Origin of the sequence: Stenotrophomonas maltophilia group sp. RNC7, from assembly GCF_030910085.1 — a bacterium.
Classification (GTDB): domain Bacteria; phylum Pseudomonadota; class Gammaproteobacteria; order Xanthomonadales; family Xanthomonadaceae; genus Stenotrophomonas; species Stenotrophomonas sepilia.
The window spans coordinates 1-112816 of sequence record NZ_JAVFVN010000947.1; the positions used below are offsets into that span (position 1 = coordinate 1).

106 protein-coding genes and 3 tRNA genes (1 of these 109 cut by a window edge) are annotated in these 112816 nt (G+C 67.1%); 61 read left to right on the forward strand and 48 right to left on the reverse strand.

The features are described from left to right. The first annotated feature begins 131 nt into the window (after nt 1–131). On the forward strand, nt 132–614 hold the full coding sequence (locus RCF13_RS23835; protein WP_061480658.1) for a GFA family protein: 483 nt from the start codon (nt 132–134) through the stop codon (nt 612–614). A 94-nt stretch (nt 615–708) separates the two neighbouring features. After that, entirely contained in the window at nt 709–1452 is a 744-nt protein-coding gene (gene rlmB, locus RCF13_RS23840; RefSeq protein ID WP_005408775.1) for a 23S rRNA (guanosine(2251)-2'-O)-methyltransferase RlmB, read from the forward strand. A gap of 82 nt (nt 1453–1534) precedes the next feature. On the opposite strand, the gene RCF13_RS23845 is transcribed toward rlmB, so the two are convergent. Genes RCF13_RS23845 through RCF13_RS23855 form a run of 3 tightly spaced genes read right to left on the reverse strand, consistent with a single transcriptional unit; the run spans nt 1535 to nt 6167 of the window. Further along, nucleotides 1535–2974 (reverse strand): TolC family protein, encoded by a 1440-nt coding sequence (locus RCF13_RS23845; RefSeq protein WP_231352635.1) that lies wholly within the window; start codon nt 2972–2974, stop codon nt 1535–1537. Continuing rightward, nucleotides 2971–4929, reverse strand: a complete 1959-nt coding sequence (locus tag RCF13_RS23850; protein WP_154350475.1) for a MacB family efflux pump subunit — start codon at nt 4927–4929, stop codon at nt 2971–2973. Before RCF13_RS23850 ends, RCF13_RS23845 begins: the two co-directional genes overlap by 4 nt. After that, a complete protein-coding gene (locus tag RCF13_RS23855) occupies nt 4926–6167 on the reverse strand; it encodes an efflux RND transporter periplasmic adaptor subunit (protein ID WP_134969396.1) in 1242 nt (413 codons plus the stop codon). The genes RCF13_RS23850 and RCF13_RS23855 overlap by 4 nt, the downstream gene beginning before the upstream one ends. A 204-nt stretch (nt 6168–6371) precedes the next feature. On the opposite strand from RCF13_RS23855, the gene RCF13_RS23860 reads away from it, so the two are divergent. The 4 genes from RCF13_RS23860 to RCF13_RS23875 all read left to right on the forward strand — a co-directional run bounded on the left by RCF13_RS23860 (nt 6372) and on the right by RCF13_RS23875 (nt 11869). After that, nucleotides 6372–7100, forward strand: coding sequence for a response regulator (locus tag RCF13_RS23860; RefSeq protein ID WP_308141616.1), 729 nt, complete (start codon nt 6372–6374; stop codon nt 7098–7100). A 6-nt stretch (nt 7101–7106) separates the two neighbouring features. Then, nucleotides 7107–8516: an ATP-binding protein gene (locus RCF13_RS23865; protein ID WP_308141617.1), complete on the forward strand. Its 1410-nt coding sequence runs from the start codon at nt 7107–7109 to the stop codon at nt 8514–8516. 176 nt (nt 8517–8692) lie between these two features. Then, complete coding sequence (locus tag RCF13_RS23870; protein WP_134969212.1) at nt 8693–11719, forward strand: ligand-binding sensor domain-containing diguanylate cyclase; 3027 nt, start codon at nt 8693–8695, stop codon at nt 11717–11719. Between the two features lie 12 nt (nt 11720–11731). Next, nucleotides 11732–11869 (forward strand): hypothetical protein, encoded by a 138-nt coding sequence (locus RCF13_RS23875; protein ID WP_181357917.1) that lies wholly within the window; start codon nt 11732–11734, stop codon nt 11867–11869. A gap of 80 nt (nt 11870–11949) precedes the next feature. On the opposite strand, the gene rnt is transcribed toward RCF13_RS23875, so the two are convergent. The 15 genes from rnt to RCF13_RS23950 form a co-directional block, all read right to left on the reverse strand. Continuing rightward, entirely contained in the window at nt 11950–12534 is a 585-nt protein-coding gene (gene rnt / locus RCF13_RS23880) for a ribonuclease T (RefSeq protein ID WP_005408782.1), read from the reverse strand. A 230-nt stretch (nt 12535–12764) separates the two neighbouring features. Further along, entirely contained in the window at nt 12765–13286 is a 522-nt protein-coding gene (locus tag RCF13_RS23885) for a DoxX family protein (RefSeq protein WP_134969211.1), read from the reverse strand. Between the two features lie 25 nt (nt 13287–13311). Further along, complete coding sequence (locus RCF13_RS23890) at nt 13312–14067, reverse strand: putative DNA-binding domain-containing protein (protein ID WP_061478540.1); 756 nt, start codon at nt 14065–14067, stop codon at nt 13312–13314. Then, a complete protein-coding gene (locus RCF13_RS23895) occupies nt 14060–14935 on the reverse strand; it encodes a DUF692 domain-containing protein (protein ID WP_061478539.1) in 876 nt (291 codons plus the stop codon). The genes RCF13_RS23890 and RCF13_RS23895 overlap by 8 nt, the downstream gene beginning before the upstream one ends. Then, nucleotides 14922–15281, reverse strand: a complete 360-nt coding sequence (locus RCF13_RS23900; protein WP_057498351.1) for a hypothetical protein — start codon at nt 15279–15281, stop codon at nt 14922–14924. The genes RCF13_RS23895 and RCF13_RS23900 overlap by 14 nt, the downstream gene beginning before the upstream one ends. Nucleotides 15282–15518: 237 nt before the next feature. Then, on the reverse strand, nt 15519–16232 hold the full coding sequence (gene phoU / locus RCF13_RS23905; RefSeq protein ID WP_231352637.1) for a phosphate signaling complex protein PhoU: 714 nt from the start codon (nt 16230–16232) through the stop codon (nt 15519–15521). A 58-nt stretch (nt 16233–16290) separates the two neighbouring features. Beyond that, nucleotides 16291–17121, reverse strand: coding sequence for a phosphate ABC transporter ATP-binding protein PstB (pstB, locus tag RCF13_RS23910; protein ID WP_049411272.1), 831 nt, complete (start codon nt 17119–17121; stop codon nt 16291–16293). A gap of 19 nt (nt 17122–17140) precedes the next feature. Then, entirely contained in the window at nt 17141–18004 is an 864-nt protein-coding gene (gene pstA / locus RCF13_RS23915; protein ID WP_005415894.1) for a phosphate ABC transporter permease PstA, read from the reverse strand. After that, nucleotides 18004–18972: a phosphate ABC transporter permease subunit PstC gene (gene pstC, locus RCF13_RS23920; RefSeq protein WP_134969225.1), complete on the reverse strand. Its 969-nt coding sequence runs from the start codon at nt 18970–18972 to the stop codon at nt 18004–18006. Before pstC ends, pstA begins: the two co-directional genes overlap by 1 nt. Nucleotides 18973–19054: 82 nt before the next feature. After that, nucleotides 19055–20143, reverse strand: coding sequence for a phosphate ABC transporter substrate-binding protein PstS (gene pstS / locus RCF13_RS23925; RefSeq protein WP_061478537.1), 1089 nt, complete (start codon nt 20141–20143; stop codon nt 19055–19057). A gap of 408 nt (nt 20144–20551) precedes the next feature. After that, complete coding sequence (gene pstS, locus RCF13_RS23930; RefSeq protein WP_005415897.1) at nt 20552–21568, reverse strand: phosphate ABC transporter substrate-binding protein PstS; 1017 nt, start codon at nt 21566–21568, stop codon at nt 20552–20554. A 222-nt stretch (nt 21569–21790) separates the two neighbouring features. After that, on the reverse strand, nt 21791–23002 hold the full coding sequence (locus tag RCF13_RS23935; protein WP_049411264.1) for an OprO/OprP family phosphate-selective porin: 1212 nt from the start codon (nt 23000–23002) through the stop codon (nt 21791–21793). A 196-nt stretch (nt 23003–23198) separates the two neighbouring features. After that, nucleotides 23199–23888, reverse strand: coding sequence for an endonuclease III (gene nth / locus RCF13_RS23940; RefSeq protein WP_134969226.1), 690 nt, complete (start codon nt 23886–23888; stop codon nt 23199–23201). Continuing rightward, complete coding sequence (locus RCF13_RS23945) at nt 23888–24247, reverse strand: hypothetical protein (protein WP_231352638.1); 360 nt, start codon at nt 24245–24247, stop codon at nt 23888–23890. Before RCF13_RS23945 ends, nth begins: the two co-directional genes overlap by 1 nt. A gap of 4 nt (nt 24248–24251) precedes the next feature. Next, nucleotides 24252–25034 (reverse strand): enoyl-CoA hydratase-related protein, encoded by a 783-nt coding sequence (locus RCF13_RS23950; RefSeq protein ID WP_231352639.1) that lies wholly within the window; start codon nt 25032–25034, stop codon nt 24252–24254. Between the two features lie 167 nt (nt 25035–25201). Between RCF13_RS23950 and RCF13_RS23955 the strand changes: the two genes are divergently transcribed. The 3 genes from RCF13_RS23955 to RCF13_RS23965 all read left to right on the forward strand — a co-directional run bounded on the left by RCF13_RS23955 (nt 25202) and on the right by RCF13_RS23965 (nt 27750). After that, nucleotides 25202–25903 (forward strand): FKBP-type peptidyl-prolyl cis-trans isomerase N-terminal domain-containing protein, encoded by a 702-nt coding sequence (locus RCF13_RS23955; RefSeq protein WP_005408797.1) that lies wholly within the window; start codon nt 25202–25204, stop codon nt 25901–25903. Between the two features lie 144 nt (nt 25904–26047). After that, a complete protein-coding gene (locus tag RCF13_RS23960) occupies nt 26048–26851 on the forward strand; it encodes a CoA pyrophosphatase (protein ID WP_134969349.1) in 804 nt (267 codons plus the stop codon). Continuing rightward, the gene (locus RCF13_RS23965; protein ID WP_134969350.1) at nt 26848–27750 is read left to right on the forward strand and encodes a sulfurtransferase; all 903 of its coding nucleotides are present in this window, start codon (nt 26848–26850) and stop codon (nt 27748–27750) included. The genes RCF13_RS23960 and RCF13_RS23965 overlap by 4 nt, the downstream gene beginning before the upstream one ends. Nucleotides 27751–28053: 303 nt before the next feature. Here the strand turns inward: RCF13_RS23965 and RCF13_RS23970 are convergent, their stop codons facing one another. After that, entirely contained in the window at nt 28054–28620 is a 567-nt protein-coding gene (locus RCF13_RS23970; protein WP_061478531.1) for an N-acetylmuramoyl-L-alanine amidase, read from the reverse strand. A gap of 72 nt (nt 28621–28692) precedes the next feature. On the opposite strand from RCF13_RS23970, the gene RCF13_RS23975 reads away from it, so the two are divergent. Both RCF13_RS23975 and rlmKL read left to right on the forward strand, forming a co-directional pair. Then, nucleotides 28693–29220 (forward strand): alpha/beta hydrolase, encoded by a 528-nt coding sequence (locus tag RCF13_RS23975; RefSeq protein ID WP_024958728.1) that lies wholly within the window; start codon nt 28693–28695, stop codon nt 29218–29220. Between the two features lie 145 nt (nt 29221–29365). Beyond that, nucleotides 29366–31504, forward strand: a complete 2139-nt coding sequence (gene rlmKL / locus RCF13_RS23980) for a bifunctional 23S rRNA (guanine(2069)-N(7))-methyltransferase RlmK/23S rRNA (guanine(2445)-N(2))-methyltransferase RlmL (protein WP_061478530.1) — start codon at nt 29366–29368, stop codon at nt 31502–31504. A 121-nt stretch (nt 31505–31625) separates the two neighbouring features. Here the strand turns inward: rlmKL and RCF13_RS23985 are convergent, their stop codons facing one another. From RCF13_RS23985 to RCF13_RS24015, 7 genes are all read right to left on the reverse strand, one after another. Beyond that, entirely contained in the window at nt 31626–32099 is a 474-nt protein-coding gene (locus tag RCF13_RS23985) for a hypothetical protein (RefSeq protein ID WP_231352640.1), read from the reverse strand. Nucleotides 32100–32128: 29 nt separating this feature from the next. Then, nucleotides 32129–32458, reverse strand: coding sequence for a DUF3325 domain-containing protein (locus RCF13_RS23990; protein WP_134969126.1), 330 nt, complete (start codon nt 32456–32458; stop codon nt 32129–32131). Continuing rightward, nucleotides 32455–34092: a PepSY-associated TM helix domain-containing protein gene (locus RCF13_RS23995; protein WP_231352641.1), complete on the reverse strand. Its 1638-nt coding sequence runs from the start codon at nt 34090–34092 to the stop codon at nt 32455–32457. The genes RCF13_RS23990 and RCF13_RS23995 overlap by 4 nt, the downstream gene beginning before the upstream one ends. Beyond that, nucleotides 34089–34403 carry a DUF3649 domain-containing protein gene (locus tag RCF13_RS24000; RefSeq protein ID WP_053498676.1) on the reverse strand — a complete coding sequence of 105 codons (315 nt, stop codon included), beginning with the start codon at nt 34401–34403 and terminating at the stop codon, nt 34089–34091. Before RCF13_RS24000 ends, RCF13_RS23995 begins: the two co-directional genes overlap by 4 nt. Before the next feature lie 243 nt (nt 34404–34646). Next, nucleotides 34647–35933: a DUF445 family protein gene (locus RCF13_RS24005; RefSeq protein ID WP_134969127.1), complete on the reverse strand. Its 1287-nt coding sequence runs from the start codon at nt 35931–35933 to the stop codon at nt 34647–34649. A gap of 124 nt (nt 35934–36057) precedes the next feature. Further along, a complete protein-coding gene (locus RCF13_RS24010) occupies nt 36058–36936 on the reverse strand; it encodes a hypothetical protein (RefSeq protein WP_061478525.1) in 879 nt (292 codons plus the stop codon). 63 nt (nt 36937–36999) lie between these two features. Then, the gene (locus tag RCF13_RS24015) at nt 37000–38352 is read right to left on the reverse strand and encodes an aspartate aminotransferase family protein (protein WP_134969128.1); all 1353 of its coding nucleotides are present in this window, start codon (nt 38350–38352) and stop codon (nt 37000–37002) included. Nucleotides 38353–38456: 104 nt separating this feature from the next. Between RCF13_RS24015 and RCF13_RS24020 the strand changes: the two genes are divergently transcribed. Both RCF13_RS24020 and RCF13_RS24025 read left to right on the forward strand, forming a co-directional pair. Further along, on the forward strand, nt 38457–39953 hold the full coding sequence (locus RCF13_RS24020; protein WP_231352642.1) for an aldehyde dehydrogenase: 1497 nt from the start codon (nt 38457–38459) through the stop codon (nt 39951–39953). A 236-nt stretch (nt 39954–40189) separates the two neighbouring features. Beyond that, nucleotides 40190–41491, forward strand: coding sequence for an MFS transporter (locus RCF13_RS24025; RefSeq protein ID WP_134968430.1), 1302 nt, complete (start codon nt 40190–40192; stop codon nt 41489–41491). On the opposite strand, the gene RCF13_RS24030 is transcribed toward RCF13_RS24025, so the two are convergent. From RCF13_RS24030 to RCF13_RS24040, 3 genes are all read right to left on the reverse strand, one after another. Then, nucleotides 41472–41933 (reverse strand): bacteriohemerythrin, encoded by a 462-nt coding sequence (locus tag RCF13_RS24030; protein WP_049416324.1) that lies wholly within the window; start codon nt 41931–41933, stop codon nt 41472–41474. The two genes, RCF13_RS24025 and RCF13_RS24030, sit on opposite strands and share 20 nt — an antisense overlap. A gap of 85 nt (nt 41934–42018) precedes the next feature. Beyond that, nucleotides 42019–43362 (reverse strand): diguanylate cyclase, encoded by a 1344-nt coding sequence (locus RCF13_RS24035; protein WP_049416322.1) that lies wholly within the window; start codon nt 43360–43362, stop codon nt 42019–42021. A gap of 95 nt (nt 43363–43457) precedes the next feature. Continuing rightward, nucleotides 43458–45020 carry an MASE1 domain-containing protein gene (locus RCF13_RS24040; RefSeq protein WP_134968423.1) on the reverse strand — a complete coding sequence of 521 codons (1563 nt, stop codon included), beginning with the start codon at nt 45018–45020 and terminating at the stop codon, nt 43458–43460. 562 nt (nt 45021–45582) lie between these two features. On the opposite strand from RCF13_RS24040, the gene RCF13_RS24045 reads away from it, so the two are divergent. Then, nucleotides 45583–45969 (forward strand): hypothetical protein, encoded by a 387-nt coding sequence (locus RCF13_RS24045; protein WP_229298531.1) that lies wholly within the window; start codon nt 45583–45585, stop codon nt 45967–45969. A gap of 158 nt (nt 45970–46127) precedes the next feature. Here the strand turns inward: RCF13_RS24045 and RCF13_RS24050 are convergent, their stop codons facing one another. Both RCF13_RS24050 and RCF13_RS24055 read right to left on the reverse strand, forming a co-directional pair. Further along, nucleotides 46128–47720, reverse strand: a complete 1593-nt coding sequence (locus tag RCF13_RS24050) for an MASE1 domain-containing protein (RefSeq protein ID WP_134968424.1) — start codon at nt 47718–47720, stop codon at nt 46128–46130. A 225-nt stretch (nt 47721–47945) separates the two neighbouring features. Continuing rightward, nucleotides 47946–49184 (reverse strand): FAD-binding oxidoreductase, encoded by a 1239-nt coding sequence (locus RCF13_RS24055; RefSeq protein WP_231352747.1) that lies wholly within the window; start codon nt 49182–49184, stop codon nt 47946–47948. Nucleotides 49185–49384: 200 nt separating this feature from the next. On the opposite strand from RCF13_RS24055, the gene RCF13_RS24060 reads away from it, so the two are divergent. The 3 genes from RCF13_RS24060 (at nt 49385) to RCF13_RS24070 (ending at nt 52741) form a co-directional block, all read left to right on the forward strand. Next, a complete protein-coding gene (locus RCF13_RS24060) occupies nt 49385–50146 on the forward strand; it encodes a gamma-glutamyl-gamma-aminobutyrate hydrolase family protein (RefSeq protein WP_061478518.1) in 762 nt (253 codons plus the stop codon). Beyond that, the gene (locus RCF13_RS24065; protein WP_049416306.1) at nt 50143–51540 is read left to right on the forward strand and encodes a glutamine synthetase family protein; all 1398 of its coding nucleotides are present in this window, start codon (nt 50143–50145) and stop codon (nt 51538–51540) included. The genes RCF13_RS24060 and RCF13_RS24065 overlap by 4 nt, the downstream gene beginning before the upstream one ends. A gap of 91 nt (nt 51541–51631) precedes the next feature. After that, nucleotides 51632–52741, forward strand: a complete 1110-nt coding sequence (locus RCF13_RS24070; RefSeq protein ID WP_134968425.1) for a polyamine ABC transporter substrate-binding protein — start codon at nt 51632–51634, stop codon at nt 52739–52741. A 43-nt stretch (nt 52742–52784) separates the two neighbouring features. Here the strand turns inward: RCF13_RS24070 and RCF13_RS24075 are convergent, their stop codons facing one another. Beyond that, on the reverse strand, nt 52785–54173 hold the full coding sequence (locus RCF13_RS24075) for an NAD(P)-binding domain-containing protein (protein WP_231352643.1): 1389 nt from the start codon (nt 54171–54173) through the stop codon (nt 52785–52787). Between the two features lie 291 nt (nt 54174–54464). On the opposite strand from RCF13_RS24075, the gene potA reads away from it, so the two are divergent. The 4 genes from potA (at nt 54465) to RCF13_RS24095 (ending at nt 58817) form a co-directional block, all read left to right on the forward strand. Further along, complete coding sequence (potA, locus tag RCF13_RS24080) at nt 54465–55601, forward strand: polyamine ABC transporter ATP-binding protein (protein WP_005415926.1); 1137 nt, start codon at nt 54465–54467, stop codon at nt 55599–55601. Next, nucleotides 55598–56530 (forward strand): ABC transporter permease subunit, encoded by a 933-nt coding sequence (locus tag RCF13_RS24085; protein ID WP_061478516.1) that lies wholly within the window; start codon nt 55598–55600, stop codon nt 56528–56530. Before potA ends, RCF13_RS24085 begins: the two co-directional genes overlap by 4 nt. Next, on the forward strand, nt 56527–57369 hold the full coding sequence (locus RCF13_RS24090; protein WP_021203562.1) for an ABC transporter permease subunit: 843 nt from the start codon (nt 56527–56529) through the stop codon (nt 57367–57369). The genes RCF13_RS24085 and RCF13_RS24090 overlap by 4 nt, the downstream gene beginning before the upstream one ends. 83 nt (nt 57370–57452) lie before the next feature. Beyond that, nucleotides 57453–58817 carry an NAD-dependent succinate-semialdehyde dehydrogenase gene (locus RCF13_RS24095; RefSeq protein ID WP_134968426.1) on the forward strand — a complete coding sequence of 455 codons (1365 nt, stop codon included), beginning with the start codon at nt 57453–57455 and terminating at the stop codon, nt 58815–58817. 173 nt (nt 58818–58990) lie between these two features. On the opposite strand, the gene RCF13_RS24100 is transcribed toward RCF13_RS24095, so the two are convergent. From RCF13_RS24100 to RCF13_RS24125, 6 genes are all read right to left on the reverse strand, one after another. Beyond that, on the reverse strand, nt 58991–60013 hold the full coding sequence (locus RCF13_RS24100) for a magnesium and cobalt transport protein CorA (RefSeq protein WP_061478513.1): 1023 nt from the start codon (nt 60011–60013) through the stop codon (nt 58991–58993). 6 nt (nt 60014–60019) lie between these two features. Continuing rightward, on the reverse strand, nt 60020–61276 hold the full coding sequence (locus RCF13_RS24105) for a DUF4105 domain-containing protein (protein ID WP_231352644.1): 1257 nt from the start codon (nt 61274–61276) through the stop codon (nt 60020–60022). Then, nucleotides 61273–62154 (reverse strand): transporter associated domain-containing protein, encoded by an 882-nt coding sequence (locus tag RCF13_RS24110; RefSeq protein ID WP_005408827.1) that lies wholly within the window; start codon nt 62152–62154, stop codon nt 61273–61275. Before RCF13_RS24110 ends, RCF13_RS24105 begins: the two co-directional genes overlap by 4 nt. 64 nt (nt 62155–62218) lie before the next feature. Next, nucleotides 62219–62788: a hypothetical protein gene (locus RCF13_RS24115; protein ID WP_134968428.1), complete on the reverse strand. Its 570-nt coding sequence runs from the start codon at nt 62786–62788 to the stop codon at nt 62219–62221. A 104-nt stretch (nt 62789–62892) separates the two neighbouring features. Then, nucleotides 62893–63378, reverse strand: a complete 486-nt coding sequence (ybeY, locus tag RCF13_RS24120; RefSeq protein ID WP_049412052.1) for an rRNA maturation RNase YbeY — start codon at nt 63376–63378, stop codon at nt 62893–62895. Then, on the reverse strand, nt 63375–64361 hold the full coding sequence (locus RCF13_RS24125) for a PhoH family protein (protein ID WP_005415936.1): 987 nt from the start codon (nt 64359–64361) through the stop codon (nt 63375–63377). The genes ybeY and RCF13_RS24125 overlap by 4 nt, the downstream gene beginning before the upstream one ends. A gap of 441 nt (nt 64362–64802) precedes the next feature. Here RCF13_RS24125 and RCF13_RS24130 point away from each other — a divergent pair, with 441 nt between their 5' ends. From RCF13_RS24130 to RCF13_RS24140, 3 genes are read left to right on the forward strand one after another with little or no spacing between them, the layout of a single operon-like run. Then, the gene (locus RCF13_RS24130) at nt 64803–65759 is read left to right on the forward strand and encodes an HlyD family efflux transporter periplasmic adaptor subunit (RefSeq protein WP_231352645.1); all 957 of its coding nucleotides are present in this window, start codon (nt 64803–64805) and stop codon (nt 65757–65759) included. Between the two features lie 20 nt (nt 65760–65779). Continuing rightward, on the forward strand, nt 65780–66703 hold the full coding sequence (locus tag RCF13_RS24135) for an ABC transporter ATP-binding protein (RefSeq protein WP_134969312.1): 924 nt from the start codon (nt 65780–65782) through the stop codon (nt 66701–66703). Further along, entirely contained in the window at nt 66700–67812 is a 1113-nt protein-coding gene (locus RCF13_RS24140; RefSeq protein WP_134969311.1) for an ABC transporter permease, read from the forward strand. The genes RCF13_RS24135 and RCF13_RS24140 overlap by 4 nt, the downstream gene beginning before the upstream one ends. A gap of 73 nt (nt 67813–67885) precedes the next feature. On the opposite strand, the gene miaB is transcribed toward RCF13_RS24140, so the two are convergent. Continuing rightward, nucleotides 67886–69304, reverse strand: coding sequence for a tRNA (N6-isopentenyl adenosine(37)-C2)-methylthiotransferase MiaB (gene miaB / locus RCF13_RS24145; protein ID WP_138952814.1), 1419 nt, complete (start codon nt 69302–69304; stop codon nt 67886–67888). Between the two features lie 206 nt (nt 69305–69510). Beyond that, a complete protein-coding gene (locus RCF13_RS24150) occupies nt 69511–70131 on the reverse strand; it encodes a glutathione S-transferase (RefSeq protein WP_134969310.1) in 621 nt (206 codons plus the stop codon). Nucleotides 70132–70211: 80 nt separating this feature from the next. Here RCF13_RS24150 and RCF13_RS24155 point away from each other — a divergent pair, with 80 nt between their 5' ends. The 7 genes from RCF13_RS24155 (at nt 70212) to RCF13_RS24185 (ending at nt 76259) form a co-directional block, all read left to right on the forward strand. Continuing rightward, the gene (locus RCF13_RS24155) at nt 70212–71180 is read left to right on the forward strand and encodes a WYL domain-containing protein (RefSeq protein WP_231352646.1); all 969 of its coding nucleotides are present in this window, start codon (nt 70212–70214) and stop codon (nt 71178–71180) included. Nucleotides 71181–71225: 45 nt separating this feature from the next. Next, nucleotides 71226–72146: a lytic transglycosylase domain-containing protein gene (locus RCF13_RS24160; RefSeq protein WP_231352647.1), complete on the forward strand. Its 921-nt coding sequence runs from the start codon at nt 71226–71228 to the stop codon at nt 72144–72146. A gap of 184 nt (nt 72147–72330) precedes the next feature. Continuing rightward, nucleotides 72331–72951: a ubiquinol-cytochrome c reductase iron-sulfur subunit gene (gene petA / locus RCF13_RS24165; protein ID WP_004151998.1), complete on the forward strand. Its 621-nt coding sequence runs from the start codon at nt 72331–72333 to the stop codon at nt 72949–72951. Further along, nucleotides 72951–74210, forward strand: coding sequence for a cytochrome bc complex cytochrome b subunit (locus RCF13_RS24170; RefSeq protein WP_005408840.1), 1260 nt, complete (start codon nt 72951–72953; stop codon nt 74208–74210). The genes petA and RCF13_RS24170 overlap by 1 nt, the downstream gene beginning before the upstream one ends. Continuing rightward, complete coding sequence (locus RCF13_RS24175; RefSeq protein ID WP_134969053.1) at nt 74203–74952, forward strand: cytochrome c1; 750 nt, start codon at nt 74203–74205, stop codon at nt 74950–74952. The genes RCF13_RS24170 and RCF13_RS24175 overlap by 8 nt, the downstream gene beginning before the upstream one ends. 134 nt (nt 74953–75086) lie before the next feature. Further along, nucleotides 75087–75722 (forward strand): glutathione S-transferase N-terminal domain-containing protein, encoded by a 636-nt coding sequence (locus RCF13_RS24180; RefSeq protein WP_005415948.1) that lies wholly within the window; start codon nt 75087–75089, stop codon nt 75720–75722. A gap of 84 nt (nt 75723–75806) precedes the next feature. Then, the gene (locus tag RCF13_RS24185) at nt 75807–76259 is read left to right on the forward strand and encodes a ClpXP protease specificity-enhancing factor (RefSeq protein ID WP_019659028.1); all 453 of its coding nucleotides are present in this window, start codon (nt 75807–75809) and stop codon (nt 76257–76259) included. 86 nt (nt 76260–76345) lie between these two features. On the opposite strand, the gene RCF13_RS24190 is transcribed toward RCF13_RS24185, so the two are convergent. From RCF13_RS24190 to RCF13_RS24205, 4 genes are all read right to left on the reverse strand, one after another. Next, a complete protein-coding gene (locus RCF13_RS24190) occupies nt 76346–76705 on the reverse strand; it encodes a DUF3301 domain-containing protein (RefSeq protein ID WP_134969052.1) in 360 nt (119 codons plus the stop codon). 67 nt (nt 76706–76772) lie between these two features. Beyond that, the gene (locus RCF13_RS24195; protein ID WP_134969051.1) at nt 76773–77774 is read right to left on the reverse strand and encodes a DUF2272 domain-containing protein; all 1002 of its coding nucleotides are present in this window, start codon (nt 77772–77774) and stop codon (nt 76773–76775) included. 182 nt (nt 77775–77956) lie between these two features. Continuing rightward, a complete protein-coding gene (gene nadC, locus RCF13_RS24200; protein WP_134969050.1) occupies nt 77957–78808 on the reverse strand; it encodes a carboxylating nicotinate-nucleotide diphosphorylase in 852 nt (283 codons plus the stop codon). After that, complete coding sequence (locus RCF13_RS24205) at nt 78805–79074, reverse strand: Trm112 family protein (RefSeq protein WP_061478499.1); 270 nt, start codon at nt 79072–79074, stop codon at nt 78805–78807. The genes nadC and RCF13_RS24205 overlap by 4 nt, the downstream gene beginning before the upstream one ends. A gap of 58 nt (nt 79075–79132) precedes the next feature. Between RCF13_RS24205 and purE the strand changes: the two genes are divergently transcribed. The 3 genes from purE (at nt 79133) to RCF13_RS24220 (ending at nt 81248) form a co-directional block, all read left to right on the forward strand. Beyond that, a complete protein-coding gene (purE, locus tag RCF13_RS24210; RefSeq protein ID WP_005412808.1) occupies nt 79133–79636 on the forward strand; it encodes a 5-(carboxyamino)imidazole ribonucleotide mutase in 504 nt (167 codons plus the stop codon). Continuing rightward, complete coding sequence (locus RCF13_RS24215; protein ID WP_154350504.1) at nt 79633–80781, forward strand: 5-(carboxyamino)imidazole ribonucleotide synthase; 1149 nt, start codon at nt 79633–79635, stop codon at nt 80779–80781. Before purE ends, RCF13_RS24215 begins: the two co-directional genes overlap by 4 nt. Before the next feature lie 125 nt (nt 80782–80906). After that, a complete protein-coding gene (locus RCF13_RS24220; protein WP_019659022.1) occupies nt 80907–81248 on the forward strand; it encodes a carboxymuconolactone decarboxylase family protein in 342 nt (113 codons plus the stop codon). Between the two features lie 75 nt (nt 81249–81323). Here the strand turns inward: RCF13_RS24220 and RCF13_RS24225 are convergent, their stop codons facing one another. After that, entirely contained in the window at nt 81324–81902 is a 579-nt protein-coding gene (locus RCF13_RS24225) for a superoxide dismutase (RefSeq protein ID WP_032954072.1), read from the reverse strand. Nucleotides 81903–82023: 121 nt separating this feature from the next. On the opposite strand from RCF13_RS24225, the gene grxD reads away from it, so the two are divergent. From grxD to RCF13_RS24280, 11 genes are all read left to right on the forward strand, one after another. Continuing rightward, nucleotides 82024–82344 (forward strand): Grx4 family monothiol glutaredoxin, encoded by a 321-nt coding sequence (gene grxD, locus RCF13_RS24230; RefSeq protein ID WP_005415957.1) that lies wholly within the window; start codon nt 82024–82026, stop codon nt 82342–82344. Next, nucleotides 82341–83117, forward strand: coding sequence for an SDR family NAD(P)-dependent oxidoreductase (locus tag RCF13_RS24235; RefSeq protein WP_231352648.1), 777 nt, complete (start codon nt 82341–82343; stop codon nt 83115–83117). Before grxD ends, RCF13_RS24235 begins: the two co-directional genes overlap by 4 nt. A 232-nt stretch (nt 83118–83349) precedes the next feature. Then, nucleotides 83350–86571, forward strand: a complete 3222-nt coding sequence (locus RCF13_RS24240) for a carboxypeptidase regulatory-like domain-containing protein (RefSeq protein ID WP_082783292.1) — start codon at nt 83350–83352, stop codon at nt 86569–86571. Nucleotides 86572–86823: 252 nt separating this feature from the next. Next, the gene (gene ppnN / locus RCF13_RS24245) at nt 86824–88212 is read left to right on the forward strand and encodes a nucleotide 5'-monophosphate nucleosidase PpnN (RefSeq protein WP_019659018.1); all 1389 of its coding nucleotides are present in this window, start codon (nt 86824–86826) and stop codon (nt 88210–88212) included. 161 nt (nt 88213–88373) lie between these two features. Beyond that, nucleotides 88374–88889 carry a Tfp pilus assembly protein FimT/FimU gene (locus RCF13_RS24250; protein ID WP_005415961.1) on the forward strand — a complete coding sequence of 172 codons (516 nt, stop codon included), beginning with the start codon at nt 88374–88376 and terminating at the stop codon, nt 88887–88889. Then, a complete protein-coding gene (gene pilV / locus RCF13_RS24255; RefSeq protein WP_005415962.1) occupies nt 88886–89383 on the forward strand; it encodes a type IV pilus modification protein PilV in 498 nt (165 codons plus the stop codon). Before RCF13_RS24250 ends, pilV begins: the two co-directional genes overlap by 4 nt. A gap of 8 nt (nt 89384–89391) precedes the next feature. Then, nucleotides 89392–90549, forward strand: a complete 1158-nt coding sequence (locus RCF13_RS24260; RefSeq protein WP_005415963.1) for a PilW family protein — start codon at nt 89392–89394, stop codon at nt 90547–90549. Nucleotides 90550–90554: 5 nt separating this feature from the next. Beyond that, nucleotides 90555–91076, forward strand: coding sequence for a PilX N-terminal domain-containing pilus assembly protein (locus tag RCF13_RS24265; protein ID WP_134968947.1), 522 nt, complete (start codon nt 90555–90557; stop codon nt 91074–91076). Nucleotides 91077–91089: 13 nt separating this feature from the next. Further along, nucleotides 91090–94857 carry a PilC/PilY family type IV pilus protein gene (locus tag RCF13_RS24270; protein ID WP_231352649.1) on the forward strand — a complete coding sequence of 1256 codons (3768 nt, stop codon included), beginning with the start codon at nt 91090–91092 and terminating at the stop codon, nt 94855–94857. A gap of 23 nt (nt 94858–94880) precedes the next feature. Then, a complete protein-coding gene (locus RCF13_RS24275) occupies nt 94881–95288 on the forward strand; it encodes a type IV pilin protein (RefSeq protein WP_005415966.1) in 408 nt (135 codons plus the stop codon). A 47-nt stretch (nt 95289–95335) separates the two neighbouring features. Beyond that, nucleotides 95336–95412, forward strand: a tRNA-Asn gene (locus RCF13_RS24280). Between the two features lie 52 nt (nt 95413–95464). Here the strand turns inward: RCF13_RS24280 and RCF13_RS24285 are convergent. Further along, on the reverse strand, nt 95465–96010 hold the full coding sequence (locus RCF13_RS24285; protein WP_134968948.1) for a GspH/FimT family pseudopilin: 546 nt from the start codon (nt 96008–96010) through the stop codon (nt 95465–95467). A 128-nt stretch (nt 96011–96138) separates the two neighbouring features. On the opposite strand from RCF13_RS24285, the gene uvrB reads away from it, so the two are divergent. The 3 genes from uvrB (at nt 96139) to RCF13_RS24300 (ending at nt 98517) form a co-directional block, all read left to right on the forward strand. Beyond that, nucleotides 96139–98163: an excinuclease ABC subunit UvrB gene (gene uvrB, locus RCF13_RS24290; RefSeq protein WP_061478487.1), complete on the forward strand. Its 2025-nt coding sequence runs from the start codon at nt 96139–96141 to the stop codon at nt 98161–98163. Nucleotides 98164–98269: 106 nt separating this feature from the next. Then, nucleotides 98270–98344: transfer RNA gene (locus tag RCF13_RS24295), tRNA-Val, on the forward strand. A 98-nt stretch (nt 98345–98442) separates the two neighbouring features. Further along, nucleotides 98443–98517 (forward strand) — tRNA-Val (locus RCF13_RS24300). Nucleotides 98518–98643: 126 nt separating this feature from the next. Here the strand turns inward: RCF13_RS24300 and RCF13_RS24305 are convergent. Further along, entirely contained in the window at nt 98644–98946 is a 303-nt protein-coding gene (locus RCF13_RS24305) for a hypothetical protein (RefSeq protein WP_134968949.1), read from the reverse strand. Nucleotides 98947–99128: 182 nt separating this feature from the next. Between RCF13_RS24305 and RCF13_RS24310 the strand changes: the two genes are divergently transcribed. Further along, nucleotides 99129–99269 (forward strand): hypothetical protein, encoded by a 141-nt coding sequence (locus RCF13_RS24310; RefSeq protein ID WP_005415970.1) that lies wholly within the window; start codon nt 99129–99131, stop codon nt 99267–99269. A 96-nt stretch (nt 99270–99365) separates the two neighbouring features. On the opposite strand, the gene RCF13_RS24315 is transcribed toward RCF13_RS24310, so the two are convergent. Further along, nucleotides 99366–99650, reverse strand: a complete 285-nt coding sequence (locus RCF13_RS24315; protein ID WP_061478485.1) for a hypothetical protein — start codon at nt 99648–99650, stop codon at nt 99366–99368. Between the two features lie 176 nt (nt 99651–99826). On the opposite strand from RCF13_RS24315, the gene RCF13_RS24320 reads away from it, so the two are divergent. The 12 genes from RCF13_RS24320 to pgsA form a co-directional block, all read left to right on the forward strand. Further along, the gene (locus RCF13_RS24320) at nt 99827–100498 is read left to right on the forward strand and encodes a response regulator transcription factor (RefSeq protein WP_049415866.1); all 672 of its coding nucleotides are present in this window, start codon (nt 99827–99829) and stop codon (nt 100496–100498) included. Between the two features lies 1 nt (nt 100499). After that, the gene (locus tag RCF13_RS24325) at nt 100500–101843 is read left to right on the forward strand and encodes a HAMP domain-containing sensor histidine kinase (protein WP_061478484.1); all 1344 of its coding nucleotides are present in this window, start codon (nt 100500–100502) and stop codon (nt 101841–101843) included. A gap of 59 nt (nt 101844–101902) precedes the next feature. After that, complete coding sequence (locus tag RCF13_RS24330) at nt 101903–104302, forward strand: DNA internalization-related competence protein ComEC/Rec2 (RefSeq protein WP_231352650.1); 2400 nt, start codon at nt 101903–101905, stop codon at nt 104300–104302. Between the two features lie 3 nt (nt 104303–104305). After that, nucleotides 104306–104968 carry a MotA/TolQ/ExbB proton channel family protein gene (locus RCF13_RS24335; protein WP_061478482.1) on the forward strand — a complete coding sequence of 221 codons (663 nt, stop codon included), beginning with the start codon at nt 104306–104308 and terminating at the stop codon, nt 104966–104968. Nucleotides 104969–104971: 3 nt separating this feature from the next. Then, nucleotides 104972–105394: a biopolymer transporter ExbD gene (locus RCF13_RS24340; protein ID WP_005415977.1), complete on the forward strand. Its 423-nt coding sequence runs from the start codon at nt 104972–104974 to the stop codon at nt 105392–105394. Then, a complete protein-coding gene (gene msbA / locus RCF13_RS24345; RefSeq protein WP_061478481.1) occupies nt 105391–107139 on the forward strand; it encodes a lipid A export permease/ATP-binding protein MsbA in 1749 nt (582 codons plus the stop codon). The genes RCF13_RS24340 and msbA overlap by 4 nt, the downstream gene beginning before the upstream one ends. Further along, nucleotides 107139–108158 carry a tetraacyldisaccharide 4'-kinase gene (gene lpxK, locus RCF13_RS24350; protein ID WP_134969417.1) on the forward strand — a complete coding sequence of 340 codons (1020 nt, stop codon included), beginning with the start codon at nt 107139–107141 and terminating at the stop codon, nt 108156–108158. The genes msbA and lpxK overlap by 1 nt, the downstream gene beginning before the upstream one ends. A 75-nt stretch (nt 108159–108233) precedes the next feature. Next, on the forward strand, nt 108234–109007 hold the full coding sequence (kdsB, locus tag RCF13_RS24355) for a 3-deoxy-manno-octulosonate cytidylyltransferase (RefSeq protein ID WP_231352651.1): 774 nt from the start codon (nt 108234–108236) through the stop codon (nt 109005–109007). Continuing rightward, nucleotides 109004–109492 carry a low molecular weight protein-tyrosine-phosphatase gene (locus RCF13_RS24360; RefSeq protein WP_231352652.1) on the forward strand — a complete coding sequence of 163 codons (489 nt, stop codon included), beginning with the start codon at nt 109004–109006 and terminating at the stop codon, nt 109490–109492. Before kdsB ends, RCF13_RS24360 begins: the two co-directional genes overlap by 4 nt. Beyond that, complete coding sequence (locus RCF13_RS24365) at nt 109489–110901, forward strand: hypothetical protein (protein WP_134969437.1); 1413 nt, start codon at nt 109489–109491, stop codon at nt 110899–110901. The genes RCF13_RS24360 and RCF13_RS24365 overlap by 4 nt, the downstream gene beginning before the upstream one ends. Further along, nucleotides 110898–112742 (forward strand): excinuclease ABC subunit UvrC, encoded by a 1845-nt coding sequence (gene uvrC, locus RCF13_RS24370; protein WP_088497723.1) that lies wholly within the window; start codon nt 110898–110900, stop codon nt 112740–112742. The genes RCF13_RS24365 and uvrC overlap by 4 nt, the downstream gene beginning before the upstream one ends. An 18-nt stretch (nt 112743–112760) precedes the next feature. Continuing rightward, nucleotides 112761–112816, forward strand: the 5' end (the start) of a protein-coding gene (gene pgsA / locus RCF13_RS24375; protein ID WP_012510614.1) for a CDP-diacylglycerol--glycerol-3-phosphate 3-phosphatidyltransferase. The gene runs 571 nt beyond the window's last position; 56 of the gene's 627 nt are visible here — the first part of the coding sequence; the start codon lies at nt 112761–112763; its stop codon lies off the right edge, out of view.

Consider the following 112816-nt stretch of genomic DNA (forward strand, 5'->3'; position numbering starts at 1 on the left):
GGGCACGCGGGCCATGCGTAATAAAGATAAATTTTGTTGACGGTGGTTGTGCGGGCCGCTGGCCGGCATCCATGGCACCCTCGGCACCGACGGGTTGCCGGCCAGCGGCCGGCACCACCAGGAGACATCGCATGCAAGGCCAACCCGAATACAGCGGCGGCTGCCAGTGCGGCGCGATCCGCTTCCACGTGCGTGGCGCGCTGACCGACAGCTCGATCTGCCACTGCCGCATGTGCCAGAAGGCCTTCGGCGCCTACTACGCGCCGCTGGTGTCGGTACGCGGTGTGCAGTTCAGCTGGACCCGCGGCCAGCCGCGCTATTTCCAGTCGTCCAACGTGGTGCGGCGTGGCTTCTGCGCCGACTGCGGCACGCCATTGACCTACGAAGCGCCCGATGGCGTGGCGGTGGCTGCCGGCGCGTTCGACGAACCCGAACGCCTGCCACCGACGATCCAGTACGGGGTCGAACGCAAGCTGCCCTTCGTCGACAGCCTGGCCAGACTGCCGGTACGGCGTACCGAGCAGGACATCGCGGCCCTGGACTTCCTGGCCACGATCGTGTCCCACCAGCACCCCGACCACGACACGCCGCACTGGCCACCGCGCAGCCGGTGAGGTTTGTGTAGAGCCGAGCCCATGCTCGGCTGCCTTGAAGCGCGGCCGCCGCCGATGCTCTACCATAGCCACCCCCTTTCCGGTCCCCGCCCGCATGAGCAAGAACAGCCAGTGGATCGTCGGCGTCAACGCCGTCGCCTCCTCCATCGAGAACGACGCCGAGAACGTCCGCGAAGTGCTGGTCGAGGCCGGAGCGAAGAACCCGCGCCTGACCGAGATCGAGGAAAACGCCCGCCGCAAGGGCATCGACGTGCGCAAGGTGAACAGCCAGGCGCTGGACGGTGTGGGCGGCTCGGTGCGCCACCAGGGCGTGGCCGCGCGCTATGCCGCCGCCCGCACCTACAGCGAGAACGAGCTGGAAGGCCTGGTCACTGCGGCCGAGGGCAAGGCGCTGCTGCTGGTGCTGGACGAGGTGCAGGACCCGCACAACCTGGGCGCCTGCCTGCGCTCGGCCGCTGCGGCCGGTGCGACTGCAGTGATCATCCCCAAGGACAAGTCGGCCACGGTCAACGCCACCGTGCGCAAGACCTCGGCCGGCGCCGCCGACCTCATCCCGGTGGTGGCGGTAACCAACCTGTCGCGCTGCCTGAAGGACCTGCAGAAGCAGGGCGTGTGGATTTATGGCTTGGCCGGCGAAGCCACCGCGTCGCTGTACCAGCTGGACCTGAAGGGCAACATCGCGCTGGTGCTGGGCGGCGAAGCCGACGGCCTGCGCCGCCTGACCCGCGAGAACTGCGATGGCCTGGTCAAGATCCCGATGCCGGGCGAGATCGAGAGCCTGAATGTCTCCGTCGCCGCCGGCGTCAGCCTGTTCGAGGCCGTGCGCCAGCGCGGTTGATCTGTAGAGCCGAGCCCACGCTCGGCTATCGCATACCCGATCAGGAAAGCAGCCGAGCATGGGCTCGGCTCTACAGAAGCCGCTACCCCGCGCTGCCACCCAGTGCCTTGAACAGGGTCACGTCGTTGTTCAGCTGGCCCTGGCGCACGCGCGCCAGCGACAGCTCGGCATCGCGCCGGGTCTGCTGCGCTTCCAGCCAGGTGCGCAGATCGGTAGCACCCACGCGATAACGCACTTCCTGCGCGCGCTCCACTTCCACCGCTTCCTCGTACGAAGCCTGCGAGGCAGCGACCTGGCGCGCCAGCTGCTCGCGCGCGGACAGGGCGTTGTCCACTTCCGAGAGCGCGGTGTACAGCGTCTTGCGGAAATTGGTCGCGGCGATCTGATAGCTGGTGCCGGCGATATCGGTATCCAGCTGCGCGCGCTGCAGGTTGAGGAATGGCAGCGAAAGGCCGGCACCCAGCGTGGCCACCGGATTGCGCAGTACATCGCCCAGCGAGGCCGAACTGGAACCGAGGCTGCCGGTCAGGCTCAGCGCCGGGTAGTACTGGGTGGCGGTGACCCTGATGGTCTTCAGGCTGTTGCGCAGGCGGAGTTCTGCCGCACGCAGGTCGGGGCGGCGGCCGAGCAGATCGGCCGGCAGCCCCTCGACAATGCGCGGGCTGCGTGCGCCCAGCAGGTCCTGCGGTTCGTCCTGTTGTGGCCAGGGCGTGCCGTCCAGCAGCACGGCCAGTGCGTTGCGCACCTCCACCCGCTGCTGTTCCAGCGCGCTCTGCGAGGCGCGCTGCGATTGCAGGTTCTGCAGCGCCTGGCGCACTTCCAGACGCGATACCGCACCGGCGTCGAAGCGGGCCTGCACCAGTTCGCGGGTGCGCTCCAGCCGCTCCAGGTTGGCCTGGCCGGTGGCGATCGACTGGTTCAGGTAGGCCAGGTTCCAGTACTGGGTGATGGTGTCGCTGATCACCAGCAGGGCGGTATTCTGCCGGTCTTCCTCGCTGGCTTCGGCTTCCCAGCGGGCGATGTCGCGCTGGGTGCGCAGGCGTCCCCACAGATCCACCTCCCAGCCCAGCGATACGCCGGTGGAGTAGCTGCGGCGCCATTCGTCGGCCTGGCCGGTGGCGCGGCTGGCATTGCCGCTGACGCCCGATGACGAAGGCTGCGGCCACAGCGCGTTGCTGGCCAGGCCGGCCTGCAGGCGCGAACGCTGCACGGCCAGGCCGGCGGCGGCCAGGTCGCTGTTGGCGGCCAGCGCCTGCGCCACCAGGCGGTCCAGGCGCTCGTCTCCGAAGCCGGTCCACCAGGTGTCCTGGCGGATGTCGTGGCCCGGTGTGTCCAGGCTGCTGCGCGGGTCGCCGGCCGGTGCGTTGAGGGTGGCATCGCCACGCCCATACTGGGCCGCCACGTCGGGATCGGCCACCGGATAGCGGCCGACAGAGGCGCAGCCAGACAGGGCGAGCAGAACGGCACCCGCCAGCAGCCGGCGCGAGGGGGCAGGGAAGGGCAGTCGGGTCATCATCTTCATTCGCGTGCCAGGGCCTCTACCGGGTCAAGCTGCGCGGCATTGCGCGCGGGCAGGAAGCCGAACGCCACGCCGATCAGGGTCGAGCAGGCGAAGGCGGCAACAATCGAGGCGGTGGAGAACAGCACCTGGAAGTCGCTGGCGAAGCGGCCGATCATCGAGCCCAGCAGCAGGGCCAGGCCGATGCCGAGCACGCCACCGAGCAGGCACACCAGCACCGCTTCGATCAGGAACTGCTGGCGGATATCACTTTGTCGTGCACCGACGGCCATGCGCACCCCGATCTCTCGGGTGCGCTCGGTCACCGACACCAGCATGATGTTCATCACGCCGATGCCGCCGACCAGCAGCGCGATGGCGGCGATGGCGCCGATCAGCAGGGTCATCGTGCGCGTGGTCTGCTCGATGGTGTCGCGGATCTCGGCGCTGTTGCTGAGGAAGAAATCCTCGGTGCCGTGGCGCATCGTCAGCAGGCGGGTGATCGCTTCCTGAGCGGCATCCATCGGTGTGTTGTCGTCCACGCGCACGGTGATGCTGGAGACATGGCTCTGGCCGAGCATGCGCGACATCACCGTGGTGTAGGGCACCCACACGCTGAGGCTGGTGCTGCCACCGAAGCCGAAACTCTGGCGCTTGGCCACGCCGACCACGCGTGCCGGCACGTTGCCGAGCAGGATCACCTGGCCGACCGGGTCGACATCGGGGAAGAACTGGGTCTGGGTGTTTTCGTCGATCACCGCCACCTGGCCCAGGCCCTTGACCGCATCGGCATCGAAGAAGCTGCCACCGAGCAGAGTCACGCCCTTGACCCGGAAGAACTGCTCGCCGACGCCGCTGACCTGCGCAGTGGAAGACTGGTTGCGGTAGCGCGCGGTGACCGAGGTCGACACGCTGGGGGTGGCGCTGTCCACGTAACTCTGCTTCGCCAGTGCGTCGGCATCGCTGGCCTTGAGCGTCTGCACCCGCGCCGAGCGCATGTCGCCGAAACCGCGGCCGGGGTAGACGTCGATGGTATTGGTGCCGAGCGCGCTGATGTTCTGCAGGATCTGCTGCTGCGAGCCGTTGCCCAGGGCCACCACCGAGACCACCGAGGCGATGCCGATGATGATGCCGAGCATGGTCAGGAAGGTGCGCAGGCGGTGGGCGTTCATCGCCAGCAGCGCCATGCGGAACGCTTCGGTAAAGCGGTCGCGGGCCGCCCGCCAGCTGTTGCCGTGGGCGACGCCGGTACTGGCTTCGCGCTGGGCGCGGTAACTCGGCGCATCCGGATTGGCGCGGTCGGCAATGACCTCGCCATCGCGGATCTCGATGATGCGCTGTGCGTGCTGGGCCACGCTCATGTCGTGGGTGACGATGATGATGGTGTGGCCTTCGGCATGCAGTTCGCCGAGGATCGCCATCACTTCCTCACCGGATTTCGTATCCAGCGCGCCTGTCGGTTCGTCGGCCAGGATCACCTCGCCGCCGTTCATCAGGGCGCGTGCGATCGACACGCGCTGCTGCTGGCCACCGGAGAGCTGGCCTGGCTTGTGATGCATGCGGTCGCCCAGCCCCAACCGCTGCAGCAGTTGCTCGGCACGCGCGTTGCGCACCGGGCCGGGACTGCCGGCGTAAACGGCCGGCACTTCCACATTGCCGCGCGCGTCGAGGTCGCCGAGCAGGTGGTAGCGCTGGAAGATGAAACCAAAATGCTCGCGGCGCAGTTCGGCCAGTTCGTCCGGCTCCATCTTTCCGGTTTCGCGGCCGGCCACCTGGTAGCTGCCGCGAGTGGGACGGTCAAGGCAGCCGAGGATGTTCATCAGCGTCGACTTGCCCGAGCCGGACTGGCCGACGATGGCGACCATCTCGCCGGCGTGGATGTCGAGGTTCACGTCGCGCAGTACGGCGATCACATCGTCGCCGGCCGGGAATTCACGTCGCAGGTCGCGCAGGCGCAGCAGCGGCGCCGTCGTGCTCATCGGCGCCCCATGCCCGGGCCGCCGACCCGCATCTGCATGCCGCCGCGGTTGCCGCCGCCGGCGCTGGCACCGGCCGCAGCGGCTTCGCCGACCACCACGCGCTCGCCTTCCTTCAAGCCGGACAGGATCTCGGCCGAGGCGCCGTTGTTGATGCCCACGGTGACCTTGCGCGGCTGCGGCTGGCCCTTGTCGTCCAGCACCCGCACCATCCGCTCATCGCCACGGCGCTTCGGTCCCAGTGCCACCGCCGGCACCATCAGCACGCCCTTGGCCTGCTTGAGCAGCACCGAGACCTGCGCGGTCATGTCGATGCGCAGCGTGCCGTCCGGGTTTTCCACATCAAACAGCGCGTTGTAGTAGACCGCACTGCTGGAACTGGAACTGGACGAACTGCTGGAGCTGGAGGAGCTTTCGTTGGCGATCGAGGCCGGCGCCGGATTGATCTGGCGCAGCGTGGCGTGATACTTGCGGTCCGGGTCGCCCAGGGTGGTGAAGTACACCGGCATGCCGGGCTTGATCTTGACCACGTCGGCCTCGGAGATCTCGGCATTGACGGTGACCACGTCCAGCCGCGCCAGCATGACGATGGTCGGTGCGGTCTGGTTGGCGTTCACGGTACGGCCTTCCTCGGCCACCACCGCGACCACGGTGCCGTCCATCGGCGCGGTGATGCGGGTGTAGGCCAGGTTGGCGCGGGCGGTGCCCAGCTCGGTTTCGCGGCCCTTGATCTGCGCCTCGTAGGACTGCAGCTGGGCGCGGGCAGTTTTCAGCTGTGCTTCGGCGGCATCGTATTCCTGGCGCGAGGTGGCCTCGGCGGCCAGCATCTGCTGCTGGCGCGCGAACTCCAGTTCGGCCTGGCGCAGGGTGGCTTGCTGCACTGCGCGCTGGGCGGTGACCTGGTCCAGCGAGGCCTGCGCGTTGAGCACCTGGTTCTGCTGGGTGGTGGCATCGATCTCGGCGATCAGGTCGCCTTCCTTCACGGTGTCGCCCAGCTGTACCTTCAGCGATTTGATCTGGCCCGAGGCCTGCGCGCCGACGCTGACCAGCTTGTAGGCGTCGATCACGCCAGTGGCATCCACCGTTTGTTCGATGTCACCGCGGCTGACCGGCGAGGTTGCCACCGCCGGGGCGGCGGGCTTGCGCAGCAGCCACCAGGCGGTCGCGGCGACGATCAGGGCGAGCAGGGCGATCAGCATCAGGCGACTCCGGCGGGTCGCTGGCAGCAGGCGGAACGTCACGTCGTGGCTTCACTCTCGAGGCCGCGAAGGCGGCGTTGGTGGGCATTGTGAAGACCGGGCGATGGACGGCTCAATCCTCAGGGTATGTCTGTATGTAACACTGTCGGTGAACAGGCGTAACCACAGGTATCCCGCCCGCGGGTGGATACACTGGTACGCATTGCCCCGGATGCGGTTCAGCTGCCGACACGGGATGATCGCGACATGGAGACTGAAAACCCGATGCATCGACTGCTGATCGTCGACGACGACAACGACATCCGCACGCTGCTGGCCGAGCAGCTCGGCCGCGCCGGCTACCAGGTGAGTACTGCGGCCGATGGCACCGCCATGCGCCAACTGCTGGACCGCGAGCACGTGGACCTGATCGTGCTGGACCTCAACCTGCCGCGCGAGGATGGTCTGACCCTGTGCCGTGACCTGCGTGCGCGTTCCAACACGCCGGTGATCATGCTGACCGCGCGCGCCGAGCCGATCGACCGCGTGCTGGGCCTGGAAATGGGCGCCGACGACTACCTGGCCAAGCCGTTCGAGCCGCGCGAACTGCTGGCGCGCATCCGCAACGTGCTGCGCCGGACCGAGGCGCTGCCGGCCAACCTGGAACCGCTGGCGGTACGCCGCGCGCGTTTCTCGCGCTGGGTATTCGACCTGGAGCATCGCCACCTGGTCGATCCGGATGGCCGCGTGGTGGTGCTGTCCGGCGCCGAGTTCCGCCTGCTGCGGGTGTTCATCGCCCACGCCAACAAGGTGCTGTCGCGCGAGCAGCTGGTCGCGCTCAGCAGTGGCCGCAACTACAAAGCTCAGGACCGCGCGATCGACCTGCAGGTCAGCCGCCTGCGCAACAAGCTGGGCGACGATGGTGGCCCGGATGGACTGATCAAGACCGTGCGCAACGAAGGCTACGTGCTGGCCTCGTCGGTCAACCTGGAATAAACCGCGATGAAGCGCCTGCGCCATTTCCTGTCCTCGATGGTCGGGCGGTTGTTCGTGATCCTGCTGCTGGGCATGGCGGTGGCTGCGATCGGCGCGACCATGCTGGCCACCTCCAAGCGCCAGCAGGAGTTCGAGCGGCAGAACCTGAACCGCATCGCCGACCGCCTGCAGGGCTACGTCAACCTGCTGGACGGCAATCCGGAGCTGCGCGAGCGCCTGCTGGCGATCGGCGGGCCGAGCGTGCGCGCGTTGCAGCCGGGCGCACGCCTGGGGCGTGCCGACACGGCGCTGATGGAAGTGCTGGAAGACCGCCCCGGGCCGGTGTCGCGCGCGCACGTGCACTTCGCTTCGTTCCGCTCCTGCATTCCCAAACTGCAGGAGCTGCTGCCGCCGCCGCCGCCGGGCCACCGGCGGCCGCCGCGCGAGCGCGACCCCGCGTTCATCCCGCCGAAATGCCGTGCAGTGGACGTGACCCTCAACGACGGCACGCTGCTGAAGCTGGCGCTGGACTCGCCGGCGGTGGCGCACAACGGCATCCTCGCCGTGGACCCATGGTTCCTGACCCCGCTGGTGCTGGCGATTGCCGTGCTGGCCTATATCGTCGCGCGCATGGCCAGCGCGCCGCTGCAGGAACTGGCCGCAGCCGCAGAAGACCTTGGCGATGACCTGCAGCGCGACCCGTTGCCACTGCGCGGGCCGCGCGAAGTGCAGCGTGCCGCCGAAGCCTTCAACGCCATGCAGCACCGCCTGCAGCGGCACCTGGCCGAACGCACGCAGATGCTGGCGGCGATCACCCACGACCTGCAGACGCCGCTGACGCGGCTGCGCCTGCGCCTGGAGAATGTCAGCGACGAGGCCCTGCGTGAGCGCCTGATCGGCGACCTGGCGGCGATGCAGGCGCTGGTGCGCGAGGGCCTGGAACTGGCGCGCAGCGCCGAGAGTGCCGAGCAGCGCGCCGCACTTGACCTGGATTCGCTGCTGGAGAGCATTGTCGAGGACGCCGCCGAAGGCGGCGGTGATGTGGTCTTCGAAGGGGGCAGTGGTTCGGTGCTGATGTTGCGTCCGTTGGCCATGCACCGGCTGTTCTCCAACCTGGTGGACAACGCGGTGATGTACGCGCAGCGGGCACGGGTGCGGGTTGAACGCAGCGGCGGTGCAATTACCGTGGTGGTGGCCGATGACGGCCCGGGCTTGGCCGAAGAGCAGCTGGAGGCGGTGTTCGATCCGTTCGTGCGGGTGGAGACCTCGCGTTCGCGCGAAACCGGCGGGGCCGGCCTGGGCCTGACCATCGCGCGCGCCCTGGCCGAGAAGGACGGCGCCCGGTTGTGGCTGCGCAACCGGGCCGAAGGTGGCCTGGAGGCGGTGGTGCAGTGGCCTGCCAGTGCCCAGGTGGTGGCACCCGGCCGCGCCGGCTGAGTCGGCGCGCTGCGAACGGTGACGCCGGGGCCGGGGTTTGGCCTATCATCTGCGCATCTCCCCAGTCTCCCCCCGATGAGCCAGCCCGTTCCTGCCGGCATGCCATTGCACGCTGCCCGGCTGTTCCCGCACGCTGCCGCGTCCTGCAGCCGCACCTGGCCGCCGCCGCTGCGGTGATGGGCGGGCAGGGGGACAAGAGGCGCTGGGTGGAGCGCCGCGCATCAGGATTCAGGCGGGCACTGCGGCAGGGCCTGTTGTGGCTGCTGCTGGCCCTTGCGCTGCCGTTGGCTGCGCAGGAAGACGCGCCCCCGCTGCGCGACTACGCCATCGATGTATGGACCTCGCGCAACGGCCTGCCGCACAACTCGCTGCGCGACATCGCGCAGACGCCGGAAGGCCATCTCTGGTTCGCCACCTGGGAAGGGCTGGTGCGCTACAACGGCCTGGATTTCACCGTGTTCGACCGCAGCACGCGCCCGGGCCTGCGCGACAACGGCATCGGCGCCCTGTTCGTCGACCGCCAGGGCGGACTGTGGATCAGTGATTCGCGCGGCAACGTCAGCCACCGTGGCAGTGATGGCCAATGGCGGGTATGGGAGCACCAGGCCGATACGCCGCAGGTGCTGATCCAGTCCATGCAGATGGACAGCCAGGGCCGGCTGTGGCTGCTGTACGAAGGCAAGGGAATCGGCTACCTGACGCCGGACAGCGGCATTGTCTACCAGGCGCCGGCGGCGGACCTGCCGATGGCGATGAGCTTCACCAGGCTGGTGGTCGATGCGCAGGACCGGGTCTGGGTCGGTACGCTGGACGGGCTGGTGCTGCGCGACAACGATGGCGTGCTCAAGCGCGCCCCCGCCGCATGGGGGCTGGGTGCCGGCAGTGGCCTGTCGTGGCCCTACCGTGCGCCGGATGGCGCGTTGTGGATTGTCGCCGGTGAGCGCCTGTACCGGGTGGAGGATGACCAGCTCGTGCTGGTGCACCGCCTGCCGGGCCAGCTGCACATGACCTCGATGCTGCAGGACCGGCACGGTGACCTGTGGCTGGGCACCGAGAACCAGGGCCTGCTGCGCATCTCCGCACATGGCCTGGAGCGACTGCCGGCCGGCCTGAACCTGCCGGGCGGACGCGTGGTCAGCCTGCGCGAGGATGCCGAAGGCAGCATCTGGGTGGGCGCCAACGGCGGGCTCTATCGCCTGCGCGAAACACTGTTCAGCAGCTACACCGAGCGCGATGGGCTCAGTGGCGACTACGTGCGCACGGTATTCGAGGATCGAGATCGCCAGCTGTGGGTCGGCAGCGCCAGTGGCTTGGACCTGCAGACGCCGGATGGCCGGTTCCGTGCCGTGCCGCTGCACAACCGCGGTGGCAAGGCACCGTCCGTCCTGAGCCTGGCGCAGGGGCCGGACGGTGACCTGTGGGCGGGCACCTTCGGCGACGGGGTCTACCGGCTCGGCCGCGACGGCCACCTGCGCCACAACTACGCGGCAGCCGACGGCATGCCGGGTGGCAACATCCGTGCGATCAGCGTTGATTCGCAGGGCGTGGTCTGGGCCGGCACGCAGAAGGGCGTGGTGCGCATCGACGGCGACCAAGTGCAGGTCTCGAACGTGCCGGGCATGCCCGGCGGCCTGATCACCGCGCTTGAGCATGACCATCAGGGCAACCTGTGGATCGGCACCATCGAAGGCATCCGCGTGCTGCGCGGCGACCACGTGCAGTCGATCGACCTGGCGCCGCTGGGCGGTGGCCGCAGCGTGTTCGGCTTCCACCAGCTGGGCGACGCGATGTGGATCAGCAGTGATCGCGGGCTGTATCGCTGGCGCAACGGCAGGCTGGCGCGGGTGGGGCTCGAGCAGGGCATGCCGGTGGATGCGGTGTTCCAGCTGGTGCCGGATCGCCTTGGCAATGTGTGGATCAGCAGCAATCGCGGCGTGCTGCGCACCGATATGGCCACCCTCAACGCCGTGGCCGATGGCCGCACGCCGCGGGTGGGGGTGGAGCGTTACAACGAGATCGACGGCATGGCCAATGCACAGGCCAACGGCAGCTCCAGCCCATCGGCGATCCTGCGCCAGGACGGCACGTTCTGGGTGGTCACCGCAGGCGGCCTGAGCACGGTCGACCCGCAGCGCCTGCAGCGTTTCCGCGAGCGGCCATCGCCGCCGGCCGCGATCGAGAGCGTGCAGGTGGATGGCGCGCCGGTGCATTGGGAAGGGCCGGATCGCAACCATATTCCAGGGGGGCGCCGGTTGGCGGTGAGTTATGTCGGCCTGAGCTACCTGATGTCCGACCGGATCCGCTACCGCACGCGGCTGGACGGGCTGGATGCCGGCTGGGTCGAGCGCGGCCCGCAGCGCAGCGTTGAGTTCGTCGGCCTGCCGCCGGGCGACTACACCCTGCATGTGGCGGCCGCCCATCCCGGCGGCAGCTGGGGCCAGCAGGAGGCGGTGTGGAGCTTCACCGTGGAGCCGTTCTGGTGGCAGCGCCGCAGCGTGCAGGTGCTGGCGGGGATGCTGCTGCTGGCTGGACTGGTGGCGCTGTACCGGCTGCTGCTGCAGCAGCTGAAGGCCAGCAACCTGCGCCTGGCACGGCGGGTGGACGAAGCGACCTTCGATCTGCAGGCCAAGACGGTGCACCTGCAGGCGCTGAACCAGGAAAAGACCGAACTGGCCGAGCGCCTGGCGCGCCAGGCCGAAGCCTTCGAGCGGCAGGCCCGCGAGGATGCACTGACCGGCCTGGCCAATCGCCGCGCCTTCGACGAAACGCTGGCGCGTGACTTCGCCCGGTCACAGCGCAGTGGTCATCCGCTGTGCCTGGTGGTGCTCGACATCGATCACTTCAAGGAGGTCAACGACCGCCACAGCCACAGCATCGGCGATGCCGTGCTGGTGCAGGTGGCGTCATTGATCGCAGCGGCCTGCCGCGACTCCGACCTGCCGGCGCGCACCGGCGGCGAAGAGTTCGCGCTGCTGCTCAACGACACCCGCCTGGAGGAAGCCGCACAGCTGTGCGCGCGCCTGCGCGGCCTGTTCCATGATCATCCCGATTGGGGCGGCGTGGCGGGCCTGCGTGTCACCTTCAGCGCGGGCCTGGTAGAGCTGGATGCCGACGACCGCACCCCGGCGCTGCTGTACCAGCGCGCCGACCGCGCGCTGTACCGCGCCAAGAGCGACGGCCGCGATCGCACGAGCATCGGTTGATCGCATCCACGCATGACGTGGATCTACTGGAGTGCCGCACCAACCGGCGGTGCCGACCAATGGTCGGCACCCACCAAAGGAGTACCCACCACAGAGGTCGTCGGCAGCCCCGACGAGCGCAGCGATCCGCTGTTGCTCCTGCTTTTCTGATCTTTCCGGGGCACCCAGCAACGTGTCCGGCCCAACTGATGATTCGCTTCACGCCACGAGGGGCTCCGCCGTTGGCCGCTTCAGCGCGGCCAGGCGTTGGCGATGGTGCAGAACAGCCGCGCGGTCTGCTCGGTGTCATACACCGCGCTGTGTGCCTCGTTGGCATCCCAACCCAGCCCGGCGGCGGTGGCCGCACGCGCCAGCACGGTCTGGCCGTAGGCGATACCGGCCAGGGTGACCGTGTCGAACACGCTGAACGGATGGAACGGGTTGCGCTTGTGGCCGGTGCGGGCCACGGCCGCGTTGACGAAGCCGAGGTCGAAATGCGCGTTGTGGCCCACCAGGATCGCGCGCTGGCAGCCGTACTTCTTCATCGCCGCACGCACCGGAGTGAAGATGTGGTCCAACGCCGCTTTTTCTTCCTTGGCCAGCCGGAACGGGTGGTCGAGGATGATGCCGGTCACTTCCAGCGACTTCGGATCGATTTCCAGGCCCTCGGCTGGGACCACGTGGGCACTGGCGGTCTGGCCGGGGTAGAGCAGGCCGTTCTCGTCCATCTCGATCGGCACCGCGGCGATCTCCAGCAGCGCATTGCGCTGGCTGTCGAAGCCACCGGTTTCCACATCCACCACCACCGGCAGGAAGCCGCGGAAGCGTTGTGACATCGCGCGCTGCGCCTGGGGTACTGCGGAATCGGGAGCGGCGGCAGGTGCGGAGGGGGAGTCAGTCATGCGTGAATTCTAGCAGAGCGACCCTGAGCGCCCGGCCAGCCTTCTGCGCATGGGTTCCCTGCGTGGGCGTGTGTCGACCAAGGTCGACACCAACCGGGCACCCCACGCTCAGGATTCCGGTGCCCACCTTGGTTGGCACACGGCGCACCGACCATGGCCGGCATCTAGCGCACCGCAGGCCGTGCCGTCGTGACCGATGGCTGCCACCGGGCCAACCAGGCGTCCACGCTCAGCTTGCCGGCGCCAGTGAAGATCAGCGGCAGCAGCATGGCCATGAACAGCACCGGCAGCTTGAAGTTGCCGTAGCCCTGGTCGCTGATGGCATACCCCATCGCGAGGTCACCCAGCGAATTCCATTGCATCGGCCAATGCACCGCATAGGTCGCCACCACGGTCAGCACCAGCAGGCTGGCGGCGGCGAAGCGGGTACCGAAACCAAACAGCAGGCAGGCCGCGCCAACCAGTTCGAACCAGGTGGCCAGCTGCCAGTTCAGGGCAGCTGGCAGTTGGTTGAACGGGAACGGGAAGGCGTCCTGCAGGTCGGCGAACCAGTTCTGGCCGTGCAGCTTCTCACGGCCGGATTCGAAGTATTCCCAGGCGAGCAGCAGGCGCAGGCCCAGCGGCGCCAACCAGGGGGCGAGACGGTCCAGCCGGCCGCGCGCGGCGGCCAGGAGCGGCAGGTTCATCGTTGGATCTCCAGTGGAAGAGGCGTCAGGGCGGGGGTGCGAGCGGGCCGATCACGCCGGCCTGCAGGAACTGCAGCAGCAGTGCAGCACCGGGCTCGGCCAGTGCGTCTTCGGCCAGGCCGTGCGAGGTGGCCAGCTGCTGCAGGTACGTCTGTCCTTCCAGGCCGGGCCGTTCGCCGATGCTGGCCAGCAGGTGTACCGCCAGCGGGCTGAGCGCGGCGAATCGCACTTCACCGTCGGCTTCGCGGCGGACCAGCAGGCCGGTGGGTTCTGGAAGGGGCTGGGTCGGCGCATCCTCTGCACCGAGACGGTGCACCGGCCATTGGTACAGCAGCGGCCACGCCAGCGGCGAACGCCGCAGCGGCACCCGAAGTGGATCAGTATCGCCAGGCGCAGGAAGCGGTTCGGCCTGCAGCTGGTACAGCGCGGTTTCCACCCACTCGTAGTGCGCCAGTTCGGCCAATGCCGGGTGGGGCAGCTGTGGCTGCGCCTGCAGCCACTGCACAAATTCAGCGGCCAATTCGGTGAACAGCGGTGTCTGGCAGCGATGCGTGGCGAAGTAGTGGTGCACCAGGGCGCTCCAGGCCGGTTCGCCAAGCAGGCGCACGCAGACCGGGAAACCGTTGCTCAACAGGCCGAGCAGGTTGTTGAACAGCAGGTGCCGGTATACCGCGACCCGGCGTGGATCCAGGCCGGCCGGCGCAGGTACCGCCTGCGGGTCGCGCAGGTGTGCGGTGAACGCGTGCTGCTGCGCGCGCAGGGTGTTGGCGGAATCAATCATGTGCCATCCCGGCGTGCGTGGCCTGCAGGCGGCGGATGGTCTGCAGTTCGCCCTGCAGTTCCGCATACGGCGGGAAATTGAAATCGCGTTCGAGCAGGGTGGGGCGCGGGCCGATCCGTGCATAGGTACGCGCCAGCAGCGCCCAGACCGGATCGATCACCGCGCTGCCGTGGGTATCGATTTTCAGGTCCGGGGCTTCATCCAGATGACCGGCCACATGCAGGCAGACGATGCGCCGTGCAGGCAGGCCGGCGATGAAGGCATCGGCATCGTAGCCGTGGTTGCAGGCGTTGACGTAGACGTTGTTGACGTCCAGCAGCAGGTCGCAGTCGGCTTCGGCAAGCACCGCATTGGTGAACGCCAGCTCGTCCATCGCCGGTTCCGGTGCCAGGTAGTAGGACACGTTCTCCACCGCGATACGGCGGCCCAGCAGGTCCTGCACGCGGCTGATGCGCTGCGCGGTATGGCGCACGGCTTCGTCGGTGAAGGGAATCGGCAGCAGGTCGTACAGGTGGCCGTCGTCGCTGCAGTAGCTCAGGTGCTCGCTGTACAGCGGCACGCGGTGCTTCTCCAGGAACCGGCCGACCTGTTCCAGCAGCTGGGTATCCAGCGGTGCACTGCCGCCCAGCGACAGCGACAGGCCGTGGCAGCTCAGCGGATGGCGCTGCGCCAGTTCGGCCAGGGCATCACCGGCCGGGCCGCCGACATGGATCCAGTTCTCCGGTGCGCATTCGAGGAAGTCGAAGTCGCCTTCCGGGGCGTCACGCAGGTCCTGCAGCAGCGCCCGGCGCAGGCCCAACCCGGCGGCCGCCGCACGAAGCGGCGACCGCGGGTGGACGAGGCTGGCGCGGGCGTCAGTGCTTGCCACCGCACTTGCCTTCGCCGCACTTGCCTTCAGCCGACTTCTTGTCGCCGGTCTTGGCAGCCGCTGCACCAGCGGCCTTGCCCTTGTCGGCGCCACACTTGCCTTCGCCGCACTTGCCTTCGGCAGCCTTGCCCTTGTCACCGCCGCACTTGCCTTCAGCGGTCTTGCCGTCGGCGCCGCACTTGCCTTCGGCGTGCTTGGCATCGGCAGCCTTTGCCGCCTGGCCCGCCACCAGGTAACCCTGGGCGAGGTCGCTCATGCTCAGGGCCGAGGCGCTGGCGGTCATGCCCAGGCCGGCGGCCAGGGCGGTAGCGGTCAGCAGGGACAGGGTCTTGTTGGAACTGCTCATCGGTCTTACTCCTGGGTGGTGGGCAGGTGCCCGGGGTGAAACGATGGTGCAGCGATCCTACTCAACGAATCCTCGCCAAGAACTCAAATTTTCGTGAGATTTGTTACAGAGGCATCCGGAAGGTCTGCGCCGGGCAAGCACGGCGCCCACAACGCGGGCGGAACACCGCAAAAAAGGAAGGCCGCTGTCACAGGACAGCGGCCACCTTGGAGTCGACTCCGGTGTTGCAGTGCAGCGTCAGGGCTGGCCGGTGCTGGAGGTCTCGTCACGCTTCTCACGCGGTGGCAGCGGCTGCTCGCCGTGCACCAGGAACCACACGTTCTCGGCGATGTTGGTGGCGTGGTCGCCCACGCGCTCCAGGTTCTTGGCCATGAACAGCAGGTGGGTGCACGGGGTGATGTTGCGCGGGTCTTCCATCATGTAGGTGAGCAGCTCGCGGAACAGCGCCGTGTACTGGGCGTCCAGGCGGGCGTCGTCCTCGCGCAATGCCAGTGCGGCCTCGGCATCGTTGTCGCGGTAGGCGGCGATGGCACGGCGCACCTGCTGCGCGGCCAGGCGGCCCAGCGCGCGCAGGCCCTGGATCTGCGGCAGCGGCGGCACCTTGCCCAGCGCGATCGAGCGCTTGGCCACGTTCGCTGCATAGTCGCCGATGCGCTCGATGTCGGCCGGGATGCGCAGGCCTGCGAGGATCTCGCGCAGGTCGCGCGCCATCGGCCCACGCAGCGCCAGGCGCATCACGTCGTGGCTGATCTGCTGCTCCAGCGCATCGATCGCTTCGTCGTTGGCGATGATGCGATGGGCGGCGTTCTCGTCGCGCTTCTCGATCACGTCCATCGCCGCTTCGAGCTGGGCGACGGCCATCTCGCCCATGCGCACGATTTCGGCCACCAGGCGCTGCTGCTCTTCGTCGTAGCTCTTGACGATGTGGTCGTTGGGAAGATTCATGTTCATTCCACTCTGTAGAGTCGAGCCATGCTCGACTGACGTTAGATGTAACTCGACTGAGGTTTCAGCCGAAGCGACCGGTGATGTAGTCCTCGGTCTGCCGCTGCGACGGCTGCGAGAAGATCACTTCGGTGCGGTCGTGCTCGATCAGGTCGCCCAGGTACATGAAGGCGGTGTAGTCGGACACGCGCGCAGCCTGCTGCATGTTGTGGGTGACGATCACGATCGTGTACTCGTGCTTGAGTTCTTCCACCAGCTGCTCGATGCGGCTGGTCGAGATCGGGTCCAGCGCCGAGGTCGGCTCGTCCAGCAGCAGCACCGACGGGCGCAGGGCCACGGCACGGGCGATGCACAGGCGCTGCTGCTGGCCACCGGACAGGCCCAGTGCGCTCTGCCCCAGCTTGTCCTTCACTTCGTCCCACAGCGCGCCCTGGCGCAGCGCCTGCTCGACGCGGTCGGCCATGTCGGCCTTGCTCAGCTTCTCGTGGTGGCGGATGCCGTAGGCCACGTTCTCGAAGATGGTCATCGGGAACGGCACCGGCTTCTGGAACACCATGCCGACCTTGCTGCGCAGGCGGTTCATCGGGTACTTCGGCGACAGGATGTTCTCGCCGTCCAGCAGCACCTCACCGCGCGCTTCCAGCTTCGGGTACAGCGCGTAGATGCGGTTGAAGATGCGCAGCAGGGTCGATTTGCCGCAACCGGAAGGACCGATCAGCGCGGTCACGCGCTTCTCCGGGATTTCCAGGTTGATGCCCTTCAGGGCGTGGAACTTGTCGTAGTAGAAGTCCAGTCCGCGCGCGGCAAGCTTGACCGGAGCCGGGGTGTGCAGGCTCTCGTGCGAGGACGGCACGGCGATGCGCTGCATCGGCACGGCGTTGGAAAGGTCGTTCATGGCGTTATCCACGGAAAGGTCAGTCATGGGAGATACGGTTGCGCAGCAGGATGCCGCGGGCGGCGAGGCTGACCAGCAGCACGAAGACAGTCAGCACCAGGGCACCGGCCCAGGCCAGTACCTGCCAGGATTCATACGGGCTGCCGGCGAACTGGTTCATCACCACCGGCACCGAAGCCATCGGCTGGAAAATGTTGTTGTTCCAGTACTGGTTGCCGAAGGCGGTGAACAGCAGCGGAGCGGTCTCGCCGGAGATGCGGGCCAGCGCCAGCAGGATGCCGGTGATGATGCCGGCCGAGGCACTGCGGTACAGCACCTGCACGATCACCTTCCACTGCGGGATGCCCAGCGACAGGGCCGCTTCGCGCATCTGCGAGGGCACCAGGCGCAGCATCTCGTCGGTGGTGCGTACCACCACCGGCAGCACGATGAAGGCCAGCGACAGGGCGCCGGCGAATGCCGAGAAGTTGCCCCCGGTCTGCATCACGTACAGCGTGTAGACGAACAGGCCCAGCACGATGGACGGGGCCGACAGCAGGATGTCGTTGACGAAGCGGACCACGGTGCCGGCCTTGCGGGCGTTGCCATACTCGGCCAGCCAGGTACCGGCCAGCACGCCCAGCGGGGTGCCGATGCCGATGGCCAGTGCACACATCACGGCACTGCCGAAGAAGGCGTTGGCGAGGCCGCCGTCCTGCATCGGCGGCGGGGTCATCTTGGTGAACAGATCCCAGTTGATGCCGGCCAGGCCCTTGGCCGCCAGGGTGAACAGGATCCAGCCCAGGAAGAACAGGCCGAACAGGGCGGTGGCGCAGGACGCAGTGATCGCAACGACGTTGCCGATGCGGCGGCGCAGGTACAGCGAATCAGCGGTGGTGGACATCAGTTGCCCTCCTTGCGGGACAGGCGCATCAGCATCAGGCGGGCGATGGCCAGCACCACGAAGGTGACGATGAAGAGGACGAAGCCGAGCAGCAGCAGGGCCGAACGGTAGGTTTCAGTGGCTTCGCCGAAATCATTGGCGATCAGCGCGGCGATGGTGGTGCCCGGTTCCAGCAGCGACGGCGACAGGCGCACGCTGTTGCCGATCACGAAGGCCACCGCCATCGTTTCGCCCAGCGCGCGGCCCAGGCCGAGGAAGATGCCGCCGATGACCGCCGAGCGGGTGTAGGGCAGGACGATGTCCCAGCTCACTTCCCACTTGGTGGAGCCCAACGCATAGGCCGATTCCTTCAGGCGGGTGGGCACGGTCAGGAACACCTCGCGCATCACCGAGGAAATGAACGGAATGACCATGATGGCCAGCACGAAACCGGCGGTGAGCATGCCGATGCCCAGCGGCGGGCCCTGGAACATCGGGCCGATGACCGGCCATTCGCCCAGGGTCTCGTTGAGGAACGGGGTGACGTACTCGGTCATCACCGGCACCAGCACGAACAGGCCCCACATGCCGTAGATGATCGAGGGGATGCCGGCCAGCAGTTCGATGGCGGTACCGACCGGGCCACGCAGCCAGCGCGGCGCGACTTCGGTGAGGAAGAAGGCGATGCCGAAGCTGACCGGCACGGCGATGACCATCGCGATGACGGCGGTGACCAGGGTGCCGTAGATCGGGGCGAGGGCGCCGAACTTGTTTTCGACCGGATTCCAGTCGGCGGAGAAGAAGAAGCTCAGCCCCTGCATCTGCAGGGCATGGCGACCGCCCCACAGCATCGACAGCGCGGCGCAGGCCAGGGCGATCAGTACGAAGATGACGGTGCCGACCAGCACCCATCGGAACAGTGTGTCGTTGCGGGCATCACGCGTATCACGCGTGGACGGGGCGGCTACAGGCTGGGCGATGGCATTCATGGGGACGGCTGGGCCAGGAAGGGGCGGGGCGGCACGGCGTGGAACAAGCGGTGCCCGCGCGGGGCGGGCACCGTCGAGTCCATCACTTCAGGTCGGTCGCCCAGTAGGCCTCGATCTGCTTGACCAGTTCGGCCGGCAGCGGCACGTAGTGAAGCTCGTTGGCCTGGGCCTGGCCGTTCTCGAAGGCCCACTTGAAGAAGGCCAGGGTGTCCTGGTTGCGCTTGGCGTCCTTCGGCTGCTTCTGCATCAGCATGAAGTTGGTGGCGGTGATCGGCCACGCCTGCTCGCCCGGGGCGTTGGTGATGACCAGGTTGAAGTCCTTGGCGCTGGCCCAGTCGGCGCTGGCGGCCGCAGCGGCGAAGGTTTCCGCGCTCGGCTCGACCCAGTTGCCGGCGGCGTTCTGCATGGCGGTGTACGGCATGCCGTTCTGCAGGGCATAGGCCAGTTCGACGTAGCCGATCGAGCCCTTGATCTGCTTCACGTAGGAGGCAACGCCTTCATTGCCCTTGCCACCGACGCCGTCCGGCCACTGCACCGAGGTGCCTTCGCCGACCTTGCTCTTCCACTCCGGGCTGACCTTGGACAGGTAGTTGGAGAAGTTGAAGGTGGTGCCCGAACCGTCCGAACGGTGGACCAGGGTGATCTTGCCGTCCGGCAGCTTCACGCCCGGGTTGGCGGCGACGATCGCCGGGTCGTTCCAGGTCTTGACCTTGCCCAGGAAGATGTCGGCCAGCAGGGCGCCGCTCAGGCGCAGCTTGCCGGCTTCCAGGCCTTCGATGTTGACCACCGGCACCACGCCGCCGATGGCCGACGGGAACTGCGCCAGGCCGGCCTGGGCCAGCTCTTCGCTGCTCAGCGGCTTGTCGGACGAACCGAAGTCGACGGTCCCGGCCTTGATCTGGGCGATGCCGCCGCCGGAGCCGATCGACTGGTAGTTGATCTTGGCGCCGGTGCTGGCGTTGTAGTCAGCCGACCACTTGGAGACCAGCGGGAAGATGAAGGACGCGCCCGCGCCGGACACTTCGGCGGTCACCTTGGCACCGGCGGCGGCCGGAGCGGCGGTACCGTCGGTAGCCGGCTGCTGCGCGGCCTGCTTGTCGCCACCGCAGGCCGACAGGCCCAGGGCGATGGCCAGGGAAAGGGCGGCAAGGCCGGCCGAGTGCAGTTTCATGGTCACTCCATAGCGGGGAAGAGCCGACGCGGTCGGCGGATGCGGCTATGAAATGATGTTTTTGTTACAGCCGTATTACGACCATGACAGAGGTGTACTGGATCACGTTCTGACAAGGGTTTCACAGGGCTGGCGCCGATCCGGCCGGGGCCCGGAAACCCCGGATCTGCGCACCGATATGACGGCGGGTTGGTCCTTGCAGTGTCAATGCGCGACAGCTCCCTGCCCACGGTAGGTGCGGACCGTTGGTCCGCACGCTCCAGAGCGCAGCCGAGCGTCGGCTCGGCTCTACAGAGGCAGGTGCATCCCCGAAAACAAGAAGAGCGCGAGATCTCGAGGATCTCGCGCCCGGGTGGGAGCGGCGGGGGAGAGAGGACCCGCCGCCCCCGTTCCTGCGGGGGAACGCGCTTACTTCAGGTTCTGCGACCAGTAGGTCTCGATCTGGCGCACCAGGCTGTCCGGCAGCGGCACGTAGTCCAGCTGGCGGGCCTGGGCGTCGCCGTTCTTGTAGACCCAGCGGAAGAACTCCTGGGTCGCCTTGCCATTGGCAGCATTCTTCGGCGTCTTCTGCACCAGGATGAAGTTGGTGGCGGTGATCGGCCAGGACTCGGCGCCCGGCGCATTGGTCATCACCAGGTAGAAGTCGCGGGCGTTGGCCCAGTCGGCGCTGGCAGCGGCGGCAGCGAACGAGGTGTCGCTCGGCTGCACGAACTTGCCGGCGGCATTCTTCATCGCCGTGTAGGAGAGCTTGTTCTGCAGCGCGTAGGACAGTTCGACATAGCCGATGCCGCCCTTGATCTGCTTCACGTAGGCGGCAACACCTTCGTTGCCCTTGCCGCCGATGCCGGCCGGCCACTGCACCGAGGTGCCTTCACCGACCGAGCTCTTCCACTCCGGGCTGACCTTGGACAGGTAGTTGACGAAGTTGAAGGTGGTGCCCGAGCCGTCCGAACGATGCACGACGGTGACCTTGGCGTTGGGCAGGGTCACGCCCGGGTTCAGTGCGGCGATGGCCGGGTCGTTCCAGGTCTTGATCTTGCCCAGGAAGATGTTGGCCAGCACGGCGCCGTCCAGCTTCAGGGCGCCCGGAGCGATGCCGGCCACGTTGACTACCGGCACCACGCCACCGATCACCGACGGGAACTGCGCCAGGCCTGCAGCAGCCAGGTCTTCCGGCTTCAGCGGCGCGTCGGAAGAGCCGAAATCAACGGTCTTGGCCTTGATCTGGGCAATACCGCCGCCGGAACCGATGGACTGGTAGTTGACCTTGTTGCCGGTTGCGGCGCTGTAGTCGGCCGACCACTTGGACATGACCGGGTAGATGAACGATGCACCCGCGCCGGTGATGTCGGCGGCGTTGGCGGCGAACACGGACGATGCAGCCAGGATGGCGACAGCGGCGCGCGATTTGAAGGCGTGGATCACGGGGAGACTCCTGGGGTGGTGGTCGAAGGGCGGTTGCCCGACGTTTCGGTGCACATTCCATAACGGTTGCGTGACACGTCCGCGTCTGTCATATGACGCGGGCGTGACACGCGTCATGAGGGATGTCACGTCCGCTGTGCCGGCAGGGCGGCACGCGTACCGCTGCAACGACGAAGGCACGGCCGGGGCCGTGCCTTCGCGGTTCAATGCAGGTGGCTGGACTTACCAGAAGAACTGCGCGCGGGCTTCCAGGATGTTGGGATCGTCGTTGACGAAACCGCGCGCCGTGGAGCTGTACTTCTTGCTGTCAACCATCACGTAGTTGAGCATCAGCTTGAAGTTGGAACGCAGGTACCAGTTGGCGCCCACGGTCCAGATGTCCATCTTGCCACCCAGCACGCCATCGACGATCGGCGGGCGACCGGCGACCGGATTGGCGGCGAGGTTGCCGTCATTGAGGTCCATGTGGTCGTAGCGCACGCCCAGCTGCCACTGGCCGCCGGCCGGGTTGTTCGGCAGGCCGGTGCCCGGAGTGCCGCCCTTGTAGCTCCAGGTCTCGCCGGTGACGTTCCACACGCCGCTGATGTAGTAGCCGTCGCTGGTGTAGTTGTCGTGGTCGTAGCGCTTGGCCTTGCTGGTGTAGTACTCGGCCTGGGCCTTGAACGGGCCCTGGAAGTACATCGCTTCGGCACCGATGGTGCTGACGCGGTCGGTGTCGGTCAGGTTGCCGCTGTCGACCAGGCGGGCAGTGGCGAGGTCGGCATTCGGACGCGCGCGCACGCGCAGGGTGTCGGCGTCGGCGTCGTAGTTGACGTAGCTCAGACCGAAGTGCAGGACCTGGCCCTTTTCATTGATCGGGGCCCAGGTGCCACGCGCGCCGTAGCCGCTGCCGTGGGCCAGGTTGCGGGTCAGCTCGCGACCGAAGGCGCTGGCGGTCACCGACCAGTTGTCCTGGCCGTAGCTGTACGCGCCGCCCAGGCGGCGGGCGATGGCATAGGTATTGGTGACCGCTGCCTTGGAAATGAAATCGTTGTTCTTGGTGCTGGACAGTTCTTCCAGGCTGTTGGGCTGCTTGAACTGGCCCAGCTGCAGGAAGTGGTTGGCGTTGCCCAGCAGCTTGTACTTCACGTTGGTGTCGAGGAACTTGTCGGCCTTGGCGTCATAGCCGACCACCCACTCCACGTTGCCCGGGCCCTTGCCCTTCAGCACCAGCTCGGCGCGACGCAGTTCGAATTCGCTGTTCTTGCCGTTGCCGGCGTCGCCACCGTTGAGGTCGACCACATCGTTGTGGAACCAGTTGCCGTCGGCCTGGACCAGGCCTTCGAAGGTGATTTCCGAACCGCCGATCACGTCGATGGCGACTTCGGCGTGTGCAGCCGGCACATAGAGCGCAGCAGCCACGGCCACCGTCAGGAGTTGGTGATGCAGTTTCATGGAGAGGAGCCTTGCAGGCAGGTGGGAAGATGCGCGCAGGCTAGAAGGTAAAGATTGCGTAAATGTGACAGTTCACGCGCGGCAGACATCCGCCGCAGGCCCCGTCACGGCAGGGCCTGCCATTGAAACCGCTTGCGTATGACGCCCGGATTGCGACCCGGTTGCAGTAGATCCACGCCCTGCGTGGATGCTGGCGTCACTCGGCCGTGGTCTTTTCCTTGAACCGGCACAGGTCGGCGATCACGCAGCCCGGGCAATCCGGCTTGCGCGCCTTGCACACATAACGTCCGTGCAGGATCAGCCAGTGATGCGCGTCGAGCAGGAACTCGGCCGGAATCACCTTCACCAGCTTGTCTTCCACTTCGCGCACGTTCCGGCCCGGCGCCAGTCCTGTGCGGTTGGCGACGCGGAAGATATGCGTGTCCACCGCCATCACCGGCTCGCCGAACGCGGTGTTGAGCACCACGTTGGCGGTCTTGCGCCCGACACCCGGCAGTGCTTCCAGCGCGTCGCGATCGCGCGGCACTTCACCGCCATGCTTCTCCAGCAGGATCGCGCAGGTAGCGATCACGTTCTTTGCCTTGGCGTTGAACAGCCCGATGGTGGCGATGTACTGCTTCAGGCCATCCTCGCCGAGCGCAAGGATCTTCGCCGGCGTGTTGGCGACCGGGAACAGGCGGCGCGTGGCCTTGTTGACGCCGACGTCGGTGGCCTGCGCCGACAAGGCCACCGCTACCAGCAGCTCAAACGGCGAGCTGTACTCCAGTTCGGTCTTCGGGTGCGGGTTGAGTTCGCGCAGGCGGGTGAACATCTCCACCACGTCGGCGCGTGGCATCGTGCCGCCACGCCGCGCCGGGGCGCGTGCGGTCTTCTTCGTGGTGGCCATTACTGTTCCTTGCCGCGGGCGCGGGCGCGGGCCTTGGCCCGGGCCAGAATCGCGGCTGCCGCAGCGGGCAGGGCGGGCTTCACGTCCGGGGCGGGTGCCGGGGTGCGGCGTGCATCGCGCTCGGCCTCGCGGCGGGCCAGGCGCACCGCACGGGCGCGGTGGCGTTCGCGTGCAGCCCAGGCCGCGCGCAGTTGCTGCTGGGCCTGGCACAGGCGTTGCGGAAGGTCGGGGTGGTCGGGCAGCAACCGGTCGTCGCCGGCACGGACGACGTAGTCCATCAGCCCGGCCTGCAGGGCGCCATCGAGATCGTCTGCCTGGACCCGGGCGAACAACTGCGCGGGGTTGGGTCGGGATGCCATGGCGTCAGCGGTTCTGGAAGGCCGGCGCGCGGCGTTGCAGGAAGGCGCTGGTGCCTTCGCGCATGTCCTCGGTGGCGAACAGCAGGCCGAACTGCGCACTTTCGTATTCCAGCCCGGCCTCCAGGCTGCATTCGCCGCCCACGTGCACCGCGTCGAGCAGGCCACGCAGGGCCAGCGGCGCCGAGCGCGCCAGCTGGCGGGCGACGTCCTGCACGCGGTCGTCCAGCGCGTCGGCCGGCACGACCTCGTTGACGATGCCCAGTTCCAGCGCTCGCGCGGCGTTGATCGGCGCTCCCAGCAGGCACAGCTCCAGGGTAGCGGCGCGGCCGCACAGGCGCAGCAGGCGCTGGCTGCCGCCGAAGCCGGGGATCAGGCCGAGGTTGATTTCCGGTTGGCCGACCTTGGCGGTATCTGCGGCGATGCGCAGGTGGCAGGCCATCGCCAGTTCCAGGCCACCGCCCAGTGCGAAACCATTCACGCGTGCGATGACCGGCTTGGGCATGCGCTCGATCTGGCGCATCAGGGCCTGGCCCAGCAGCGAGAAATCACGTCCCTGAACGGCGCTGAGAGTGTTCATTTCCGCGATGTCGGCACCGGCCACGAACGCCTTGGGGCCCGCCCCGGTCAATACCACGACGCGCACCTCCGGATCGGCGGCGGCGTCGCTGAAAGCGCCGGCCAGGGCCTGCAGGGTCGCGGCGTTGAGGGCATTGAGCTTGTCCGGGCGCTGGACGGTCACGGTGCGGATGGCGCCGTCGTCAGCGACAGCGATCAGGGCATCGGCCACGGGGAAACTCCTGGAACGTTAAAAAAAAGTGATATTGAACTCTGCAAACGCAGACGGGTCATAGCCTGCATCGTGAGTAGCGGTTACACGTTGCGCCCGTTATCCTAACCCGTCGCCTCAGGGCGGCGCAGAACGTCCCTGAGTTACCACCCCTGGAGAACTGTTTGATGAAGTTGCGTTCTATCGCGGTCGCCGTCGCGGCCCTGGCCCTGACGGGCAATGCCTTCGCCCAGGACGTCTCGTCCGAAAAGGGCAAGCTGAGCTACTACTTCGGTTACGACTACGGCAACAACCTGGCGGAGCTGACCGGTCGTGGTGAGCAGCTGGACATCAACTCGGTGGTGAAGGGCCTGCAGGATGCCTACGCCAAGAAGCAGCCGGCGATCACCGCCGAGCAGCTGAAGCCGGCCGTTGAAGCGTTCCAGAAGCGCGAGCAGGGCCGTGCCCAGGCCGCCAAGGCCGAGTACGAAAAGGCGGCTGCCGAAAACAAGACCAAGAGCGACCAGTTCATCGCGGCGAACAAGGCCAAGGCCGGCGTGCAGTCCCTGCCGAGCGGCGTCCAGTACCGCGTGATCGAGGCCGGCAAGGGCGCCAAGCCGACCCAGGCCAGCACCGTGCAGCTGGAAGTGGCCGGTCCGTTCCCGTACGGCCAGCGCCCGACCGAAGCGCGCCCGGCCCAGCAGATCCCGTCGATCAAGGTCAGCGAAGTCGAAATGAAGGCCATGCGCGAGACCCTGCTGCAGATGCCGGCAGGCTCGAAGTGGGAAGTCACCCTGCCGCCGGACCAGGCCTACGGTGCCGATCCGCGCACCCCGTTCCCGCCGAACGTGGCTGTGCAGTTCGAGATCAAGCTGGTCAGCGTCAAGTAAATCGAAGCAGCAAACCAAACGCGCCGGTGACCCCACCGGCGCGTTTTTGTTTGCGCAGTGCGCGACCTGTAGCGCTGCGCCATGGGCGTCGTATCGTCCCGCGCAAATTCAGCCCGATCGCGCTACTGTTGGCGGGTGCAAACAATGGAAGAAACGGCGCGTGTTGTCGCAAGTCCCTGCATCGGAGTGTGCACGCTGGATCCGCACCGGCAATGCACCGGCTGCGGGCGGCATATCGATGAGATCGTGCGGTGGTCGTCGATGAGCAACGAGGAACGCAGCCGCATCCTGCATCGCGTGCAGCCCCTGCGCGAACAACTGCAGCAATCGCTGCGTGGCTCGCTGGCCGACCACGAGCGACTGATGCGCGCGCTGCACCCCTTGGCCCAACCACCTGCGGGCGACGGCTGGAACCGCAGTGAGCTGTCCGACCTGCTGCCGCCCGGGCCTCCGGTGGAGGCTGCGGTGCTGGCCGGCATCGTGCCGCGCGCCAACGGCGCACAGGTGATCCTCACCCGTCGCACCGAAACACTGCGCACCCATGGTGGCCAGGTCGGATTCCCCGGTGGCCGCACCGAACCCGATGACCGCGACGCGCTGGCGGCCGCGCTGCGCGAGAGCCAGGAAGAAATCGCATTGGCGCCCGGCCAGGTGCAGGCGCTGGGGTATCTCGATCCCTTCGTGACGATCACCGGCTACCGGGTCACGCCGGTGGTGGCGGTGGTCGATCCGGAGTTCGTGCCGGTGCCGCAGCCCAGTGAAGTGGCCGAGGTATTCGAGGTGCCACTGGATTACCTGATGGCGCCCGACAGCCTGCGCCAGGTCGAAATCAATCATCGCGGCCGGGTTCGCCACGTCCTTGAGTATGGCTGGCCGGGCCAGCGCATCTGGGGCGCGACCGCCGCCATTCTCTACAACCTGCGTCGCCGCCTGGAGCAAGTGCAATGAAGCCGATCGATCCGCCGTGGACCACCCTGGTCGATGTCGCCACCCTTGCCGCTGCGCTGGGCGACGGCGTGCGGGTGGTCGACGCGCGCGCCACCGCCAGTACCGCCGTGCGCGTGGTCGATGCGCGTGCTTCGCTGGCCGACCCGCAGGCTGCGGGCGGCCAGTACCTGGCAGGGCATATCCCGACTGCGGTGCATGCCGATCTCAACCGTGATCTGTCCGATCTCAGCCGCGTCGGCCATGGTCGCCATCCATTGCCGGACAGCGATGCCTTTGCTGCGAAGCTGGGGCAGTGGGGCATCGGCCCCGACACCCAGGTCGTGGTCTACGATGGCAGCGACGGCAGCATGGCCGCCTCGCGCCTGTGGTGGCTGCTGCGCCTGATCGGTCACAGCAAGGTGGCCGTACTCGACGGCGGCATCGCCGCGTGGCAGGCCGCCGGCCACGCGTTGGAAAGCGGCCAGGCTGGGGTGAACGCGTTGCCTGATTACCCAGGCCGTTTCGACACCACCCAGATCGCCAACGCCGATGAAATCACCGCGCGGCTGAAGCATGCACCGGGCTGGCTGGTCGACGCGCGCGCGGGTGAACGCTTCCGTGGTGAAGTGGAGCCGCTGGACCCGGTGGCCGGGCATGTGCCGGGCGCGGTCAACCGCCCGTTCGCATTGAACGTACTCGACGGCCGCCTGCGCGACGCACAGGAGCTGCGCGCCGAACTGCAGGGCGTGATCGGCAACCGCGATCCGCAGCAGGTGGTGCTGATGTGCGGTTCCGGCGTGACCGCCTGCCACCTGCTGCTGGCGATGGAAACGGCCGGCCTGAGCGGCGCACGCATCTATGCCGATTCCTGGAGTGGTTGGGTGAGCGACAGCAGCCGCCCGGTGGCGACCGGCGCCTGAGCCGCGCGGGGGCGGATCCGTTTTCCAACGGAAAACGGCTCTGACCCCATCAACCGAAAATCGGGGTCAGAGCCCGTTGCGCAGCAACGGGAGCCGACCCCGTGTCGATTCGAAGGATCGCGGAGATCTGTCGAAGGCGGGGTGGGTCCGGTTGCGGGGGTGTCCGCGGCATGGATGCCGCGGCCAAGCCGCCATGGATGGCTTTACGGCGTCCCCCGCAATCGGATCCACCCCGCCATCCCTCGGAATGCCAGCTCTTGACGTTGACGTTGCCTCTGCAGGTGCAGGGCGCAGCCCTGCTGCTTACTCCAACCCCTGCAGCGGCACCTTCGCCAGCACCCGCGCCCACGGGAACAAGGGCCCCGGATCGCGCTTGCGTGCCACCCTCAGCGTCGGATCATCGCTGGCCGGCATTTGCTCCAGATCCAGCTGGTCGTGCCCGGCAATCCGCCGCAGCGACGGATAGCGCGCCACCAGCGCCAGCAGCAGCCGCTCCAGCGCTTCCAGCTGTGGCTCGGTGTAGGCCTCATCCATTGCCTGGTGGCGGCTGTCGAACCAGTCCGGATAGCGCCCGCGGTTGACCAGCTCGATGCCCAGCGTATGCGCGTTCATGCCGCGCACGTGATGGGCCACGCGTTCCGGCGCCACGTACTGCACCACGCTGCCATCGCGGTCGATGTAGAAGTGCCCGCTGTTGCCGGCGCCGCTGTCGTACAGCACGCGCTCGCCGTACTCGCGGGCCATCGCCAGATCGGGCAGCTCGGTGCAGTGGATCACTACCATTTCCAGCGAGGCGGGATCCCGCAGCGGCAGTCGGTCGTGATAGGGCAGGGGCTGCAGCTGCAGGCCGGGCAGGAGCGGGTTGGGCATCCGGCGATGCTAGCATTGCGGCATGAACCTGCCTTCCTTTTCCTCGCCGGCCCGCGCCCACGGAGCACGCGCATGAGCCGCGGCCACTGCATCCTCTCCCATGGCTTCGAGAGCGGCCCGGAGGCGACCAAGGTCACCGCGCTGGCCGAGGTGGCGCAACGCCTGGGCTGGACCCACGAGCGCCCCGACTACACCGACCTGGACGCGATGAGCGAGGTCAGCCGGGTGGGCGACGTGCCGACCCGCCTGCGCCGTCTGGTTGAACGCGCCGCCATCGCGGCCCGTCAGGGGCCGGTGGTGCTGGCCGGCTCCAGCCTGGGCGCCTACATCTCCGCCATCGCCTCGCTGCAGGTGCCGGTAGCCGGCCTGTTCCTGATGGTGCCACCGACCACCATGGGCCCGATGCCGGCGCTGGACGCCGCTGCGGTGCCGACCACGGTGGTGCAGGCCTGGCATGACGATGTGGTACCGGCTGCCGGCGTGATTGCCTGGGCGCAGGCGCGTTCGGCGCAGTTGCTGCTGGTTGACGACGGTCACCGCCTGGAGCGCCACGTGGAGGCCTCCGCGCAGGCCTTCGAGCGCCTGCTGCGGCAACTGTGAAGCCAGGGCGCACGGCGCGCCCGCCCGCATTGACTACAATGGCAGCCCCGCCGCCCCCGGCGCGGGCCTGCCGGCCGTGCCTACGGCCCTCCTTTCCGACCGGCCCGGCCCCTGTGCCGCGCCCGACCACCTGCGAACCGATCCCGTGAAATTCTTCGTCTCCTGCGCCAAGGGCCTGGAATACCTGCTTGCCGATGAACTGTCGGCCCTGGGCCTTGGCAAGGCCACCGCCACCATTGCCGGCGTCAACGCCGACGGCGAACTGGCGCAGGCGCTGCGGATCGTGATGTGGTCGCGCCTGGCCAGCCGGGTGCTGTGGCCGATCGACGAGTTCGACTGCCCGGACGAGCAGGCCCTGTATGACGGCGTGCGTGCACTGCCGTGGCACGAGCACATCTCGCCGGAGATGACCCTGGCGGTGGATGCGCACGTGTCCGGCGACAAGATCACCCATGCACGCTTCGCCGCGCAGCGGATCAAGGATGCGATCGTCGACCGCATGCGCGACGAAGGCCTGGAGCGGCCCTCGGTCAATACCGATCTGCCCGACGTGCGCGTCAACCTCTCGCTGCGCAAGGGCCGCGCCTCGCTGTCGATCGACCTCGGCGGTGGCCCGCTGCATCGCCGCGGCTGGCGCGGTGCCGCCCACGAGGCGCCGCTGAAGGAAAACCTGGCCGCCGCGCTGCTGCTGCGCGCGCAATGGCCGCGCCTGCATGCCGCCGGCGGTGGGCTGCTGGACCCGATGTGTGGCAGCGGCACGCTGCTGATCGAAGGCGCGCTGATGGCCGCCGACGTTGCTCCAGGCCTGATGCGGCATGGCAGCCTGCCGCCGAGCCGTTGGCTGGGCTTCGACAAGGCGGCCTGGAAGTCCATCCAGAGCGAAGCACGTGAGCGCGAAGCGGCCGGCCTGGCCGCGCTGAAGCCGGTCATCCACGGCAGCGACATCGACCCGGCTGCGATCCAGGCGGCCCGCGAGAATGCCGAGGTCGCCGGCGTCGCCCACGCGATCCGTTTCACCCGCGCCGATGTCGCCGACCTGGCCGCGCCGGAACAGGAGATCGGTGCGGTGGTCTGCAACCCGCCGTACGACGAGCGCCTGGCCGCCGATCCGGCGTTGTATCGTGCACTGGGCAATGCCTTGCAGAAGGCGGTGCCGCAGTGGCGCGCCAGCCTGCTGTGTGGCAATGACGAACTGGCCTTTGCCACCGGCCTGCGCGCCAGCAAGAAGTACCAGATGTTCAACGGTGCGCTGGAATGCGCGCTGATCGTCTGCGATCCGATCGCTGTGCCAGGCCGTGATCCGGCACAGCCCCGCGAGCTGAGCGAAGGCGCGCAGATGGTGGCCAACCGCCTGCGCAAGAACCTGAAGAAGTTCAAGAGCTGGCGTGCCCGCGAGGACATCACCTGCTTCCGCGCCTACGACGCCGACCTGCCGGAGTACGCGGCGGCCATCGACGTCTACGAGGAAGAGGGTGGCAGGCGGCGTACCTTCCTGCATGTGCAGGAATATGCGGCACCGGCGGCGATTCCCGAGAACGACGTGCGCCGCCGCCGCAATGAGCTGCTGGCCGCCGCGCGCGAAGTATTCGGCGTGCCGCCGGAGCAGGTGTCGATGAAATCGCGCGAGCGCGGCAAGGGCGGCAGCAAGTACGGCCGCTTCGAGCAGCGCGACGAGTTCATCGTGGTGCGAGAGAACAACGCGCTGCTGCAGGTGAACCTGTTCGACTACCTCGATACCGGCCTGTTCCTTGACCACCGCCCGCTGCGCCGGATGATGGCCGAGCAGGTGCGTGGCAAGCGTTTCCTGAACCTGTTCTGCTACACCGGCGTGGCCAGCGTGCAGGCCGCCGTGGCGGGTGCCGCCAGCACGACCAGCGTCGACCTGTCGGCTACCTACCTGCAATGGTGCTACGACAACCTGGCGTTGAACGGACAGGGGGGCAACCAGCACCTGCTGGTCCAGGCCGACGCGATGGCCTGGCTGGAAGGCGACCGTGGCCAGTACGACGTGATCTTCTGTGACCCGCCGACTTTCTCCAACTCCGCACGCGCCGACGACTTCGACGTGCAGCGCGAACAACTGAAGCTGCTGCGTGCGGCGGTGGCGCGGCTGGCACCGGGTGGCGTGCTGTACTTCTCCAACAACTTCCGCCGCTTCAAGCTGGAAGAGAACGCCATCGCCGAGTTCGCCCAGTGCCGCGAGATCACCGCACGCACGATTGGTCCGGACTTCGAGCGCAACGCGCGCATCCACCGCGCGTGGGAACTGAAGCGGTTGGGGTAAGCCCGGTAGTGCCGGCCGCTGGCCGGCAACTGCGTCAGAACCGTGGAAGGTCTGCGGGATGCCGGCCAGCGACCGGCATTACCGCATCTGGTCCGTAGATCCACGCCATGCGTGGATCGGCCTAAAGCACCAACAATCGCCCCGGCGCATGGGCCAGGGGCCAATGGCCCTGTTCGTACAGCGCAAGCACAGGCTCCCAGTGTGCCGGCAGGCCGAGATGCATCTCCAGCAGGCGTTGCCGGAAGGCGAACATCGCCCCATCGCGCGCCACCAGCTGCAGGTCATGTGCACCACAGCGCAGTGCCGGCAGATCCAGTGCCGAAACCGCGCGCATCAACGTGCGGTTGAGTTCGCGTCGGGCGTCGGCGAGTTCGGCGGGATGGGGCAGGGCGGCGTGAAACGGATCCGAATCGCCCAGTGTCGTGGGCATCCATTCGAAACCATCGGTATCGATGGTCCGCAGTGCTTCGGCCAGCGACCGAACGGCGACGACGCCGGCCGTTATGGGCAGTGTTTCACCCAACCGGGAAAAAAAGCCGATTCCAGACATCCGCTGCAGCATGCTATCCATACGGGCATTGTAGATCCACGCCATGCGAGGATGCCGCTGTCCCCGTCCTGCGGCTACAGCAATTCCAGCACCAACCCCAGCACCGGCAGCGCGATCGCCAGCGGCGCAATCCATGTTGGACGATACGGATACAACCCGAACGACAGCGTCACGCCGGCCAGGGTCATTGCCCCCAGCCACAGCACCGGGCCCATCGCCCAGCCTTGGTCGGCCACGCACAGTGCGAACGCCGCCGCCAGCAGCGCCCAGCCCAGCACCCGCCACTGCATCCGCCGTGCGGGTGCGGCCGCGGCCTTGCCATGCAGGTCGTGCTGGTGCTTTTCCATCGACAGCGACAGCGCGGTGAACGCAGAGAACGACAGCGCCAGTGCCAGCAGCATCATGCGCTGGCCTCCGCTTCGGCCGCTTCTGCAGTGTTCACCGATGCCTTCGGCGCAGCCGCAGCGGCCGCACGTTTCTTCTTCTCGGCCGCACTCAGCGGTGGCGTCCAGCGCTGCATGCGCCAGCCGCACAGCGCCAGCATCGCGCCGAACGCGATCATCGAAAGATCGATGCCGGCCAGTACCCAGTCGCCGCTGCGCAGTGTGATGCCCAGATGCGCGTGCGTGGTCAGCGCATTGACCACCGGCACCAGTGCGAACGCGGCCGCACCCAGGTACAGCTGCCACGCCCACATCATCCGCTTCGGCCAGATGAAGGCGGCCAGCAGCGCGCCGCCCCAGGCGTAGAAGAACACGTTGGCCTCGGCACTGGAGCGCTCGGCGATCTGCAGCGGCAGCAGGCGGTTGCCCCAGAAGTACGCCGCGAAGGCGATCGGCAGGCCGGCCACGGTGCCGATGTTCAGCGCATCGACCAGGCGCAGGCCGAATCCGGTACGCCCGTTCTTGGCATGCCTGGGACGCTCCTTCACCGCCCACAGCACCACGCCGCTGGCGACCATCAGGCAGCCGACCAGGCCGGACAGGAAGAACAGTGCGCGCAGGCCCCAGTCGGCGAAGCGCGCCAGGTGCAGGCCATACAGCACGCCACGGGTGGCGGTGGCGCCGCCGGACGGCGGCGTCTCTTCCAGCAGCGCACCGTTGACCATGTTGTAGCGCAGCGCCGGGGTGTCGGTGGACAAACGCCTGCCGTCGCGTTGGCGGATGTCGATCACCGCATTGGCAGCGCCCGGGTTGGACACGGTGAAGCCGGCCACTTCCACGCCGTGCCAGTGTGCACGCGCGCTGTCCAGCAGCTGTGCGATCGGCAGCGGCGTGGCGCGGCCTTGTGCCGGCGCGGTCACCTCTGGCATGCCGCCGAAGGCTTCGCTGAAGAACTTGTCCTCGTCCTGCGGGTAGGCGACTTTCACCCCCCACGGCAGGTACATGATCATCAGAGTGACGATGCCGGTGTAGGTGATCATCGCGTGGTACGGCAGGGCCATCACCGCGCTGACGTTGTGGAAATCCAGCCAGGACCGCAGGCCCTTGTCCTTGCGGAAGGTGAAGAAGTCCTTGAAGATTTTCTTGTGGGTGATGACGCCGGTGATGATCGCCACCAGCATGAACATCGCGCAGAACCCGACCAGGTAGCGCGCCCAGTACACCGGGATGTAGTGCAGGTCGAAGTGCAGGCGGTAGAAGAAGTCGCCGCCACGGGTCTCGCGCGCCTTCAATGCCTGGCCGGTGTTCGGGTCGAGCGTGGCGTCGCCGAAGCCACCGCGACGGCCACGACTGGGGTCGGCCAGTTCCGGTGGCAGCCGCCAGAACAGCTGCATGGCCGGGTTGCGCGGCTGCGGCAGGGTGACGAACCAGTTCTCGGCGTGGCTCGCATTGGCCTGCAGGTAGGCCACCGCGCGCTGCGCGGCCACGTCGATGCTGACGTTGCTGGACGGCAGCTCCGGGCGCATCCAGCGACTGATTTCCTCGCGGTAGTAGCTGGCCGTGCCGGCCATGAAGATCAGCAGCAGCAACCAGCCGACCAGCAGGCCCGTCCAGGTATGCAGCCAGGCCATCGACTGGCGGAATCCGTTCTTCATGCCCAGGCTCCCAACAGGCGTGCGACCGCCGCCATCAGCAGGGCGGGGGCGAGGATGCCGACCCAGGCCCGCAGCGCGCTGCGGGTGGCGAAGGCCCACAGCGCCGCGCAGGCAGCCACCACAATGGCCAGCAGCATGCCGGTCAGCACGGTCTGGCCGCGCGCGCCGGGCAACGCCACCGCGCAGAACACGCTGGTCATCGAGGCCAGCGCATAGCCGCCGAAAATCGCGGCCAAAGCGCGTGACAGCACGCCCCAGCGCGGGTTGGAGAACAAGGTGCGGGGGCTGGCGGGGGTGGGCGAGCGGTCCACGGCGTTCCTGAGGTAGGAGAAGGGATGGAACGCGTCCGCGGCCCCCTTGCGCCCTGCGCATGTCGCCCAGCGTGTCCCATCGACGAAGCACTGCCCGCGCAGACGGGCAGCCCAGAAGTCGGGGCAGTACACGGGCGATGGGCACGTCTTCGTGCCCGTTTGGCTAAGCGTACAACCGATCAGTAAATGATATGTATTCGCATTTTATGAATCAAGCGTGCTGATCGTGGGCGTTGGCCGGGGCTAGAACCTGAACACCACGGTTGCCGCATGCAGCAGCAGGCCGATCAACCCGCCCACCAGGGTGCCGTTGAAGCGGATGAACTGCAGGTCGCGACCCACGCTCAGTTCCAGTTGCTCGACCAGGTGCCGCTCGTCCCAGCCCTTCACGGTCTGCGCGATATGCGTGGTCACGCCCTCGCGCAGGCGCCCGGTCAGGCGCTGCGCACCTTCCAGCAGGTGCTGGTTGAGGGCCTCGCGCAGGGCCGGGTCGGCCTGCAGGCTGCTGCCCAGCGACGCCAGGCTGCGCTGCAGGTGGCCGACCAGTGCCGAGTCCTCGCGTTGCAGGTCGGCGCGCAGGCTGGCATGGATGCGCGCCCACAGCCCCTGCACGTAGTCCTGCAGGGCGGGGTGGTCGATCATGTCCTGCTTGAGCTGTTCGATGCGCTCGGCCAGCGCCGGGTCTTCGCGCAGGCGCTGCACGTAGTTCTGCAGCCAGGTCTCATAGTCCTGGCGCAGCGGATGCTGCGGCTCGGCCAGCACCTGTTGCAGTTCTTCCAGCACCGCCCGCGCCAGGCGCTCGGCCAGGCTGTCGCCGATCTCGTCGATCGGCTTGACCCAGTTCACCGTGCTCGACAGCGTCGGCCATTCGCGCTGGATGTAGCGCACGATCAGCTGCGAGGCGCGTTCCTTCACCTCCGGCTGCTCCAGCCAGCGCCCCAGCCGCTGCAGGCCCTCGTCCAGCACGCGCTGGTGGCGTCCATCGGCGGTCAGCAGGGCCAGCAGTTCACCGGCGGTGGCAGCGGCATTCCACTGCCGCAGCTGCTGCACCACGAAGGCGTGCAGTTGCCGGCGTACCGCGGTTTCGTCGAAGAAATCCAGTGCCTGCAGCGCCCAGCTGCGGGCCATGTCGGCCAGCATCCGCGAGCGTGCCGGGTCGGACAGCCAGCTGCCGAGACGGCTGGCCGGATCGAACACCTGCAGCTTGGCCAGCAGCACACCTGGCTCCAGGAACTGGTCGCGCACGAACAGCGCCAGGCTGTCGCCGATGCGCTCCTTGCTGCGCGGGATGATCGCGGTGTGCGGAATCGGCAGGCCCATTGGCCGCCGGAACAGCGCAACGACTGCGAACCAGTCGGCCAGCGCGCCGACCGCAGCGGCCTCGCAGAAGGCCGAAACCCAGGCCCAGATGCCGCGTTCGCCGTGCCAATGGCTGACCGCGAATCCGGCCAGCATCAACAGCAGCAGGCCCAGTGCGAGGGCTTTCAGGCGCCGCAGCTGGGCGCGGCGCGGATCGTGGGCAGGCGTCATTGCACGAGTCTAACCGCAGCCCGGTGATGCCTGCCTGTAGAGCCGAGCCCATGCTCGGCTGCCTTGCGTGCGGCAAACCGCAGCCGGGCATGGGCCCGGCTCTACATGAGAGGTTCGCGCCTTTTTAAAGCGCTTCCAGTTGCTTGCGCAGCGCGGCCAGCTGGGCGCGCAGGGTGTCGTTCTCGCGGGTCAACGCGACCACGCGGCGGCGTAGGGCCGGGGCATCCTCGCCCAGCTGTTCCAGCGCCAACAGCACTTCGGCGTCGCGGCTGGCGATCTCGTCCTCGCTGGGCTCCTCGAAGTCCATCTCGGCCGCGTCCGGCTTCGGCGCGCGCGGCTTGCGTTTGGATTCGCGCACGCGCTTGGCCGCCTGCTTCAGCTCGTCCTTGCCACCGGCGGCGGCGGCGCGCTGCTCCTCTTCGGGCAGGTCGGCCACGGCTGCAGCGGCGCTGATCGAGATCACGCCGGCCTTCACTGCCTCCACCACTTCGGGGGCAGCCTGGGCGTGGATGCGCTCGATCATGCCGACCTGGCTGGTACTCAGCTTGGCTTCGCGGGCCAGCTCGGCGCGGCTGAGCTTCGGTGCCGGCTCCCACGGCGGGCTGTCTTCGCCCGCCTCATCGGCAATCTCGGCGGTACCGTCGCTCTCGCGCTGCAGCTGCGCCTGCTCGACCTGCTTGCGGGCGGCCAGGATGTCGCGCTTGCGCAGCGCCAGCACACCGCGCTGGAAATCGGACACGCTGCGGCGGCCCAGATGCTGCTCGATCATCCACAGGTGCACGTCTTCCATGCTCTGGAAGCGCGTGTTCTGCACGGTGTTGAAGGGCAGGCCATGCTTCTGGCAGATGCCGAAACGGTTGTGACCATCGACCAGCACATTACCCCACAGCACCAGCGCATCGCGGCAGCCTTCGGCCAGGATGCTGCGCTCCAGCGCGTCATGTTCGTCCGCGGTCAGCGGGTCGATGTAGGCCTTGAGTTCTTCTTTGACGACGATATCCATGGGCACGGCAGCGAGCAGGAGCGGAACCGCCCATTGTACCCGCTCGCCACCACCGGCCCGGGCTCAGGCGGTGGCCCCGATCATCTCACCCAGGGTGCCGGTGATCTGGTCGATCTGTGCCTTGTCCACGATCAGCGGCGGCGACAGCGCGATGATGTCACCGGTACAGCGCACCAGCAGCCGGCCGTCGTGGAAGCAGCGCCGGAACACCTCGTAGCCGCGGCTGCCAGGTGCATCGCGGCGCGGCGCCAGCTCGACCGCACCGACCAGGCCGAAGTTGCGGATGTCGATCACGTTGGGCAGGCCCTGCAGCGCGTGCAGCCGTTCCTGCCAGTACTCGCCCAGTTCGATGGCGCGCTCGAACAGGCGCTCCTCGGCGTAGACGTCCAGTGTTGCCAGCGCTGCGGCGCAGGCCAGCGGGTGCCCCGAGTAGGTATAGCCGTGGAACAGCTCGATGGCCTGCGGCGGGGCCTGCATCAGCGTGGCATGCACGGCGTCGCTGGCCAGCACGCCGCCCAGCGGCACCGCGCCGTTGCTGACCGCCTTGGCAAAGGTCAGCAGGTCCGGGGTGACCCCGAAGCGCTGTGCGGCGAAGGGCATGCCGACCCGGCCGAAACCGGTGATGACCTCATCGAACACCAGCAGGATGCCGTGGTGGTCGCACAATTCGCGCAGGCGCTGCAGGTATCCGGGCGCGGGCAGGATCACCCCGGCGGAGCCGGCGATGGGCTCGACGAAGACGGCGGCAATCGTCGAGGCGTCATGCAGCGCGATCAGCCGTTCCAGGTCGTCGGCCAGCTCCGCGCCCTGGCGCGGCAGGCCCTTGCTGAACGCGTTGCGCTGCAGGTCCAGGGTGTGGCGCAGATAGTCCACGCCCCCCAGCTGCAGGCCGAACGCCCTGTGGTTGCTGGGCAGACCGCCCAGTGCCATGCCACCGAAACCGACGCCGTGATACGCCTTCTCGCGGCTGATGAAGCGCGTGCGCTGGCCCTCGCCACGCTGGCGGTGGTAAGCCAGCACGATCTTCATCGCGGTATCCACCGCCTCCGAGCCGGAGCTGGTGAAGAACACATGGTTGAGCGGGGCCGGAGCCAGTGCGGCCAGCCGCTGTGCAAGCGCGAAGGCCGGCGGCGAGCCCATCTGGAAAGCGGGCGAGTAGTCGAGCGTGCGTGCCTGCCCGGCGATGGCCTCGACGATGCGCGGTCGCGCGTGGCCGGCGTTGCAGCACCACAGGCCGGCGGTGCCGTCAAGGATCTGTCGGCCATCGATGTCTTCGTAGTGCATGCCTTCGGCGCGGACCAGCATGCGTGGTGCCGCCTTGTACTGGCGATTGGCGGTGAATGGCATCCAGTAAGCGTCCAGTGACTCGGGGCGCTGTGTGGCCAGGTCGTGCAGGTCGCTCGCGGAACGCTTCATGCCAGCTCCATCGGGTCCGATGCGATGAATGTAGCGCAGCCACGTCACGGCGGAGTCGCGGTGACCCCGGTATAACCAAGGTTCGTTGAATGCTGGAGCTTCCCATGGTCGATTTTCCCGACCGCAGCCATTGGCAGGTGCTGGCCCTCCAGCTGTCGATGCCAGGCCAGGCCTTCATCGATGGCCGCTATGTCGATGCAGCCAGCGGCGCCCGTTTCGACTGCGTCAGCCCGATCGACGGTCGCGTACTGGGGGCGGTCGCCGACTGCGACGCGCAGGACGTGGAGCGCGCGGTAATGGCCGCGCGGCGCAGCTTCGAGGCGGGGCACTGGTCGCAGGCAAGCCCGTCCCATCGCAAACGCGTGCTGCTGGCCTTGGCGGCGTTGGTGGAAAAGCACGCCGACGAGCTGGCCCTGCTGGAAACCCTGGACATGGGCAAGCCGGTGCGTGATGCGCGCCGCATCGACCTGCCAGGCGCGGTGCGCTGCCTGCGCTGGACCGCCGAGGCCGTGGACAAGCTGTACGGCGAGATCGCGCCGACCGGCCCGCACGAACTGGGACTGGTCACGCGCGAGGCCGCCGGGGTCGTGGCCGCGATCGTTCCGTGGAACTTTCCGCTGCTGATGGCCTGCTGGAAGATCGCGCCTGCATTGGCCATGGGCAACTCGGTGGTGCTCAAGCCGTCCGAGCGGTCACCGCTGAGTGCGCTGCGGCTGGCCGCACTTGCGGCCGAGGCGGGCCTGCCAGAGGGCGTGCTGAACGTGCTGCCGGGGTACGGTGCGCGCGTCGGTGAGCCGTTGGCCCTGCACATGGATGTGGACGTGCTCGCCTTCACCGGCTCCACCGCCACGGGCGCGAAGCTGCTGCAGTGTTCAGGGCGATCCAACCTCAAGCGGGTCTGGCTGGAGTGTGGCGGCAAGAGCCCGCATGTGGTGTTCGCCGACGCCCCTGATCTGGACGCCGCCGCGAAGGCGGTGGCACAGGGTATCTTCTTCAACCAGGGCGAGGTCTGTACCGCAGGTTCGCGGCTTCTGGTACAGCGTTCGATCCGCGAGGATTTCGTGAATCAGGTGGTTGCCTATGGCCAGCACATGCACCCCCGCCATCCATTGGACCCCGATGCGCCGATGGGCGCGCTGGTGGATGCCGCGCACCTGGACAAGGTGATGGACGATATCGCGCGCGCCGAAGGCGAGGGCGCCCGGTTGCTGCTGGGTGGGCGGCGCGCCGAAGTGGAAGCCGGCGGCAGCTACGTCCAGCCCACCGTGTTCGACCAGGTGCGCCCGGAGCAGGCACTGGCGCGCGAGGAAGTGTTCGGGCCGGTGCTGGCCGTGCTGGGGTTCGAAGACGAGGCCGAAGCGGTGCGCGTGGCCAATGACAGCCGCTACGGCCTGGCCGCCGGCCTGTGGACGCGGGACCTGGGGCGGGCCCACCGCGTCGCGCGCCAGCTGCGCGCCGGCAGCATCTGGGTGAACGGCTGGGATGGCGGGGACATGACCGCTCCGTTCGGTGGCTACAAGCAGTCCGGCAACGGGCGCGACAAATCGCTGCATGCGTTCGACAAGTACAGCGAGATCAAGGCCACCTGGATCCAGTTGTAACGACGCGATTGCTGGACGGCTGTTCGCTCTCTGTAGAGTCGAGCGATGCTCGACTGCCGTTCGTTCTTCCGTGGAGCCGAGCCATGCTCGGCTGCATCTCGCGAAGAACCGTCGAGCATGGCTCGACGTTACAGGCGCCTGCCGCCTCGTTGGCATCGGTGTCGGCTGAAACCATCGTGCCGTACCGCCGCCAGCCCGTGGCAGAATCGGGCGATCTGCCATTTCCCATGTTGCCGATGTCCTCGATCACCGCTGCCGCGCCGCCCGTGAATTCCCCCCGTCGTGTGCTGCTGGCCAGCCTGATCGGTACCACGATCGAGTTCTTCGACTTCTACATCTACGCCACGGCCGCGGTGCTGGTGTTCCCGCACCTGTTCTTCCCGGACAGCAGCGAACAGGCAGCCCTGCTGCAGTCGCTGGCAACCTTCGCGGTGGCCTTCATCGCACGCCCGGTTGGCTCGGCAGTGTTCGGCCATTTCGGCGATCGCATCGGCCGCAAGGCCACCCTGGTGGCTGCGCTGCTGACCATGGGGCTGTCCACGGTGCTGATCGGCCTGCTGCCGACGCACGCACAGATCGGTCTGTGGGCGCCGGCGCTTCTGGCGCTGTGCCGTTTCGGCCAGGGCCTGGGTCTGGGCGGGGAGTGGGGCGGGGCAGTGCTGCTGGCCACCGAGAACGCACCGCCGGGCAAGCGTGCCTGGTACGGCATGTTCCCGCAGCTGGGTGCACCGCTCGGCTTCCTGCTGTCGGCCGGCATCTTCCTGGTGCTCGGCCGTTGCCTGAGCCAGGCCGACTTCCTGCAGTGGGGCTGGCGCATTCCGTTCGTGGCCAGCGCGCTGCTGGTCGGCCTCGGCCTGTGGGTGCGGTTGAACATCCACGAGACCCCCGACTTCAAGCAGGCGCTGGAGCGCAAGGCGCCGGTGCGGCTGCCGATGTGGACGGTGCTGCGTGACCACCCGGTGCCGATGCTGCTGGGTACCCTGGGCGCGTTCGCCACCTTCGTGCTGTTCTACCTGATGACCGTGTTCAGCCTCGGCCACGGCACCGCGGTGCTGGGTTACAGCCGCGAGCAGTTCCTGCTGATGCAGATGGCCGGCATGCTGTTCTTCGCGCTGGGCATCCCGCTGTCGGCGCGCTATGGCGACCGCTGGGGGACGCGCCGCACGATGATCGTGGCCAGCGTGCTGATCATCGGTTTCGGCGTGCTGTTCGCGCCGCTGTTCCAGCCGCACAGCCCGTGGCTGGTCACCGCCTTCCTGTGCCTGGGCCTGTTCCTGATGGGCCTGACCTATGGCCCCTGCGGTACCTTCCTCGCCGAGATCTACCCGGTGGAGGTGCGCTACACCGGCGCATCGCTGTCATTCAACCTGGCCGGCATTCTGGGTGCGGCACCGGCGCCGTACCTGGCCACCTGGCTGGCCGAACGCTTCGGCCTGGTCGCGGTCGGCTACTACCTGTGCCTGACTGCGGCAGCGACGCTGTGCGCGCTGGTGGCACTGCACCGGCGCGCACAGCGGTTCAGCCAAAGAAGCGCTTGAGCGTGCGTCCCAGCCAGCCACCGCCCTGGTGCTCGCGGGTGAACTGGTTCAGGTGCGCCTTGACCTGTTCGGCATAGGCCTGATCATCGCCGCGGATGTGGTTGAACAACCAGCGCGAGAGCATGGTGCGCAGTTCGTCGCTGATGTCCTCGCCGGCCTGGAAGCGCAACCGGTACTCGGCCACGCGCTTGATGAAGATCTCATGCACGCGCTTGTGCGCTGCACAGAACGGGTAGCCCGCCTCCTCCATCAGCTCTTCCTCGAACGCGAAGTGCGACATGGTGTAGTCGACGACTTCGTCGATCACTTCACCCACCGCTGCACGCTGCAGGCTGGTCTGCGCCACGTGCAGGTGGTTGAGCATCTCGATGATGCGGCGGTGTTGTTGGTCGATCACATCGATGCCGATGTTCAGATCGTCCTGCCAGACAAGTAGTGCCATCCCCGGCTCCCCTTCATGCGTATGTCGGGGCCGACTGTAGAGCTGCCGTGCGGGAACGGCGTTGATCTGGATCAAAGCGAGCCGGTCAGGTCAGCGCAGGCTCGCGTGGACGCAGCGGGCTGGCCACCGTGGTGCAGCTGACCCGGTTGCGGCCACCGGCCTTGGCCAGGTACAGCTGGCGGTCGGCCTCGGAGATCAGCCGGTGCAGCGCATCGCGCTGCGGGCGCAGGCAGCACAGGCCGATGCTGACCGTCATGCGCAGGGTAGCGGTGCCGATGTCCACCTCCAGTGCGGCGATGCGCTGGCGCAGCTCCTCGAAGTACAGCAGCGCCTCGTCCTGTTCCATGTCTGGCACCAGCAGGCAGAACTCCTCGCCGCCGAAGCGCGCGATCAGGTCGTGGCTGCGTGCATGCGCGGTCACCGCGCCGGCCACCGCGCGCAGCGCGTCGTCGCCTGCTTCGTGGCCATGGGTGTCGTTGATGTGCTTGAAGTGGTCGATGTCGATCATCGCCACCGCCACGCATTGGCCGTGCAGCTGCAGCTGCGGCAGCTGGCGCTGGCTCTGCTCCAGGAAGAAGCGGCGGTTGGGCAGGCCGGTGAGGAAGTCGCGGGTGGCCAGGTCCTGCAGGGTGCCGATCAGTTCCAGCTGGTCCACGTTCTGCGAGACGCGGCAGAAGAACTCCTCGCGCGAGAACGGCTTGCGCAGGAAATCGTTGGCGCCGTTCTTCAGGAAGCGCGGGATCAATGAGGCGTCGGTATTGCCGGAGATGCCGATCACCGCCACCTTGTCGCGCGAGCGCAGGGTGCGGAGGCGACGGGTGAATTCCACGCCTTGCATGCCGGGCATTTCCTGGTCGACCACCGCCAGGCGGATCGCCGGATGCGCCTCGATAGCAGCCAGGCCCTCGTTGCCGTCGGCGGCTTCGTGCACCTCATGCCCATACATCCGCAGCAGGGCGGCGGCATAGCCACGCGCGGACGGCGAATCGTCCACCACCAGCGCGGCGATGCGCCGGTTGCGTTCCAGCCGCTGCACCAGCCATACCAGGTAGTCGATGCTGCCGGGGGTGTTCTTCAGCACGTAGTCGATGATCTGCTGCTGCAGCACGCGCTTGCGCAGGTCCTCGTCGTAAACGCCGCTGACCACCACCGTCGGCAGGTCGCGCTTGAGGAAGAATTCGACCACTGCATCGCGGTCGCCGTCGGCCAGCACCAGTCCGGTCAGCACCAGGAACCAGCCTCCGCCTTCGCTGAGCAGCCGGTCGGCCTCGGCCAGGGTGGAGGCGATCACCACCGGCAGTTCCAGGCGCTGCTCGATGGCTTCGCGCAGCATGCCGGTGAACGCACGGGAGTTTTCGACCAGCAGGATCCGCTGCGGCAGCGGATCGGCCAGGTCGCCATCGACGGCGGCCTGCGGCAGCACGGGCATGATGCGGTGGCTCACGAGGGAGGGACTCGGCACGGATAGCGGCGGTTTCGGGTGTAACTTTAGCGGGGCAGTATGCCCTGCGTGTCGTTCGGCGATCAGGCGGGCGATGCGAATGACGCCGCTGTGCCCGCAATGGATTCGTGCAGGACGAGCCGGAGCCGGTTGCCACGGCAATGCACCGTACCGCCGTAGGCCATTATCCGGCCGGCCAGACGCTCCGTGGCCTGCTGAACGGTCCCACTCGACAGCGTGCAACTGCGGTCAAGCAGGCCCACGACCACCACAATGCCGCGGCGGTCGCCAGCCTGGCCGCTGCGGGCGCGCACGCTGACCTGTCCCGACTCCAGCTCCAGCAGCAGCGACACCGCCTCGATCAGCGAGCGATAGATGGCGAGCTGCAGGTCAACAGTCAGCAGGCAGGGGTTGCCCTCCAGCCGAGGCGGTATCACGCGATGGGAGTTGTCCCAGTTCTCGCATGCGCCGCCAACGCGCAGCGCGATATACAGCCCAACCTGCTCCAGCCCCGTGGGGTAGACCAGACTGGCCTGTTCACGGAACAGCCGCGAGTGCACGGATGAGGCGTGCTGCAGGCTGTTGGCCACCGCGTGATGCCCCTGCGCCTTCAGCCAGCTGACCATCTCGCCGAGCGAGCTGTCCATGCCTTCGCCGAGTTGCTTGAGATGGGAGGCGCGCTCGCGAAGTTCACGCTCACGGATCTGATGCGAACTACGTGCCAAGCGCAATGTGGTTTCCTCAGCCAGTCCACGGGACCGTGCACGCTCGTGGTGATAGCTGATGCTGGATCCCAGGGCGAGCAGTGCGACACTCATCACGGCCATGTTCTGCTGGGTGGCGAAGGTGCCCAGGTCGAACGAGGACGGTAGGCCGGTGCTGGGAGTGGCGAAATGGAGTGGAAGGTTCAACAGCGGAATCGCGATGGCAGCGCCACGCCACCCATGCATGAAGGTCAGGGCGATCGCCGGTAGGGAGGACAGCAGCACCAGGTGGGTGCGTGTGGTGTGGGCGCTGATGGCCGTAAGCTGCATGCACAGGGCCAGGACCAGCATCACCAGGATGGCCGTGACCGTAGGTGCAGCAAAGCGGCGCGTCCAATTGGGAGCCGCGTCTCGTCGCGACCAGAGGAATGCCAGTGGCACGAGGGTAATGATGGCGGCGAAGTGGCCAAAGATCGTGCGATCAACTGCGCCAAGCAGGTTGCTCGGCGGCGGGTTCGACCACAGGGCGAATGAAATGCCCATATTGAGAGCCGGGACGAACAACGCCGTGCAGAAGGTCAGCGACAGCAGCCAGAGGCCGGCGGCGGACTCCGATGGCATTCTCATGCGGTGCAGGTGGACCACCAGCATCGCCATCGGCATCAGCAGCGTCGAGGCCAGGATGACCCAGGCCAGGCCGTAGCTGTCGATCATGGGGATGCGCAGGGTTGCGAAGTAGGCGTACTCGCCAAGCAGCAGGTAGGGCCACAGGCGGGTCGGGACGATCAGTAGTGCCGCTGCCCGGATGCCCGCAGGCAGGAAGAACTGATCCAGCGAGTACTGACGCAAGGAAAGGCAGCTCAGGGCGTAGACGGCCGCGAGTGCGATTCCGACGGGTCGTATCCGGAAGCTCAGTTCAATCGATTCATTGAATCGCTCCAAGCCCGCGCCTCTCGTCTCCCGGCCAATGATGACTGGCCACTTCCGTAGACATTATCGACAGTCGGAGAAGGGCGCAATCGAGGTGCGTGGCTTCCCCTTGTGCTGCAATTGCCGGCTTCCTGCGCTTCGTGGCCCTACACGGTCAGCAGTGCGTCGGCATAGCCACCAGCGGACGGTGAATCATCCACAATCAGCGCGTCCTCGGTTCGATCACGTTGCAGCCGTTGCACCTGCTACGTTCGGCAGTTGATGCTGTCCACTGTGTTCACTATCGCGCAATCGACAATGTCCTGCTGTTACACGCGCCTGTCCAGGTCATTTGTCGCAGATGCAGCTGACCCGCACCGTGGGCGGGTTTCGCTACGGGTATTGGCGATTTCGGCCGCAGCTTCGGCGTGGCATGGGTTTGTATCGATCCAGTGGATTATGTCCGACAGGCACTGCGGAGTCTGCCCGGTATATGCTGACGTGATTGGCGGTAGCATCCTTCTTGATCCGTATTGCATCCAACCTGGAGGTTAGTGTGAGAAGTTTCCGAATTCATGCATGTGCTGGTGCATTGATGTTGGTGCCGGTATCCGTTTTTGCTTTTGCCCCGAGTGACGACCATGGAATCAAGATGGCCGGCCAAGGACTCGGCCAGTCGATTCCGCAGGCACAGGACCTGAGCGTGGATCCCGGCTGGTTGGTCTATGGGTTCGAGCGCGATGGCATGGATTATTTCCAGGTAAACGATCTCGCGGGCCACGTGCACATCGTGATCGGCAATGCTGCGGGCACGTTCTGGGTACTGCCGGCAGGTGACCCATCTGCGAAGGTGTCGTTGCCTGAGCAGCGCCTGCCTGTTCCCGCCAAAGCCACCAGGACGGTTGTCTATCGGTCCCCCGCATTCACACTGGTCAGATATGCAAGCGGAGCTGATGTCTTGTGGGCGGTAGAGGCACCCTGATACCGCCTGTTGCCGGGATATCGGAGAGCTTCAGTGTCAGACCGCATGGGCACCCGGATGTTCGCCGGGTGCCCATGACGCCTTTGGCCAGCGGATGAGCGGGACGTTTATGCGATACCGCTGCGTTGGTTCGATCCGATCGCTTGACTGTGAATGCACTACTGCAGCGCAGAGGGTGCAGGGCAGCTGTACCGTGATGGAGTACTGGGCTGTGTCTCAAGTTTTGTTTCACGGTCGAGGAACAGGATCCTGACCCGGTTGCGATAGCAGTCAACGGTCCCGTCATAGGGCAGGGTTCGCCCGGTCAGCCGCTCGAACGCTGCCATGGTTGTCTGCTGGGAAAGGCGCCGACGCGACTCCAGCAGCGACACGACCATGAGAATTCCGCGCCTGGAGCCCATTCTGCCGCATCTTGCACGAATGCGAATCTGTCCACCTTCATGCTTGAGAAGAATGGAGACCGCATCAATGAGTGTCCGGTAAGCGGCCAACTGCAGTTCCACGCTCAGGTTGCAGGGGTCGCCTTTCAGATCAGGGCGGAGAACGCGCTCCGTCAGCTTCCACGACTCACGGATGCCACCAGCCTGCAAAGCCACGTAAAGACCAAGATGCTCCAGGCCCGAGGGATAGACCATGCTTGTCTGTTCGCGAAAGAGCCTCGAATGTACATTCGAGGTATGCAGAAGGCTGCTGGCCACTGCGTGATGTCCCTGGGCCTTGAGCCAGTCGGCCAGTTCCACCAGTGACGTATCAATGCCGTCGCCGAGCTTGCGAAGGTGCAGGGCACGCTCACGCAGCTCCATCTCGCTGGCCAATTGCGAGCTCCTCGCAAGATGGATGGCGTCCCTTTCCCCCATCTCGCGCAGCCTGTAACGATGGTAGAAGTGGGTGATGCGTGATCCGAGCAACAGCAATACGATGCCGCTGATCGCCATGATCTGCTGGGTGATGAAGGCCGCGGGATCGAATGCGCTGGGATGGGTGTTGGGCGTGGTCAGACCGATGACCATGTTGAGCACCGGTACTGCAAGGGCGGCACCCTTCCAGCCATACAGGCAGGTAAGTGCGGCCGCGGGGAGTGCCAACAGCAGCAGGAGCGTTGCCTTCAGCGCAACCCCGTCTGCGGGCAGTTGAGTTGCTGCTATCCCGATCAGGAGCATCGATGAAAGTGCCGCCAGCATCGGGGTCTTTCGTCCAGCGTTCCACTCCTGCCCCACGTCCTGTCGCGCCCACAGCATGGCGATGGGGGCCACCGTCAGAATGCCGATGAAGTCGCCCACGCTGTAACGCGCCGCACTGGTCAGGAAGGGCGTGGAAGGGGGTGTTGGCCAGAGCAGATGGGAAAAGCTGAGGTTCAGCAGCGTAACTACGACGCTGGAAGCGGCGGCAATCAACAAAAGGCCGATCGTCTGCGACTCCGCCATCAGTCGCCGTTGCAGCTTCACAATCAACATCACTGCGGGCATGAGGAACGCGGAGGCAACAATGACCCATGCCAGGCCGTACTTCTCGATCATTGGCACGCGGGACTGTGCAAAGTACGCATATTCGCCCAGCAGCAGATACGGCCACAGGCGCGGCGGGCACAACAGTACGGCCGCCACCCGGATGCCGGCTGGCAAATAGAACTGATCCAGCGACAGCTGTCGGGTTGCCCAATAGGCAACTGCATAAAGCAAGGCAAGCATCAGGCCAGCCGGACGAATGCGCACCTTCAGCAACAATCCTTCTTTCCACCAGTCCAATCGCACGTCCCCCTCTCCTGCGTGTCCCCTGTCAGCTTCCATTCGCCGCGAGGCCCGGTTTCTCAGGACGTTATCGGTCTGCGAACGATTATGCAATTGCACAGCGGCGCATTTAGGTAATTGACCAACCATCCATCACACATGTTGCGTGAAAATCTGTGACGTGTGCAGCACGATCAGCGCTGCGGTGCGCTTGTCAGAACGTTCAATACAGGTGGAGATGCAGAATCTTCACCACAACGCATCCCGCAGCTTGTACCAGGACATCGCCGCCACCAGCAGCGGCGTGCGCAGCAGCCGGCCGCCGGGGAAAGGCGCATGCCGCAGGCGCTGGAACACGTCCAGGCGCTCACTCTGGCCTGCAATGGCGGCGGCGATCACCTCGCCGGCCAGCCCGGCGGCGGCCACCCCATGGCCGGAGAACCCCTGCGCGAAGTACAGGTTGCCGTCCAGCCGGCCCCAATGTGGAGCGCGGTTGCGGGTGATGTCCACGTAACCGCCCCAGACCTGCTCCAGCGGCACATCGGCCAGTTGTGGAAACACCTGGTGCATGCGCCGCTGCATCACCCCGCGCAGGCCGGGTGGGGGCAGCGCCGAGTAACTGGCGCGGCCGCCGAACAGCAGCCGGTGGTCGTGGCTGAGGCGGAAATAGTCCAGTGCCCACGCGGTGTCGGCCACGGCCATGTTGTTGCCGATCAGGGCGCGGGCGCGCTCGGCCCCCAGCGGCGCGCTGGCGCCGATATAGGTGCCGACCGGCATGATCCGGCGTTCCAGGTCGGGCAGCAGGCCCTGCAGCCAGGCATTGCCGGCCACCACCAGATGCGCAGCGCGCACGCTTCCCTGCGCGGTATGCAGGGTGGGCTGCGGTCCGCGCTGCACGCGGGTCACTGCGGAGTTCTCGTGGATCACCACGCCGGCCGCACGTGCCGCATCGGCCAGGCCACGCGCATAGGCCAGCGGGTGCAGGTGCGCGCTGTGCGGATCGAACATCGCGGCGCGGTAGCGCGGGCTGTCCAGCTGTGCGCGCAGGGCATCACGGTCCCACCACTGCATCGGGTAGTCGTAGTGGCGCTGAAGATGCTCGCAGTTGGCGCGCAGGTCGCGCTCATGGCGCTCGCGGATGGCGACGCTGGCGTGGCCCTCCACCCAATGGCAGTCGATACCATGGCGGTCGATGCGCCTGCGCATCGCCTGTACTGCGTCGCGCGACCAGTCGAACAGGTGGCGCGCATCGTTACGGCCGAGCTGACGCTCCAGTTCGTCCACCTCGCAGCCATAGCCGACCAGCGCCTGGCCACCATTGCGGCCGGACGCGCCCCAGCCGATCCGCTGTGCGTCCAGCACCACCACGCGTTGGCCACGCACGGCCAGTTCCAGTGCGGCGGTCAGGCCGGTATAGCCGGCGCCCAGCACCGCAACGTCGGCCTGCACCTGCCCCTGCAACGCGGGCAGTGCGGGCGGTTCGGGCAGGCTGGAGGCATACCAGCTGGGCGGAAAGGCGGCGCTCACTGCAGGCCTCGCGGGTGCAGTGCGGGAGGGCGGAGCAGGGCAGGTCGATCAGCGTTCACCCCGGTAGTTTCGCCGATGCGTGGCAGCTGCGGTGTGACGGCAGCGACTTGCCGCCGTTGCCAGGCGACGGGTAACGTGTCGGCACGCCAAGGAGTCTTCCCATGCGCCGCCTGCCCTGGGTGGGCCTGCCCACCGACAGCACCGTGCTCGGCCACCACCGTTTCGCGGTGGCCGGCGAGAAGTACGTGCGCGCGCTGGCCGAGGCGGCCGAGGTGACCCCGGTGGTGTTGCCGAGCCTGCAGCCACCGTTGCCGGCCAGCGACTGGCTGCTTGGGCTCGATGGCCTGCTGTTGACCGGCGCGGTCAGCAATATCGAACCGCAGCACTACGAAGGCGGCCGCAGCTGGCCAGGCAATCCGCATGACCCTGCCCGCGATGCCAATGCCTTCGCGCTGCTGCACGAGGCGCTGGCGCTGGACCTGCCAGTGCTGGCGATCTGCCGGGGCTTCCAGGAGTTGAACGTCGCACTGGGCGGCAGCCTGCATCCGCAGGTGCATGCGGTGCCCGGCCTGGCCGACCATCGCGAAGACCCGCAGGCGCCGGTGGACGTGCAGTATGGGCCGGCCCATGCGGTGACCCTGGCCGCCGACGGCTGGCTGGCGCAGTGGCACGGCAGTGGCCGCGCGCAGGTCAATTCGGTGCACGGACAGGGCATCGCCCGCCTCGCGCAGGGCCTGGAGGTCGAGGCCATGGCCGATGACGGACTGGTCGAGGCAGCGCGCAGCCTGCACCATGGATTTGTGCTCGGCGTACAGTGGCATCCGGAGTGGCGTGTCACGCAGACGCCGTTCTATCACGCTATTTTCCGTGCGTTCGGCCAAGCTTGCCGGCAGCACCAACAGAACCGACTGGATTCCCGATGAGTTCCCGAACGCGCCCGCGCAAGACGGCCACGCCCCCCGCACCGCAGGAAAGCAGCCTGCTGCGCTGGCTGAAGGAGCGGCGCATCACCGAGGTGGAATGCCTGGTGCCGGACATCACCGGCAACGCCCGCGGCAAGATCATTCCTGCCGACAAGTTCTCGCACGACTACGGCACGCGCCTGCCGGAAGGCATCTTCGCCACCACCGTCACCGGCGAGTTCCCTGACGACTACTACGAGCTGACCTCGCCGTCGGACTCGGACATGATGCTGCGCCCTGACCCGGATACGGTGCGCATGGTGCCGTGGGCGGCCGATGCCACCGCGCAGGTCATCCACGATTGCTACACCAAGAGCGGCGAACCGCACGAGCTTGCGCCGCGCAACGTGCTGCGCCGCGTACTGGCGGCTTATGCGGAACTGGGCCTGCGCCCGGTGGTGGCGCCGGAGCTGGAGTTCTTCCTGGTGCAGAAGAACACCGACCCGGACTTCCCGCTGCTGCCACCGGCCGGTCGCTCGGGGCGCCCGGAGACCGCGCGGCAGTCGTACTCGATCGACGCGGTCAACGAGTTCGACCCGATCCTCGACCTGATGTACGACTACGCCGATGCGATGAAGCTGGACGTGGACACGCTGATCCACGAATCCGGCGCAGCACAGCTGGAGGTGAACTTCACCCATGCCGATGCGATGGACCTGGCCGACCAGGTGTTCCTGTTCAAGCGCACCATGCGCGAGGCGGCGATGCGCCACGGGGTGTACGCCACGTTCCTGGCCAAGCCCATGGAGAACGAGCCCGGTAGTGCCATGCACATCCACCAGAGCCTGGTGCGGGTGAGCGATGGCAGCAATGTGTTCGCTGGCGAGACCGATGCCGAGGGCGAGTTCAGCCCGGTGTTCGGCCACTACCTGGGCGGCCTGCAGAAGTACGCGCCGCAGGCGATGGCGTTCTTCGCGCCGAACGTGAATTCCTACCGGCGCCTGGTGTTCGGCGAAGTCTCGCCGAGCAACGTGCACTGGGGCTTCGACAACCGTACCTGCGGCCTGCGCGTGCCGCTGGATACGCCGGAAAACATGCGCGTGGAGAGTCGTTTCGCCGGTTCCGACGCCAATCCGTACCTGGCAATGGCGGCCACCCTGGCCTGCGGCCTGCTCGGCATCCGCGAGCGGCTGGCGCCGGACGCGCCGGTGACCGGCAGCGCGAAGGAACTGGGCTACAACCTGCCGCGCTCGCTGGGCGAGGCGCTGGACGGGTTGGAGCAGTGCAGCGAGCTCCAGGCCCTGCTGGGCGAGCGTTTCTGCCGCGCCTACATCTCGGTCAAGCGCAAGGAATACGAGACCTTTTTCCGCGTCATCAGCTCGTGGGAGCGCGAGTTCCTGCTGCTGAACGTCTGAGCATCTGGAATAGAAAAATCCGCCGCCGGGGGGTAGGCTGGCACCCGTCGCCGGCTCCGCCGGCCCCCCTTCCCGCATTCTGGAGCACCCGATGAAGCTGCGTATCCTCACGCTCGGCCTGGCCTCCGCCATGCTTGCCGCCTGTGGCGGTGGCAACGGCGGCGCGCAGGACAGCCAGGTCCTGAACGTCTACAACTACAGCGATTACATCGCCGAGGACACCATTCCGACCTTCGAGAAGGAGAGCGGCATCAAGGTGACCTACGATGTGTTCGACAGCGATGAGATGGTCGAGACCAAGCTGCTGGCCGGCAACAGCGGCTACGACGTGGTGGTGCCGACCCTGAACTTCTTCGGCCGCCAGATCCAGGCCGGCGTGTTCCTGCCGCTGGACAAGAGCAAGATCCCGAACCTGGACAACCTCGATCCGGCGGTGATGAAGCGCATCGCTACCCAGGACCCGGGCAACCAGTACGGCGTGCCGTACATGATCGGCACCACCGGCATCGGCTACAACGTGGACATGCTGAAGCAGCGCTTCGGCGGCAGCACCGATGTCGCCAACAGCTGGGACCTGGTGTTCAAGCCGGAGAACATCAGCAAGATGAAGGACTGCGGCGTGACCATCCTGGACACGCCGGCCGACATGATCCCGATCGCGCTGCATTACCTGGGCCTGGATCCGCACAGCGGCGACCCGGCCGAACTGCAGAAGGCGGCCGACCTGCTGAAGTCGATCCGCCCGTACGTGCAGAATTTCCACTCCTCGCAGTACGTCGGCTCGCTGGCCAATGGCGGCACCTGCCTGGTGGTCGGCTGGTCGGGTGACATCATCCAGGCCCGCGACCGCGCCGAGGAAGCCAGCAATGGCGTGCACGTGGCTTATTCGATCCCGAAGGAAGGTGCGCCGCAGTGGTTCGATATGCTGGCGATCCCGAAGGACGCCAAGCACCCGGAAGCGGCTTACAGGTTCATCAACTATCTGCTGGAACCGAAGGTCGCCGCGGCCAACACCAACTTCATCCACTACGCCAACCCGATCCCGACCGCGACACCGCTGGTGGACGAGGCGATCCGCACCGACCCGACGATCTACCCGCCGGCCGACGTGGCCGAGAAGATGTTCACCTACTCGATCAACACGCCGGAGACCGACAAGCTCTACACCCGGCTGTGGACCGAGGTGAAGACCGGCCGTTAAGCCGGTCTGGCGGCGCCGGGCCTTGCCCGGCGGCCGCCTTGCTTCACCGCTTCACCGTGCCGGAATCGGTACCGTCGGCCTGGTCAAGGTGCCTCAGGATGGCCGGCAGCAGGTCGCGTGCATCGCGGCCGCCGTTGCACAGGAACGACGAACTCATCCGCTGCAGGTTGTGCATGCCGATGAAGAACAAGCCCGGTTGCGGGGAAACGCCAAACTCGCCCAGCGGATAGCCGTGGGCATCCAGCGCGCCCTGCACATCGAGCCAGGGCCATTCGGCGACGAAACCGGTGGCCAGCACCACCGAGCGGATGCCTGCCGTCTGCAGATCCAGTTCATCCGGGGCTATGTCCGGCTCCCAGTGCAGATAGACCTCTTCGGGAATGTAGCGGGCATCGTCGGTGCGCGGCTCGGGCCGCGTGGCGTAGTACGCGCTGGCCAGCGAATCGAGATAGGCGTACTCGGCGCGCGTCGCCTCGATCGCGGTGCGAAGTTGCGGGCGGACATCGGCGAAGCGGGCGGTGTTTCCATTGAATTCCTGCAACCGGCCCAGCAACCTGATCCCTGCGCGGTGCATCGCCAGCAGGCTGATCGAACTGCCCAGGCCGGCGCGTCCCTTGCCGGAAATCAGGGGGAACTCCGCGGTGCGGGCCTTGCGCAGCGCGTCCGGCTCGCCTGCCAGTACGGCCGCCGATTGGCTTACGTGTTGATGGATGCGCCCGGCCATGTCCCACCAGGTCATCGAGTCCTTGCCGCGCAGCCGACGGGTGTGCGAATGACGATCGGCCAATGACCAGTACACGCTGCGACCACCGTCGCGCAGGTCCTGGGCGATCTGCGCGCCGGACTGGCCGCCGCCGATGACCAGCACCGCGCCCTCGGGTAGCTGGCCGGGACTGCGGTAGTCGCTGGAGTGCAGCACGGTGAGGCCTGTTGCGGGCGCGAAAGGGGCCCGGGGCAACCGCGCCCGGCGGTATTCACCGGTGGCGACCACCACCGCCTGGGCATGGATCAGCCCCCGGCTGCTGTCGATGGCATAGCCACCGGACTCCGGCCCGACCCGATGGACCACGCACCCCTCGCTGATCGGCAACGCGCGCTCGTCGGCATAGTCGCGCAGCCGTCGGATCACTTCCGGGGCCCCCATGAACCCTTCCGGGTCATCCCCGGCATAGGCATGGCCATGCAGGGCCATCGTCGCGTTGGCGGTGTTGGTCTGGAACGAATCCCAGCGCCGCCGCCAGCTGGCGCCCACGGTTTCGGCCTCCAGCACGCGATGCTCGACGCGGACCTCCTGCAGGAGCGCGCTGAGGGACAACCCGGCCTGGCCGGCGCCGATGATGACCAGCGGCAGCCGTGCAGGCAGGCAGCCCGGCAGGCGGGGCGGGAAAGGGGAGGGGCTGTCCGGGGAAATCACCAGGGGCGGTCCATGCAAGGCCTAGATGCGGGACATTGCGCGGGGAATGTCCGGGGCTTTCAATGGATCCCGTTCTGAAAAATGTTGCAGATCGGGCTGCCGCCCGCAGTGTCTGGCCGGGACGGCTGCAGGGTCGTCCAGGGGAGCCCGGGCCTTGGGGCGGACAGGCCACCATCGCGGGGGAAACCGACACGCCCTCGGGGGCCCTGGGCGGGCCAGCGGCCGCTTCCACCCACTCCCGTCATATCCCCTTCGGCCCCCGGCCGTTAGAATGACCGCCGCTGTCCACCGCCCGCTCCCGGAGCCCCCATGCCCGTTGAAGCCCAGCCGGTAGCCGCCGTCGTCGACACGACCGGTGCGCCCGGCTATCTCTCCATTCGTGATCTGCGCAAGGAATTCGACGGTTTCGTCGCCGTCGACGACGTCAACCTGGACGTGCGCAAGGGCGAGATCTTTGCCCTGCTCGGTGGCTCCGGCAGTGGTAAATCGACCCTGCTGCGCTGCCTGGGCGGCTTCGAGACGCCCACCAAGGGCAGCATCACCGTCGATGGCCAACGCCTGGATGCGCTGCCGCCGTACCAGCGGCCGGTCAACATGATGTTCCAGTCCTATGCCCTGTTCCCGCACATGACGGTCGAGCAGAACATCGCCTTCGGCCTGAAGCAGGATGGCCTGGGCAAGGATGCGATCAGCAAGCGCGTCGGCGAGATGCTCGACCTGGTGCAGATGGGCCACCTGGGCAAGCGCAAGCCGCACCAGCTGTCCGGTGGCCAGCAGCAGCGCGTGGCGCTGGCGCGGTCGCTGGCCAAGGGACCGAAGCTCCTGCTGCTGGACGAACCGATGGGCGCGCTGGACAAGAAGCTGCGCTCGCAGATGCAGCTGGAACTGGTCAGCATCATCGAATCGTCGGGCGTGACCTGCGTGATGGTCACCCACGACCAGGAAGAAGCGATGACCATGGCCACCCGCATCGCGGTGATGGATGCCGGCTGGATCCAGCAGGTCGGCAAGCCGGACGAGGTCTACGAGCAGCCGGCCAACCGCTTCGTCGCCGAGTTCATCGGTTCGGTCAACCTGTTTGACGGGGTGATCGACGAGGATCTGCCCGAGTACGTGACCGTGCGCTCGCCGCTGTTCCCGGCGCCGATCTACATCGCCCATGGCATCACCTGTTACGAAGGGCAGCCGGTCGCATTCGCGCTGCGCCCGGAGAAGGTGATGATCGGCAAGGACGAGCCGGAAGGGCACACCAACAAGGCGCAGGGCGTGATCGAGGACATCGCCTACTTCGGCAGCCACTCGGTGTATCACGTGCGCCTGCCCAGCGGCGCCAAGGTGCTGGCCAACTTCGCCAACTCGCAGCGCTGGGCCAGTGATGGCTTCACCTGGGGCGACGAGGTGTGGGTGCACTGGCGCGACAACGACGGCGTGGTGCTCACCTCATGAGCGTCGCCGGCCTGAAGCGCTGGCTGCCGGGGCTGCGTGCCACGGTGATCGGCATTCCGTACCTGTGGCTGCTGCTGTTCTTCGCAGTGCCGTTCCTGATCGTGCTGATGATCAGTTTCTCGCTCAGCCGGGTCGGCTCGCCGCCGTATACCTGGCTGCTGCAGTACGGGGACGGCGGGTTCTCGCTGAAGCTGAACCTGGAGAATTACCTGGCGCTGTTCCGCGATTCGATCTATGCGCAGGCCTTCCTGAGCTCGATCAGGATCGCGGCCATCTCCACCTTCCTGACCCTGCTGATCGGCTACCCGATGGCTTATGCCATCGCCCGCCTGTCGCCGGCCGCACGCAACGTGGCGATGATGCTGGTGGTGCTGCCGTCGTGGACCTCGTTCCTGATCCGCGTGTATGCGTGGAAGGCGATCCTGGACCGCAACGGCCTGCTTGACCAGTTCCTGCAGTTCACCGGCCTGCAGGCGCTGATGACGTCGACGGGCCTGCCGAAACTGCAGTTGATCGATACGCCGACCGCCGCCTACATCGGCATCGTCTACTGCTACCTGCCGTTCATGGTGCTGCCGCTGTACGCCAACCTGGTCAAGCATGACCACCGCCTGCTGGAAGCGGCCTACGACCTGGGTGCCAGGCCATGGCAGGCCTTCCTGCGCATCACCCTGCCGCTGTCGAAGGCCGGCATCATCGCCGGCTGCATGCTGGTGATGATCCCGGCAGTGGGTGAATTCGTGATTCCGGAAATGCTGGGGGGCTCGGAGACGCTGATGGTCGGCCGTCAGCTGTGGAACGAGTTCTTCAACAACCGCAACTGGCCGGGTGCCTCGGCGATGGCGGTGGCGATGATCCTGTTGCTGCTGGTGCCGATCCTGCTGTTCAACCGATCCCAGCAGCGCCTGCTGGAAGGGAAGCAGGCATGAGCCCGCGTACCGCCAAGGGCCTGGGGCTGGGCGTGCTGCTGCTCGGCTTCGCCTTCCTGTACCTGCCGATCCTGCTGTTGATGTTCTATTCGTTCAACAGCTCGCGGCTGGCGATGGTCTGGGCCGGGTTCTCCACCCGCGCCTACAGTGACCTGTTCGCCGACCGCGCGCTGATGGAGGCGATGTGGACCAGCCTGGTGGTGGCGTTCTGGACCGCCTGTACCGCCACCGTGCTGGGCACGCTGGCGGCGATGGTGATGACCCGCTTCAAGCGCTTCCGTGGCAAGCCGCTGTTCGGTGCGCTGGTCACCGCGCCGCTGGTGATGCCGGATGTGATCCTGGGCTTCTCGCTGATGGCGCTGCTGGCCTCGATGGGCGCGATTCCGGGCTTCCCGGCGCGCGGCCTGGCCACCATCTGGATCGCGCACGTCACCTTCACCCTGTGCTTCGTCACCGTGGTGGTGTCTTCGCGGCTGCAGGAAATGGACCTGTCGCTGGAAGAGGCGGCGATGGACCTGGGCGCCAGCCGGCTGACCGTGTTCACCCGCATCACCCTGCCGATCATCGCGCCGGCGCTGGTGGCGGGCTGGCTGCTGGCGTTCACCCTATCGCTGGATGACGTGGTGGTGGCCAGCTTCGTCGCCACGCCGGGCTCGACCACGCTGCCGATGAAGGTGTTCGCGTCGGTGCGCATGGGCATCAGCCCGAAGATCAATGCACTGGCCACGCTGCTGGTGTCGGCGGTATCGATCGCCGCGGTGATCGGCTGGTACATCAATGCCCGTGCCGAGAAGCGGCGCCAGCGCGACCTGCAGCTGGCGCGGCAGGACAACGGCTGAGTACACGATCCGTCGACTGTGCCGGCAACGCCCGGCTCACGGCCGGCGGCGCACAATGGGGGTCTTCCAGATGGAGATCCCCCATGACCGTCGAGATCGTCGACCCGGCCACCGGCCAGGTGACCTACCGCCATGAACTGATGGGCGCTGCCGACATCGAGCAGCGCCTGCAGGCCGCCGCCGATGCGTTCCCCGGCTGGGCCGAGCGTTCGCTGCAGGAGCGCGGCGCGATCCTGCGCCAGATCGCGGCGCAGCTGCGCACGCGCCGCGACGACCTGCAGCAGGCGATGACCCACGAGATGGGCAAGCTCAAGGCCGAAGCGCTGGCCGAGGTCGACAAGTGCGCGGCGGCCTGCGAGTACTACGCCGACCATGCGGCCGACTATCTCAAGCCGCAGCTGATCGACACCGAAGCGCAGCGCAGCTATGTGCGCTACGAGCCGATCGGCTGCGTGTTCGCGGTGATGCCGTGGAATTTCCCGATCTGGCAGGTGTTCCGCTTCCTCGCACCGGCGTTCATGGCCGGCAACGTGGCCCTGCTCAAGCACGCCAGCAACGTGCCGCAGTGTGCCGACCTGATCCTGGCGGTGTGCCGTGATGGCGGCCTGCCGGACGGCGTGTTCGACGTGCTGCACATCGACAACGACCAGGCCGCCGACGTGCTGCGCGACGCACGGGTGAAGGCGGTGACGCTGACCGGCAGCGAGCGGGCAGGGCGCTCGATCGCCTCCAACGCCGGCAGCCAGTTGAAGAAGTCGGTGATGGAGCTGGGTGGCAGCGATGCCTTCGTGGTGCTCGACGATGCCGACCTCGACAAGACGGTTGCGGCAGCAGTGAAGTCGCGCTTCGACAACAGCGGGCAGACCTGCATCGCGGCCAAGCGCTTCATCGTGGTCGAGGCGGTGGCCGATGAATTCACCCGTCGCTTCGTTGAAGCTGCGGCCGAGCGCCAGTACGGCGATCCCGATGAGCGGGGCACCACGCTGGCGCCGATGGCCCGTGCCGACCTGCGCGATGAACTGCACAAGCAGGTACAGGCCAGCGTGGCCAAGGGTGCGCGGGTGCTGATAGGCGGCGAGCCGATTGCCGGCACCCACGCCGGCTATCCGGCCACGGTGCTCGACCAGGTCGGCCCGGGCATGCCGGCCTACGAGGAGGAACTGTTCGGTCCGGTGGCTGCGGTGATCCGGGTCGCTGATGAGAGCGAGGCACTGCGCGTGGCCAACGACACCCCCTTCGGCCTGGGCGGCAGCGTGTGGACGCGCGATCCGGTGCGCGGCGAAGCCTTCGCGCAACGCATGGAGTGCGGCGCCGCGTTCGTCAACGCGATCGTCAAGAGCGATGCGCGGCTGCCGTTCGGCGGCAGCAAGCAGTCTGGGTTTGGCCGGGAACTGGCCGACCACGGCATCCATGAGTTCATGAACATCAAGACCGTTTACGTGGCCTGATTCCCCTCCTTCTGTAGAGTCGAGCCATGCCCGACTGCTCGTCGCTCTTGTAGAGCCGAGCCCATGCTCGGCTGCTCTCGCCGGCATCAGTCGAAAAAGCTCGACTCTACGGAATGCGCCAAACAGCCAGCCGAGCATGGGCTCGGCTCTACAAGAAGAGGGTTGCGTACGCGCTACAGCCAGCCCGAACGCTTGAACAACCGGTACAGGCCCACGCAGACGCCGCCCACGCCAACGATCATCAGTGGGTAGGCCCACGGTTGGCTCAGCTCCGGCATGTGGCTGAAGTTCATCCCGTACCAGCTGGTGATCAGCGTCGGTGCCGCCAGCAGCGCAGCCCACGCACCGAGGCGCTTGACCGTCTCGCCCTGCGCCAGCGTCACCAGCGACAGGTTCACGCTGAGCGCGGTGCCCAGCATCTCGCGCAGGGTGTCGATCACATCGCTGATGCGTACCGCGTGGTCGTGCACGTCACGGATGTACAGCTTCACTTCGTCCGGAACCAGCTCGCCCTGGTAACGGCGCAGCTGGGCCAGCACATCCTGCAGCGGCGCCACCGCCATCCGCATCTTGTTCAGTTCGCGCTTGAGCTCGTACAGGCGCACCACGGTGCTGCGCTTGTAGTTCTCGGCGAAGATGTCCTTTTCCAGCAGGTCCAGGGTGTCGCGGAAGCGGTGCACGATCGGCAGGTAATTGTCGACCACGAAGTCGGTCACCGCGTACAGGCAGTACGACGGGCCCATCTTCAGCAGCTGCGGCTCACGCTCGACCCGAGCACGTACCGGCGCGTAGGACAGCGAGGCGCCGTGGCGCACCGTTACCAGGAAGCGCGGGCCGAGGAAGGCATGGGTTTCGCCATACTGGATGCGCTCGTCGACCATCTGCGCGGTGGTCACCACCACGAACATCGAATTGCCGTAGGTCTCGACCTTGGGCCGCTGGTGCGCGTTGCGCGCATCCTCGATGGCCAGGTCGTGCAGGCAGAATTCCTCCTGCAGTTTCAGCAGCACATCGTCGTTGGGGTCGTACAGGCCGACCCAGACGAAGCCATTGCCACTGGCAATGACATCGCTGATGGCGTCCAGGGTGATGTCGTGGCGTTTGCCCTCGTCATCGTAGTGGACGCAGTTGATGACGCAGGCGGGGTTGGCTGAAGCCGGGGCGGAAGCGGAGGCGGGCAATGACATGCCCGCCATCGTGCGTCAGCGCCGTGTTTCGGACAAGTGAGGATGGCGCCCCAGTACCCACGCCAGCGCGACGTGGACGGGCAGCAGCAGCACGATCCACTGCACGTTGTACTGCGCCTGCAGGCTCAGCCAGTGCAGCACCAGTGCCGCCACGGCCTGCACTGCCAGCAGCCACAGCACGACCCTGAACATGCGGCCCGGCACGCGCCGGCGCAGCAGGCGGATTGCTCCGGGCAGCAGCAGCACGGCCACCGGCGAAAGCAGCAGCAGATTGCGGTTGGCCCAGGCGGCGTAGTGGGTGCTGAAGCCCCAGAGGAACACCAGCAGGCTGCCGGCGATGGCGCACAACAGCCAGAACGGCAGGGCCAGCCCGGCCAGCAGGCGCGGGCGGTTGCGCAGCACCAGCACGCCGCCGGCCACGGCCAGACCAAGCAGCAGCCACGGCCACCAGCGACGCGCGAACTCCTTCGGCTCCGGATCGATGCGGTGCGGCAGCAGTTCCTGTTCGGACTGCACCAGCGGCCGGCCATCACTGTTGCGTGCCTGGCGCAGCGCATCGGCCAGGCGCATCGGCACGAACGCTTCCTGCCAGCGCGACAGCGGCTGGTCGGCGAACGGCCCCAGGCCGACATCGAAGCCCAGCCACATCCACGGGGCGGGCGAGGCCAGGCGCACCGACTCGCTGCGGTAGGTGTTGCCGCGCGAACGCCCCGACAGCTGCGACTGCAGGCCGCCGCCCAGCGCCTTGTCCACCGTGTCGCGTACCATCGTGGCGCAGTTGGCGGTGTAGTAGTCGTAGTGGTAGCGCGCGTTTTCCGGCTTGGCCCGCTCGGCCAGGTCAGCGGCCAGGGCACGCGCCTGGTCGGGGCGCAGGTCCAGCCACTGCACGCTGGCACCGCGGCCGGTCTCGTCGTAGTACGACAGGTCCTGCTGCAGCGGTAGCGCCACCAGGTAATACATCATGTCGCCGCGCACGAAGCGGCTGATGAAGTCGTCCTCGGACGGATCGAAGTAGCCGAAGTTGTACGATGTCGCTTCGCCACTGGCCGGATCGACCACGACGATGGCGTCATGCCCGAAGCGTTCGAAGAACACGGTGCCCGGCTGCATGGTCACCACGCCGATACGCGGGACCGGGGCCTCGGCGTTGGCGGTGGCAGGTGCGGGCACGGCTGCCGCCGGCTGCGCGAAGGCGGCCAGTGGCAGGGCCATGGTCATGGCCAGCACACACAGTGCCAGCCACGCCGTGAGGATCAGACCGCGGCGCTTCAAGCGTCGTCCTGCGCGTCCGGCGGCAGCACGGTCACGTGGAAGGCCTGCACCCGGCGCGCATCGGCGCGGGCCACGCGGAACATGAAGCGGTCCAGCGCCAGCTCATCGCCGACTTCCGGCAGATGGCCCACGGCCTCGGTGACCAGGCCACCGATGGTGTCGTAGTCCTCGTCGGAGAACGTCGCGCCGAAGCGCTCGTTGAAGTCGCCGATCGGGGTCAGCGCGTCGACCACGTACTGGCCGTCGGACTGGATGGCGATCTGCGCGGACGGATCCTCGGCCTCGTCGTGCTCGTCGTCGATCTCGCCGACGATCTGCTCCAGGACGTCCTCGATGGTGACCAGGCCGGCGACACCGCCGTACTCGTCGACCACGATGGCCATGTGGTTGCGCGACAGGCGGAACTCCTTCAGGAGCACGTTCAGCTTCTTCGCCTCCGGGATCAGCACCGCCGGGCGCAGCAGCTCGCGTACGTTGGCCGGGCCGTTGTCGGCGACCACGCCGCGCAGCAGGTCCTTGGCCAGCAGGATGCCAAGGATGTCGTCCTTGTTCTCGCCGTGCACCGGGAAGCGCGAATGGCCCGATTCGACCACCTGCTTCATCAGTTCCAGGAAGGGCGCTTCGACCGGCAGCGAGACCATCTGCGAGCGCGAGATCATCACGTCGCCCACGGTCAGCTCGGCCACCGAAATGGCGCCTTCCATCATCTTCAGGGTATCGGCGGCGATCAGACCCTCTTCCTGCGCGGTGTGCAGGACAGCGACCAGCTCGTCGCGGGTGTGGGGTTCGCCGGAGAAGGCCGAGGTCAGGCGTTCAAGCCAACCGCGCTTCTTTTCACTGTGCTCCGCAGGGGAGCTACTACTGTCGTCTTCTGACATCTCTGGAAAAAAGGCACCCGGCAGGCCGGGCGTTGGCCCAAGTCTAGCAGGATGTGGCGGCCTGTCAGTGACCGTCGCTGCCCGGTCCGGTGATCGGCGGCGGGGCCAGTTCAGGCCGGGCAGGGGCTTCTTCTTCAGGCAGGTCCAGGCTGTAGGTACAGCCGGCCAGCGTTTTCCCCGGATGGGAGGTCACGGTGGACACGCTGAGGATGATCGACTCGATCTGGGCCTCGCCGGTCTTCGGGTCGGTCACGTCGCGGCTGACCAGCTCGCGGCCGGCCATGAACTTGCCGTCCTGGTCGTAGCCGGTCTCCAGCGCCAGGCGCTTGGCCAGCGGGCGTGGGTCGGCCTGGTCGAGGACGGCCATGATGCTGGCGCCGGCCACCGCCACCCGTTCGGTGGTCACGCCGAACACGCTGATCGGCTGGGCCAGGCGGTACTCGCTCATGAACTGGTTGCCCTGGGGCAGCGGCTGCAGGCCGTGGGCGACGGCTTTCAGTGGATCAGCCAGCAGGGGCGCCAGCGCGGCCTGCTCGGCCACACCCTGGCGGCATTCGATCAGGGCCGGCAGATCCAAGGCAGCGGCCGGGGCGGACGCGACGAGCAGCAGGGGCACGGCAATACGCAGCAGCACAAGGAAATTCCCGTTGTAGAGCCGAGCCCATGCTCGGCTGCATTTCGGTCAGGTTTGCGGGGGCGATGCATTGGAGCCGAGCGTAGGCGCGGCTGCATAGGCCGTCAGCGCTCGCCGGCGTAGGGATCGGCGATGCCGAGCTCGGCCAGGATCTCCCGTTCCAGCTGTTCCATCGCCTCGGCCTCCTTGTCGTCCTCGTGGTCCCAGCCAAGCAGGTGCAGCACGCCGTGCACGGTCAGGTGCGCGTAATGGGCGTTGAGCGCCTTGCCCTGTTCGTCGGCTTCGCGCGCCACCACCGGTGCGCAGATCACCAGGTCACCCAGCAGCGGGAACTTGACGCCCTTGGGCAGGCCTTCGGGCACTTCGGCCGGGAAGCTGAGCACGTTGGTGGCGTAATCCTTGCCGCGGTAATGGCGGTTCAGCGATTGCCCCTCCTTGGCATCGACCACGCGGATGGCCAGGTCGGCCTCGCGGATGCGGCCCTTCAACGCAGCGGCCACCCACTTGCGGAAGCTCACTGCCGCCGGCAGCCCGGTACGCGGCAGGGCATAACTGACGGCGACGTCCAGTCGCACGGGACCACGGGTCATGGCGTTGCTCCAGGCTGGATCTGATGCAGGTCGCGGCGGTCGTAGGCGCTGACGATGCGCGCCACCAGCGGATGCCGGACCACGTCGCGGGATTCGAAGAAGGTGAAGCTGACGCCCTCGACCTCGCGCAGCACATCGATGGCATCGCGCAGGCCGGATTTCACGTGCTTGGGCAGGTCGGTCTGGGTCAGGTCACCGGTGACCACCGCGGTGGAGCCGTAGCCCAGGCGGGTCAGGAACATCTTCATCTGCTCGATGGTGGTGTTCTGCGCCTCGTCCAGGATCACGAACGCATCGTTGAGCGTGCGGCCGCGCATGTAGGCCAGCGGCGCGATCTCGATGACGTTCTTCTCCAGCAGCTTGACCACCTTCTCCACGCCCATCATCTCGTACAGGGCGTCGTACAGCGGTCGCAGGTAAGGGTCGACCTTCTGGCTCAGGTCGCCGGGCAGGAAGCCCAGCTTCTCGCCGGCTTCCACCGCCGGGCGCACCAGGATCAGGCGCTGCACCCGCGACTCGTTCAGTGCTTCGACCGCGCTGGCCACGGCCAGGAAGGTCTTGCCGGTTCCGGCCGGGCCGATGCCGAAGTTGATGTCATGCGTGGCGATCTGGTGCAGGTAGCGGCCCTGGTTGGCGCCGCGGCCACGTACCGTGCCGCGCTTGACCTTGATCGCCACGTCCTGCGCTTCGTAGGAGCGTTCGGCGATCTGCTCGACGTTGGCCTGCGCCAGGCGCAGGTGGATGGCGTGGTTGTCGAAGGTGGTTTCGCCGGCTTCGGCGTACAGCGCTTCAACCAGCTTCTGCGCCTCGACGATGGCTTCGTTGGGCCCGCTGATGCGGAACACGAAGCCACGATTGGCGATCTCCACGCCGAGCTTCAGCTCGATCTGGCGCAGGTGCCCATCGAAGGGGCCGCACAGGTTGGCCAGTCGCTCGTTGTCTTCCGGCGACAGGGTGAAGTCTCGATGATCGATGCTTTTCATTGCTTGGGGTGGGGCGGGGTCGCCGTCCACCGCGATGGACTCGGGGTGACAAGGTTACGCGCGTACCGGGCATGCGGCCAGCGGCGGGCCGATACGCGGTTTTCCACACCCGGTGTGGACGGGGGGCGCGAAAAGCTGTGGATAGGCCTTCGCAGTGCTTGTGCCACAAGGCGTATGAGGTGGTGGTGAAAAAACCGTCACGGTCGGCCGGCGCCTGTGACGGCAGCGCATCTTCCGTTGCCAGGCAGCCAGTACGGCCGCCCCCGTCCGGTTCTCCACACCGGCTGTGGAATGATGCTGAATCAAGCTGTGGATAGGTGGCGAGGAACCTTGCAGCAAAAGGCTTGCCCGCGCGTGGCGAAAAAACCGTCAGGGCTGATCGGAATCATTGAAGGTGCACGGGGCAGGTGGCACCGTGTCGCCGTCGCAGGAGGGGATGGCATGGGCATCGGCAACGGGATGCGTGGACTCGGACTGGCGGGCATCGGCCTGCTGGCGGGCTGTGGGCAGTCAACGCCAACGGCGCTGGGCACGCTGGAGTGGGACCGGATCACGGTGCCGGCGCCGGCGGCCGAGGTGATCGCCACGGTGGAGGTGCGCGAGGGCCAGCGGGTCAAGGCCGGGGCCGTGCTGATGCAGCTCGATCCCGCCCGCGGCGACGCGCAGTTCGCGGCGGCGCAGGCCGACACGGCGCGCGCGCAGGCCCAGCTGGAAGAGCTGAAGCTCGGCCCGCGCCAGGAACAGATAGCACAGGCCCGGGCACAACTGGCCGCGTTGCGCGCGCAGTCTGCTGAAGCCACTGCCTACTATCGTCGGGTGCAACCATTGGCACGCCAGCGCCTGATCGCCGCCGCCGAGCTGGACCGTGCACGGGCGGCCGCCGGCAATGCCGCGGCCAGCGTGCGTGCCGCCGAGCAGGCCTGGCTGGAACGGGTGCACGGCAGTCGCGCGCAGGACATCGCCCAGGGCCAGGCGGCCGCCGACGCCGCACAGGCGCAGCAGGTGGTGCAGGGCGTCAACCTGCAGAAGCTGCAGCTGCGCGCACCGCGCGATGGCGTGATCGATGCCTTGCCCTACCGGCAGGGTGACCAGGCACCGATCGGGGCGCCGCTGGCGGTGATGCTGGTCGGCGAGCGCCCCTATGCGCGCGTCTACCTGCCGCAGCCGCTGCGCCTGCAGGTCAAGGTCGGTCAGCCGGCGCAGATACAGCTGGAGGGAGGGGGCACCGTACTGAAGGGCCATGTGCGCGCGATCCGCAGCGAGCCTTCATTCACCCCGTACTACGCACTGACCGGCGATGACGTCGAGCGCCTGAGCTACCTCGCCGAGATCGAAGTGGATGCAGCCAGCGACATGCAGACGCTTCCGGCCGGACTGCCGGTGCAGGTGCGCTTCTGAACACCGGTGCGGACATCGCGGTGCATGCGCAGGGCCTGACCCGCCGCTTCGGTGAACTGCTGGCCGTGGACACGGTCGACCTGACCGTCCCGCGCGGGCAGGTGTACGGCTTCCTGGGCCCGAACGGGTCAGGCAAGTCGACCACCATCCGCATGCTGTGCGGCCTGCTGGAACCCAGTGCGGGGCAGATCGAGGTGCTGGGCCTGGCGGTTCCCGAGCAGGCCGAAGCACTGCGCCGGCGCATCGGCTACATGACCCAGCGCTTCTCGCTGTACGAAGACCTGTCGGTACGCGAGAACCTGGAATTCCTCGCCGCCATCCAGGACCTGCCGCGCAACCAGGCCCGGCAACGGGTCGATGCGCTGCTGCAGCAGTACCGGTTGCAGGACCGGCAGCCGCAGCTGGCCGGTACGCTCAGTGGTGGACAGAAGCAGCGCCTGGCCCTGGCCGGCGCCGTGGTGCATTCGCCCGAACTGCTGTTCCTGGACGAGCCGACCAGCGCGGTCGATCCCGAGTCGCGCCGCGATTTCTGGGAGGCCCTGTTCGAACTGGCCGACGCGGGAACCACGGTGCTGGTGTCGACCCATTACATGGACGAAGCCGAGCGCTGCCATCGCCTGGCGATCCTTGATCGCGGCGCACTGGTGGCCGACGGCACGCCGGCCGAGCTCTGTTCACGGCTGCAAGGACGAACGCTGCAGGTCACGTCATCGCAGCCACGCCAGGCCAGCCGCGTGCTGGCCGAGCTGCCCGGCGTGCTGAGCGTGGCGCAGATCGGCACCCATCTGCGCGTGCTGTGCAACGAAGGCGCAGCGGATGTCGCGGCGCTGCGGCGCGCGCTGGCCAGCGCCGACCCGCAAGCGCATATCGAAAGCGTGGCACCGAACCTGGAGGACGTGTTCGTGGCCGCCACCCGTGGCCGTGGCAGGGAGCCAGCGGCATGAACCTGCGCAGGCTGTGGGCGATCATGCTCAAGGAGCTGCGGCAGCTGCGCCGCGACCGCGTCACGCTGGCGATGATCGTCGGCATTCCGGTGATGCAGCTGCTGCTGTTCGGCTATGCGATCAATCTCAACCTGCGCCACCTCGATGCGGGTATCGCCGACCAGGCCAACAGCGCCGCCTCACGCGCGCTGGTGCAGGACATGGTCGCCACCGGGGTGATCACGCCGCGTACTGAAGCGTACAGCCCGGGCCAGCTGATGCAGGCGCTGCGCCGCGGCGAGATCAGCGTCGGCATCGTGGTGCCGGCCGACTTCGAGCGTCGCCGCTTCGATGGACGCGAAGCGGTACAGGTGCTGGTCGATGGCAGCGATACCGTGGTGCAGAGTGCGGCGATCCAGCTGGCGCAGGTGCCACTGGATACGCGCCCGACCAGCAATACGCGGCCGTTGCGCGAAGGCAGCATTGCCAGTGGCCAGGTCAGCGTGACCAGTTTCTACAACCCGCAACGGCGCTCGGCGGTGAACATCGTGCCCGGCCTGATCGGGGTGATCCTGACCATGACCCTGGTGATGTTCACGGCGGTGGCGGTGGTACGCGAGCGCGAGCGCGGCAACATGGAACTGCTGATCGCCACGCCGGTATCGCGCAGCGAACTGATGGTCGGCAAGGTGCTGCCCTATGCAGCGATCGGCCTGCTGCAGACCACCCTGGTGCTGGCGCTGGGTACCTGGCTGTTCCAGGTGCCGATCCGCGGCAGCCTGCTGGACATCTACCTGGCCGCGGTGCTGCTGGTGCTGGCCAACCTGGCGCTGGGCCTGCTGATCTCCACGCGCGCGCGTTCGCAGTTCCAGGCGATGCAGATGACGCTGTTCCTGTTCCTGCCGTCGATCCTGCTGTCGGGTTTCATGTTCCCGTTCGCCGGCATGCCGCGGCCGGTGCAGTGGCTGGCCGAGGTGCTGCCGCTGACCCACTTCCTGCGCCTGGTGCGCGGCATCATGCTGCGCGGCGCCTCGCTGTGGGAGCTATGGCACGACGCGCTGGCGCTGCTGGCCTTCATCGTGGTGATGATGACGTTGGCGATCCTGCGTTTCCGCAAGCGATTGGATTGAGGCCCGTCATTCGGTAGTGCCGGCCGCTGGCCGGCATCATTTCCGGTAGGTGCCGACCGTTGGTCGGCACACCTTATTCCGCCACCACGCGCCCACGCAGCGAGTTGGTCAGCGCTTCGGTGATCACCACATCCACGAACTGCCCGATAAGGCGCGCAGGCGCCGGGAAATTCACCGACCGCATGTTCTCGGTCTTGCCGGTCAGTTCGTTCGGATTCTTGCGCGATGGCCCTTCCACTAGCACGGTCTGCACGGTACCAACCATCTTCTGCGAGATGCTGGCGGCGTGCGCATTGATGCGCTCCTGCAGGCGCGACAGGCGGGCGTGCTTCTCGGCATCGCTGATCGTGTCCTCCAGATCAGCCGCCGGTGTACCCGGTCGACGCGAATAGATGAAGGAGAAACTGTGGTCGAAGCCGATGTCTTCGATCAGCTTCATGGTCTTCTCGAAGTCGGCATCGGTCTCGCCGGGGAAACCGACGATGAAGTCCGAGCTGATTGAAATGTCCGGGCGCACCGCGCGCAGCTTGCGGATCTTCGACTTGAATTCCAGCGCGGTGTAGCCGCGCTTCATCGCCGACAGCACGCGGTCGCTGCCGGCCTGCACCGGCAGGTGCAGGAAGTTGGCCAGCTGCGGAACGTCGCGGAACGCATCGATCAGCGAATCGCTGAACTCGAGCGGGTGCGAGGTGGTGAAGCGGATGCGGCCGACCCCATCGATCTCGGCGATGGTGCGGATCAGCAGGCCGAGGTCGGCAAACTCACCGTCTCCATACGGGCCGCGATAGGCGTTGACGTTCTGGCCGAGCAGGTTGATCTCGCGCACGCCCTGCGCGGCGAGCTGCGCCACTTCCACCACCACGTCCTCGAACGGGCGGCTGACTTCGGTGCCACGGGTGTAGGGCACCACGCAGAACGAGCAGTACTTGGAACAGCCTTCCATGATCGACACGAACGCCGAGGCACCTTCGGCGCGTGGCTCGGGCAGGCGGTCGAACTTCTCGATCTCGGGGAAGCTGATGTCCACCTGCGGGCGCTTCTGCTCGCGCCGCGCGCGGATCAGTTCCGGCAGGCGATGCAGGGTCTGCGGGCCGAACACGAGGTCCACGAACGGGGCGCGCTTGATGATCGCTTCGCCTTCCTGCGAGGCAACGCAGCCGCCCACGCCGATGATGACCTCGCGGCCCTTGTTCTTCAGGCCCTTCCACACGCCGAGTTGGCTGAACACCTTCTCCTGCGCCTTCTCGCGGATGGAGCAGGTGTTGACCAGGATGACGTCGGCATCGTCCGGGCTGTCGGTCAGTTCCAGGCCATCGCTGGCGGCAAGCACGTCGGCCATCTTGGCCGAGTCGTACTCGTTCATCTGGCAACCGTGGGTCTTGATGTACAGCTTGCCCTTGACCTGGTCGGGCTTGCGCGGACCAGCGGGCAGGGCAACGAGCGGGGTACCGCCCGGGGTGGCGGGCGGAAAGACGTCTGGCGTCCCGGTCATGGCGCTTAATCCATTCGGGTGGCGGGAAAGCGGGCAATTCTACCCGCATCCCGCGCCAGCCGCCGCGCCCTTGTAGAGCCGAGCCCACGCTCGGCTGCTCTTCCCGCTTCCCATGGGGCAGCCTGGCATGGCCTGGCTCTACTGAAGCCAGCCGAGCGTGGGCTCGGCTCTACAAGGAAAGCCGGCCGGCGCTGCTCCGGCGCTGCTTATGCCGCCGCCAGCTCCGCATCGATCTGCCGCGAACGGTCGAAGGCGGTCATCGCGCTCATCCGTGCGATGTAATCAGCCGTGGCCGGCGCAGGCTGCACCAGGCCGAAGGCCGTGGTCCAGGCCAGCGCATTGCCCCACAGCACGTCGGCGGCACTCATCGTCTCGCCGAGCAGGTAGGGACCCTGTGCCAGCTGGGCCTCGACCACCTGCAGCACGGTCTCGGCGTCGTTGTACGGCGACATCATGCGCGGCGGCGGCTCGCGGTGCATCGCCTTGTCGATCATCGCCGGCTCGAAACAGGCACCGTAGAAGGCCATCCAGCGCAGGTAGGGCCCGCGCAGGGCGTCGCCGATCGGCGGCGCCAGCCCGGCTTCCGGATACAGGTCGGCCAGGTACAGATAAATGGCCACCTGTTCGGTCACCAGCGCGCCGTTGTGGACGATGGCCGGCACCTTGCCCATCGGGTTGATGGCCAGATAGGCCGGGGCCAGGTTGGCGCCGGCCTTCAGGTCCAGCACCTGCATGCGGTAGTCGGCACCCAGCGCTTCGAGCAGGGCCACGGCGCCGCTCGAGCGGGATCGGGCAGCGTGGTACAGGGTGATCTGGCGTGAGGTCATGGCATTGCTCCTTGCGGTGGGTGGTGAACTGGAAGCCATCCTGGGGCACCATTGCGGACGACTTCTGTCCTCGATTCTTCATGCGCCATACCGCCCATCGACTGCTGCGCCTGATCGCCCTGCTGCAGGCCCGCCGCCAGTGGTCCGGGGCTGAGCTGGCCGAGCGCATGGGCGTGGACCGGCGCAGCATCCGCCGTGATATCGAACGCCTGCGCGAACTGGGCTATCCGGTGCGGGCCTCCTCGGGGGTCGGCGGCGGCTATCAGCTCGGGGCTGGGGCGCCGGTGCTGCCGATGCTGCTGGACGAGGAGGAGGCGACCACCCTGGCCATCGCCCTGCGTGCCGCGTCCGCGTCCGTCGCCGGCATCGACGACACCGCGCGGGGCCTGTTGTCCAAGCTCGACCCGCTGGTACCGACCCGCCGCCGCCAGCAGGCCGGCGAGGTGCATGCGGCGACGGCCACCCTGTCCGACCTTCCCTCCACCGACGCACGCCTTCTGGGACGGCTGGCCCAGCATTGCCGGCAGGCGTCACGGCTGGCCTTCGAGTACCGCAGTGCGCAGGAGGCGGTGACCCAGCGCGAGGTCGAGGCGCAGCACCTGGTCAACTACGGGCGGCGCTGGTACCTGCTGGCCTGGGACCTGGGCCGGCAGGACTGGCGCACCCTGCGCGTGGACCGGATGGGCGCGGTGCGCGAATGCGCCGGGCCGGGCATGCATCGACGCACGCCCGTGCCCCCGGACGTGATGGTGCGGCAGGCGGTCAGCCAGGCGCCCTTCGCACTGCAGGCCATCGTCCGCCTGGCCGGCAGCCGCACCGAGCTGGAAGGGCGCATCCCGCCGTGGTGTGGTGTGCTGGAGGCTGATGGCGCCGACCATTGCCTGTTGCGCATGGGCGCCGAGAGCGGCGGCATGATGCTGGCGCAGATCCTCAGCCTGGACCGGGTGCCGGTGGCGTTGTGGACCACACCGCCGGGCCTGCGCGATGAGCTGGCACAGCGTTTGGCCGGATTGGGCCAGGTGCTGGCTGTGCCACCGGTCACAGGCTGAGCCGCGTCGCTTGGCAAGCCCCGGCGAAGCTGGGACACTCGCGGCATGAAGGGGATACTGGGGACAACGGCGATCATCATCGCTGCGCTGACCGCTGCGCCGGCCAGCGCCGGCACCCTGTACAAGTGCCAGGGCGGCGACGGAGTCACCAGCTACGTGAGCAAGCGAGTGGCCGGCGCGCGCTGCAGCAGCATCAGCTACAGCCGCGATACCCGCCCGGCACCGCGCCCCGTGGTGGCCGCACCGAAGCCTGCGCCGACCTCGGTGGCCAGCATCGAACGCAATCCGGTCGCTGTGGCGGCCAGCGCTGCTGCGCCCGCTGCGGTCGTGCCGACGCCTGCTGCACCCGCGCCTGCCGCGGCACCGACGGCCTCGCGGGCCGGGCGGATGGTCAGCGGCCAGGTCTATTCCTTCATGAAGGATGGGGTGCGCCACTACACCAGTGCGCGGCCGACCCAGGTGGCCAACCTCGGTCCGGTGCGCACCATCCGCTACAGTTTCATGGAGCGCTGCTACGCGTGCGGCGTCAACCCGCGCGTGGACTTCGGTTCGGTGCGCCTGAACACCACCGCGTTCCAGACCGAGATCACCTCGGCGGCACGCGAGTTCGGCGTCGAGGAGGCCGTGGTGCGTGCCATCATCCACGCCGAATCGGCCTACAACCCGACCGCGCTCAGCCGCGCCGGCGCGCAGGGCCTGATGCAGCTGATGCCGCCGACCGCGGCCCGCTTCGGGGTCAGCGATTCCTACGATGCCGCGCAGAACATCCGTGGTGGTGTGCAGTATCTTGCGTGGTTGCTGAAGCGCTTCAATGGCGACCTGACCCTGGCTGCGGCCGGCTACAACGCCGGCGAAGGCGCGGTCGACCGCCACGGTGGCGTGCCGCCCTACAGCGAGACCCAGTACTACGTGCGCCGGGTCGGGCAGCTGGCCGAGCGTTACCGCACCGCCCTGAGTCACCAGTAGGTGCCGACCGTTGGTCGGCACTCCCTTGAACAGGTGGGTGCCGACTGTCAGTCGGCACTCCTTGCAAAGAGCGTTGTGTGGCGCGCGACGGTTCCGCTACACTCGCCCATGATTCAATGCGGCTCTGGCCCCCACCGGATCCGCTGGCAGCCTTAAAGCTACCTAATCAATATCGGAGTGCCGGATGGCCAACGATGGGGTACACGATCCAGTCAACACCGGACGTCGGCGTTTTCTTTCTGCCACCACTGCTGTGGTTGGCGCCGTCGGCGTCGGATTCACCGCCGTTCCTTTCATCAAATCCTGGAATCCCAGTGCCCGTGCCAAGCTTGCCGGTGCACCGGTCGTGGCCGACATCAGCGCCCTGCAGGAAGGCCAACGGCTGATCGTGGAGTGGCGTGGCCAGCCGATCTGGATCGTCAAGCGGTCCAAGGCGATCCTGGATGCACTGCACGGGCTGGATGGCCGCCTCAAGGACCCCGAGTCCGGCGAGAAGGACCAGCAGCCGGACTACGTGCTGAAGCAGAACCCGGAGCTGCGCTCGATCAAGCCGGACATCTCCGTGCTGGTCGGCCTGTGCACGCACCTGGGCTGCTCGCCGGAAATGGTCGCCGAGATCCGGCCCGAGCCCTATGACCCGCAGTGGAAGGGCGGTTACTTCTGCCCCTGCCACAAGTCGCGCTTCGACATGTCCGGTCGCGTCTTCAAGGATGTGCCGGCGCCGATCAACCTGAAGGTGCCCGCGCACCACTACCAGGACGACAACACCATCATCATCGGTGTCGATCCGCAGGGGGCTGCCTGATGGCCAATATCCTCAGCCGTACCGCCAGCGGCGTCGCCGACTGGGTCAATGCCCGCGCGCCGGGCCTGATGCCGGTCTATCGCAAGCACGTCAGCGAGTACTACGCGCCGAAGAACTTCAACATCTGGTACTACTTCGGCTCGCTGGCACTGCTGGTGCTGGTCAACCAGATCGTCACCGGCATCTTCCTGACGATGCACTACAAGACCAGCGCCGCGGAGGCGTTCGGCTCCATCGAATACATCATGCGTGATGTGGAGTGGGGCTGGCTGATCCGCTACATGCACTCCACCGGCGCCTCGCTGTTCTTCATCGTGGTCTACCTGCACATGTTCCGCGGCCTGCTGTACGGCAGCTACCAGAAGCCGCGCGAGCTGGTGTGGATCCTGGGCATGCTGATCTACCTGGTGCTGATGGCCGAAGCCTTCATGGGCTATGTGCTGCCGTGGGGCCAGATGTCGTTCTGGGGCGCCAAGGTGATCATCTCGCTGTTCGGCGCGATACCGGTGATCGGCAACGGCCTGACCGAATGGATCATGGGCGACTACCTGCCCAGTGACGCCACGCTCAACCGCTTCTTCGCATTGCACGTCATCGCACTGCCGCTGGTGCTGCTGTTGCTGGTGGTGCTGCATCTGGGCGCGCTGCACGAAGTGGGGTCGAACAACCCCGATGGCGTGGAGATCAAGAAGGGGCCGAAGGGCAACCGCTGGTCGCCGAATGCGCCGGCCGACGGTATTCCGTTCCACCCGTACTACACGCTGAAGGATGGTGTCGGCGCCGGCTTCCTGCTGATCATCGCCGCCTTCATCATCTTCTTCGCACCTGGCTTCGGTGGCCTGTTCCTGGAACACGACAACTTCACCGAGGCCAACCGCCTGGTGACCCCCGAACACATCAAGCCGGTCTGGTACTACACGCCTTACTACGCGATGTTGCGCGTGGTACCGAACAAGCTCGGTGGCGTGCTGGTGATGTTCTCGGCCATTGCGATCCTGTTCCTGGTGCCGTGGCTGGACAAGGCCAGGGTGAAGTCGGTGCGCTACCGCGGCTGGATCTCGAAGGTGATGCTGGGCGTGCTGGCGGTGTGCTTCGTGTGGCTGGGCGTGATCGGCTCCGGCCCGGGCACCGACGTGCATGAAACTTACATCGGGCGGGTGCTGACCTTCCTGTACTTCGCGTTCTTCATCACCATGCCGCTATGGACAAGGTTGGACAAGACCAAGCCGGTACCGGAGAGGGTGACCACGCATGACTGAGCGCTGGATGGTCCGGCTGGCCCTGACGGCCACCCTGATGCTGGGCAGTTTCCTGGCCTCCGCCGCCGAGGGCGGCACCAAGCTGCTGCAGGCCGGCAACGACCTCGGTGACCGCGCCTCGCTGCAGCGGGGTGCGCAGCTGTACATGAACTACTGCTCCGGCTGCCATGCGCTGAAGTACCTGCGCTACTCGCGGATGGCGCAGGACCTGGGCCTGACCGAAGAAGAGGTGATGAACAACCTCAACTTCACCGGCTCGGCGATCGGCGACCCGATCCCGGTGGCGATGCCCAAGGAAAACGCGGAGAAGTGGTTCGGCAAGATGCCGCCCGATCTCAGCCTGATCTCGCGCGTGCGGGGCAGTGACTGGGTTTACACCTATCTCAAATCGTTCTATCTGGACAGCAGCCGCCCGCTGGGCTGGAACAACGCGCTGTTCGCCAACGCCTCCATGCCCAACCCGCTGTGGGAGATGCAGGGGCTGCAGCATGCGGTGCGCGGCAAGGCGGAAGCGCCCGGCATGGACCCGCCGGTGACCGGCCTGAAGATTGAAACGCCGGGATCGGTCGATGCCGGGCAGTACGACCAGGCCGTGCGGGACATCACCAACTTCCTCGAATACGCCGGCGAACCGGCCGCACTCAAGCGCCAGCAGCTGGGCGTGTGGGTGATCCTGTTCCTGGCCCTGCTGACCTTCCTGCTGTATCTGCTGAAGAAGGAATACTGGAAGGACGTTCACTGATTCTGCCGCCGGCCATCGCATGGGCCTATTGGCTTTTGTGATGGTCGGTTGCACACTCGGGGAGGAGTCGACCGCTGGCACGGTGCCGGCGGCGCCGATGCGGCAGGCGGTCTCCTGTCGTGGGAGAGCCTTTGATGGCGGCGAGCGTACGCATGCGCAATACACTGACGCTGTTTTCCTCGAACGACGACGTACTGTGCCACCGTGTACGCCTGGTCCTGGCGGCCAAGGGCGTCACCTTCGACTTCGTTCCGGTCGATCCGCAGAACCCGCCTGAAGACCTGATCGACCTCAATCCGTACCACTCGGTGCCGACCCTGGTCGAACGCGAGCTGGTGCTGTACGCCGCATCGGTGGTCAGCGAGTACCTGGATGAGCGCTACCCGCATCCGCCACTGATGCCGGTCGACCCGCTGTCGCGTGCGCGCATCCGACTGGCCATGCTGCGCATCGAGCACGACTGGGTGCCGCAGGTGCAGGCCATCCAGCTGGGCAACAAGACCCAGGCCGAGGCCGGGCGCAAGCGCCTGAAGGAACTGCTGACCGCCTCGCTGCCGCTGTTCAAGGCCAGCAAGTTCTTCCTCAATCCGGAAATGAGCCTGGCCGACTGCGCGATGGCGCCGATCATCTGGCGCCTGCAGTCGCTGGATGTGCCGCTGCCGAAGGATGGCAAGGCGATCGAGGACTACGGCAACCGCATCTTCCGCCATCCGGGATTTGTCCGCAGCCTGACCGAGCAGGAAAAGAAACTGCGCGATCTGCCGGTCTGATCCGGCCCCGCGTTACCCGTCTGCAGGCCGACCGGCGTGCAGACGATCCGCCCCGGCGGGGCGCCGGGCGCGTACACTTCACGCATGACCGAAGACTTCTTCCACATGACCAGCCACCGCCCGTACCTGCTGCGGGCGCTGGTGGAATGGATCAACGACAACCAGCTGACCCCGCACATCCTGGTCGACGCCGGCGTCCCCGGCGTGCAGGTCCCGCCTTCGGCGGTCAAGGATGGCCGGGTCGTGCTCAACATCGCCGAACGTGCTGTCGTGCGGCTGATGATCGACAACGAGATGGTCAGCTTCTCGGCGCGCTTCTCCGGTACCAGCTACCCGGTGCAGGTGCCGATCAGCGCCGTGCTGGCCGTCTACGCCCGCGAGACGGGGCAGGGCATGGCATTGCCGGATGACATTCCGGGCAGCGAAACCGCACCGACCAGCGATGAGCTGCTGCACGAGGAAGGCACGCCGCCGGACGATACGCCGCCGGCCAGCCCGCCGCCGAAGGGCCGCCCGAACCTGCGCGTGGTCAAGTAACCATTCCGACGCCGCCCCGATGGGCGGCGTTTTTCTTGGCCCGTCTGGCGGTGGGTGCCGACCGTTGGCCGGCACATCTTCAAACCCTAGGCATCCTCGGCATCCTCCACATCCTCCACATCCGGCCGGATCTGGCTGATCCGCGCGGCACCGGGGCCGGTGAACGAAATCAGCTGGTCGCCACGCAGCACCATGCGGCCCACGTGGCGATCGATGCCATCGTAGGAATACTCGAACTTGAAGGTGCGCTCGAAACCGAGTCGGCCATCCTCGCCACGCGACAGTCGCAGGCCGGTGGCGTGCACCGCCTGGTCCAGCCACTGCACGTCGGCGGCGCGGCAGGCATTGCGTCCCAGCTCGACCGCGCGCTCGGCGGCCGAGCGTGCGGCGTTCCAGAAGAAGTAGATGATTCCGCCGGCAATCAGCAACAGCAGCAGGGTAGGCATGGCGTCAGCCGTCAGAGGTCGATCCGGCAAAGATGGCGGCGAACGCGCGCTGGATCAAGCGCTGCATTCACCGCCGCGGCTGTGGTTCGTCGGGCACTGGCTGCGCGGGCACGATCACCGGTTGCGGCGCCGGAGCGGTCTGTATTGGTGTGGCAGTTGGCGAGGGCATCACCACGGGTGATGTCGCGGTCAGCTGCAGCAGGGCCGCCCAGTCCTGGCGGTTGAAGCTGCATTCGTCCTCGCGGCCCGGCGTGCAGCTGGGGTCGATGCCGGTGCTGTTGCGTTCGCGTGCCGGGGGCAGCTTGATCAGCCCGGTGCGGTCCAGCGGCAGCAACCGCATCGCCACGGTGTTCATCACGTTGCCACCGACCAGGTACAGGGTCTGGTCGCCGCCGAGGTTGGCGGCCACCACCACTTCGCAATGTGATTTCCAGTGGCCCACCGAACCGTTGCCCAGCGCCTGCACCAGCCCGCTGTAGCTGAGCGTCGTGCTGCGGTCGCGCAGGAAGCACAACAGGTCGCCCGGTGCGGGCTTTGCGGTCGCGGGATCGACCAGCCGGTACGGCACGCCCGAGGGGCCGCCCTGGTACGCGGCACGAATGTAGTCGATGTGGCGCGGCGACGTGTTGAAGCCGGGAACGCCGGCCTGCACCATCACCCAGGAAATGAAAGCGGCCGACCACGGATTGTCGATCAGGAAGGCGCGGCAGTCGCTGTCGGTGTAGCGCGTACCCAGCGGTGCCACGCAGCTGCTGGCACCGGCGATGCTGCCCATCGCGTTGAGCGTGCCGCTGTTGCGCCAGTAGCCGGCCACGCGCTGCCAGGCAATCAGCCCGTTGTCGGCCAGGTGTTCGTTCTCCGCCTCGGTGACACTCAGACTCGCCGCGCGGCCATCGCGATCGATGAAGGGCCGGAACCACAGCCGGTGCTCGTTGCAGGCGGTATTGCGGATGGCCACCGCCAATGGGCTCAGGCCGAAGCGGGGAGGGACATCGCAGGCTTCAGCGGCTGCGGCGGACAAGGGGGCTGCCGCGAGCAGCAGACAGGCAGGCAAGAGCATCCGGCGCATGCGCGGCTCCTGTGGGGGGATGCCCGCAGCGTCGCAGAGGCTGGCGTAGCCGAGCCGTGAAGGCGCCCCGTCTCGTGTAGAGCCGAGCCTACGCTCGGCTCATCGCGCGAAGCGCGTGCAGGGCGCGCCGCAAATCGAGAAGCAGCCGAGCATGGGCTCGGCTCTACAAGGCCCTGCAGGCCTCAAGCCGGCGGCGGGCCCAGCTTCAACGACAGATCGATGGCCTGCACATGCTTGGTCAGCCCGCCGATGGAGATGCAATCGACGCCATCCTCGGCGATCGAGCGCAGGCCGCCCAGGCCGACGCTGCCGGAGACTTCCAGCGGAATGCGCCCGGCCGTGATGCGCACCGCCTCGCGGCGCAGGTCGGGACTGAAGTCATCCAGCAGGATGCGTTCGCAACCGGCTTCGAGCGCCTGGCGCAGCTGTGCCAGGTCTTCAACCTCGACCACCAGTGGCAGCGCAGGCCACTGCCGGCGTGCGGCGGCCACCGCCGCGGCCAGCGAACCGGCAGCACGGATGTGGTTCTCCTTCAGCATCACCGTGTCGTACAGGCCGAAGCGGTGGTTCTCGCCGCCGCCGCAGCGCACCGCGTACTTCTGTGCCAGGCGCAGGCCGGGCAGGGTCTTGCGGGTGTCGAGGATGCGGGTACCGGTACCGGCCACCGCGGCCACGTAGCGGGCAGTGGTGGTCGCGGTGCCGGACAGCGTCTGCAGGAAGTTCAGCGACGTGCGCTCGGCACTGACCAGGCTGCAGCTGCGCCCGTGCAGCAGGGCCAGCACGGTGCCGGCGGTGACGGCATCGCCTTCGGCGATGTGCCATTCAATGCGCACGTCAGGGTCGAGCGCGCGGTGGGTGGCGTCGAACCAGGGGCGCCCGGCGATCACCGCATCCTGCTTGCACAGCAGGTAGGCGCTGTCCGCCTGGTCGGGGAGCAGGGCGGCGGTGACGTCACCGCTGCCCAGGTCCTCGGCCAGCGCGCGCGCGACATCGGCGGCGACAACGGCCGCATCTGGCGTCGGCAGCGTGCTCATGCGGCCGGGAAGTCGGCGATCTGGGCGGTCGGAACGGCTTCCTCGGCCAGCAGCACCGGGATGCCGTCGTCGACGCGGAACACCTGCTTGCGGTCACGGGTGACCAGCGCCTCGCGCAGCGGCTGCGCCAGCGGGTTGCCATCGGCCTTGGTCACCGTGCCGGCAGAAATGGCCTTGTTGAGGGCTTCCAGGCCCTTGCCATCCAGCAGGGACAGGGGCTGGCGGGTGTCCGGGGACACCAGCAGGTCGAGCAGCTTGCGATCCATGGTTCTTCGTCTTGCGTGGAAGACGGCTAGAATACGTCTTTAAGGCAGGTGACGGCCAATGACCCCCAATCCGATCGCGCCGCTTGTCGGCATCGTCATGGGTTCCCGTTCCGACTGGGAAACCATGCAGCACGCCGCCCAGAAGCTTGAAGCCCTGGGTGTTCCGTTCGAAGTGAAGGTGGTGTCCGCGCATCGGACGCCGGATGTGTTGTTCAGTTACGCCGAGCAGGCGGGCCCGCGTGGCCTGCGCGCGATCATCGCCGGTGCAGGCGGGGCCGCGCACCTGCCGGGCATGATCGCGGCCAAGACCGCCGTGCCGGTGCTGGGTGTGCCGGTGCAGTCCAAGGCCCTCAACGGAATGGATTCCCTGCTGTCGATCGTGCAGATGCCGGCCGGCATCCCGGTCGCCACCTTCGCCATCGGCAACGCCGGCGCCTCCAACGCCGCGCTGTTCGCGGCGGCGATGCTGGCCAGCGACCAGCCGGCGATCGGCCAGGCGCTCGATGCCTTCCGTGCACGCCAGACCGAAGACGTGATGGCCCACGACGATCCGCGCCAATGAGCCTGACTGTCGGCATCCTGGGCGGCGGCCAGCTCGCCCGCATGATGGTCCTGGCCGGTGCGCCGCTGGGGCTTCGCTTCGAACTGTACGACCCGGCCGCCGACGCCTGCAGCGGCCCGCTGGCGCCGCTCACCGTGGGCGCCTTCGATGACCGCCAGGCCCTGGCGGACTTCGCCGCCAAGGTCGATGTGGTCACCTTCGATTTCGAGAACGTACCTGCCGACAGTGCACAGTTCCTGGCCGACCGCGTGCCGGTCTATCCGCCGCCGGCCGCGCTGGCGGTGGCCCAGGACCGGTTGAGCGAGAAGACCCTGTTCCAGCAGCTGGGTATTCCGCTGCCGGCCTTCGCCGACATCCGTAACCGCGACGAGCTGGCGGCGAAGGCGGCTGAGTTCGGTCTGCCGTGCATCCTCAAGACCCGCCGCCTCGGCTACGACGGCAAGGGTCAGTTCCGCCTGCGCAGCGAAGCCGACATCGACGCCGCATGGGATGCGCTCGGTGCCCAGGTGGAGCGCACCGGACTGATCCTGGAGGGCTTCGTGGCCTTCCAGCGCGAGGTCAGCGTGGTGGCCGTGCGTGGCCGCGATGGCAGCTTCGAAGCCTGGCCGGTCACCGGCAACTGGCATGTCGACGGCGTGCTGTCGGCCAGCGTGGCACCGGCGGTGCTGTCCGACGCCGAGCGGCAGGCAGCGATCGGCTATGCCCGCCGCGTCGCCGAGCACCTGCAGTATGTGGGCGTGTTCGCACTGGAGCTGTTCTGTCGCGACGGCGAACTGCTGGCCAACGAGATGGCACCGCGCGTGCACAACTCCGGCCACTGGACCATCGAAGGCAGCGAGACCTCGCAGTTCGAGAATCACTTGCGTGCCGTGCTGGGCCTGCCACTGGGCAGCACCCGCATGCTCGGCCATGCCTGCATGCTGAACTGGCTGGGCAAGATGCCCGATCCGGCGCCGGTGCTGGGTCAGGCCAGTGGCCATTGGCACGATTACGGCAAGGAGCCGCGCGAAGGTCGCAAGGTCGGCCACGCCACGTTGCGCGACGATGATGCCGCTGCATTGGCCGATGCGCTGGACCAGGTCGGCCTGGAGCTGGACCGCCAGGCCCAGGTGGCGCCGGCAGTGCACGCGCTGCGCAACCGCTGAGCCCGGGCGTGCCGGCCAATGGCCGGCACAACCTTGTATGCCTGCAACGGTGTGGCGCGCCGGTGCAGGCATCGGCGCACCATTGCCGGTGGTAGCGTGGCGCTCCTTTCACAGGAGTCACGACCATGCTCGACTGGAATGCCTATCGCAAGGAACTGAAGGGCCGCATCGGAGAGATCGGCAAGCTCTCGCCGGACACGGTCAAGGGCTACGCCACCCTGGCCAATGCCGGTGCCCAGACCAACCACCTGGATGCCAAGACCCGTGAGCTGATCGCATTGGCGGTGGCGGTGACCACCCGCTGCGACGGCTGCATCACCGTGCACGTGGACGCTGCGCTGAAGCATGGCGCCAGCCGCGAGGAAATCGCCGAAGCACTGGGCGTGGCGGTGTCGCTCAACGCCGGCGCGGCGCTGGTGTACTCGGCGCGGGTGATGGACGCGGTGGCTGCGCACGAGAACGCGTGACGCTTCATCTGTAGAGCCGAGCCCATGCTCGGCTGCTGTCCGGCCAGCCGAGCATGGGCTCGGCTCTACAGGCAGTCAGCGCAGCTGGCTCTCGGCGAATTCCCAGTTGACCATCTGCCAGAAGGCATCCAGGTAACGCGCGCGATCATTCTGGTAATCGGTGTAGTAGGCGTGCTCCCAGACATCGCAGCACAGCAGCGGGGTGCTTTCGCCGGTCAGTGGCGTGCCGGCGTTGCGGGTGGCCTGGATGCCGAGCTGGCCACCGGGGTGCTGCACCAGCCACACCCAGCCCGAGCCGAACAGGCCCAGCGCGGTGCGGTTGAATTCCTCGCGCAGGCGCTGCGCATCACCGAACTGGCGCTTGACCAGCTCGCCCAGCCGGCCCTGCGGCTCGCCGCCGCCGCGCGGGCGCAGGCACTGCCAATAGAAGCCGTGGTTCCAGGCCTGGGCGGCCGCATCGAACAGCGTGCCCTGGGCATGGCGCACGATCTCTTCCAGTGACGCCTCCTCCCACTCGGTGCCGAGAGTGCCGGCGTTGACCGCGTCAACGTAGGCGCGGTGGTGGCGGCCGTGATGCAACTCAACGGTCTGCGCGGACAGGTGGGGCTGCAGGGAGCCGGGGAGGTAGGGCAGGGCAGGCAATTCGACGGGCATGGACAGGTTCGTGGCCAGGGGGGCGGCGGCAGCCTGTTCCATCCGCTTACAATGGCGGCTACCGTGGGCAGTCTAGCCGACCATCACGGTCGGTTTGTCCGGCGAAGCAAGGAGTGTGGTTGTGGCGGTAATGCAGCAAATCCAGGCCGAGGTCGATCGTTACCCGCTCGTGCTGTTCATGAAGGGCACCCCGCAATACCCGATGTGCGGCTTTTCCAGTCGCGCCGTGCAGGCGTTGATGGCAGCCGGCGCCGTCACCCTGCGCACTGTCAACGTGCTCGAAGAGCCGGAGATCCGCGCCAACCTGCCGCGCTTTTCCAATCTGCCGACCTTCCCGCAGCTGTTCATCAATGGTGAGTTGATCGGCGGCTGCGACATCGTCATGGAACTGTTTGAATCCGGCGAGCTCAAGCGCATCGTCGAAGAGGCGACCCAGGGATGAGTGCCTGGCCGTCGACGTCACCGACTGACGGGGCGATCGATGGCCGCCCGTTGCAGGATCGCGTCGTACTGGTCGCCGGCGCCGGGGGAGGGCTGGGCAGTGCCGCGGCGGTCGCCGCAGCTGCAGCCGGGGCCACCGTGGTCCTGCTGGGACGCAAGCCGCGCCGGCTGGACCGGGTCTATGCCCAGGTCCAGGCGGTCGGTCCGGAACCGCTTCTGTACCCGTTGGACCTGGAAGGCGCCAGCCCCGATGACTATGCCGAACTGGCCCAGGCCCTGCAGCGCGAGCTGGGGCGGCTGGATGGACTGCTGGTCTGCGCCGCGCATTTCCCCGGGCTGACTCCGTTTGAACTGGCTGACCCGGCCAGTTTCGCCCGTGCGGTCCATGTCACCCTGACCGCGCCGGCCTGGCTGGCCCAGGCCTGCCTGCCGCTGCTGCGGCAACGCGAGGATGCCGCTCTGGTGTTCGCGGTCGATGCTCCCGAACGGGTCGGACAGGCCTATTGGGGGGGGTATGGCGTGGCCCAGCACGGCCTGCGTGGCCTGATCGCCAGCCTGCACGATGAACTGGGCCGTAGTCCCATCCGGGTCAGCGGCCTGTACCCCGGCCCCCTGCGCACGGCGCTTCGGGCCCGCGCCTATTCCGTGGACCAGGACCCGGCTGCGCAAGGCCCGGAAGCCGCGGCGGCCGCTGCGGTGACCCTGCTGTCCGCCGCTGGGAGCGCCTGGCGCGGGCAGATTCTCGATGCCAGTGAGACGCCTCGGGAAAGGTGAGCCCCGTGGGAAGGCGGAGTGAAGAACCCGTCACGATTGCGTTGCGAACCGGTGCCGTTTGTCGCACAACCGTCACATTGATGGCGTAGCGTGTTAATCTAGTGTTAACCGTTAGGGCTGCCTTCAGCCGAGCGGTAGGGAACCCCAGATAACTCTCCGATCAGCCACCCGCAGGGCTGCTTGGATGCGCTTTTTTTCCGCCATCGCCAACTCGCATCGAGGCTACCGAAAAATGACCCACCCACTCCGGATGTCCAAGCTTACCCTTGGTCTCGTGGCTGCACTTGCTGCCGCTCCCGCCTTCGCCCAGAGCAGCACCTCCGCCGGTGTCGGCGGCCAGGTGATGTCCGCTGCAGGCCAGCCTGTCGCCGGCGCTGAAGTCACCATCACGCACACCGAGTCGGGCACTGTTTCGCGTGCCACCACCGATGCGTCGGGCCGATACAACGCGCGCGGCCTGCGCGTGGGTGGTCCGTACACCATCACCATCACCAAGTCCGGTGAAGGCACCAAGACCGAGGAAGGTGTCTACCTGAACCTGAACCAGGTCAACACCGTCAACGCCAACCTGGGCGGTGACCTGGCTGCAACCAACCTGGACGCGGTGAACGTTGTTGCCACCGCCGGCGGCCTGGACCTGTTCAGTGCCAACAAGATGGGCACCGGCACCAACGTGACCCGCGAAACGATGGATGCGCTGCCGTCGGCCAGCCGCAACATCCAGGACTACGTGCGTCTCGACCCGCGCATCTCGCAGGTCAGCAAGGCGGACGGCGCGATCTCGGCCGGCGGCCAGAACACCCGTTACAACGCCATCCGCATCGACGGCATCAGCGCCTCCGATCCGTTCGGCCTGGGTTCCAACAACCTGCCGACCGAGCGTCAGCCGGTGTCGATGGACGCCATCCAGGAAATCAACATCGACCTGGCCAACTACGACACCACCATCGCCGGTGGCACCGGCGCGGTGATCAACGCCGTGACCAAGTCGGGTACCAATGAATTCCACGGCACCGTGTACGGTTCGTACCGCGACAAGGACATGGTCCGCTCGCGCCTGGAAGGTGACAAGCAGGACTTCAACGGCTTCGAGGACGAGAAGACCTACGGCATGACCTTCGGCGGCCCGATCGTCAAGGACAAGCTGTTCTTCTTCACCAACTATGAAAAGTACGAGCGCTCGGCTGCCGGCGTCGCCCTGAGCGACACGCCGATCGGCCGTGGCACCATCACCCAGCAGCAGATCACCGACGTCCAGAACTTCCTGGGCAAGCTGGGCTACGACCCGGGCAGCCTGACGGCGCCGAACAGCAAGACCGAGATCGAAGAGTATGCGGTCAAGCTGGACTGGAACATCAACGAGAACCACCGTGCGGCCCTGCGCTACAACAAGATGGAGCAGAACGTCGTTCGCTTCCCGCAGGTCAGCAGCAGCGCCATCTCGCTGAGCAACTTCTGGTACCAGCAGCCGACCCAGTACGAAACCTGGATGGGCGAACTGTTCAGTGACTGGTCCGAGAACTTCTCGACCGAGTTCAAGGTCTCGCACAAGGATTACTCGGCCAACCGCGTCCCGCTGGTCGACATGCCGCAGATCCGCATCAAGTCGGGCAACGATTCGCTGTACGTCGGTACCGAACAGAACACCCACGTCAACATCGTCGAGTCGAAGGAACTGAGCGCCTTTGGTGCCGGTACCTGGTACATCGGTGACCACACCGTCAAGTTCGGCTTCGATTACTCGAAGAATGACCTGATGAACTTCTACGGCCGCAACCTCAACGGCGTGTACGAATTCAACAGCGTCAACGATTTCCTGGCGGGCAAGGCTTCGCGCTACCAGCTGCGTGCTCCGCGCGCCGATGGCAGCCGCAGCGACATCCCGGCCGACTTCACCCTGAAGAACACCGGCGTGTTCGTGCAGGACACCTGGGCGATCAACTACAACCTGAACCTGATGTTCGGCGTGCGCATCGACATGCCTGACTTCAGCACCCAGCGCCTGTACAACCCGCGCATCGAGCAGCTGTACGGCTTCAACAATACCAAGCTGGTCGACAAGAACCTGGTGCAGCCGCGCGTCGGCTTCAACTACACCTTCGACAGCGATCGCCCGACCCAGCTGCGCGGTGGCGTGGGCCTGTTCGGCGGCGCCGCCCCGAACGTATGGCTGGCAGGTGCCTACCAGAACACCGGCCTGAACTACATCGAGTACGACGAGCGCAGCATCCCGGCCGGTGCCTTCACCCCGGACGGCAACAACCCGTACATCCCGGCCGGTGGCCCGGCTTCGGCCCGTCAGAACGTTGACATCATCGCGCCGGGCACCCGCCTGCCGTCGGTGTGGAAGGCCAACCTGGCGTTCGACCATGAGCTGCCGTGGTACGGCATCGTGGCGTCGGCCGAAGTGCTGTTCACCAAGGTCAAGGACGGCATCTACTTCGACCGTCTGGACGTGTCGGCGCCGACCGCCTTCGGTCAGGATGGCCGCGCGATCTACTGGAACGCCGCTGGCCGCAATCAGGCCAATACCCGTATCGACAAGGGTGTCGACTACGGCATGTCGACCGGTACCAAGGGTGCTGTTGACCGCGCCAACCGTCCGTCCGACATCGGCGATGTGCTGGTCCTGCGCAACACCGACAAGGGCCGCGGCACCCAGGCCACCTTCTCGCTGGCCAAGCCGCTGACCGAGAACTGGGGCTGGTCGCTGGGTTACACCTACACCAAGTCGACCGAGGTCAGCCCGCTGTCCAGCTCGCAGAACACCTCGAACTGGAACAACACGCTGATCTTCAATGCCAACGAGAACGTGGCCTACAACTCGCGTTATGCGATGAAGGACCGCGTCACCGGCACCCTGGAGTGGAAGCACAACTTCTTCGGTGACAACGCCACCCGCGTCGGCCTGTTCTACGAAGGCCGTTCGGGCCGTCCGTACAGCTACATCTTCTACAACGATGCCAACGGCGACGGTGCTGCCACCAACGACCTGTTCTACGTGCCGAAGGGTCCGGGCGACGTGCTGTTCACCGGCGGTGCCGCGATGGAGAAGCAGTTCTTCGACTGGCTGGCGCAGAACCCGGAACTCGATGCCTACCGTGGCAGCGTGGTCCCGGCCAACCGCCACCGCGCCTCGTGGGTCAACAGCTTCGATGTCCGCGTCAGCCAGGAATTCCCGGGCTTCATGAAGGGTCACAAGGGTGAAGTCGCCCTGGACATCATGAATGTCGGCAACCTGCTGAACAAGAAGTGGGGCCTGATCGACGACTACGGCTTCTACTCGACCCGTCGCGTTGCCAACTACGCAGGTATCGATCCGGCCACCGGCAAGTACGTGTACTCCTTCACTGGTTCGACCGACAACCCGTCGGTGCAGGAAAACAACAACGACAAGGGCAACACCGCCGTGTCGCGTTGGTCGATGCAGCTGACCCTGAAGTACAAGTTCTGATCCGTCAGCGCTTGAAGTGGTAAGTGGAAACGGCCGGGGAAACCCGGCCGTTTTCCGTTCAGGCGAAAGTTCTTGCAGGGTGTCGGGCAACGGCGTAGCATCCAGAAATGTGCGCGGTGCCAACGCCGCCGATGCGGTCCCGGAATGGCGAACGCGGGCAGCACACATCCAACGGTCGGGCTTCCCGGCCGTTTTGCTTTTTAAGGGGGCGGCAGTACAGTCGGAAACCTTGAAGGAAGCGAAAAATTGGATATGACCACGAACGAAAAATCAGCCCGTGCGCTGCCGGTACAGGATGCGCGGATCTACCCGCGCGGTGGGCTGGACGTGCTGTCGCGGGCCGAAGTGGCACGCCTGCGCGATGCCTCCGCCGGCGGCATGCATGAGCTGCTGCGCCGCTGCGCGCTGGCCGTGCTGACCAGCGGCAGCGCCTCGGACGATCCGCGCGCGGCGCGCGACCTCTACCCTGATTTCGACATCCAGGTGGCGCAGCAGGATCGCGGCGTGCGCATCGATCTGGTCAACGCACCGGCGATGGCCTTCGTCGACGGCGAGATCATCCGCGGTGTCGCCGAACTGCTGTTCGCCGTCGTGCGCGACCTGGCCTACATGGCCATCGAAATGGGCCCGGCCTACGCGGCCGAGCTGGAGTCATCCGAGGGCATCACCAACGCGGTGTTCGGCCTGCTGCGCAACGCGCGCATCCTCAATCCGGGCGACCCGAACCTGGTGGTGTGCTGGGGCGGACACTCGATCTCGCGCGACGAATACCTGTACACCAAGCAGGTGGGCTATGAGCTGGGCCTGCGCGGCCTGGACATCTGCACCGGTTGCGGCCCCGGTGCGATGAAGGGCCCGATGAAGGGTGCCACCATCGCCCATGCCAAGCAGCGCCGTACCGTGACGCGTTACATCGGCCTGACCGAGCCGGGCATCATTGCCGCCGAGTCGCCGAACCCGATCGTCAACCACCTGGTGATCATGCCGGACATCGAGAAGCGCCTTGAGGCCTTCGTCCGCATCGGGCACGGCATCATCGTGTTCGCCGGTGGCGTCGGTACCGCCGAAGAGATCCTGTACCTGCTCGGCATCCTGCTGCGCGAGGAGAACAAGGACCTGCCGTTCCCGCTGATCCTGACCGGCCCGACGGTAGCGGCACCGTACTTCGAGCAGATTGATCGCTTCATCCGCCTGACCCTGGGCGATGCGGCTGCCGAGCGCTACGAGATCATCATCGGCGACCCGGTGGCGGTTGCGAAGAAGATGGCCACCGGCATCAAGCGCGTGCGCGAGCACCGCCTGGCGCAGAAGGACTCGTTCTTCTTCAACTGGTCGATCGAGATTCCGTGGGAGTACCAGCAGCCGTTCGTACCCACCCACGAAGCGATGGCGGCGCTGGACCTGCACCACGGGCGTGCCCCGCACGCGCTGGCGGCCGACCTGCGCCGCGCGTTCTCGGGCATCGTCGCCGGCAACGTGAAGGAAGACGGCATGCGCCGCATCGAGCAGTTCGGGCCGTTCCAGATCCACGGCGACCCGGACATGATGCAGGCGCTGGATGCGCTGCTGCGCGCCTTCGTCGAGCAGCGCCGGATGAAGATCTCCGGCGAGTACCAGCCCTGCTACCAGGTGCTGGCCTGAACCCGGGCCGGCGTGATGGGGATCGCGCCGGCACTGGCAGGGGAGGGCGGGTCGTCAAGCCTTTGACGCCCGTCGCCCCGGATTGACCGTTCATCCTGCCGCCGCTTGCCGGTGGCGGGGCGATGGCCCATCGTGGCCACCAACACGCTGGGGAGCGTCCAATGTCTTTGCGCCGGCAAAACGGCTTCACGCTGGTTGAACTGATGGTCACGCTGGCCGTCTTCGTGGTCCTGGCGTCGATCGCCTATCCGAGCTTCCGCGGCATGATCCGCTCGAACCGGCTGGCGACCGCCAACAACGAGCTGATCGCGCTGGCCAACCTGGCCCGCAGCGAAGGCATCCGCAACAGCAACGGTGGCGGCGTCTGTGGCAGCGCCGATGGCAAAGCCTGTGATGGCGACTGGTCCAAGGGGGTACTGGCCTGGTCGGACCTGGATGGCGACGGCCAGATGGGCAGCAATGACGTCGCGCTGCGCTTTTCACAGGGCAATCCGCAGCTGAGCGTAGTTGGCCCGCCGGGCGCGGTCATCGCCTTCGACGGGCGCGGCCGGCGCAGGGCGGTCGCCGATCAGACGCTGGTGCTGTCGCCGGATGCGTGCAAGGCCGGCGAATCGAAAAGCACGTTGACGATCAACCAATCCGGCCAGGTCCGGGTGACCAAGGGAACCTGCTCATGAGCCGCCGCAACCTGGCCCGCCCGCGTTCGTCGCAGGGGGGCTTCAGCCTGATCGAAGTGATGGTGGCGGTGCTGATCCTGGCATTCGGGCTGCTGGGCTTCGCCCTGCTGCAGACCACCAACGTCCGCTTCGTGCAGAGCGCGAACTACCGCACCCAGGCGACCAACCTGGCCAACGACCTGATCGAACTGATGCGCGCGCAGCGCACCGACACCCTGGCCGGTGGCGCCTATTCCTCGGCCTCGTTCTCGGCCGGCTCGGTGAAGCCCAGCGGCGCCTGCGCCTGGCCGACCGGCGCCGCCGTGACGCCGCAGGCGAACGTCGCGCGCTGGCAGTGCGAGGTCGCACGCACGCTGGGCGAGAAGGCCAGCGCACAGGTGACCTTCGTGCAGAGCACCGGCGAGGTCACCGTGGCCATCAGCTGGGGTGACCAGCGCTGGGATCCGAAGGACCCCGACAGCCTTACCACCTTCGGCCTGACGACCTTCCTGTGAACATGCCCATGAGTCCAATTTCGCGCACCCGAGGCCTGTCGCTGATCGAACTGATGATCGCCATGGTCATCGGCCTGGTCCTGATGCTGGGCGTCACCCAGATCTTCATCGCCTCGCGTGCGGCATCGCGCCTGTCCGAAGGTGCGGCCCGTACCCAGGAGAACGCGCGCTTCGCGCTGGACTTCCTGCAGCGTGACCTGCGCATGGCCGGCCACTTCGGCTGCGTCAACGACCAGGCTCATGTGGTCAAGAACACCGGCGATGTCGGTTATCACCTGGGCATCAGCTCGGGCAGTGGCGACCCGCAGGATTTCTCGGTTCCGGTGCAGGGGTATGAGGCAGCAGGTACGGCGCCGGGCGCCACCCTGACCCTGGGCCGCGCGTGGAGCGCGGCGCAGTCGGTGCCGAAGAGCATCGCCAACCTCAAGCCGGCGCCACTGCCGGGCAGCGACATCCTGGTGCTGCGCCTGATGAGTCCGGAAGGGGCCGTGGTGACCGGCATCTCCGTGGCCGCGGGCGCGACCACGCTGACCGTCTCCAGTGATGGCATGGCCCGGCTGAAGGCCAACGCCGCAGGTGCGCCGACGGTCTTCGGCATAGCCGACTGCACCCGTGCCGACGTGTTCCCGGCCACCATCAGCGGTTCGACGGTGAAGGTGGACAAGGTCGACCTGAGCAACTATTCGATCAACAACGCGATGACCATGCTGTATCGCGCCGATGGCATGGCGTACTACATCGCGACCAATCCCAATGGCGAGCCGGCGCTTTACCGGGCACGCGCGAATGGCGCCGGCGGCTACGCCGATGGCGAGGAGCTGGTGGAAGGCATCGAGAACATGCAGTTCCTGTACGGACTGGATGCCACCCCGGATATCGCCCTGCCCACGCCGCCGACCGGTCGCATCGTCGACCAGCGCGTGGCCAGTGCGGTCAGCACCGGTACCGATGCCACCGCCGCAGGGCAGTGGCGCCGCGTCGGCATGGTGCAGGTCGGCCTGCTGGCGCGCAGCCCGCAGCGTGCGTCGGCCGAGGCACCGGGCAGCGCGGCCACCTATCCGGCCATCCTCGGGGTGGGCTTTGCCCCGGCCGATCCTTACGACCAGCGCCATCGGGGCGCCTATGAAGCGTCCGTTGCGCTGCGCAACCGCTTGTTCGGGAACTGACGACCATGCGCACTCATCCTTCCTCCCGACGCCGTCCCTTCGTTGCCCACGCACGACAGCAGGGTGCCGTTCTCTACGTCGCGCTGATCATGCTGGTGCTGCTGGCCCTGCTGGGCGTCATCGGCATGCAGGTGGCCGGCATGCAGGAGCGCATGGCGGCCGGCTACCGGGCGACCAACATGGCGTTCCAGAACGCCGAAGGCGCGGCACGCAGCGCCGAGAACGCGGTGGAGAACATCGCCAATCGCAAGGATGCCGGTGCCAATCCGGCCGTAGCGTCCGCCGACATCAGCCAGCAGTGCGATGACGGCTTCGATCCGTCGGCCTGGGTCGCGAAAACCAAGCTGGGCAGCAAGCCGGCCATCTATGTCCGTGAGATCCAGGGTTGCATCCAGGGGGAGGGTGCGCTGGACATGGGCAAGTCGGTGGAGAAGCCAACGCCGGTCTACCAGATCACGACCTATGCCGGTGATACCACCAGTGATGCGACGTCGCGTGCGGCGATCGATACCGTATTCAAGCTGTGAGGGTGGGGAACCCATGAACACTCGCAACCGCAGGATCCTGGCAGGCGTTGGCCTTGCCGTGTTGGCCGCTGGCGGCTATCTGGCGCATACCTTGTTTGCCGCACAGGCGCAGGGCGTACTGGCACAGGAGCCGATGAACGTGCAGACCCGCGCGACACCGGCGTTCATCATGGCGGTGGACGATTCGGGTTCGATGAACTTCGAGCGCATGTTCCCCGGTGGTGACGGCCGCATGCGCTGGAACAGCAACACCAACAGCTTCTTCAACAACGACGGAAGCTTCTTCAGCGTGGGCTCGGCGTGTGCCAACAACTCGGTGGACTGTTACCTCTACCTTTACCCGCACGCGGAATTCAACAAGGAGTATTCACCGGGCCGGGCCATTCCGCCGTTGGACATCTACGGTTTCGCGCGTTCGCATGTCTACAACGCCAGTTACTTCAATCCGGCAGTGACCTACCGGCCGTGGACCAATGCCGACGGCACGCTGTGGCCGAATGCCTCGATCACCCAGACCCGCGCCGATCCCCGGTCCGGGCAGCGCGGCTACAATGCCGTGTACAACATGACCGTCAATCGCGCCGAGACGTCGGAGAAGTTCCAGTTCGTCAGCGGCATGCGGATTCCCGACCTTTCCGGCACCGGCAATGAATACTATGTCGACAGCTGGCGGGATGGCGGGTGGAAGACCGCTGCGATCAGCAACACCGGCAATACCACATACGCGATCAGCTACTTCCCGGCCACCTTCTACCTGCCGGCCGCAGCGCCTACACCGGACGGATACAAGACCGACGACGCCAGTCGCCCGGTGATCAAGGATGCCTGTGGTCCGGGCTGCGACCTGCGCCGCTACCAGATCAAGTCGGGCAACTACTCGAGCCCGGCCGCCTACAACGCCGCGATCCAGAATTTCTCCAACTGGTTCCAGTATCACCGCAATCGCGTGCTGGCCATCGTCGGTTCGTCGACTGCCGCCCTGGTGAGCGTCGATACGATGCGCGTGGGCTACTTCACCATCAACAAGCTCAGCAACGCGACCATGTATGACATGGTCACCAATCGTGCCGATCTCTACAAGCAGATCTACACGCTCACCGGCAATGGCGGCACGCCCAACCGCCGCGCGGTTGAATATCTGGTCGACCAGTTCCGTCGTACCGATGCCGACGCCCCCGTGCAGCTGGCCTGCCAGCGCAATGGCGGCATGCTGTTCACCGACGGCTACACCAACTCCGGCAATGCACCCAACGGATCGTTCGGTGATGCGGACTCGGTGAATTCCACGCACCTGCCGTCCATTCCGTTCGCCGATGGCTACAGCAATACCATCGCCGACATCGCGGCGGCGGCCTATGCCGGCGCCCGCACACCCCTGCGCACCGGCACCAGCTTCCCGGCCGGCCAGGTGCCGGTCAGTGACAAGTGCAGTTCGCTGGACAAGAGCAGCCCGGACTGGAAGCGCCTGGACTGCCAGACCGACCTGCACATGAACTTCTACGGCGTGACCCTGGGCGCGCAGGGCAAGATCTATGGCGTCAACCAGGCAGCGACCGACGATCCCTACAAGAACCCGCCGAACTGGGCTGGCAACGGCAACCCGCTGAATGTCGACGACGGTACGGTCATCGATGAACTGTGGCACGCGGCCGTCAACAGCCGTGGCGAGTTCATCAATGCGCAGACGCCGGCCGACGTCACCGAGGCCATGCGCCGGGTACTGTCCTCGATCACCGGTGGTGCGTCGCCTTCAGGCACGATCGGTATCAGTGGTGCACGCATCGGTACCGGTTCGCTGGCGGTCACCCCGCGTTATGACATCACCAACAGCGGCACTGATTGGTCGAGCAAGCTGACCGCGTCCAGCGTCAAGGTCAACGCCAACCAAGTGGCCGAGCTCACCGAGGTGTGGGAAGCCTCCAGCCGCCTGACATCGTCCGGCCGCCGGATCGTCGCCAACAAGCTGGGTTCGCCCGTGGATTTCAACAGCGCCCGCATCAGCCTGCAGGACCTGTGCAGCAAGCCTGACGGCAAGTACGCGACGATGCTGGTGTGCTCCACCGACAAGCTGACGGCGATCAAGGCTGATCTGGCCAGCGCGATCAACTATCTCAGTGCCGACAGCTCGACCGAAGTCCGCAACGGTGGCAAGTATCGTGACCGCACCACGCCGCTGGGTGACATCGTCAATTCGGCGCCGGTGGTGAGCTCGCCGCTGGACGACTACGGTTACCGCCAGTTGGGTGGCACCTACGCAAAGAGCTATACGGACTACCTGGCCACCAAGGCCAAGTCGCAGCGGTACATGGTCTATGTCGGCGCCAATGACGGCATGCTGCACGCCTTCGACGGCGGCATGAAGGCCGATGCCAGGCAGGACGGCACCGGTGGCACGGAGAGCTTTGCCTACATCCCGGCCACCGCGCTGGGCCACATGGCCAACCTGCTGTTCCCCTACAAGTCCGACACGGCCGACCAGACCTTCCGTCATCGTTACTACGTCGATGGTCCGGTGACGGTGTCCGATACCTTCAACGGTACCGCCTGGCAGACCAGCCTGGTAGGCACCACGGGTGCGGGTGGCCGTTCGGTGTTCGCACTGGACGTCACCACGCCGGGCAGCTTCGGCACCGGCAACGTGCTGTGGGAAATCAGTGACATCAATTCGTCGCTGCGGGATGAGGTGCGCAACAACATCGGTTTCGTGCTGGGCAAGCCGGTGATCGTGCCGGTGAAGAGTGGCACCGGCGTGGCCTGGAAGGCGATCTTCGGTAATGGCTACGGCAGCGCCAACGGCAAGGCGGTGTTGTTCGTGGTCGATATGGCCAGTGGCGACATCCGGATGATCGAAGCCGTCGAGGGTACCTCGGGCGCTGGCATCTCCGGTGACAACGGATTGGGCAATGTGGTCGTTGTCGATCGTTGGACCGGTACCAACCAGGATGCGCGCGGTCGTGATGGCCTGGCCGACACCGTCTATGCCGCCGATCAGCGTGGCGCCGTGTGGAAGTTCGACCTGACCAGCAGTGCGAATACCACGTTGACCGTGCCGATGTTCACCAGCCAGGTTGCCCAGGACTCCTCCAACAGGACCTACCGTCAGCCGATCACCGGTGGCATGACCGCCGCGACCGGTCCTTCGGGCGGCGTGATGCTTTACTTCGGCACCGGCAGCTTCTCCTTCACCAGCGACAAGGATGACAAGTCGCAGCAGGCGCTGTACGCCGTGAACGATCTGTCGGGCAAGACGGTGACCTCGACGGTGACCGCTGCCAACCTGGTACCGTACACGGCCGCGGCCGCCGCTGCAGGCGTTGATGAGCGCAAGATCACCGCGGGTGCGGCGCCGGCCAACGCCCGCGGCTGGATGATCCAGCTGCCTGCCCGCAACGGTGAACGCGCAGTAGGTAACCCGATCCTGGTCAGTGGCATTGTCTTCATGCCGACCTATGTACCCAACATGGAAACGGTTGGCTGTTCGACCAGTGGTTCGAACTGGCTGTTCGGGTTGTCGTCGATCAGCGGCCTGCCGATGCTGGAGAACGTCCGTTATGGCTCGCCGACCGGTAGCCGACCCGCCTCCGGCACCGCGGCCATTGCATTGAAGACAGGAGGAACCGCGCCGGTGCGTGACGTTTCGCTGTCGGTGTTGCCACGTCCGACGGACAACAAGGCACCGCCCGGTGGCAGTTCCTGCTGGATGGCGGTGGGTGCTGCGGGCAGCCAGTCGCTGTATCTGCCTTACCCGTGCGGTCGCCAGTCCTGGCGCCAGCTCCAGTAACCCAAGTGCGAGGATCCACGCCCATGTTGCACACTCCCATGCCTCGCCGCGCGGCTGGCTTCACGCTCATTGAATTGATGATCGTGGTGATCGTCATCGGCATCCTGGCGGCGATCGCCATTCCGTCTTACCAGGAGTACGTGCGCCGATCGCATCGCGCCGTGGTGAAGGCGGACCTGGCCGAGTATGCGCAGCGTGCGGAGCGCTACCACACCAGCAACAACTCCTACACCGGCTACGCACTGCCGACCAAGGTGTCGCCGCGTGATGGAGGGACTGCGCGCTACAACCTGGATTACAAGGGAGACGGCACCAGCTTCACCATCACCGCCACCCCGCAGGGCACGCAGGCCAAGGACAGCTGTGGCAAGTTGAGCGTGGACCAGGCCAACCGCAAGACGGCCGACGGTGGCGTTGCCAGCTGCTGGTGAAACAGGTGTTGATCTTCCTGTAATCGACCAGTACAATGCGCCTCCCCGCCCGAATAGCTCAGCCGGTTAGAGCACTTGACTGTTAATCAGGGGGTCGTTGGTTCGAGTCCAACTTCGGGCGCCAGACACTGCAGAAGCCGCGAGAAATCGCGGCTTCTGCTTTTCTGCGCAGGCATTCAGCAGGGTGTATCGCGGTTCACGCGCTCGCTCCGGACGCGGCCGCCATTGTTGACGATCAATGCGCCATGCAGCTGGTTGCCCGCGCAGATGCGCAGGGTCAGGTTGGCCCCCGGGCTGCGTCCATCTGCCTGGAAGAACAGCAGCGGTCGCCCGCTGCTGGCCTGGGCAAGGATCGAGACGTCCGAGCGCCCGGTGTGGTGGCTCAGGATCGCCTCCGGCGAGGCAGGCTCCCCGCGCTGGTCGCCGCTGCGGTAGATGATCCAGCCGGCGCTCCAGTCGTCACTGCAGTGCCGGCCATCGACACTGGCGCAGAGGCCGATCAGCTCCCGTCTGCGCACGGCCTCGCTGCGTGCGCCGGACAGGCTGGCATGCAGGGTCAGTTGCAGTGCATCGGCGCGTTGCCGCAGCAGCAGGGGCTGCAGCGCCGGCCAGGACGCGGCCAGCAGCACCGCCAGCACAGTGATGACCACCAGCAGTTCGGTCAGGTGCACGCCCCGCGCAGAGCGGGGGCCGAGCGGGCAGGGGGCTTGGGCAGTGTGCATGCATCCAGCCTCCGCGCCCGGCTGTGCGGCCGCCATCGGGAATCCCCGTAGCGGTCTGCCCGGCAACCCCTCAGCCGGCCGTCACTCCTCGCCCCGTATACTCACCCTTCCCGGGAACTGGCAACACCATGAGCGACAGTTTTGAACTTGTCTCGCCGTATTCGCCGGCGGGCGACCAGCCCAACGCCATCGCGAAGCTGACCAGCAACTTCGAGGCCGGCATCGCCAAGCAGACCCTGCTGGGCGTGACCGGCTCGGGCAAGACCTACACCATCGCCAACGTCATCCAGAACGTTCAGAAGCCGACGCTGATCATGGCACCGAACAAGACGCTGGCGGCGCAGCTGTATGGCGAGTTCAAGGCGTTCTTCCCGCACAACGCGGTGGAGTACTTCGTCAGTTATTACGACTACTACCAGCCCGAAGCCTACGTGCCGTCGTCGGACACCTTCATCGAGAAGGACAGTTCGATCAACGAACACATCGAGCAGATGCGGCTGGCCGCGACCAAGACCCTGCTGTCGCGCCCGGACGCGATCGTGGTGGCCACGGTGTCCGCGATCTATGGCCTGGGTGCGCCGGAAGACTACCTTTCACTGCGCCTGATCCTGTCCAAGGGCGAGCGCATCGACCAGCGCGACCTGATCAACCACCTGACCCAGCTACAGTACACGCGCAATGAGTACGAGCTGCAGCGCGGTACCTTCCGCGTGCGCGGCGAAGTGATCGACGTGTTCCCGGCCGAGTCGGACAGCGAAGCACTGCGCCTCGAACTGTTCGATGGCGAGGTCGAGAAGATCACCCTGTTCGACCCGCTCACCGGCGAGACGCTGCGCAACATGCAGCGCTTCACGGTCTACCCGAAGACCCACTATGCGACCACGCGCGAGCGCGTGCTGGCGGCGATCGAGACGATCAAGGTAGAGCTGAAGGAGCGGCTGGAGCAGCTCTACGCGCAGAACAAGCTGGTGGAGGCGCAGCGCCTGGCCCAGCGCACGCAGTTCGACCTGGAGATGATGGCCGAGGTCGGTTACTGCAACGGCATCGAGAACTACTCCCGGCACCTGACCGGCAAGAATGCCGGCGAGCCGCCACCGACCCTGTTCGACTACCTGCCGCCGGATGCGCTGCTGGTGATCGACGAATCGCATGTGACCATCCCGCAGATCGGCGCCATGTTCAAGGGGGACCGCTCGCGCAAGGAAACCCTGGTTGAGTTCGGTTTCCGCCTGCCGTCGGCGCTGGACAACCGCCCGCTGCGCTTCGAGGAATGGGAGGAGCGCTGTCCGCGCAGCATCTACGTGTCGGCCACGCCCGGGCCCTATGAACTGCGTGAAGCCGGTGACGAGATCACCGAACTGGTGGTGCGCCCGACTGGCCTGATCGACCCGGTGGTGGAGATCAGGCCGGTCGGTACCCAGGTCGACGACCTGATGAGCGAGGCCAACGCGCGCATCAAGGCGGGCGACCGCGTGCTGGTCACCACGCTGACCAAGCGCATGGCTGAAAACCTCACCGAGTACCTCACCGAACACGGTATCCGCGTGCGCTACCTGCACTCGGACGTGGATACGGTCGAGCGCGTGGAGATCATCCGCGACCTGCGCCTGGGCAAGTTCGACGTGCTGGTCGGCATCAACCTGCTGCGCGAAGGCCTGGACATGCCCGAGGTATCGCTGGTGGCGATCCTCGATGCCGACAAGGAAGGCTTCCTGCGCTCCACCGGCTCGCTGATCCAGACCATCGGCCGCGCCGCACGCAACGTGCGTGGCAAGGCGATCCTGTACGCCGACAAGATTACCCGCTCGATGCAGGCGGCGATCGATGAGACCGACCGGCGCCGTGCCAAGCAGGTCGAGTACAACGAAGAACATGGCATCGTGCCGCGCTCGGTGGCGCGCCCGATCGTCGATGTCCTTGAAGGCGCGCGTTCGGATGCCGCCGAGAAGGAAGCCAAGAAGGGTAAGGGCAAGGGCCGGGCGGGTGTGGCCGAAGAAGCGGCCGACTATCGTTCGCTGTCTCCGGCGCAGCTGGCGACCCGTCTCAAGGCGCTGGAACAGCAGATGTACCAGCACGCCAAGGACCTGGAATTCGAGGATGCCGCACGGGTGCGTGACCAGATCCGGCAGCTGAAGGAAGCCAGCCTGGGCTGAACGTGGCAGTGCAGCATCATCTTCACAAAAGTATTGCGCTTCACGGCCCGCATCCGTAATATACGCGGCCTGCACCGACGCAATCGCGGAAATGCAGAAGCAAAACGGGCGGTTAGCTCAGCGGTAGAGCACTACCTTGACATGGTAGGGGTCACAGGTTCGAACCCTGTACCGCCCACCACGAAACCCTCGGAAGAGAGTTGTCGTGAACTGCAAAGCCCGGCCCTGGCGCCGGGTTTTTACGTAGCAAGGCCAGCCTTCGGGCGGCAAGAACACGATGGGCGGTTAGCTCAGCGGTAGAGCACTACCTTGACATGGTAGGGGTCACAGGTTCGAACCCTGTACCGCCCACCACCTGCTCCCGGCGTTGCCGGTGAAGCGGTGGAAACGATGAAAGCCGGCCCCGGGGCCGGCTTTTTTCGTTCCGGCGAGCCTGGCGTTCCCGCGAAGCTGCATCCGTGCCGGTTCATTGGCATGAAATCAGTGGGTAATGCTGATCGAACGCTGGATGCGCCACTGGCCGTCGACGCGTTCCCACAGCTGCGCCACACCTACCCGGACCAGTGCCGGATGAGGGCTGGCGCCAGTGTCGTCTGGCGATTGCTGGCTGCCCAGCCGCAGCACGCGGTCCTGGCGCAGGTGATAGAGCTGAAGGGGCTGCGCTTCATGTATGGCCTGCCGATCCTCGGTGCGCAGGATCTGGCTGCGCAGGGCATCCTCGGTGGGCCCGCAGCCGTCGCCGAACAGGCTGGAGAACAGCAGGATCAGGGCAAGCATCGGCATGGCACGGTGCTCCAGCGGGAAAGTGCGTGCAGGCTGGCAGGGTCGGCCGGGCATCGCAGCCGGCCTGCGACGAAGGCGGGAATTGGGCCGCCAAAGGCAGGCAGATGGCGATGAATCCGGGCCGCGCAGGCGTAGACTCGGCGCTGCTGCGCAAACGCGCCATTACTGCAAGGAGCTGCCGCATGAGTGATCACGTCCCGGTGTCCAGGCCCAACCCGCTCCTGGAACGCCTGTTCGGCGGCAACATGCTGGAAGGCACGTTCAAGGCAGTGATCTGGGTCGCAATCCTCAGCGCGCTGCTGGCGTGGACCACGCTGCGCTGAATGACGCTGCCGCGCCAGGCCTGCCGGGTGGCGGGTCCTGCTGACCCGATCACTCCCGCTGCCGCCGGTGCGGCGGCAGTGCCTGTGCGGGTGCTGTCAGGCGCTGAAGGCCTGGCGCAGGCTGCGCAGGGTGGCCTGGCGATGTTCCCTGGCCGTTGGCTCGCCCATTTCCAGCTCCTGCAGGCGCAGTCCGACCAGAGTCATCGCCAACGCATAGCCGCGTGCCGCGTCGGCAACGCGTGACAGGCTCACTGCACGGCGGGCCAGTGCATTCACATGTTCAAGGTCGGGCATCAGTCCCAGATAGGCGCGTTCTGCGCTGTCCAGGTCCGGTGCACGCAGGATCGCGTGGGCTTCTGCGGTGGGGGAGACGGAGGCCATGGGGGTCCTTGTCAGGGGCAGCGACAGCATCGTTCGGCCACATTGCGGGTGATGGCTGCGCATGCTGAAGGGGCAACATTGTCAGAACATTGCGCCTGCAACCGCTGGCATGCATGGGCGCAAAACCATGGCCCCAGGCACTATGATCGGCAGCGTTTCCGGTAGACGAGTTCCTGATGCGCATCCTCCTGGTCGAAGACGATCCTGATCTGTCCCGCGCCCTGCAATCGGGCCTGGAGCGGCAGGGCGTGGTCGCCGATGTGGTCGGCAGCCTGGCCGAGGCCGCGCTCGCGTTGCGCGAACCGGTGCACCAGCTGCTGCTGCTCGATCGCCAGCTGCCCGATGGCGATGGTGCTGGATTCGTCGCGTCGGCGCGTGCGCTGCGGCCGAACCTGGCGGTGATCATGCTCACCGCCAAGGGCACGCTGTCGGACAAGGTCGAAGGCCTGGACGTCGGTGCCGATGACTATCTGGTCAAGCCGGTGGCGATCGAGGAGCTGATGGCACGCATCCGCGCGGTATCGCGCAGGCCTTCGGCGATGGTGACGCCGAGCCTGCGGCTGGGGCGGCTCGAGTTCGATTTCGAATCGCTGCAGGCACAGGTGGAGGGCCAGCCCTTGGCATTGCCACGTCGGCAGGTGCTGGTGCTGCAGGCGTTGGCGATGCGGCAGGGCCGCACGGTGACCCGCAGTGCCCTGGAGGCTGCAGTGTACGGGTTCGATGATGAGATCCAGTCCAATGCGCTCGATGCGCATATCTCCAAGCTGCGCAAAGCGCTGCAGCAGGCCGGGGCGGGGGTGGAGATCCACGTGATCCGGGGCGTCGGCTACCTGCTGGCGGAGGCCTGAGATGGCCCGTCCGATCCGTTCGATCACCCTTGGCTTGGCTTGGCGCCTGTTCCTGGCACAGGCCTTCACCGTACTGTTCGCGGTGGTCGCGTTGATCCTGACCTGGGGTGACAAGGACTCCTGGGGCATGGACATGTTCGTTGCCGAGGCGGTGGCCAAGGCGGTGCACAGCGAAGGTGGCCGCCTGGTGCTGGACCAGGCGCGCTGGGACAAGCTCGATGCCAACGCCGGTGGAAATCTCTGGTTCGCCGCGGTGGATGACAAGGGCATGTGGCTGGAGCGCGGCACCATCCCAGCGATCCACGCGCCGATGCTCGCGCGGCTGCCGACCGTGGGCGCCACGGAACTGGGCTCGCTGGTGCCCCCTTACCTGGACGTGGCGCGGGTGATGATCCGCAACGAGGACGGGCGCCGCATCACCGTGATGGTCGGTGGCGCACCCAAGGGCGGGCTGCTGGATGGCGCGCTGATGGTGCTGCGCCTGATCGGCCTGTGGTTCTTCCTGCCACTGATCGTGGTCACCCTGCTGGTGATGCCGACCGTGATCCACCGTGCAATGCGCGGCGTGCGCCGTTCTGCGCAGCAGGCCAAGGAACTGGATATCGGCCAGCCCGGTGCGCGGCTGGATGCGCGGCTGGTCTCCACGGAAGTGGCGCCGCTGGTGGAAGCGTTCAACGATGCTATCGACAAGGTGCAGCAGGGCTACGCCGCGCGCGACAAGTTCCTCGCCGACGCGGCGCACGAGCTGCGCGTGCCGATCGCCGTGGTGCAGGCGCGCCTGGCGCAGCTGCCACAGGGTGAGCTGAAATCGCAGTTGCTGACCGACGTGGCGCGGCTGGGCAATGTTGCCGAGCACCTGCTCGATCTGCAGCGCCTTGACCGCAATGTCGGCGCATTGCAGCGGCTGGACCTGGCGCTGCTGGTGCGTGAGGCCGCCGCGGACCTGGCGCCGTTGGTGGTCGGCGCCGGCTATGGATTCGAAGTGGACGCGCCGGAATCGCCGGTGTGGATCCACGGCGACAGTCTGGCGCTGGGGCGGGTGATTGCCAACCTGGTGCACAACGCGATCGTGCATGGTGGTGGCCGTGGCACCATCTGCGTGCGGTTGGATGCGCGTGGCTTGCTGGAAGTCAGCGATCAGGGCGCGGGCATTCCAGTGGGCGACCGCGAGGCGATCTTCGAGCCGTTCCATCGCCTGCGCGCGGCGGGCAGCGGCAGTGGCCTGGGCCTGCATCTGGTGAAGGAGATCGTGCAGCACCACGGTGGCTCGGTCAGTGTCGGTGAGGCTGCGGGGGGCGGCGCAAGCTTCCGGGTCAATTTCCATCGCGGCAGCGTCCGGCGCTGACGCGTTTGCGGGGCAAGTCCCGATAGGCAACCTGCCGCCGGTAGCGGCAGGCTGGACCCATGGCCGTCGAGCGTTCCCCGTCTCCCTTGCTGGGCAGTGGCGCCGCTGCGGCGCTGACACTGGGGGCGCTGGCCTGCGTGCAGCTGCCACAGCTGCCGCCGCTGTGGGGCTGCATGGTGATGATCGTGCTTGGCATGGCAGGGTGGGGCCTGCGTTGGCGGGGGCGCCTGCCCGCGGTCGTGCTGCTGGGCGCCGGATGGACGGCGATGCACGGACACTGGGCAATGCAGGAACAGCTGCCGCCAGGCCAGCCAGCACGGGATGTGGTGGTCAGTGGACGGGTCATCGATCTGCCGGACCATGGAGCCGCGCACACCCGCTTCCTGCTGCAGGTCAGCGAGAGCAGCGAACTGCCATCGCTGCGCGGCAAGCGCCTGCAGGTCACCTGGAACGATGCCTGGCGTGCCGCTGACGCCACCGACGCCGGGCGTGGGCGCCATCAGGTCCTGGCCGGCGCGCAGTGGCATCTGGCCCTGCGCGTGCGGGCGCCGCGTTCGCGGATCAATCCCGGTGGTTTCGACGGTGAACGCCATGCGCTGCTGCGCGGCGTGTCCGGCAACGGCACGGTTCGGGCGCCGACCAGCGCGCGTGAGCTTCAGGCCGCGCATGGCCTGCCGGCGTGGCGTGAACGCACCAGCGCTGCCATCGCCGCGCAGGTGGCCCATCCAGCTGCGCGCTTCGTGCAGGCGCTTGCCCTGGGCGATACACGTGGCCTGTCCGACGCCGATTGGGATCAGTTGCGGGCGCTGGGCCTGACCCATCTGGTGGCCATTTCCGGGTTCCATGTCGGGGTGGTGGCGGGACTGGGGGCGTTGCTGTGCCGAGGGCTGTGGTGGCTGTGCCCGCTGCTGGGCCGGCATTGGCCACGCCCCCAGGCGGCGGCCTGCGCCGCGGCCCTGTCCGCAGCGGGCTATGCGGTGCTGGCCGGCGGTGAATTGCCGACCGTGCGCACCGCACTGATGATCGGGCTGGTGGCGCTGGCGCGTAGTGGGCGGCGCCCACTGGGTCTCGTGCAGGGGCTTTCACTGGCGGCGCTGGCGCTGCTGCTGCCGGCGCCCCTGTCAGTGCTGTCCGCGGGCTTCTGGCTCAGCTTCGGCGGCGTCCTGTGGCTGGTCTGGTGCCTGCCGCAGGGACGTCCGCGAGGCGTGGTCGCCAACCTGCGCGGGTTCCTAGCCGCACAAGGGGTGGCCAGCGTCGGCCTGTTGCCGCTGGGCATCGCCTTGTTCGGCGGCACCGCCTGGCTGGGGCCGCTGGTGAACCTGCCGGTCATCCCGTGGTGGACATTGCTGGTGGTGCCCTTGTCGCTGCTGGGCACCGCCCTGCAGGTGCTGCATGACGGCGCCGGATGCTGGGCGTGGCGTGCAGCGGCGTGGTTGTTCGAAATCAGCTGGCAGGCCCTGCAGCCACTGGCGGCGCATCCACAGGCGATGTGGTGGTTGGCCGAGGCACCGGCCTGGGCAGTGCCGGCGGCGCTGCTGGGCGTGTTCTGGTGGCTGCTGCCACGCGGTGCCGGGGGCTGGCTGGCTGGCCTCCTGCTGTGCCTGCCGCTGCTGTGGCCATTGCGCGAGCGGCCGGCCGAGGGGGAGCTGGAGCTGCTGGTGCACGACGTCGGGCAGGGCACGGCGGTGTTGCTGCGTACCGCGCGGCATGCGCTCTGGTACGACGTGGGACCGCCGATCGGGGGTGAGGGCAGTGAGCGGGTCCTGGTTCCGTCATTGCGGGCGCTGGGGCAGGCACGGCCCGACCGCGTGCTGATCAGTCACGACGATCTCGATCATGCCGGCAACCTGCCGAGCCTGCGCCTTCAGTTGCCGGAGCTGCCCCTGTTGGCGCCGCCGGGCAGCGCGATCGCCGGGGCCGGGCGCTGCCAGCGCGGCCTGCGCTGGCACTGGGACGGCGTCGACTTCCAGGTGCTGCACCCGGATGCCGGCAGCCAGCGGGCTGAAAACGAGGACAGCTGCGTGCTGCGCGTGGCCAGCGCGCATGGTGGGGTCCTGTTGCCCGGGGACATCGGCCGCCCGGCCGAACAGGCGCTGCTGCGGGCGTCTCCGGCGGCGCTGAAGGCGGATGTGGTGCTGGTGCCGCACCATGGCAGCGGCGGCAGCTCCAGCGCGCCCTGGGTGGCGGCGGTGTCAGCCCGGCTGGCGCTGGTTTCGGCCGGGCACCAGAACCGCTTCGGCCACCCGCGCCGGGACGTGGTCCGGCGCTGGCAGGCGCAGGGAGCCGAGGTGGTGTCCACTGCGGAGTCCGGGGCGATCCGCGTATGGCTTGGCGCACAAGGGCTGCAGCTGCGTGAACAGCGTATCCATGCATCCCGGTGGTGGGATGCCGCTGGGCGGGCGCGGTCGGCTGTTATCCTATCGCCGATCAAACAAGCGGCCGTTGGGCCGGAGGGTTGAAACGTGTGGGAACTGGTCAAGGCCGGTGGCTGGCCGATGGTGCCGCTGCTGCTGTTGGGCGTACTGGCTTTGGCGATCATCCTGGAGCGTTTCTGGTCCCTGCGGCGGACTGAAGTGCTGCCGCCCGGCCTCGGCCAGGAAGTGCGCAACTGGGCCGCACGCGGCAAGCTTGACCCGGCGCACCTGCAGACCCTGCGTGCCAACTCGCCGCTGGGGGCATTGCTGGCGGCCGCGCTGGAAGCGCGCAATCGTCCGCGCGACCAGATCCGCGAGCGCATCGAGGACACCGGCCGCCACCTGGTGCACCGCATGGAACGTTTCCTCAACGCGCTGGGCACCATTGCCTCGGCCGGCCCGCTGCTGGGCCTGCTGGGCACCGTGATCGGCATGATCCAGATGTTCCTGGGCATCCTCGACCATGGGGTGGGCGACGTGAACCAGCTGGCCGGCGGTATCGGCAAGGCGCTGGTGTGCACCGCCACGGGCATGATCGTGGCCATTCCGGCACTGATGTTCCATCGCTACTTCAAGGGCCGCATCCACGGCTACGTGGTGGAAATGGAGCAGGAAGCCAGTGCCCTGCTGGACACGCTCGACGGTCGCCCCGGGGTGATGAACCCGGTCGCGCCGGCGCGACCGGCCAACGCCGCTGCGGCGAAGGCCTGATCGATGCGTATCGGCAATGACCGCTCCCAGGATGAACCGCATATCGATCTGGTCCCGCTGATCGACGTCATCCTGGTGCTGATCATCTTCTTCGTGGTCACCACCACTTTCGATGCGCGCTCGACGCTGCAGGTGCAGCTGCCTACCGCCAGCCAGCAGCCCAACAACGAGCCGCCGCGTTCGCTCAGCGTGCTGATCAACGCCGAAGGCCGCTATTTCATCAATGACCAGGAAGTGCTGCGCAGCGACGTCGAGTCGGTCAAGCAGACCATCGCGTCCGTGGCCGGCAGTGACCGTAGCCAGCCCGTGCTGCTGCGCGCCGACGCACGCACTCCCTACCAGGCCGTGGTGACCGCGCAGGACGCGCTCGGTCAACTCGGTTTCCGTCGTATCGCCATTGCAACTGCGCCAGAGGTGCGTCCATGAGTTCCCATCACGCGCCGGTGTGGCCGATCTACAAACGTCTGCTGGGCTACACCCGCACCTACTGGGTGTTCATGGTGGGCGCGGTCATCGCCATGGTGGTCGAGGCCCTGGCCGGCTACCACTTCACCAAGCTGATGGAGCCGCTGGTCAACGAAGGTTTCGTCGACCCGCAGCCGCGCGCGGCCGTGGTGCTGCCGCTGACCATCCTCGGCCTGTTCCTGATGCGCAGCGTGGCCACCTGGGTCAGTGATTACACGCTGGCCAAGACCGGTCGCAGCGTGGTCCGCGACCTGCGTGAGCAGGTGCTGCAGAAGTACCTGCACCTGCCGTCGTCGCACTTCGATACCGAAGCGACGCCGGTGATGGTCAGCCGCCTGAACTTCGATACCGAGCAGGTCACCCAGGCCAGCGCCGACGCGCTGAAGACCGTGGTGGCCGACACCCTCACCATCATCGCGATGCTGGCGGTGATGCTGCAGATGAGTGTCAAGGTCACCCTGGCGATGCTGCTGGTGGTGCCGCTGATCGGTGGCATCGTGTCCTACGTGGGCAAGCGCTACCGGCGCATCAGCCGTGGCATCCAGGACGGCATGGGCACCATGGCGCAGACTGCCGAGCAGTCGCTGGCCGCGCAGCAGGAAGTGAAGGTGCACGGCACCCAGCAGCATGAGATCTCGCGCTACTCGCGCCTGGCCAACCGCATGCTGGCGCTGAACATGAAGGTCGAGGTCACCCGCGCCGCCGCCTCCAGCGTGGTGCAGTTCCTGGCTGCACTGGCGCTGGCGGTGATCGTCTGGGTGTCGACCCGCGAAGCCCTGGCGGGCCGGCTCAATGCCGGCCAGTTCATGGGCCTGATGACATCGATGATGGCCATCATTCCATCGCTGCGCCGTCTGACCAGCGTACAGACGTCGATTTCGCGCGGTGTGTCCGCTGCCGAGCGCCTGTTCGGCATCCTCGACATGCCAGTGGAGCGCGACCAGGGGCAGCGACGCGTGCAGCGCGTGCGGGGCGAACTGGCGTTCGACCACGTCATGCTGCGTTACCGCGAGGACAGCGGCATCGCCCTGGACGACATCAGCTTCGTTGCCAGGCCAGGCACGGTGACGGCCATTGTTGGCCGTTCCGGCAGTGGCAAGACCAGCCTGATCCGGCTGGTGCCACGCTTCTACGAGCCCAGCGGCGGTGTCATCACCCTCGACGGCGTGGCACTGGACGACTACCCGCTGGCCGACCTGCGCCGGCAGGTGGCAATGGTCGGGCAGAAGGTCATGCTGTTCGATGACACCATCGCCGCCAACATCGCCTATGGCATGGAAGCGACCGACGAGCAGATCCGCGCGGCGGCCGAGGCCGCCAACGCGTGGGAGTTCATCGCACGCATGCCGCAGCAGCTGCAGACCCCGGTGGGCGAGAACGGCGCGCTGCTGTCCGGTGGCCAGCGCCAGCGCCTGGCCATTGCCCGCGCGATCCTGCGCGACGCCCCGATCCTGATCCTCGACGAAGCCACTGCGGCGCTGGACAACGAATCCGAGCGCCTGGTGCAGGACGCGCTGCAGCGCCTGATGCCCGAACGCACCACGCTGGTCATCGCGCACCGGCTGTCGACCATCGAGCATGCCGACCAGGTACTGGTCATGGATCACGGCCGCATCGTTGAACGCGGCACGCACAAGGAGCTGCTCGAACTGGGCGGCCTGTACCAGCATCTGCACAGCATGCAGTTCCGCGAAAGGCAGGACTGATGGCCGGCAAGGGCACCCAGACCCCGCCGTACTGGTATGACGGCACCCCCGTTCCGTGGGCGATGCGCCTGCTGGCGCCGCTGTACGCAGGTGTCACCGCACTGCGCCGGCGCGCCTATCGGCGTGGCTGGCGCAAGCGCCACTCGCTGCCGGTGCCGGTCATCGTGGTCGGCAACATCACCGCCGGTGGTACCGGCAAGACGCCGCTGACGATTGCCCTGGTCGAACGCCTGCGTGCGGCCGGCTGGAAGCCGGGCGTGGCCAGCCGCGGCTATGGTCGCGAAGACGCCGACAAGCCGCTGTGGGTGCAGGCCGACACGCCAACCGCGAAAGGCGGTGACGAGCCGGTGCTGATCGCCTGGAAGACCGGCGTGCCGGTGCGCGTGGACAGTGATCGGGTTGCTGCGGGCAAGGCGCTGATCGAGGCCGGCTGCGATGTGATCGTCTGCGACGACGGTTTGCAGCACTACCGGCTGGCGCGCGACATCGAGATCGAAGTGGTCGATGCCCAGCGTCGCTATGGCAATGGCCGGATGATTCCGGCCGGGCCGTTGCGCGAGCCGGTCAGCCGCGCCAGCGAGTGCGATTTCCGCGTGGTCAACCTCGGCCAGGCCGATGAGGGGACCGCGGCACAGGCCTGTGGCTTCGGTCAGTGGCCAATGGCCCTGCACATCGACAGTGCGCAGCCGCTGGCCGGTGGCCGCGCGCGCCCGCTGGCGTACTTCAAGGGCCAGCGCGTGCACGCGGTGGCCGGCATCGCCCATCCACAGCGCTTCTTCGACATGCTGCGCGCGCGCGGGATCGGCGTGGTGCCGCATGCATTCGCCGACCACCAGGCCTACCAGCCGCAGGACTTGTCCTTCGGCAGCCAGCTGCCGGTACTGATGACCGAAAAGGATGCGGTGAAATGCCGGGCGTTCGGCAACGACTGGCACTACGCGGTTCCGCTGCGCGCCGAGTTGCCCGCCGCGTTCTGGGTGGCGCTGACCGATCGCCTGGACAAGCTGCGACCGAACTGAGCGGCGCCGCGGCGCTTGCATTCACGCGCCGCTGGCCGCATTCCCGTTGTAACGAGCCTGCCGAGAACCGCCCGCATGACCGAATTCGTCGTCGCCATTCCGGCCCGCTTTGCCGCCTCGCGGCTGCCGGGCAAGCCGTTGCGCCCGCTGGGCGGTGAGCCGCTGGTGCTGCATGTGGCGCGCCGCGCGCTGCAGGCCGGTGCCCGCGAGGTCTGGGTGGCGACCGACGACCAACGCATTTCCGATGCACTGTCCGGGTTGGCCGAGGTGAAGGTGGCGATGACCGCGACCACGCATGCCTCGGGCACCGATCGCCTGGCCGAGTGCGCACGCATTGCCGGCTGGGCCGATGACACGGTGGTGGTCAACCTGCAGGGCGACGAACCGTTCGCGCCGGCGACCGGCATCCGCGCGGTGGCAGATGCGTTGGTCGCTGGCACTGCGCCGATGTCGACTCTTGCCACGACCGTCGAGGACGCACACACCCTGTTCGACGCGAACGTCGTGAAGCTGGTGAGCAACGTGCGCAACGAGGCGATGTACTTCAGCCGCGCGCCGATCGCCTGGCACCGCGACGGCTTCGCACGCAGCCGCGACACGTTGCCGGCCGGTCACCACTGGCTGCGCCACATCGGCATCTATGGCTATCGCGCCGGCTTCCTGCAGCAGTTCGCGGCGATGCCGCCGGGCCAGCTGGAGCAGGTCGAATCGCTGGAGCAGCTGCGCGTGCTGGAAGCGGGCTACCCGATCAGCGTGGCGATCTCGCCCGAGCCGTTCCCGCCGGGCATCGATACGCCCGAGGACCTGGAGCGCGCCGAAGCGTTGCTGCAGACGATGGCCGCGCGATGAAGTTGCTGGTCGTCTGCCTCGGCAACATCTGCCGTTCGCCGATGGCCGAAGGGGCGCTGCGCGCACGCCTGGATGCCTCGCCGCTGGCCGGGCGGGTGCAGGTCGATTCGGCCGGCACGGGCGACTGGCACGTGGGCGAGCCGCCGGACCGCCGCGCGATCGCCTGCGCGGCCGGACACGGCGTGGACATCGGCGGCCTGCGCGCACGTCAGCTGCAGGCCGTGGATTTCGACCGTTTCGACTGGATCCTGTGTGCCGACGAGACCAACCTGCGTGATGCCGGGCGCCTGGCGTCGGCGGCCCAGCGTGAACGGCTGGCGTTGTACCTGCCCTGGTCCGGCGGGCAGGGGCGGGTAGCCATCCCTGACCCCTACACCGGCGGCAGCGATCATTTCGAACAGGTCTGGTCGCTGGTCGACGATGCTGCAAAACGTGCGGTGGCACGACTGTTGCATGACGCCGACTCCGGCATAATCAGGTCATGAACGTCCAGCCCGTCCCGGACCTGCCCGAATTCGCCACCTGGCTCAATGCCACCCCCTGCACCCTGACCGAACTGCGCGGCCGGCCGGTCGCGCTGCTGTTCGTCAATGCGGTCTCCGCCTGGAGTGCGCAACGCCTGGCCGAGTTCGGCCAATGGCTGTCGCGCCACCCGGGCAAGCTGCAGCCGCTGGTGCTGCAGGTGCCGCGTTTTGATTTCGAACGCGATGCCACGGCCGCACTGAAGCTGCTGCGCCGTCAGGGCCTGACCATGCCCGTGCTGCTCGATGCCGACTGGGATGGCTGGCGCCGCTTCGGCGTTACCGCCTGGCCGACCATGGTGCTGCTGGACGCACAGGGCCGCGAACAGCAACGGCTGGTCGGGCAGGGCGCGCCCGGTGAACTGGAGCGCGCCTTGAACGCGCTGTGCCAGGGTGCACCTTCGGCGCCGCCGCGCGGCGGCAGCGAACTGCATCCGGAACCGCGCCAGGCCCTGCGCTTCCCGCAGGGGCTGGCGGTCAGCACCGAACGCCTGTACATCGCCGACAGCGGCCATCACCGCATTCTCGAATGCAGCCATGGCGGACGCATCCTGCGCCAGTTCGGCCTCGGCACCGCCGATTTCATGGACGGCAACCTCGCCGAAGCGGCATTCCACCGCCCGCAGGCGCTGGTGCTGGAGCGCGATTCGCTGTACGTCGCCGACACCGGCAACCACGCGGTGCGCCGTATCAACCTGCTGACCGGCATCGTCGACACGTTGTGCGGCAACGGGCGACCCGGTGCGCCGGTGGAAGGCCCGGTCGCGCAGGCGCGGCAGGTCTCGCTGGACCATCCGATTGGCCTGGCCATCGCCGACAACCAGCTGCACATCGCGATGGCCGGCGACAACCGCATCTGGAGCTACCACCTGGGCCAGCGCAGCCTGCAATGGCGCGCCGGCAGTGGTTCCATCGACGAGCGTGATGGCAGTGGCCATCTGGCTGCCTTCGCGCAACCGACCGCGCTGGCCGTGGTGCAGCAGGTGCTGTACGTCGCCGATGCGTTGGGATCCTCGATCCGTGCATTGCAACTGCGTGGTGACCTGGTGCAGACCCTGGTCGGGCAGGGGCCGTGGCGCTTCGGCAGTGAAGATGGCCCGCGCGCGCAGGCCAGCCTGCAGTTCCCGCAGGCGATCGCACTGGGCGCGGACGCCCCGCTGCTGTGGATCGCCGACACCGGCAACGGTCGCCTGCGCACGTTGCGCCTGGGCGGTGGCGAACTGACCACCCAGCCGCTGCCGCGCCGCCTGCATGGCCCGGCTGGACTGGCGGTGGGCGCAGGCGCGGTGTGGATTGCCGAGACCGACGCCCATGCCGTGCTGCGATTCGACCCCGACAGCGGCGTGCTCAGCGAAGTGCCGATCAGCGAATGACCGACGTTCCCGCCCCGGCCTTCGACGGCAAGGCTTTCGCGGCCCAGCTCAGCACTGCCCCCGGCGTGTACCGCATGTACGCGGCCGACGACACCCTGCTGTACGTGGGCAAGGCGCGCGCGCTGCGCAACCGGGTCGGCAGCTATTTCAATGGCAGCCCGAAGAACGCGCGGATCATGTCGATGATCTCGCAGATCACGCGCATGGACGTGACCGTGACGCGCTCGGAAGCCGAGGCGTTGCTGCTGGAAAACCAGTTGATCAAGTCGCTGTCGCCGCGTTACAACGTCTCGCTGCGCGACGACAAGACCTACCCGCATGTGCTGCTGACCCGCGAGGACTGGCCGCGCATCGCCCTGCATCGTGGCCCGCGCGCCATTCCCGGCCGCTATTTCGGGCCATATCCCGGCGTTACGGCAGTGCGCGAAACGCTGAACCTGATGCACAAGCTGTTCAAGCTGCGCAGCTGCGAAGACAGTGTGTTCCGCAACCGCTCGCGGCCGTGCCTGCAGTACCAGATCGGCCGCTGCAGCGCGCCCTGCGTGGAGCTGGTACCGGCGCCGGACTACGCCGAGTCGGTGCGCCGCGCTGCGCTGTTCCTGGAAGGCAAGAGCGACGAACTGACCCGCGAGCTGGGCGAGCAGATGCAGGCCGCCAGCGAGGCGCTGGAGTTCGAGCAGGCCGCGCGCCTGCGCGACCTGATCTCCTCGCTGCGCAGCATGCAGACGCGCCAGTACGTGGACGGCCGCGCCGCCGACCTGGACGTGCTGGCGGTGGCCATGCAGGGTTCGCAGGCCTGCGTGCTGCTGCTGGCTTTCCGCGATGGCCGCAACCTCGGCACCCGCCCGTTCTTCCCGCGTACCAACGGCGAGGAGAGTCCGGAGGAAGTGCTGGCCGCGTTCGTCTCGCAGTACTACATCGAATTCGAGCCGCCGCGCGAGATCCTGCTGGATCGCGAGATTCCCGATGCCGACCTGCTGGTCGCGGCGCTGTCGGCCTCGGCCGAGCGCAAGGTGCAGCTGAAGTGGAACGTGCGCGGCGAGCGCGCCGGCTACGTGGAGCTGGCCAGCCGCAACGCGCAGCTCACCCTGGCCACTGAACTCAACAGCCGCAATGCGCAGCATGCGCGCAGCGATGCACTGCGCGAGATGCTGGGCCTGGCCGAGCCGGTCAAGCGGGTCGAGTGCTTCGATATCAGCCATACGCTGGGCGAGGCCACTGTGGCCTCGTGCGTGGTGTTCGACGCCGCCGGTCCGGTACGCGCGCAGTACCGCCGCTTCAACATCAGCGGCATCGAGCCGGGCGACGACTACGCCGCCATGCGCCAGGCCATCGACCGCCGTTTCCGCCGTGCGGTGGAAGAGCAGGGCGTGCTGCCGGACGTGCTGCTGATCGACGGCGGCGCCGGGCAGCTGGCGCAGGCGCAGGCCGCACTGGCCGACCTGGGCGTGGAAGGTGTGCTGCTGGTGGGCGTGGCCAAGGGCGTGGAGCGCCGCGCCGGGCATGAAGCGCTGGTGATGCCCGACGGCCGCGAGCTGCGCCCCGGCGCCGCTAACCCGGCGCTGCAGTTCATCCAGCAGGTGCGCGACGAGGCGCACCGCTTCGCCATCACCGGCCACCGCGGCCGCCGGCAGAAGGCGCGGATGACCAGCAAGCTGGAGGACATCCCCGGCATCGGGCCGCGCCGCCGCGCCAGCCTGCTCAAGCATTTCGGCGGCCTGGTGGGCCTGAAAGCCGCTGGCGAAGCGGAAATCGCCAAGGTGGAAGGCATCAATGACGCCCTCGCGGCACGTATCTACGCTAACCTGCACGGGTTGGCCACGCCTGATGCGGCCGAGTAGAGAGAGAAGCACGCAAGCATGAAGTTGACCCTGCCCACCTGGCTGACGCTGTTGCGGATCGTGATGATCCCGGT

Excerpts from the sequence above, each read along its gene's own strand:
- RCF13_RS23835 (WP_061480658.1), top strand. The coding sequence starts at position 132 with ATGCAAGGCCAACCCGAATACAGCGGCGGCTGCCAGTGCGGCGCGATC.
- rlmB (WP_005408775.1), top strand. The coding sequence starts at position 709 with ATGAGCAAGAACAGCCAGTGGATCGTCGGCGTCAACGCCGTCGCCTCC.
- RCF13_RS23845 (WP_231352635.1), bottom strand. The coding sequence starts at position 2,974 with ATGAAGATGATGACCCGACTGCCCTTCCCTGCCCCCTCGCGCCGGCTG.
- RCF13_RS23850 (WP_154350475.1), bottom strand. The coding sequence starts at position 4,929 with ATGAGCACGACGGCGCCGCTGCTGCGCCTGCGCGACCTGCGACGTGAA.
- RCF13_RS23860 (WP_308141616.1), top strand. The coding sequence starts at position 6,372 with ATGGAGACTGAAAACCCGATGCATCGACTGCTGATCGTCGACGACGAC.
- RCF13_RS23865 (WP_308141617.1), top strand. The coding sequence starts at position 7,107 with ATGAAGCGCCTGCGCCATTTCCTGTCCTCGATGGTCGGGCGGTTGTTC.
- RCF13_RS23870 (WP_134969212.1), top strand. The coding sequence starts at position 8,693 with ATGGGCGGGCAGGGGGACAAGAGGCGCTGGGTGGAGCGCCGCGCATCA.
- RCF13_RS23875 (WP_181357917.1), top strand. The coding sequence starts at position 11,732 with ATGACGTGGATCTACTGGAGTGCCGCACCAACCGGCGGTGCCGACCAA.
- rnt (WP_005408782.1), bottom strand. The coding sequence starts at position 12,534 with ATGTCACAACGCTTCCGCGGCTTCCTGCCGGTGGTGGTGGATGTGGAA.
- RCF13_RS23885 (WP_134969211.1), bottom strand. The coding sequence starts at position 13,286 with ATGAACCTGCCGCTCCTGGCCGCCGCGCGCGGCCGGCTGGACCGTCTC.
- RCF13_RS23890 (WP_061478540.1), bottom strand. The coding sequence starts at position 14,067 with ATGATTGATTCCGCCAACACCCTGCGCGCGCAGCAGCACGCGTTCACC.
- RCF13_RS23900 (WP_057498351.1), bottom strand. The coding sequence starts at position 15,281 with ATGAGCAGTTCCAACAAGACCCTGTCCCTGCTGACCGCTACCGCCCTG.
- phoU (WP_231352637.1), bottom strand. The coding sequence starts at position 16,232 with ATGAACATGAATCTTCCCAACGACCACATCGTCAAGAGCTACGACGAA.
- pstB (WP_049411272.1), bottom strand. The coding sequence starts at position 17,121 with ATGAACGACCTTTCCAACGCCGTGCCGATGCAGCGCATCGCCGTGCCG.
- pstA (WP_005415894.1), bottom strand. The coding sequence starts at position 18,004 with ATGTCCACCACCGCTGATTCGCTGTACCTGCGCCGCCGCATCGGCAAC.
- pstC (WP_134969225.1), bottom strand. The coding sequence starts at position 18,972 with ATGAATGCCATCGCCCAGCCTGTAGCCGCCCCGTCCACGCGTGATACG.
- pstS (WP_061478537.1), bottom strand. The coding sequence starts at position 20,143 with ATGAAACTGCACTCGGCCGGCCTTGCCGCCCTTTCCCTGGCCATCGCC.
- RCF13_RS23935 (WP_049411264.1), bottom strand. The coding sequence starts at position 23,002 with ATGAAACTGCATCACCAACTCCTGACGGTGGCCGTGGCTGCTGCGCTC.
- nth (WP_134969226.1), bottom strand. The coding sequence starts at position 23,888 with ATGGCCACCACGAAGAAGACCGCACGCGCCCCGGCGCGGCGTGGCGGC.
- RCF13_RS23945 (WP_231352638.1), bottom strand. The coding sequence starts at position 24,247 with ATGGCATCCCGACCCAACCCCGCGCAGTTGTTCGCCCGGGTCCAGGCA.
- RCF13_RS23955 (WP_005408797.1), top strand. The coding sequence starts at position 25,202 with ATGAAGTTGCGTTCTATCGCGGTCGCCGTCGCGGCCCTGGCCCTGACG.
- RCF13_RS23960 (WP_134969349.1), top strand. The coding sequence starts at position 26,048 with ATGGAAGAAACGGCGCGTGTTGTCGCAAGTCCCTGCATCGGAGTGTGC.
- RCF13_RS23965 (WP_134969350.1), top strand. The coding sequence starts at position 26,848 with ATGAAGCCGATCGATCCGCCGTGGACCACCCTGGTCGATGTCGCCACC.
- RCF13_RS23970 (WP_061478531.1), bottom strand. The coding sequence starts at position 28,620 with ATGCCCAACCCGCTCCTGCCCGGCCTGCAGCTGCAGCCCCTGCCCTAT.
- RCF13_RS23975 (WP_024958728.1), top strand. The coding sequence starts at position 28,693 with ATGAGCCGCGGCCACTGCATCCTCTCCCATGGCTTCGAGAGCGGCCCG.
- RCF13_RS23985 (WP_231352640.1), bottom strand. The coding sequence starts at position 32,099 with ATGGCGTGGATCTACAATGCCCGTATGGATAGCATGCTGCAGCGGATG.
- RCF13_RS23990 (WP_134969126.1), bottom strand. The coding sequence starts at position 32,458 with ATGATGCTGCTGGCACTGGCGCTGTCGTTCTCTGCGTTCACCGCGCTG.
- RCF13_RS23995 (WP_231352641.1), bottom strand. The coding sequence starts at position 34,092 with ATGAAGAACGGATTCCGCCAGTCGATGGCCTGGCTGCATACCTGGACG.
- RCF13_RS24005 (WP_134969127.1), bottom strand. The coding sequence starts at position 35,933 with ATGACGCCTGCCCACGATCCGCGCCGCGCCCAGCTGCGGCGCCTGAAA.
- RCF13_RS24010 (WP_061478525.1), bottom strand. The coding sequence starts at position 36,936 with ATGGATATCGTCGTCAAAGAAGAACTCAAGGCCTACATCGACCCGCTG.
- RCF13_RS24015 (WP_134969128.1), bottom strand. The coding sequence starts at position 38,352 with ATGAAGCGTTCCGCGAGCGACCTGCACGACCTGGCCACACAGCGCCCC.
- RCF13_RS24020 (WP_231352642.1), top strand. The coding sequence starts at position 38,457 with ATGGTCGATTTTCCCGACCGCAGCCATTGGCAGGTGCTGGCCCTCCAG.
- RCF13_RS24025 (WP_134968430.1), top strand. The coding sequence starts at position 40,190 with ATGTCCTCGATCACCGCTGCCGCGCCGCCCGTGAATTCCCCCCGTCGT.
- RCF13_RS24030 (WP_049416324.1), bottom strand. The coding sequence starts at position 41,933 with ATGGCACTACTTGTCTGGCAGGACGATCTGAACATCGGCATCGATGTG.
- RCF13_RS24035 (WP_049416322.1), bottom strand. The coding sequence starts at position 43,362 with ATGCCCGTGCTGCCGCAGGCCGCCGTCGATGGCGACCTGGCCGATCCG.
- RCF13_RS24045 (WP_229298531.1), top strand. The coding sequence starts at position 45,583 with ATGTTGGTGCCGGTATCCGTTTTTGCTTTTGCCCCGAGTGACGACCAT.
- RCF13_RS24060 (WP_061478518.1), top strand. The coding sequence starts at position 49,385 with ATGCGCCGCCTGCCCTGGGTGGGCCTGCCCACCGACAGCACCGTGCTC.
- RCF13_RS24065 (WP_049416306.1), top strand. The coding sequence starts at position 50,143 with ATGAGTTCCCGAACGCGCCCGCGCAAGACGGCCACGCCCCCCGCACCG.
- RCF13_RS24070 (WP_134968425.1), top strand. The coding sequence starts at position 51,632 with ATGAAGCTGCGTATCCTCACGCTCGGCCTGGCCTCCGCCATGCTTGCC.
- potA (WP_005415926.1), top strand. The coding sequence starts at position 54,465 with ATGCCCGTTGAAGCCCAGCCGGTAGCCGCCGTCGTCGACACGACCGGT.
- RCF13_RS24085 (WP_061478516.1), top strand. The coding sequence starts at position 55,598 with ATGAGCGTCGCCGGCCTGAAGCGCTGGCTGCCGGGGCTGCGTGCCACG.
- RCF13_RS24090 (WP_021203562.1), top strand. The coding sequence starts at position 56,527 with ATGAGCCCGCGTACCGCCAAGGGCCTGGGGCTGGGCGTGCTGCTGCTC.
- RCF13_RS24095 (WP_134968426.1), top strand. The coding sequence starts at position 57,453 with ATGACCGTCGAGATCGTCGACCCGGCCACCGGCCAGGTGACCTACCGC.
- RCF13_RS24100 (WP_061478513.1), bottom strand. The coding sequence starts at position 60,013 with ATGGCGGGCATGTCATTGCCCGCCTCCGCTTCCGCCCCGGCTTCAGCC.
- RCF13_RS24110 (WP_005408827.1), bottom strand. The coding sequence starts at position 62,154 with ATGTCAGAAGACGACAGTAGTAGCTCCCCTGCGGAGCACAGTGAAAAG.
- ybeY (WP_049412052.1), bottom strand. The coding sequence starts at position 63,378 with ATGACCCGTGGTCCCGTGCGACTGGACGTCGCCGTCAGTTATGCCCTG.
- RCF13_RS24125 (WP_005415936.1), bottom strand. The coding sequence starts at position 64,361 with ATGAAAAGCATCGATCATCGAGACTTCACCCTGTCGCCGGAAGACAAC.
- RCF13_RS24130 (WP_231352645.1), top strand. The coding sequence starts at position 64,803 with ATGGGCATCGGCAACGGGATGCGTGGACTCGGACTGGCGGGCATCGGC.
- RCF13_RS24140 (WP_134969311.1), top strand. The coding sequence starts at position 66,700 with ATGAACCTGCGCAGGCTGTGGGCGATCATGCTCAAGGAGCTGCGGCAG.
- miaB (WP_138952814.1), bottom strand. The coding sequence starts at position 69,304 with ATGACCGGGACGCCAGACGTCTTTCCGCCCGCCACCCCGGGCGGTACC.
- RCF13_RS24150 (WP_134969310.1), bottom strand. The coding sequence starts at position 70,131 with ATGACCTCACGCCAGATCACCCTGTACCACGCTGCCCGATCCCGCTCG.
- RCF13_RS24155 (WP_231352646.1), top strand. The coding sequence starts at position 70,212 with ATGCGCCATACCGCCCATCGACTGCTGCGCCTGATCGCCCTGCTGCAG.
- RCF13_RS24160 (WP_231352647.1), top strand. The coding sequence starts at position 71,226 with ATGAAGGGGATACTGGGGACAACGGCGATCATCATCGCTGCGCTGACC.
- petA (WP_004151998.1), top strand. The coding sequence starts at position 72,331 with ATGGCCAACGATGGGGTACACGATCCAGTCAACACCGGACGTCGGCGT.
- RCF13_RS24170 (WP_005408840.1), top strand. The coding sequence starts at position 72,951 with ATGGCCAATATCCTCAGCCGTACCGCCAGCGGCGTCGCCGACTGGGTC.
- RCF13_RS24175 (WP_134969053.1), top strand. The coding sequence starts at position 74,203 with ATGACTGAGCGCTGGATGGTCCGGCTGGCCCTGACGGCCACCCTGATG.
- RCF13_RS24180 (WP_005415948.1), top strand. The coding sequence starts at position 75,087 with ATGGCGGCGAGCGTACGCATGCGCAATACACTGACGCTGTTTTCCTCG.
- RCF13_RS24185 (WP_019659028.1), top strand. The coding sequence starts at position 75,807 with ATGACCGAAGACTTCTTCCACATGACCAGCCACCGCCCGTACCTGCTG.
- RCF13_RS24190 (WP_134969052.1), bottom strand. The coding sequence starts at position 76,705 with ATGCCTACCCTGCTGCTGTTGCTGATTGCCGGCGGAATCATCTACTTC.
- RCF13_RS24195 (WP_134969051.1), bottom strand. The coding sequence starts at position 77,774 with ATGCGCCGGATGCTCTTGCCTGCCTGTCTGCTGCTCGCGGCAGCCCCC.
- nadC (WP_134969050.1), bottom strand. The coding sequence starts at position 78,808 with ATGAGCACGCTGCCGACGCCAGATGCGGCCGTTGTCGCCGCCGATGTC.
- RCF13_RS24205 (WP_061478499.1), bottom strand. The coding sequence starts at position 79,074 with ATGGATCGCAAGCTGCTCGACCTGCTGGTGTCCCCGGACACCCGCCAG.
- purE (WP_005412808.1), top strand. The coding sequence starts at position 79,133 with ATGACCCCCAATCCGATCGCGCCGCTTGTCGGCATCGTCATGGGTTCC.
- RCF13_RS24215 (WP_154350504.1), top strand. The coding sequence starts at position 79,633 with ATGAGCCTGACTGTCGGCATCCTGGGCGGCGGCCAGCTCGCCCGCATG.
- RCF13_RS24220 (WP_019659022.1), top strand. The coding sequence starts at position 80,907 with ATGCTCGACTGGAATGCCTATCGCAAGGAACTGAAGGGCCGCATCGGA.
- RCF13_RS24225 (WP_032954072.1), bottom strand. The coding sequence starts at position 81,902 with ATGCCCGTCGAATTGCCTGCCCTGCCCTACCTCCCCGGCTCCCTGCAG.
- RCF13_RS24235 (WP_231352648.1), top strand. The coding sequence starts at position 82,341 with ATGAGTGCCTGGCCGTCGACGTCACCGACTGACGGGGCGATCGATGGC.
- RCF13_RS24240 (WP_082783292.1), top strand. The coding sequence starts at position 83,350 with ATGACCCACCCACTCCGGATGTCCAAGCTTACCCTTGGTCTCGTGGCT.
- ppnN (WP_019659018.1), top strand. The coding sequence starts at position 86,824 with ATGACCACGAACGAAAAATCAGCCCGTGCGCTGCCGGTACAGGATGCG.
- RCF13_RS24250 (WP_005415961.1), top strand. The coding sequence starts at position 88,374 with ATGTCTTTGCGCCGGCAAAACGGCTTCACGCTGGTTGAACTGATGGTC.
- pilV (WP_005415962.1), top strand. The coding sequence starts at position 88,886 with ATGAGCCGCCGCAACCTGGCCCGCCCGCGTTCGTCGCAGGGGGGCTTC.
- RCF13_RS24260 (WP_005415963.1), top strand. The coding sequence starts at position 89,392 with ATGAGTCCAATTTCGCGCACCCGAGGCCTGTCGCTGATCGAACTGATG.
- RCF13_RS24265 (WP_134968947.1), top strand. The coding sequence starts at position 90,555 with ATGCGCACTCATCCTTCCTCCCGACGCCGTCCCTTCGTTGCCCACGCA.
- RCF13_RS24270 (WP_231352649.1), top strand. The coding sequence starts at position 91,090 with ATGAACACTCGCAACCGCAGGATCCTGGCAGGCGTTGGCCTTGCCGTG.
- RCF13_RS24275 (WP_005415966.1), top strand. The coding sequence starts at position 94,881 with ATGTTGCACACTCCCATGCCTCGCCGCGCGGCTGGCTTCACGCTCATT.
- RCF13_RS24285 (WP_134968948.1), bottom strand. The coding sequence starts at position 96,010 with ATGCACACTGCCCAAGCCCCCTGCCCGCTCGGCCCCCGCTCTGCGCGG.
- uvrB (WP_061478487.1), top strand. The coding sequence starts at position 96,139 with ATGAGCGACAGTTTTGAACTTGTCTCGCCGTATTCGCCGGCGGGCGAC.
- RCF13_RS24305 (WP_134968949.1), bottom strand. The coding sequence starts at position 98,946 with ATGCCGATGCTTGCCCTGATCCTGCTGTTCTCCAGCCTGTTCGGCGAC.
- RCF13_RS24310 (WP_005415970.1), top strand. The coding sequence starts at position 99,129 with ATGAGTGATCACGTCCCGGTGTCCAGGCCCAACCCGCTCCTGGAACGC.
- RCF13_RS24315 (WP_061478485.1), bottom strand. The coding sequence starts at position 99,650 with ATGGCCTCCGTCTCCCCCACCGCAGAAGCCCACGCGATCCTGCGTGCA.
- RCF13_RS24320 (WP_049415866.1), top strand. The coding sequence starts at position 99,827 with ATGCGCATCCTCCTGGTCGAAGACGATCCTGATCTGTCCCGCGCCCTG.
- RCF13_RS24325 (WP_061478484.1), top strand. The coding sequence starts at position 100,500 with ATGGCCCGTCCGATCCGTTCGATCACCCTTGGCTTGGCTTGGCGCCTG.
- RCF13_RS24330 (WP_231352650.1), top strand. The coding sequence starts at position 101,903 with ATGGCCGTCGAGCGTTCCCCGTCTCCCTTGCTGGGCAGTGGCGCCGCT.
- RCF13_RS24340 (WP_005415977.1), top strand. The coding sequence starts at position 104,972 with ATGCGTATCGGCAATGACCGCTCCCAGGATGAACCGCATATCGATCTG.
- msbA (WP_061478481.1), top strand. The coding sequence starts at position 105,391 with ATGAGTTCCCATCACGCGCCGGTGTGGCCGATCTACAAACGTCTGCTG.
- lpxK (WP_134969417.1), top strand. The coding sequence starts at position 107,139 with ATGGCCGGCAAGGGCACCCAGACCCCGCCGTACTGGTATGACGGCACC.
- kdsB (WP_231352651.1), top strand. The coding sequence starts at position 108,234 with ATGACCGAATTCGTCGTCGCCATTCCGGCCCGCTTTGCCGCCTCGCGG.
- RCF13_RS24360 (WP_231352652.1), top strand. The coding sequence starts at position 109,004 with ATGAAGTTGCTGGTCGTCTGCCTCGGCAACATCTGCCGTTCGCCGATG.
- RCF13_RS24365 (WP_134969437.1), top strand. The coding sequence starts at position 109,489 with ATGAACGTCCAGCCCGTCCCGGACCTGCCCGAATTCGCCACCTGGCTC.
- uvrC (WP_088497723.1), top strand. The coding sequence starts at position 110,898 with ATGACCGACGTTCCCGCCCCGGCCTTCGACGGCAAGGCTTTCGCGGCC.